103 protein-coding genes and 3 pseudogenes (2 of these 106 only partly in view) are annotated in these 113,897 nt (G+C 58.0%); 64 read left to right on the plus strand and 42 right to left on the minus strand.

Translation table 11 applies throughout. From position 1 onward, the window contains the following. A protein-coding gene (gene mfd, locus KZH41_RS09395; RefSeq protein ID WP_094951156.1) for a transcription-repair coupling factor crosses the window boundary here: on the minus strand, positions 1 to 1,979 show its 5' portion. It extends 1,471 nt beyond the left edge of the window; only the first 1,979 of its 3,450 coding nucleotides appear in the window; it begins with the start codon at positions 1,977 to 1,979; the stop codon falls past the left edge of the window. A gap of 340 nt (positions 1,980 to 2,319) precedes the next feature. Between mfd and KZH41_RS09400 the strand changes: the two genes are divergently transcribed. Beyond that, positions 2,320 to 3,783: a glyceraldehyde-3-phosphate dehydrogenase gene (locus KZH41_RS09400; protein WP_017137429.1), complete on the plus strand. Its 1,464-nt coding sequence runs from the start codon at positions 2,320 to 2,322 to the stop codon at positions 3,781 to 3,783. A gap of 1,250 nt (positions 3,784 to 5,033) precedes the next feature. Here KZH41_RS09400 and KZH41_RS09405 read toward each other — a convergent pair. Both KZH41_RS09405 and KZH41_RS09410 read right to left on the minus strand, forming a co-directional pair. After that, a complete protein-coding gene (locus KZH41_RS09405; RefSeq protein WP_242154983.1) occupies positions 5,034 to 6,332 on the minus strand; it encodes an MFS transporter in 1,299 nt (432 codons plus the stop codon). A gap of 256 nt (positions 6,333 to 6,588) precedes the next feature. Beyond that, positions 6,589 to 7,131 (minus strand): chalcone isomerase family protein, encoded by a 543-nt coding sequence (locus KZH41_RS09410; protein ID WP_094953074.1) that lies wholly within the window; start codon positions 7,129 to 7,131, stop codon positions 6,589 to 6,591. A gap of 234 nt (positions 7,132 to 7,365) precedes the next feature. Here KZH41_RS09410 and sthA point away from each other — a divergent pair, with 234 nt between their 5' ends. Then, positions 7,366 to 8,760, plus strand: a complete 1,395-nt coding sequence (gene sthA / locus KZH41_RS09415) for a Si-specific NAD(P)(+) transhydrogenase (RefSeq protein WP_083359549.1) — start codon at positions 7,366 to 7,368, stop codon at positions 8,758 to 8,760. 42 nt (positions 8,761 to 8,802) lie between these two features. Here sthA and KZH41_RS09420 read toward each other — a convergent pair whose 3' ends face one another. Next, complete coding sequence (locus tag KZH41_RS09420) at positions 8,803 to 9,525, minus strand: glycerophosphodiester phosphodiesterase (RefSeq protein WP_094953075.1); 723 nt, start codon at positions 9,523 to 9,525, stop codon at positions 8,803 to 8,805. Positions 9,526 to 9,569: 44 nt separating this feature from the next. Beyond that, complete coding sequence (locus KZH41_RS09425) at positions 9,570 to 10,154, minus strand: PilZ domain-containing protein (protein WP_263274722.1); 585 nt, start codon at positions 10,152 to 10,154, stop codon at positions 9,570 to 9,572. Between the two features lie 94 nt (positions 10,155 to 10,248). Between KZH41_RS09425 and KZH41_RS09430 the strand changes: the two genes are divergently transcribed. The 5 genes from KZH41_RS09430 to queF all read left to right on the plus strand — a co-directional run bounded on the left by KZH41_RS09430 (position 10,249) and on the right by queF (position 15,050). Next, positions 10,249 to 11,499 carry a lipoprotein-releasing ABC transporter permease subunit gene (locus KZH41_RS09430; protein WP_094953077.1) on the plus strand — a complete coding sequence of 417 codons (1,251 nt, stop codon included), beginning with the start codon at positions 10,249 to 10,251 and terminating at the stop codon, positions 11,497 to 11,499. 7 nt (positions 11,500 to 11,506) lie between these two features. After that, complete coding sequence (gene lolD / locus KZH41_RS09435) at positions 11,507 to 12,190, plus strand: lipoprotein-releasing ABC transporter ATP-binding protein LolD (RefSeq protein ID WP_176462998.1); 684 nt, start codon at positions 11,507 to 11,509, stop codon at positions 12,188 to 12,190. A 60-nt stretch (positions 12,191 to 12,250) separates the two neighbouring features. Next, on the plus strand, positions 12,251 to 13,495 hold the full coding sequence (locus tag KZH41_RS09440) for a lipoprotein-releasing ABC transporter permease subunit (RefSeq protein ID WP_242154987.1): 1,245 nt from the start codon (positions 12,251 to 12,253) through the stop codon (positions 13,493 to 13,495). Positions 13,496 to 13,616: 121 nt separating this feature from the next. Continuing rightward, positions 13,617 to 14,153: a cupredoxin family protein gene (locus KZH41_RS09445; protein ID WP_263274723.1), complete on the plus strand. Its 537-nt coding sequence runs from the start codon at positions 13,617 to 13,619 to the stop codon at positions 14,151 to 14,153. Positions 14,154 to 14,219: 66 nt separating this feature from the next. Then, on the plus strand, positions 14,220 to 15,050 hold the full coding sequence (gene queF, locus KZH41_RS09450; RefSeq protein WP_242154988.1) for an NADPH-dependent 7-cyano-7-deazaguanine reductase QueF: 831 nt from the start codon (positions 14,220 to 14,222) through the stop codon (positions 15,048 to 15,050). A gap of 134 nt (positions 15,051 to 15,184) precedes the next feature. Here queF and KZH41_RS09455 read toward each other — a convergent pair whose 3' ends face one another. Both KZH41_RS09455 and KZH41_RS09460 read right to left on the minus strand, forming a co-directional pair. Further along, positions 15,185 to 15,451 carry a DUF4404 family protein gene (locus tag KZH41_RS09455; protein WP_094953082.1) on the minus strand — a complete coding sequence of 89 codons (267 nt, stop codon included), beginning with the start codon at positions 15,449 to 15,451 and terminating at the stop codon, positions 15,185 to 15,187. A gap of 110 nt (positions 15,452 to 15,561) precedes the next feature. Then, the gene (locus KZH41_RS09460) at positions 15,562 to 16,170 is read right to left on the minus strand and encodes an HAD family phosphatase (RefSeq protein WP_242154989.1); all 609 of its coding nucleotides are present in this window, start codon (positions 16,168 to 16,170) and stop codon (positions 15,562 to 15,564) included. A 196-nt stretch (positions 16,171 to 16,366) separates the two neighbouring features. Between KZH41_RS09460 and KZH41_RS09465 the strand changes: the two genes are divergently transcribed. Beyond that, the gene (locus KZH41_RS09465; protein ID WP_263274724.1) at positions 16,367 to 17,056 is read left to right on the plus strand and encodes a VacJ family lipoprotein; all 690 of its coding nucleotides are present in this window, start codon (positions 16,367 to 16,369) and stop codon (positions 17,054 to 17,056) included. 61 nt (positions 17,057 to 17,117) lie between these two features. On the opposite strand, the gene KZH41_RS09470 is transcribed toward KZH41_RS09465, so the two are convergent. Next, positions 17,118 to 17,414, minus strand: coding sequence for a PilZ domain-containing protein (locus tag KZH41_RS09470; protein WP_094953085.1), 297 nt, complete (start codon positions 17,412 to 17,414; stop codon positions 17,118 to 17,120). A gap of 276 nt (positions 17,415 to 17,690) precedes the next feature. On the opposite strand from KZH41_RS09470, the gene rssB reads away from it, so the two are divergent. Both rssB and rssC read left to right on the plus strand, forming a co-directional pair. Beyond that, positions 17,691 to 18,872: a two-component system response regulator RssB gene (rssB, locus tag KZH41_RS09475; protein ID WP_094953087.1), complete on the plus strand. Its 1,182-nt coding sequence runs from the start codon at positions 17,691 to 17,693 to the stop codon at positions 18,870 to 18,872. Beyond that, positions 18,872 to 19,354, plus strand: coding sequence for an anti-sigma factor antagonist RssC (gene rssC / locus KZH41_RS09480; protein ID WP_003172602.1), 483 nt, complete (start codon positions 18,872 to 18,874; stop codon positions 19,352 to 19,354). The genes rssB and rssC overlap by 1 nt, the downstream gene beginning before the upstream one ends. A gap of 205 nt (positions 19,355 to 19,559) precedes the next feature. Here rssC and tal read toward each other — a convergent pair whose 3' ends face one another. Continuing rightward, positions 19,560 to 20,486, minus strand: coding sequence for a transaldolase (gene tal, locus KZH41_RS09485; RefSeq protein ID WP_094953088.1), 927 nt, complete (start codon positions 20,484 to 20,486; stop codon positions 19,560 to 19,562). Between the two features lie 366 nt (positions 20,487 to 20,852). Beyond that, entirely contained in the window at positions 20,853 to 21,848 is a 996-nt protein-coding gene (gene dusA, locus KZH41_RS09490) for a tRNA dihydrouridine(20/20a) synthase DusA (protein WP_263274725.1), read from the minus strand. Positions 21,849 to 22,122: 274 nt separating this feature from the next. Between dusA and KZH41_RS09495 the strand changes: the two are divergent. The 3 genes and pseudogenes from KZH41_RS09495 to KZH41_RS09505 form a co-directional block, all read left to right on the plus strand. Then, a pseudogene (locus tag KZH41_RS09495) lies at positions 22,123 to 22,269 on the plus strand (IS30 family transposase); the annotation flags it as partial. Continuing rightward, positions 22,268 to 22,501, plus strand: coding sequence for a hypothetical protein (locus tag KZH41_RS09500; RefSeq protein ID WP_263275147.1), 234 nt, complete (start codon positions 22,268 to 22,270; stop codon positions 22,499 to 22,501). The pseudogene KZH41_RS09495 and the gene KZH41_RS09500, both read left to right, overlap by 2 nt. A 246-nt stretch (positions 22,502 to 22,747) precedes the next feature. Further along, positions 22,748 to 23,998, plus strand: a complete 1,251-nt coding sequence (locus KZH41_RS09505) for a colicin-like pore-forming protein (protein WP_263275091.1) — start codon at positions 22,748 to 22,750, stop codon at positions 23,996 to 23,998. A 28-nt stretch (positions 23,999 to 24,026) separates the two neighbouring features. Here the strand turns inward: KZH41_RS09505 and KZH41_RS30425 are convergent, their stop codons facing one another. Further along, positions 24,027 to 24,344: a colicin E1 family microcin immunity protein gene (locus tag KZH41_RS30425; RefSeq protein WP_406979733.1), complete on the minus strand. Its 318-nt coding sequence runs from the start codon at positions 24,342 to 24,344 to the stop codon at positions 24,027 to 24,029. Between the two features lie 425 nt (positions 24,345 to 24,769). On the opposite strand from KZH41_RS30425, the pseudogene KZH41_RS09510 reads away from it, so the two are divergent. Further along, positions 24,770 to 25,768 (plus strand): annotated as a pseudogene (locus tag KZH41_RS09510) (IS30 family transposase). A gap of 119 nt (positions 25,769 to 25,887) precedes the next feature. On the opposite strand, the gene KZH41_RS09515 reads toward KZH41_RS09510, so the two are convergent. Then, positions 25,888 to 26,154, minus strand: a complete 267-nt coding sequence (locus KZH41_RS09515) for a hypothetical protein (protein WP_263274726.1) — start codon at positions 26,152 to 26,154, stop codon at positions 25,888 to 25,890. Between the two features lie 924 nt (positions 26,155 to 27,078). Here KZH41_RS09515 and KZH41_RS09520 point away from each other — a divergent pair. Beyond that, positions 27,079 to 27,849: a hypothetical protein gene (locus KZH41_RS09520; protein ID WP_094953090.1), complete on the plus strand. Its 771-nt coding sequence runs from the start codon at positions 27,079 to 27,081 to the stop codon at positions 27,847 to 27,849. A gap of 73 nt (positions 27,850 to 27,922) precedes the next feature. After that, entirely contained in the window at positions 27,923 to 28,705 is a 783-nt protein-coding gene (locus KZH41_RS09525; protein WP_263274727.1) for a hypothetical protein, read from the plus strand. Between the two features lie 852 nt (positions 28,706 to 29,557). Here the strand turns inward: KZH41_RS09525 and KZH41_RS09530 are convergent. Further along, positions 29,558 to 30,214: a hypothetical protein gene (locus tag KZH41_RS09530; RefSeq protein WP_256589299.1), complete on the minus strand. Its 657-nt coding sequence runs from the start codon at positions 30,212 to 30,214 to the stop codon at positions 29,558 to 29,560. 449 nt (positions 30,215 to 30,663) lie between these two features. Beyond that, positions 30,664 to 31,104, minus strand: coding sequence for a helix-turn-helix domain-containing protein (locus KZH41_RS09535; protein ID WP_263274728.1), 441 nt, complete (start codon positions 31,102 to 31,104; stop codon positions 30,664 to 30,666). 79 nt (positions 31,105 to 31,183) lie between these two features. On the opposite strand from KZH41_RS09535, the gene KZH41_RS09540 reads away from it, so the two are divergent. Continuing rightward, positions 31,184 to 31,699 carry a DUF2938 domain-containing protein gene (locus KZH41_RS09540; protein ID WP_094952879.1) on the plus strand — a complete coding sequence of 172 codons (516 nt, stop codon included), beginning with the start codon at positions 31,184 to 31,186 and terminating at the stop codon, positions 31,697 to 31,699. 137 nt (positions 31,700 to 31,836) lie between these two features. Here the strand turns inward: KZH41_RS09540 and KZH41_RS09545 are convergent, their stop codons facing one another. The 4 genes from KZH41_RS09545 to KZH41_RS09560 all read right to left on the minus strand — a co-directional run bounded on the left by KZH41_RS09545 (position 31,837) and on the right by KZH41_RS09560 (position 34,773). Next, on the minus strand, positions 31,837 to 32,250 hold the full coding sequence (locus KZH41_RS09545) for a hypothetical protein (RefSeq protein ID WP_094952878.1): 414 nt from the start codon (positions 32,248 to 32,250) through the stop codon (positions 31,837 to 31,839). Positions 32,251 to 32,607: 357 nt separating this feature from the next. Beyond that, positions 32,608 to 33,330, minus strand: a complete 723-nt coding sequence (locus tag KZH41_RS09550) for a protein phosphatase 1 regulatory subunit 42 (protein WP_263274729.1) — start codon at positions 33,328 to 33,330, stop codon at positions 32,608 to 32,610. A gap of 232 nt (positions 33,331 to 33,562) precedes the next feature. Then, positions 33,563 to 34,042, minus strand: coding sequence for a hypothetical protein (locus tag KZH41_RS09555; protein WP_263274730.1), 480 nt, complete (start codon positions 34,040 to 34,042; stop codon positions 33,563 to 33,565). Positions 34,043 to 34,473: 431 nt separating this feature from the next. Further along, positions 34,474 to 34,773, minus strand: coding sequence for a hypothetical protein (locus KZH41_RS09560; protein WP_094949838.1), 300 nt, complete (start codon positions 34,771 to 34,773; stop codon positions 34,474 to 34,476). Positions 34,774 to 36,041: 1,268 nt separating this feature from the next. On the opposite strand from KZH41_RS09560, the gene KZH41_RS09565 reads away from it, so the two are divergent. Beyond that, positions 36,042 to 36,407, plus strand: a complete 366-nt coding sequence (locus KZH41_RS09565; protein WP_094952877.1) for a DUF6124 family protein — start codon at positions 36,042 to 36,044, stop codon at positions 36,405 to 36,407. A gap of 146 nt (positions 36,408 to 36,553) precedes the next feature. Beyond that, entirely contained in the window at positions 36,554 to 36,775 is a 222-nt protein-coding gene (locus KZH41_RS09570) for a hypothetical protein (protein WP_263274731.1), read from the plus strand. A 109-nt stretch (positions 36,776 to 36,884) separates the two neighbouring features. Here the strand turns inward: KZH41_RS09570 and KZH41_RS09575 are convergent, their stop codons facing one another. Next, positions 36,885 to 38,072 carry an MFS transporter gene (locus KZH41_RS09575; protein WP_094952875.1) on the minus strand — a complete coding sequence of 396 codons (1,188 nt, stop codon included), beginning with the start codon at positions 38,070 to 38,072 and terminating at the stop codon, positions 36,885 to 36,887. 494 nt (positions 38,073 to 38,566) lie between these two features. Here KZH41_RS09575 and mqo point away from each other — a divergent pair, with 494 nt between their 5' ends. Then, a complete protein-coding gene (gene mqo, locus KZH41_RS09580) occupies positions 38,567 to 40,213 on the plus strand; it encodes a malate dehydrogenase (quinone) (RefSeq protein WP_094952874.1) in 1,647 nt (548 codons plus the stop codon). 66 nt (positions 40,214 to 40,279) lie between these two features. On the opposite strand, the gene KZH41_RS09585 is transcribed toward mqo, so the two are convergent. Next, the gene (locus KZH41_RS09585; protein WP_263275092.1) at positions 40,280 to 40,894 is read right to left on the minus strand and encodes an NADPH-dependent F420 reductase; all 615 of its coding nucleotides are present in this window, start codon (positions 40,892 to 40,894) and stop codon (positions 40,280 to 40,282) included. A 150-nt stretch (positions 40,895 to 41,044) separates the two neighbouring features. Here KZH41_RS09585 and KZH41_RS09590 point away from each other — a divergent pair, with 150 nt between their 5' ends. Beyond that, a complete protein-coding gene (locus tag KZH41_RS09590) occupies positions 41,045 to 41,941 on the plus strand; it encodes a LysR family transcriptional regulator (protein WP_263274732.1) in 897 nt (298 codons plus the stop codon). 4 nt (positions 41,942 to 41,945) lie between these two features. Here KZH41_RS09590 and KZH41_RS09595 read toward each other — a convergent pair whose 3' ends face one another. Next, positions 41,946 to 42,794: a LysR substrate-binding domain-containing protein gene (locus KZH41_RS09595; RefSeq protein ID WP_263274733.1), complete on the minus strand. Its 849-nt coding sequence runs from the start codon at positions 42,792 to 42,794 to the stop codon at positions 41,946 to 41,948. Positions 42,795 to 42,892: 98 nt separating this feature from the next. On the opposite strand from KZH41_RS09595, the gene KZH41_RS09600 reads away from it, so the two are divergent. After that, positions 42,893 to 43,792: a DMT family transporter gene (locus tag KZH41_RS09600; protein ID WP_094952870.1), complete on the plus strand. Its 900-nt coding sequence runs from the start codon at positions 42,893 to 42,895 to the stop codon at positions 43,790 to 43,792. A 409-nt stretch (positions 43,793 to 44,201) separates the two neighbouring features. Beyond that, positions 44,202 to 44,531 (plus strand): YXWGXW repeat-containing protein, encoded by a 330-nt coding sequence (locus KZH41_RS09605; protein ID WP_094952869.1) that lies wholly within the window; start codon positions 44,202 to 44,204, stop codon positions 44,529 to 44,531. 18 nt (positions 44,532 to 44,549) lie between these two features. Here KZH41_RS09605 and KZH41_RS09610 read toward each other — a convergent pair whose 3' ends face one another. The 3 genes from KZH41_RS09610 to KZH41_RS09620 form a co-directional block, all read right to left on the minus strand. Then, positions 44,550 to 44,894 carry a hypothetical protein gene (locus KZH41_RS09610; protein WP_406979746.1) on the minus strand — a complete coding sequence of 115 codons (345 nt, stop codon included), beginning with the start codon at positions 44,892 to 44,894 and terminating at the stop codon, positions 44,550 to 44,552. A 101-nt stretch (positions 44,895 to 44,995) separates the two neighbouring features. Then, on the minus strand, positions 44,996 to 45,391 hold the full coding sequence (locus KZH41_RS09615) for a PIN domain-containing protein (RefSeq protein ID WP_263274735.1): 396 nt from the start codon (positions 45,389 to 45,391) through the stop codon (positions 44,996 to 44,998). Continuing rightward, entirely contained in the window at positions 45,388 to 45,645 is a 258-nt protein-coding gene (locus tag KZH41_RS09620) for an AbrB/MazE/SpoVT family DNA-binding domain-containing protein (protein ID WP_263274736.1), read from the minus strand. Before KZH41_RS09620 ends, KZH41_RS09615 begins: the two co-directional genes overlap by 4 nt. A gap of 149 nt (positions 45,646 to 45,794) precedes the next feature. On the opposite strand from KZH41_RS09620, the gene KZH41_RS09625 reads away from it, so the two are divergent. Then, positions 45,795 to 46,187, plus strand: a complete 393-nt coding sequence (locus KZH41_RS09625) for a RidA family protein (protein ID WP_263274737.1) — start codon at positions 45,795 to 45,797, stop codon at positions 46,185 to 46,187. Here KZH41_RS09625 and ppnN read toward each other — a convergent pair whose 3' ends face one another. Both ppnN and KZH41_RS09635 read right to left on the minus strand, forming a co-directional pair. Continuing rightward, positions 46,188 to 47,561 carry a nucleotide 5'-monophosphate nucleosidase PpnN gene (gene ppnN / locus KZH41_RS09630; protein WP_263274738.1) on the minus strand — a complete coding sequence of 458 codons (1,374 nt, stop codon included), beginning with the start codon at positions 47,559 to 47,561 and terminating at the stop codon, positions 46,188 to 46,190. 149 nt (positions 47,562 to 47,710) lie between these two features. Then, positions 47,711 to 48,535 carry an aspartyl/asparaginyl beta-hydroxylase domain-containing protein gene (locus KZH41_RS09635; protein WP_094952863.1) on the minus strand — a complete coding sequence of 275 codons (825 nt, stop codon included), beginning with the start codon at positions 48,533 to 48,535 and terminating at the stop codon, positions 47,711 to 47,713. Between the two features lie 375 nt (positions 48,536 to 48,910). Between KZH41_RS09635 and fabV the strand changes: the two genes are divergently transcribed. Together fabV and KZH41_RS09645 are read left to right on the plus strand one after the other, a co-directional pair. Next, positions 48,911 to 50,104, plus strand: a complete 1,194-nt coding sequence (fabV, locus tag KZH41_RS09640) for an enoyl-ACP reductase FabV (protein WP_094952862.1) — start codon at positions 48,911 to 48,913, stop codon at positions 50,102 to 50,104. Between the two features lie 214 nt (positions 50,105 to 50,318). Next, positions 50,319 to 50,942 (plus strand): HAD family hydrolase, encoded by a 624-nt coding sequence (locus KZH41_RS09645; RefSeq protein ID WP_094952861.1) that lies wholly within the window; start codon positions 50,319 to 50,321, stop codon positions 50,940 to 50,942. Here KZH41_RS09645 and KZH41_RS09650 read toward each other — a convergent pair. Continuing rightward, entirely contained in the window at positions 50,939 to 51,844 is a 906-nt protein-coding gene (locus tag KZH41_RS09650; protein WP_094952860.1) for a LysR family transcriptional regulator, read from the minus strand. The genes KZH41_RS09645 and KZH41_RS09650 overlap by 4 nt on opposite strands. A 103-nt stretch (positions 51,845 to 51,947) precedes the next feature. On the opposite strand from KZH41_RS09650, the gene KZH41_RS09655 reads away from it, so the two are divergent. Then, on the plus strand, positions 51,948 to 53,117 hold the full coding sequence (locus tag KZH41_RS09655) for an aspartate aminotransferase family protein (RefSeq protein ID WP_094952859.1): 1,170 nt from the start codon (positions 51,948 to 51,950) through the stop codon (positions 53,115 to 53,117). Positions 53,118 to 53,244: 127 nt separating this feature from the next. Here the strand turns inward: KZH41_RS09655 and punR are convergent, their stop codons facing one another. Continuing rightward, the gene (punR, locus tag KZH41_RS09660; protein WP_242155059.1) at positions 53,245 to 54,159 is read right to left on the minus strand and encodes a DNA-binding transcriptional activator PunR; all 915 of its coding nucleotides are present in this window, start codon (positions 54,157 to 54,159) and stop codon (positions 53,245 to 53,247) included. 122 nt (positions 54,160 to 54,281) lie between these two features. Here punR and punC point away from each other — a divergent pair, with 122 nt between their 5' ends. Beyond that, positions 54,282 to 55,466, plus strand: a complete 1,185-nt coding sequence (gene punC, locus KZH41_RS09665) for a purine nucleoside transporter PunC (protein ID WP_094952857.1) — start codon at positions 54,282 to 54,284, stop codon at positions 55,464 to 55,466. A 128-nt stretch (positions 55,467 to 55,594) separates the two neighbouring features. Here punC and KZH41_RS09670 read toward each other — a convergent pair whose 3' ends face one another. Further along, on the minus strand, positions 55,595 to 56,428 hold the full coding sequence (locus KZH41_RS09670) for a nucleoside-binding protein (RefSeq protein WP_094952919.1): 834 nt from the start codon (positions 56,426 to 56,428) through the stop codon (positions 55,595 to 55,597). A 158-nt stretch (positions 56,429 to 56,586) separates the two neighbouring features. Between KZH41_RS09670 and KZH41_RS09675 the strand changes: the two genes are divergently transcribed. Next, a complete protein-coding gene (locus KZH41_RS09675; RefSeq protein WP_094952934.1) occupies positions 56,587 to 58,089 on the plus strand; it encodes a nucleobase:cation symporter-2 family protein in 1,503 nt (500 codons plus the stop codon). 128 nt (positions 58,090 to 58,217) lie between these two features. Here the strand turns inward: KZH41_RS09675 and KZH41_RS09680 are convergent, their stop codons facing one another. The 4 genes from KZH41_RS09680 to KZH41_RS09695 all read right to left on the minus strand — a co-directional run bounded on the left by KZH41_RS09680 (position 58,218) and on the right by KZH41_RS09695 (position 61,905). After that, positions 58,218 to 58,958: a YciK family oxidoreductase gene (locus KZH41_RS09680; protein WP_094952920.1), complete on the minus strand. Its 741-nt coding sequence runs from the start codon at positions 58,956 to 58,958 to the stop codon at positions 58,218 to 58,220. A 177-nt stretch (positions 58,959 to 59,135) separates the two neighbouring features. Then, positions 59,136 to 59,807: an N-acetylmuramic acid 6-phosphate phosphatase MupP gene (gene mupP / locus KZH41_RS09685; protein WP_094952921.1), complete on the minus strand. Its 672-nt coding sequence runs from the start codon at positions 59,805 to 59,807 to the stop codon at positions 59,136 to 59,138. Between the two features lie 4 nt (positions 59,808 to 59,811). Beyond that, positions 59,812 to 60,510 carry a bifunctional 2-polyprenyl-6-hydroxyphenol methylase/3-demethylubiquinol 3-O-methyltransferase UbiG gene (gene ubiG / locus KZH41_RS09690; protein ID WP_064451482.1) on the minus strand — a complete coding sequence of 233 codons (699 nt, stop codon included), beginning with the start codon at positions 60,508 to 60,510 and terminating at the stop codon, positions 59,812 to 59,814. A 63-nt stretch (positions 60,511 to 60,573) separates the two neighbouring features. Continuing rightward, the gene (locus KZH41_RS09695) at positions 60,574 to 61,905 is read right to left on the minus strand and encodes a TRZ/ATZ family hydrolase (protein WP_242155062.1); all 1,332 of its coding nucleotides are present in this window, start codon (positions 61,903 to 61,905) and stop codon (positions 60,574 to 60,576) included. 109 nt (positions 61,906 to 62,014) lie between these two features. Here KZH41_RS09695 and mtnA point away from each other — a divergent pair, with 109 nt between their 5' ends. From mtnA to KZH41_RS09815, 24 genes are all read left to right on the plus strand, one after another. Next, on the plus strand, positions 62,015 to 63,085 hold the full coding sequence (gene mtnA / locus KZH41_RS09700) for an S-methyl-5-thioribose-1-phosphate isomerase (RefSeq protein WP_094952924.1): 1,071 nt from the start codon (positions 62,015 to 62,017) through the stop codon (positions 63,083 to 63,085). Positions 63,086 to 63,507: 422 nt separating this feature from the next. After that, on the plus strand, positions 63,508 to 66,165 hold the full coding sequence (gyrA, locus tag KZH41_RS09705) for a DNA gyrase subunit A (protein ID WP_263274739.1): 2,658 nt from the start codon (positions 63,508 to 63,510) through the stop codon (positions 66,163 to 66,165). A 244-nt stretch (positions 66,166 to 66,409) separates the two neighbouring features. Then, positions 66,410 to 67,495, plus strand: a complete 1,086-nt coding sequence (gene serC, locus KZH41_RS09710) for a 3-phosphoserine/phosphohydroxythreonine transaminase (protein ID WP_263274740.1) — start codon at positions 66,410 to 66,412, stop codon at positions 67,493 to 67,495. Next, a complete protein-coding gene (gene pheA / locus KZH41_RS09715) occupies positions 67,495 to 68,589 on the plus strand; it encodes a prephenate dehydratase (RefSeq protein WP_094952927.1) in 1,095 nt (364 codons plus the stop codon). The genes serC and pheA overlap by 1 nt, the downstream gene beginning before the upstream one ends. A gap of 9 nt (positions 68,590 to 68,598) precedes the next feature. Next, positions 68,599 to 69,711: a histidinol-phosphate transaminase gene (hisC, locus tag KZH41_RS09720; RefSeq protein ID WP_242155064.1), complete on the plus strand. Its 1,113-nt coding sequence runs from the start codon at positions 68,599 to 68,601 to the stop codon at positions 69,709 to 69,711. Positions 69,712 to 69,739: 28 nt separating this feature from the next. Continuing rightward, positions 69,740 to 71,950 carry a bifunctional prephenate dehydrogenase/3-phosphoshikimate 1-carboxyvinyltransferase gene (locus tag KZH41_RS09725; RefSeq protein WP_263275093.1) on the plus strand — a complete coding sequence of 737 codons (2,211 nt, stop codon included), beginning with the start codon at positions 69,740 to 69,742 and terminating at the stop codon, positions 71,948 to 71,950. Continuing rightward, entirely contained in the window at positions 71,947 to 72,636 is a 690-nt protein-coding gene (gene cmk / locus KZH41_RS09730; protein ID WP_242155068.1) for a (d)CMP kinase, read from the plus strand. The genes KZH41_RS09725 and cmk overlap by 4 nt, the downstream gene beginning before the upstream one ends. Before the next feature lie 119 nt (positions 72,637 to 72,755). After that, on the plus strand, positions 72,756 to 74,450 hold the full coding sequence (rpsA, locus tag KZH41_RS09735) for a 30S ribosomal protein S1 (protein ID WP_094952931.1): 1,695 nt from the start codon (positions 72,756 to 72,758) through the stop codon (positions 74,448 to 74,450). 160 nt (positions 74,451 to 74,610) lie between these two features. Beyond that, positions 74,611 to 74,892: a hypothetical protein gene (locus tag KZH41_RS09740; RefSeq protein WP_094952932.1), complete on the plus strand. Its 282-nt coding sequence runs from the start codon at positions 74,611 to 74,613 to the stop codon at positions 74,890 to 74,892. 131 nt (positions 74,893 to 75,023) lie between these two features. Beyond that, on the plus strand, positions 75,024 to 75,320 hold the full coding sequence (ihfB, locus tag KZH41_RS09745) for an integration host factor subunit beta (RefSeq protein WP_003218804.1): 297 nt from the start codon (positions 75,024 to 75,026) through the stop codon (positions 75,318 to 75,320). A gap of 24 nt (positions 75,321 to 75,344) precedes the next feature. Then, complete coding sequence (locus KZH41_RS09750; RefSeq protein WP_094952933.1) at positions 75,345 to 75,590, plus strand: LapA family protein; 246 nt, start codon at positions 75,345 to 75,347, stop codon at positions 75,588 to 75,590. A gap of 1,091 nt (positions 75,591 to 76,681) precedes the next feature. After that, on the plus strand, positions 76,682 to 77,254 hold the full coding sequence (locus tag KZH41_RS09755; protein WP_263274741.1) for an acyltransferase: 573 nt from the start codon (positions 76,682 to 76,684) through the stop codon (positions 77,252 to 77,254). Beyond that, positions 77,238 to 78,383: a dTDP-4-amino-4,6-dideoxygalactose transaminase gene (gene rffA / locus KZH41_RS09760; protein ID WP_094952358.1), complete on the plus strand. Its 1,146-nt coding sequence runs from the start codon at positions 77,238 to 77,240 to the stop codon at positions 78,381 to 78,383. The genes KZH41_RS09755 and rffA overlap by 17 nt, the downstream gene beginning before the upstream one ends. Then, a complete protein-coding gene (locus KZH41_RS09765; protein WP_263274742.1) occupies positions 78,367 to 79,647 on the plus strand; it encodes an O-antigen translocase in 1,281 nt (426 codons plus the stop codon). The genes rffA and KZH41_RS09765 overlap by 17 nt, the downstream gene beginning before the upstream one ends. Before the next feature lie 5 nt (positions 79,648 to 79,652). After that, a complete protein-coding gene (locus KZH41_RS09770) occupies positions 79,653 to 80,762 on the plus strand; it encodes an EpsG family protein (RefSeq protein ID WP_263274743.1) in 1,110 nt (369 codons plus the stop codon). Between the two features lie 17 nt (positions 80,763 to 80,779). Further along, a complete protein-coding gene (locus tag KZH41_RS09775; protein WP_263274744.1) occupies positions 80,780 to 81,991 on the plus strand; it encodes a glycosyltransferase in 1,212 nt (403 codons plus the stop codon). 1 nt (position 81,992) lies between these two features. Then, positions 81,993 to 83,228 (plus strand): glycosyltransferase family 4 protein, encoded by a 1,236-nt coding sequence (locus tag KZH41_RS09780; RefSeq protein WP_263274745.1) that lies wholly within the window; start codon positions 81,993 to 81,995, stop codon positions 83,226 to 83,228. 9 nt (positions 83,229 to 83,237) lie between these two features. Continuing rightward, positions 83,238 to 84,095, plus strand: coding sequence for a dTDP-4-dehydrorhamnose reductase family protein (locus KZH41_RS09785; protein ID WP_263274746.1), 858 nt, complete (start codon positions 83,238 to 83,240; stop codon positions 84,093 to 84,095). A gap of 13 nt (positions 84,096 to 84,108) precedes the next feature. Beyond that, a complete protein-coding gene (locus tag KZH41_RS09790) occupies positions 84,109 to 85,119 on the plus strand; it encodes a polysaccharide biosynthesis protein (protein ID WP_094952363.1) in 1,011 nt (336 codons plus the stop codon). Further along, positions 85,112 to 86,239, plus strand: a complete 1,128-nt coding sequence (gene wecB, locus KZH41_RS09795) for a non-hydrolyzing UDP-N-acetylglucosamine 2-epimerase (RefSeq protein WP_094952364.1) — start codon at positions 85,112 to 85,114, stop codon at positions 86,237 to 86,239. The genes KZH41_RS09790 and wecB overlap by 8 nt, the downstream gene beginning before the upstream one ends. 14 nt (positions 86,240 to 86,253) lie before the next feature. After that, positions 86,254 to 87,213 carry a UDP-glucose 4-epimerase family protein gene (locus tag KZH41_RS09800; protein WP_263274747.1) on the plus strand — a complete coding sequence of 320 codons (960 nt, stop codon included), beginning with the start codon at positions 86,254 to 86,256 and terminating at the stop codon, positions 87,211 to 87,213. After that, positions 87,210 to 88,223 carry an MraY family glycosyltransferase gene (locus tag KZH41_RS09805; RefSeq protein ID WP_263274748.1) on the plus strand — a complete coding sequence of 338 codons (1,014 nt, stop codon included), beginning with the start codon at positions 87,210 to 87,212 and terminating at the stop codon, positions 88,221 to 88,223. Before KZH41_RS09800 ends, KZH41_RS09805 begins: the two co-directional genes overlap by 4 nt. 109 nt (positions 88,224 to 88,332) lie before the next feature. Beyond that, the gene (locus KZH41_RS09810) at positions 88,333 to 90,327 is read left to right on the plus strand and encodes a polysaccharide biosynthesis protein (protein ID WP_094952367.1); all 1,995 of its coding nucleotides are present in this window, start codon (positions 88,333 to 88,335) and stop codon (positions 90,325 to 90,327) included. 110 nt (positions 90,328 to 90,437) lie between these two features. Further along, positions 90,438 to 90,770: a ComEA family DNA-binding protein gene (locus KZH41_RS09815; protein WP_094952368.1), complete on the plus strand. Its 333-nt coding sequence runs from the start codon at positions 90,438 to 90,440 to the stop codon at positions 90,768 to 90,770. 27 nt (positions 90,771 to 90,797) lie between these two features. On the opposite strand, the gene KZH41_RS09820 is transcribed toward KZH41_RS09815, so the two are convergent. Further along, positions 90,798 to 91,376 carry a TetR/AcrR family transcriptional regulator gene (locus KZH41_RS09820; protein WP_263274749.1) on the minus strand — a complete coding sequence of 193 codons (579 nt, stop codon included), beginning with the start codon at positions 91,374 to 91,376 and terminating at the stop codon, positions 90,798 to 90,800. Positions 91,377 to 91,508: 132 nt separating this feature from the next. Here KZH41_RS09820 and KZH41_RS09825 point away from each other — a divergent pair, with 132 nt between their 5' ends. After that, on the plus strand, positions 91,509 to 92,147 hold the full coding sequence (locus KZH41_RS09825) for a GntR family transcriptional regulator (protein WP_263274750.1): 639 nt from the start codon (positions 91,509 to 91,511) through the stop codon (positions 92,145 to 92,147). Between the two features lie 21 nt (positions 92,148 to 92,168). Beyond that, positions 92,169 to 93,017, plus strand: a complete 849-nt coding sequence (locus tag KZH41_RS09830) for an urea carboxylase-associated family protein (protein ID WP_263274751.1) — start codon at positions 92,169 to 92,171, stop codon at positions 93,015 to 93,017. 8 nt (positions 93,018 to 93,025) lie between these two features. On the opposite strand, the gene KZH41_RS09835 is transcribed toward KZH41_RS09830, so the two are convergent. Both KZH41_RS09835 and eat read right to left on the minus strand, forming a co-directional pair. Beyond that, on the minus strand, positions 93,026 to 93,193 hold the full coding sequence (locus tag KZH41_RS09835) for a DUF2897 family protein (protein WP_083359476.1): 168 nt from the start codon (positions 93,191 to 93,193) through the stop codon (positions 93,026 to 93,028). A 109-nt stretch (positions 93,194 to 93,302) separates the two neighbouring features. Then, entirely contained in the window at positions 93,303 to 94,667 is a 1,365-nt protein-coding gene (gene eat, locus KZH41_RS09840) for an ethanolamine permease (protein WP_263274752.1), read from the minus strand. A 413-nt stretch (positions 94,668 to 95,080) separates the two neighbouring features. On the opposite strand from eat, the gene kdpF reads away from it, so the two are divergent. The 6 genes from kdpF to KZH41_RS09870 all read left to right on the plus strand — a co-directional run bounded on the left by kdpF (position 95,081) and on the right by KZH41_RS09870 (position 103,077). Then, a complete protein-coding gene (gene kdpF, locus KZH41_RS09845; RefSeq protein WP_003218754.1) occupies positions 95,081 to 95,170 on the plus strand; it encodes a K(+)-transporting ATPase subunit F in 90 nt (29 codons plus the stop codon). 9 nt (positions 95,171 to 95,179) lie between these two features. Continuing rightward, complete coding sequence (gene kdpA, locus KZH41_RS09850) at positions 95,180 to 96,874, plus strand: potassium-transporting ATPase subunit KdpA (RefSeq protein ID WP_263274753.1); 1,695 nt, start codon at positions 95,180 to 95,182, stop codon at positions 96,872 to 96,874. 11 nt (positions 96,875 to 96,885) lie between these two features. Next, positions 96,886 to 98,943 (plus strand): potassium-transporting ATPase subunit KdpB, encoded by a 2,058-nt coding sequence (gene kdpB, locus KZH41_RS09855; protein WP_371917701.1) that lies wholly within the window; start codon positions 96,886 to 96,888, stop codon positions 98,941 to 98,943. Positions 98,944 to 99,027: 84 nt separating this feature from the next. Next, positions 99,028 to 99,573: a potassium-transporting ATPase subunit KdpC gene (gene kdpC / locus KZH41_RS09860; RefSeq protein WP_094952374.1), complete on the plus strand. Its 546-nt coding sequence runs from the start codon at positions 99,028 to 99,030 to the stop codon at positions 99,571 to 99,573. A 125-nt stretch (positions 99,574 to 99,698) separates the two neighbouring features. Next, positions 99,699 to 102,350 (plus strand): sensor histidine kinase, encoded by a 2,652-nt coding sequence (locus tag KZH41_RS09865; protein WP_094952375.1) that lies wholly within the window; start codon positions 99,699 to 99,701, stop codon positions 102,348 to 102,350. 37 nt (positions 102,351 to 102,387) lie between these two features. Continuing rightward, positions 102,388 to 103,077 (plus strand): response regulator, encoded by a 690-nt coding sequence (locus KZH41_RS09870; protein ID WP_053255124.1) that lies wholly within the window; start codon positions 102,388 to 102,390, stop codon positions 103,075 to 103,077. A 122-nt stretch (positions 103,078 to 103,199) separates the two neighbouring features. Here the strand turns inward: KZH41_RS09870 and KZH41_RS09875 are convergent, their stop codons facing one another. After that, positions 103,200 to 104,240: a patatin-like phospholipase family protein gene (locus KZH41_RS09875; protein WP_263274754.1), complete on the minus strand. Its 1,041-nt coding sequence runs from the start codon at positions 104,238 to 104,240 to the stop codon at positions 103,200 to 103,202. Positions 104,241 to 104,456: 216 nt separating this feature from the next. Between KZH41_RS09875 and KZH41_RS09880 the strand changes: the two genes are divergently transcribed. From KZH41_RS09880 to KZH41_RS09890, 3 genes are all read left to right on the plus strand, one after another. Beyond that, positions 104,457 to 104,735 carry a hypothetical protein gene (locus KZH41_RS09880; protein ID WP_010176194.1) on the plus strand — a complete coding sequence of 93 codons (279 nt, stop codon included), beginning with the start codon at positions 104,457 to 104,459 and terminating at the stop codon, positions 104,733 to 104,735. A 44-nt stretch (positions 104,736 to 104,779) separates the two neighbouring features. Next, on the plus strand, positions 104,780 to 105,541 hold the full coding sequence (locus KZH41_RS09885) for a CHAD domain-containing protein (RefSeq protein ID WP_263274755.1): 762 nt from the start codon (positions 104,780 to 104,782) through the stop codon (positions 105,539 to 105,541). Between the two features lie 90 nt (positions 105,542 to 105,631). Beyond that, positions 105,632 to 106,429, plus strand: coding sequence for an acyl-CoA thioesterase (locus tag KZH41_RS09890; protein ID WP_263274756.1), 798 nt, complete (start codon positions 105,632 to 105,634; stop codon positions 106,427 to 106,429). 6 nt (positions 106,430 to 106,435) lie between these two features. On the opposite strand, the pseudogene KZH41_RS09895 reads toward KZH41_RS09890, so the two are convergent. The 5 genes and pseudogenes from KZH41_RS09895 to KZH41_RS09915 all read right to left on the minus strand — a co-directional run. Continuing rightward, positions 106,436 to 106,684: pseudogene (locus KZH41_RS09895) on the minus strand (terminase); the annotation flags it as partial. A gap of 168 nt (positions 106,685 to 106,852) precedes the next feature. Further along, the gene (locus KZH41_RS09900) at positions 106,853 to 107,257 is read right to left on the minus strand and encodes an Imm50 family immunity protein (protein ID WP_094952380.1); all 405 of its coding nucleotides are present in this window, start codon (positions 107,255 to 107,257) and stop codon (positions 106,853 to 106,855) included. Then, positions 107,254 to 111,936, minus strand: coding sequence for an RHS repeat-associated core domain-containing protein (locus KZH41_RS09905; RefSeq protein ID WP_263275094.1), 4,683 nt, complete (start codon positions 111,934 to 111,936; stop codon positions 107,254 to 107,256). The genes KZH41_RS09900 and KZH41_RS09905 overlap by 4 nt, the downstream gene beginning before the upstream one ends. Before the next feature lie 234 nt (positions 111,937 to 112,170). After that, positions 112,171 to 113,652, minus strand: a complete 1,482-nt coding sequence (locus tag KZH41_RS09910; protein ID WP_094953746.1) for a methyl-accepting chemotaxis protein — start codon at positions 113,650 to 113,652, stop codon at positions 112,171 to 112,173. 96 nt (positions 113,653 to 113,748) lie between these two features. Continuing rightward, positions 113,749 to 113,897: the end of a TatD family hydrolase gene (locus tag KZH41_RS09915; RefSeq protein ID WP_094953745.1), read on the minus strand. The gene runs 658 nt beyond the window's last position; only the last 149 of its 807 coding nucleotides appear in the window; the start codon falls outside the window, past its right edge — the gene reads right to left on this strand; its stop codon occupies positions 113,749 to 113,751.

Raw genomic sequence — 113,897 nt, forward strand, 5'->3', positions numbered from 1 at the left:
GTCGGCACCAGAATCGCTACCTGCTTGCCGCCATGCACGGCAATAAAGGCGGCGCGCATGGCCACTTCGGTTTTGCCGAAGCCCACGTCGCCGCACACCAGGCGGTCCATCGGCTTGGGCGCGAGCATGTCAGCGCGCACCGCTTCAATGGTGGTTTGCTGGTCCGGGGTTTCTTCAAAGGCGAAGCCGGCGCTGAACGTGGCGTAGTCGGCTTTCGGGTCAGCGAAGGCGTAACCCTCGCGGGCTGCGCGGCGTGCATAGATGTCGAGCAATTCGGCGGCGACGTCGCGCACCTGCTCGGCGGCTTTGCGCTTGGCTTTCTGCCAGGTCTCGGAGCCCAGGCGGTGCAACGGCGCCAGGGCGTCGTCGCTGCCGGTGTAGCGTGCGATCAAGTGCAGGCTGGCCACCGGCACGTAGAGCTTGGCGCCCTCAGCGTATTCCATGGTGAGGAATTCGGCGGCCTGGTTGTCGATCTCCAGGGTCTGCAGGCCCAAGTAGCGGCCCACGCCGTGGTCGATATGCACCACCGGCGCGCCTTCGCGCAGCTCGGTCAGGTTCTTGATCACTGCGTCGTTGTTGGCGTCCGCGCGTTTTTCACGGCGACGGCGCTGCATCACGCGTTGGCCGAACAGCGGGCTCTCGGCGATCAACGCCAAGGCCGGGTCATCCAGTAACAAGCCTTCGTCCAGCGGCGCAATGGTGATCGCCAGGCGCTCTTTGCTGGCGACAAAATCCGGCCAGCTGTCGACGGTTTTCGGGCGCAGCTTCAGGCGTTCCAGCAACTCCAGCAGCACTTCGCGGCGGCCGGCGGATTCGGCGGTAAACAGCACGCGGCCAGGGAAGTCGCCGAGGAAGTTGGATAACGCTTCCAGCGGTTGCGTGGCTTTGGCCTGGATCGCCAAGTCCGGCAGTGTGCCTGCCGGGAAGCGTTCGCGGCCGCTGCCGGCGTCCACGTCCTGTTGGCTGGCGACCACGCGCGGCCAGTTTTTCAGGCGGGCGAAGCAGTCTTCCACCGGCAGGAACAGCTCGGCAGGCGGTAACAGAGGCCGCGATGGGTCGACGCGGCGCTCTTCATAGCGGTTGCGCACGTCGTTCCAGAAGTTTTCCGCTGCCTGCTCGATGCCCGGCAGCGAGAACACTTGGGTGTCCTGGGGTAGGTAGTCGAACAGCGTGGAGGTTTCGTCGAAGAACAGCGGCAGGTAGTACTCGATACCGGCCGGTGTAATCCCACTGCTCAAGTCCTGGAAGATCGGGCAGCGGCGGAAGTCCACGTCGAAGCGTTCACGAAAGCGTGCCTTGAAGCGCGTGACCGCGTCTTTTTGCAGCGGGAATTCCCGTGCCGGCAGCAGCTTGATCGAGTCCACTTTATCAATGGAGCGTTGGTTGTCTGGGTCGAAGGTGCGCAGCGTTTCGATTTCGTCATCGAACAGGTCGATGCGGTACGGCAGTTTGCTGCCCATCGGGAACAGGTCGATCAACGCCCCGCGCACGGCGAACTCGCCGTGTTCGTACACCGTGTCGACGCAGCGGTAGCCGCTGGCTTCCAGGCGCGTGCGCATCTGTTCCACGTCGAGCTTCTGGCCGATATCCAGCACCAGGCTGCTGCCCAGCAGGAACTTGGTCGGCGCCAGGCGATGCAGGGCCGTGGTGATCGGCACCACCAGCACGCCGTGGGCCAGTTCCGGCAAGCGGTACAGGCTGGCGATGCGCTGGGAAATGATGTCCTGGTGCGGCGAGAACAGATCGTAGGGCAGGGTTTCCCAGTCGGGAAAATGCAGCACCGGCAAATCGGGGGCGAAGAAGCTCAGCTCCTGCTCCAGCCGCTCGGCGCTTTGGCTGTCGGCGGTGAGCAGCAGGGTAAAGCGCTTGGCTGCGCTGGCAGCCTCGGCAATGGCCAGGCTCAGGGCGGCACCGGGCAGGTTGCCCCAGTGCTGTTTACCTGCCGCGGCAGGGAGAAGCGGTAGACGCAGAACGGGCACGGAAGGTTGAGCTCCAAGCGTTGCGACAAAGTCGGTAATTGTAACGGCCCTAGGTGCCGCCTGTCAGTTGCTGACTGTGCCTATTACGGTTTGTAGGAAATGTAGTGGCTAAGACAAACAATGGCGTGTTTTGACTCAATATGTAGTGCCATTTAGCACGGATATTTCGGAGGGTTACGGACAAGTTGGCGGCGCGACGCCATTGGTGGCCTTCTGGAACCCGCGTGTTTCCTGGCCTGTAGCGGGGTGGTATTTTTTTGCAAGGGCTTTTTGTTGTGGTTGGCGCATTGCTCAACGGGCGGTCGGACGACATAATGTAGCCCCTTTTTTCTGCCCCTACATGTGGAAGGTTCCCGTGACTCAGAAGCCCGACCAGTGTCTTGGTGAATGGATCGACCGTGAAGCGCTCGCTGAAGCGATGATTCCGCTTATCGGTCAGCTGTACCGCAATAACAATGTGGTGAGCTCGATCTATGGCCGCAGCCTGATCAACCAATCAGTCATCGCGATTCTCAAGGCGCATCGCTTTGCTCGCCATCGTTCTGCCGACGACAGCGAACTCTCCGTCCACGAAACATTCCCTCTGCTCAAAGCCATGAGCGAGCTCAAGCTCGGCGCGGCCTCGGTAGACCTGGGCAAGTTGGCTTACAAATTCCGCAAAGAAGGTGCCGGCCGCAGCGCCGAGCAGTTCGTGCGTGAAGAAATGGCCGATGTAGTTGGCCAGCAAAATGCTGCTGCCCGTAAAGGCACCGATGTTGTGCTGTACGGCTTCGGTCGTATCGGCCGCCTGCTGGCACGCATCCTGATCGAAAAAACCGGTGGCGGCGACGGCCTGCGCCTGCGTGCCATCGTGGTGCGTAAAGGCGCCGAGAACGACCTGACCAAGCGTGCCAGCCTGCTGCGCCGCGACTCGGTACACGGTCCGTTCAACGGCACCATCGTCATCGACGAAGAAAACAACACCATCACCGCCAACGGTAACCTGATCCAGGTGATCTACGCGAAGAACCCGGCTGAGGTGGATTACACCCAGTACGGCATCAAGGACGCTCTGTTGGTGGATAACACCGGCGTATGGCGTGATGCCGAGGGCCTGGGCCAGCATTTGGCCTGCCCGGGTATCGACCGCGTTGTGCTGACTGCGCCTGGCAAAGGCAAGCTGAAGAACATCGTTCACGGTATCAACCACGGCGAAATCACCGCTGATGACAAGATCGTGTCCGCCGCTTCCTGCACCACCAACGCCATCGTGCCGGTGCTCAAGGCTGTGAATGACAAGTTCGGTATCGTTAACGGCCACGTTGAAACCGTTCACTCGTATACCAACGACCAGAACCTGATCGACAACTTCCACAAAGGCGATCGCCGTGGCCGTAGCGCCGCGTTGAACATGGTGATCACCGAGACCGGTGCTGCCACCGCTGCTGCCAAGGCCCTGCCTGAGCTGGCCGGCAAGCTGACCGGTAACGCGATCCGCGTGCCGACGCCGAACGTGTCGATGGCCATTCTCAACCTGAACCTTGAGAAAGCCGCCACCCGTGAAGAAATGAACGAGTACCTGCGCTACATGGCGCTGCACTCCGATCTGCATAAGCAAATCGACTTCGTTAACTCGCAGGAGGTGGTCTCCACCGACTTCGTTGGCTCGCGCCACGCTGGCGTAGTGGATGCTGAGGCAACCATCACCCAGGACAACCGCGTTGTGCTGTACGTCTGGTACGACAACGAGTTTGGCTACAGCTGCCAGGTGGTTCGCGTGATGGAAGACATGGCTGGGGTTAACCCGCCTGCGTTTCCGCGCTAAGCATTTGCGGTAAATGAAAAAGCCCCGACTGGTTCGGGGCTTTTTTATGGGTGTGGGTTTTGTGGTGTTTGGGTTGGCCTCTTCGCGGCATAGGTATCTACACATCTTTTTATGGGTTGAATTCTTTGGTTGTCGCGGGGGGCTCTGGGTACATATCCGTTATTTGGGTGATGGCTGATATTGGTTCCGCTCTTACAGCGGGTCACTTTTGAAAAAAGAGCCCCAAAAGTAACCAAAGGGCTCTTGCCCCACCACTCGGCACCTCGCTCACGCTTCGGTGTGCCCTCACTCCGGCTTTGGACCGTGGGCCGCCGCCATGGGCCATCCTTGGCCCATCGCGGCTAAACCGGCGTCCTGCCGGTTTACCCACGCTCCAAAGCCTGCGTTCGGCCAGCGTGGTTTAACGGGGCGCCTAAGATCAAGATCAAAAGCAGATCAAGAGCACGGCGGCCTAGTAGCCGACCTGAGTGGTTGAAGCAAATCAAAAGCAAAGCCGAGGCGGCCTGACAGCCGACCTGATATTTGAAACTGAACTCAATCTAATGTGGGAGCTGGCTTGCCTGCGATGCAGACACCTCGGTCCATCAAGTACACCGAGTTGATGCCATCGCAGGCAAGCCAGCTCCCACAGAAAAGCAGAGCACTGCGGTGCTGGCAGCTAAACTCGGTCAAAATTGTGGGAGCGGGCTTGCTCGCGAAGGCGGTGGGTCAGTTACATATGAGCTGACTGACACACCGCCTTCGCGAGCAAGCCCGCTCCCACATTGGGATCTCAGTACATCAGCTATAAAGGGTGGTGCTTTTGCTTCTGCTTCTGCTTCTGCTTCTGCCCTGCTTTTGCTTCTACCACTCAGGTCGGCTACTAGGCCGCCGTGCTCTTTGCTTTTGATCTTGATCTTGATCTGAGGCGCCCCGTTAAACCACGCTGGCCGAACGCAGGCTTGAATCCGTGGGTAACCCGGCAGGACGCCGGGTTAGCCGCGATGGGCCAAGGATGGCCCATGGCGGCGGCCCACGGATTCAAGCCGGAGTGAGGGCACACCGAAGCGTGAGCGAGGTGCCGAGTGGTGGGGCAAGAGCCCTTTGGTTACTTTTGGGGCTCTTTTCCAAAAGTGACCCGCCGTAAGGGCGGAACCCTAAGTCGCCGTTACCGCAGCAACGGATATGTACTCATATCTACCTAAAACCCCGTCAAAAACTTAGCGCAACACAAAAGTTGCGTAGATACCTATGCTCGCGAAAGCGCTCTATCAAGCGCCACCGACTACTGAAGCCTGCGCAGTCCTCAGTTCATGCCGATTGCCCTTGAACAGGACCAGTGTGGCAATCAAACCCAAAATCGCTGCCCCACTGAGCCAAATCCCCGGCGCTGCCTTGTTATCCAGCACATGAATCAAATAGGTACAGGCCGCCGGTGTAAACCCACCAAACGTCGCCGTCGCCAGGCTGTAGGCCAGGGAGAACCCGGTAGTGCGCACCTCCACCGGCATGATCTCCGTCAACGCCACCACCATCGCCCCGTTATACGAGCCATACAGGAACGACAGCCACAACAGCACAATCAGCAAATGGCTGAAGCTTGGGTTGACCACCAGCCACGACAGCGCCGGATACGCCGTAAGAATCGCCAGAATCGTCGCCCCAAGCAGCAAGGGTTTGCGCCCGATCTTGTCGGACACCGCGCCCATCACCGGCAGCCAGATGAAGTTGGAGATGCCCACGCACACCGTCACCAGCAACGCATCGAAGTCGGACAGATGCAGCTCGGCCTTGCCGAAGGTCGGGGTGTAGGCGGTGATCAGGTAGAACGACACGGTGGTCATCACCACCAGCGCCATGCCGGCGATGACGATGCCAAAGTTCTGGCCGATCGAGCGCATGATTTCCTGCAGGGTAGGGCGGTGTTTACGCGCCTGGAACTCGGGCGTTTCTTCCAGCGAGCGGCGAATCACGAAGATCACCGGCACGATCAAGCAGCCGATCAAGAACGGCACGCGCCAGCCCCAGTCACCCATGTCTTCGGGGCTGAGCCAGTGGTTCAAACCTACGCCGAGTAAACCGGCGAACACCACGGCGGCCTGTTGGCTGGCGGATTGCCAGCTGACGAAAAAACCTTTGCGCCCCGGCGTGGCGATTTCCGCCAGGTATACCGACACACCGCCCAGTTCGACGCCGGCGGAGAAGCCTTGAAGCAGACGGCCGAACAGCACGATCAGCGGCGCAGCCACGCCCAACGTGGCATAGCCGGGCACGCAGGCGATGAGGATGGTACCGGCGGCCATCATGGCCAGGGTGATGACCAGGCCTTTCTTACGGCCGTGGCGGTCGATGTAGGCGCCGAGGAAGATCGCGCCCAAGGGCCGCATCAGAAAACCGGCGCCGAAGGTCGCCAGGGACAGCATCAGCGAGGCAAACGCGCTGTCGCTGGGGAAGAAGGTTTTGGCAATGGCCGTGGCGTAGAAGCCGTAGACCATGAAGTCGAACATCTCAAGGAAGTTACCGCTGACAACGCGAAAAATCGCCTTGCCTTTGCCCGTTGTAGTGGACATGTCATGCACTCATCTTGGCTGTCTTATTGGTGATCCTTGGTCATCACTCGTCCTTGCTGCAGTTTTGTAACCATATGTGTATTGGCCACTACCCGCAACAGAAACCGATAGCAAGCTGACTAAATGCCGCAAGAGCTGATGGCAATGAAAGCCTATGTGGGAGAGGGCTTGCTCGCGAAAGCGGTGTATCAGTAACTCATAAGCCGACTGACACACCGCCTTCGCGAGCAAGCCCGCTCTCACAGGGGATTTGCGTTTAATTCAGTAGGCTTTTGCGCAGGCTGTCCGACAGGCCTTTCGGCGCCAGCCAGATGCCCAGATAGGCTTTCGCCAATTCATCATCACCACTGCTGAACACCACCTGCTCATTAATCTCCAGGTTCAACCCGCGCCCAGGGCGGAAGTCCAAGGCATAGCGATCGCCGCTGCGGATGTTGCGGAAACTTGCATGCAGTTGATCCAACGCAGGCTTCAAACGGGCGAGGGTAGCGCTGCTTTGCTGGCGCTCCAGGGCGGTGGTGGCCGCCTTGATCACATCGTTACGGTCGATGTCGCGAAAGTAATACAACGCCAGGCGCAGGTCCTTTTGCTGGTCCCAGGCCTGTTTCGCGCGCAGGTTGGCCGGGGCGTACAGCGCTGCCGCGTAGACATCCGCCCAGAGATAGACCAGCACGGCCTGGTTTTTCCGGGCCAGGTCCTGAGATTGCGCAGGGAAAGCCGCCTGCCTGAGCCGGTCCGCTTCACTGGCTTGCACGGTCACAGAGAAAATCAGCAATAAACACAAAAGCACATGCCGCATAATGGCTCGTCCTGCAAAGGTTCGTGTCAGCAGTGTAATGCCAGTTTCCTACTGCTGTAGTAAAGGCAAGGCTGGCCTACGACGCGACCAAGGGTTAATGTTCGCGGCGTTGAGCCTTATATAGACTGTGCCCCGGCTCACACACTTGAGCCAAATTGTCCTTCATGCCCGCTGGCCGCGGCATGATTTAGCCAGGCGTCCAACCGTGCGCCTGGCCTGTTCTGAGGAGTACGCATGGCTGTCTACAACTACGACGTGGTGGTACTGGGTTCCGGCCCGGCTGGAGAAGGTGCGGCGATGAACGCCGCCAAAGCTGGGCGCAAGGTGGCGATGGTCGATAGCCGTCGCCAGGTCGGCGGTAACTGCACCCACCTGGGTACCATCCCGTCTAAGGCCTTGCGTCACTCGGTGCGCCAGATCATGCAGTTCAACACCAACCCGATGTTCCGGGCCATTGGTGAGCCGCGCTGGTTCTCGTTCCCGGACGTGTTGAAAAGCGCCGAAAAAGTCATCTCCAAGCAAGTCGCCTCGCGTACCGGCTACTACGCCCGTAACCGCGTCGACCTGTTCTTCGGCACCGGCAGCTTTGCCGATGAGCAAACCGTCGAAGTGGTCTGCGCCAACGGCGTGGTCGAGAAGCTGGTGGCCAAGCACATCATCATCGCCACCGGTTCGCGGCCGTATCGCCCGGCGGACATCGATTTCCACCACCCGCGTATCTACGATAGCGACACCATCCTGAGCCTGGGCCACACCCCGCGCAAACTGATCATCTACGGCGCCGGTGTAATCGGCTGTGAATACGCCTCGATCTTCAGCGGCCTGGGTGTTCTGGTGGAGCTGGTGGATAACCGCGACCAGCTGCTGAGCTTCCTCGACTCGGAAATTTCCCAGGCGTTGAGCTACCACTTCAGCAACAACAACATCACCGTGCGCCATAACGAAGAGTACGAGCGGGTCGAAGGCCTGGACAACGGCGTGATCCTGCACCTCAAGTCCGGCAAGAAGATCAAGGCCGACGCCTTGCTGTGGTGCAACGGCCGTACCGGCAACACCGACAAGCTGGGCATGGAAAACGTCGGGGTCAAGGTCAACAGCCGTGGCCAGATCGAAGTGGACGAGAACTACCGCACCTGCGTGACCAATATCTATGGCGCCGGTGACGTGATCGGCTGGCCAAGCCTGGCGAGTGCCGCGCATGACCAAGGCCGTTCGGCGGCCGGCAGCATTGTCGACAACGGCAGCTGGCGCTATGTGAACGACGTGCCGACCGGGATCTACACCATTCCCGAGATCAGCTCGATCGGCAAGAACGAACACGAACTGACCAAGGCCAAGGTGCCTTATGAAGTCGGCAAGGCGTTCTTCAAGAGCATGGCGCGTGCGCAGATCGCCGGCGAGCCGCAAGGCATGCTCAAGATCCTCTTCCACCGCGAAACCCTGGAAGTCCTCGGCGTGCATTGCTTCGGCTACCAGGCCTCGGAGATCGTGCACATTGGCCAGGCGATCATGAACCAGCCGGGCGAGCAAAATACCCTCAAGTATTTTGTGAACACCACGTTCAACTACCCGACCATGGCAGAAGCCTATCGGGTAGCGGCCTACGATGGCCTCAACCGGCTTTTTTGAGCGGCTCCGGCCGGTGGCCTGAGCCGGCCGGGGAGACCGATTTCAGTAATTCTCGAGGGTGGCAGTGGCCAAACCGGGAAAGTCTGTAATCAGGCTATCTACGCCGAAGTCGGCGAGCCTGCGCATCAGCGCAGGTTCGTTGACCGTCCACACGGACACGTGCAAACCCTGGCGCTGGGCTTTTTCCAGACGCTCGGGGGTGCACAACGTCCAGTTCAACGCCAGGTATTCACAGCCGTAGTTTTGCGCGACCTTCAGCGGGTCGAGCCAGGCGTATTCGGCGACCAGTCCTCGCGACAGGTCCGGGGTGAGTTCAACCGCCGCTTTCAATACTTCCCGCGAACTTGAGGTCACCGTGACCTTGTCCATCAGGCCATGACGCACGGCCATCTCACGAATTGCCAGCACGGTAGTCGCGGCGCGGGTGCGTGAGGCGCTTTTGACTTCCAGTTGCCAGTGATCGAAGTCGCACTTTTCGAACAGTTCTTCCAAGCGTGGGATCGGGCACGGGTTGACCCAGCCAGGGCCGCCTTTGCGCGCGTCCATCTTCACAAGGTCGGCCGCCGAATACTCGACGACTTTGCCGCGCCGGTCGGCGGTGCGTTTGAGGGTCGGGTCGTGGATCACCATCAACTCGCCGTCCATGGACAGGTGCAAGTCCAGTTCGCAGCGGCGTACACCGTGCTTGAGGCACTCCTGAAAGCTGGTCAGGGTGTTTTCCGGTGCTTCGCCTTTGGCACCGCGGTGGCCATAAATCAGGGTCACAGTTGCTCCTTTGCGCCGGATAGCCCGGCGGGGTCATACGAGATTCAGGTGTCTTGGGTGTCGCTCTGTTCCCGCGCCAGGCGTCGTTCCTGGGCTTGTTTCTGCAGAATGTAGCGCGCCAGCAGCTGGCGCTGGGCATCGGTCATGGATTCGAACTCCGTGCCTACGTCAAACCGGTCGCCTTTGGCGTCGCAATGGGTGACGCGGGCACGCAGCAGCAGGCCGAGCGCCTGGGGCATCAATACCAGCTTGACCGCCAGGTGCGCGCCAGGCGCCAAGGGCGTGGGGTGCTGGAAGTCGATGCCGCCTTCGGAAATGATCACCGGCTGCGGCGCGCCCACCTCATCCAGCAGGCCGCGCGCCATGATCTGGCTGAGCAGGTCCATGCGTTTGTTCTGGACTTTGAGGAAGGCGGCCAGGCTGCGATCCTTCTCGTTGATCTGGCGCAGCAGGTGCTGGGCTTCGAATTCGCTGAGGTGCAATTCGCTGAGCAGGTTGAATAGCGGCGAATCATCCAGCAACACTTCCTTGCTCGCCGCTTCCGGGGCAGACAGTGCGCTGATTTGAAGTGCGATCATGTCGTCGATACGGTAGTATTCGCGGCGTTCTTCTTCATCTAATGTCGACATGGCGAACCCAAAGTAGCGGTAATGGTCTGAGTGTAAAGCTGCTTACCTGACCCCGCCACCGGGACGTCTTCTTTTCCTCCGAACAAGCCCCGACATGTTCAGACCTCTCTTCGTATTTATCGGCACGCGTTATACCCGTGCAAAGCGTCGCAATCATTTTGTGTCGTTCATTTCCCTGACCTCGATGATCGGGCTCGCCTTGGGCGTGGTCGTGATGATTGTGGTGCTGTCGGTGATGAACGGCTTCGATCATGAGATGCGCACCCGCGTGCTGGGCATGGTGCCCCACGCGACCATCGAGGGCGATTCGCCCATCAGCGACTGGCCTAGCCTTGCCGACAAGGTCAAGCAGAACCCCAAGGTAGTGGCCGTTGCGCCGTTTACCCAGATGCAGGGGTTGCTGACCAACGACGGCAAGGTGCAGAAAATCCTGCTCAATGGCATCGATCCGGCTCAGGAACGTAACGTGTCGATCATCGACAAGTTCATGTTGCAGGGCAAACTCGACGAGTTGGCGCCCGGAAGCTTCGGCATCGTGATCGGCGACAAGGCCGCGGCCAAGCTCGGCGTGGGCATCGGCGACAAGCTGACCTTCGTCGCCCCGGAAGTCACCGTGACCCCGGCCGGCATGTTCCCACGTATGAAGCGCTTCACCGTGGTCGGCACCTTCCACGTCGGCGCCGGCGAGATCGACGGCTACCTTGGCCTGACCAATCTCACCGATCTGGCGCGCCTGCATCGCTGGAAGCCGGATCAGGTGCAGGGCCTGCGCCTCAAATTCAACGACCTGTTCGAGGCACCGCGCGGCGCCTGGGAAATCGCCCAGCATTTGGGTGAATCCCAGTACTACGCCCGCGACTGGACCCGCACTCACGGCAACCTCTACCAGGCCATCCGCATGGAAAAAGCCATGATCGGCCTGTTGTTGCTGCTGATCGTCGCCGTGGCGGCGTTCAACATCATCTCCACCTTGGTGATGGTGGTGAACGACAAGAAGGGCGACATCGCCATCCTGCGCACCCTTGGCGCCACGCCGGGGCAGATCATGGCGATCTTCATGGTGCAGGGCACCGTGATCGGCGTGGTCGGCACCTTGATCGGCACCGCGGTCGGCATCTTGGCGGCACTGAACGTCAGCGCCGCCATCGCCGCGCTGGAAAAAGTCCTCGGCCATAAGTTTCTTAATGCCGACGTCTACTTCATCGACTACTTACCGTCCCAGGTTCAGGCCCAGGACGTGTTGATGGTGGGCGGCGCTGCGTTGGTCCTGAGTTTTCTTGCCACCCTGTATCCAGCCTGGCGCGCGGCACGTACCCAGCCAGCACAGGCCTTACGTTATGAGTGAATCGGGCATGAGTGAAAAAGCAATCCTGAGCTGCCGCAACCTGGGCAAATCCTACGAGGAAGGTCCGGAATCGGTGGTGGTGTTGTCCAACCTGCAGCTGGAACTGCACCCGGGCGAGCGCGTGGCGATCGTCGGCAGTTCCGGTTCCGGCAAAAGTACCTTGCTCAACCTGTTGGGCGGCCTTGATACGCCGTCCCAGGGCAGCGTGTGGTTGGCCGGCGAAGAACTGTCGGCCCTGGGTGAGAAAGCGCGTGGCCAACTGCGCAACCGTTCGTTGGGCTTTGTGTACCAGTTCCACCACCTGCTGGCGGAATTCACCGCGCTGGAAAACGTGTGCATGCCGCTGCTGATCGGCAAGACCGCGATCCCGCAAGCGCGCCAGCGTGCCACAGCCCTGCTGGAGCGCGTTGGCCTCGGGCATCGCCTGGAGCACAAGCCGGCCGAACTGTCCGGCGGTGAGCGCCAGCGTGTGGCAATCGCCCGCGCCCTGGTGAACAACCCAGGGCTGGTGATGCTCGATGAGCCAACCGGCAACCTCGACGCCCACACCGCCCAGGGCATCAAGGACTTGATGCTGGAACTGAGCACCCAGATGCGCACCGCGTTCCTGGTGGTGACCCATGACATGAGCATGGCCCGCCAGATGGACCGTGTGCTGCACCTGCAGGAAGGTCATTTGGTCGCCATCTGACCCGTTTCAAGCCCGGCGCCTGGCGCTGGGCTTTTTCATTTTTTTAAACGGTGCCCGCGAATGTTCAGACCGTTATCGATTTTCATCGGCACGCGCTATACCCGCGCCAAGCGCCGCAACCGTTTTGTTTCGTTTATCTCGATGACCTCGATGATCGGCCTCGCCCTCGGCGTGCTGGCGATGATCGTGGTGTTGTCGGTGATGAACGGCTTCCAGCGTGAAATGAGCTCACGCATCCTCGGCATGGTGCCCCACGCCACCATCGTCGGCGTGAACCCGATTGATGACTGGCAGCCCGTGGCGGCTGCGGCGATGAAGAACCCTGAAGTCACCGCCGCAGTGCCGTTCACACAGATGGACGGCATGTTTTCCTACAAGGGCGCGATGCAGCCGATCGAAATCAGCGGCGTCGACCCGGCCCAGGAAGGCAAGGTCTCGATCGTGGCCCAGCATATCGTGCGCGGGAAACTGGAAGACCTGAAGGCCGGCGAATTTGGCGTGGTCATCGGCGACATCACCGCTCGGCGCTTCCGCCTGAGCGTGGGCGACAAGCTGACCCTGATCGTCCCGGAAATCAGCACTGCCCCGGGTGGCATCACCCCGCGCATGCAGCGGTTGAACGTGGTCGGTATCTTCAAGGTCGGCGCTGAGCTGGACGGCTCCATGGCCTTGATCAACATGGCTGACGCTGCCGAGATACAGCATTGGCAGCCCAACCAGGTGCAAAGCGTGCGCCTGGCGGTGAAAGACCTGTATGCAGCGCCCAAAGTCTCGGCGGACATCGCCGCCAGCCTTGGCGCAGCCTACAAGCCCGATGACTGGACCCACACCCAGGGCAGCCTGTTCAGCGCGATGAAGATGGAAAAGACCATGATCGGCCTGCTGTTGCTGATGATCGTCGCCGTTGCCGCGTTCAACATCATCGCCACCTTGATCATGGTGGTGAACGACAAGGGCGCAGACATCGCGATCTTGCGCACCATCGGCGCCACGCCACGCCAGATCATGGCGATCTTCATGGTGCAGGGCACGGTGATTGGTATTGTCGGCACCTTGATCGGCGGCGTACTGGGCGTGATTGCGGCGCTGAACGTGAGTGAACTGGTGGGCTGGCTGGAGCGCGTGAGCGGGCAGCATATCTTCAGTTCGGATGTGTACTTCGTCAGCAACCTGCCTTCGGAACTGCAAGGCGGCGATGTGCTGCTGATTTGCACGGCTGGGTTTGTGTTGAGCTTTTTGGCGACTGTTTACCCGGCGTATCGGGCGGCGAAGATTGAGCCGGCGCATGCGCTCAGGTATTCCTGACGTGCTCGTTCCCACGCTCAGCGTGGGAACGATCAACGTTGTAATCTAGCAGTCAGCTGGCTGGTAGCGGCGCCATCTTAGAGTGCTAGCGAAGCTGTTCACACACGTTTGGAGAATTGAGATGGCGTTGCGTACACCTCTGATATTGGCGGGCTGCCTGTTGGCGTTGAGTTTCGCTGCTGTGGCTGACACGGCCCACACCTTCGCCTTTGGCCAGCCGGCGTCTGCCGACAAAGCCACGCGCACCGTGGAAGTGGTGCTGCAGGACATTTCCTTTTCGCCCAAGTCGATCGACGTAAAAGCCGGTGAGACCGTGCGCTTTGTACTGGTCAACAAAGGCCAGTTGCTCCACGAATTCAACCTGGGCGACGCGGCGATGCATGCCGAACACCAGAAGGAAATGTTAAAGATGCAGGCCAGCGGCATGCTCACCGCCACCGGCATGGGCAAGATGGACCACAGCGCCATGCATCAGGATGATATGCGCCATGGCGACATGAGTGGCATGAAGCATGACGATCCCAACAGCGTGCTGGTCGAACCCGGCAAGACTGCCGAGCTGACCTGGACCTTCACCAAGGCCACGGGTCTGGAGTTTGCCTGCAACCTCCCTGGGCATTATCAGGCCGGCATGGTCGGCAAACTGACCGTTGAGTGAGGCGTTTCTTAAGGGCGGGAGCAAAGGCTGGTAGACTGGCGCGGTTTATTTAGCCAGGTTTCCGCCATGCATCCCGCAGCCGAACATTCGCCGCTGGGCAAGTCCAGTGAATACATCAGCACCTACACCCCATCGTTGCTGTTCCCGATCCCTCGCGCCGCCAAGTGGGCCGAGCTGGGCCTGAGCGCCGAAACACTGCCGTATAAAGGCGTGGATTTCTGGAACTGCTTCGAATTGTCCTGGCTGCTGCCGTCGGGCAAGCCGGTGGTGGCTATCGGTGAGTTCAGCATCCCGGCCGACTCGCCGAATATCATCGAGTCCAAGTCCTTCAAGCTCTACCTCAACTCGTTGAACCAGACCGCGTTTGCCGATACGGCAAGCCTGGAAGCGACCTTGCGCACCGACCTAAGCGCCGCCGCCGGCAAGCCGGTGAGCGTGCGCATCCGCCGTTTGGCCGAGGTTGAAGCCGAAGGTGTGCAGGCACTGCCGGGCGTGTGCATTGACGAGTTGGACATCAGCGTCAGCAACTACGAACACCCGCGCCCGGAACTGCTGCGCTGCGATGACTCGCGCATTGTCGAGGAGAGCGTGCACAGCCACTTGCTCAAATCCAACTGCCCGGTCACCAGTCAGCCCGATTGGGGCAGCGTGGCGGTGGAATACCGGGGTTCGGCACTGGATCACGCCAGCCTGCTGGAGTACCTGGTGAGCTTTCGCCAGCACTCCGACTTCCATGAACAGTGTGTGGAGCGGATTTTTCTCGACCTGCAGCGCTTGCTCAAGCCGCAGAAACTGACGGTGTATGCGCGCTATGTGCGCCGGGGCGGGTTGGATATCAACCCGTACCGCAGCACGGAAGATGTGCAGTTCCAAAACCTGCGACTGGCCCGTCAGTAGCCTTCACGCAAAACAAATGTGGGAGCTGGCTTGCCTGCGATAGCAATTTTCAGTCATCCATAGGTGACTGATACACCGCTATCGCAGGCAAGCCCGCGCCCACATTTTGGTTCTGCGTTTGGCTTGGGCTGGGGTTAGATCCCGATATTGCCCAAGGTGATCACGATATTGCGCAGCGTCCCCGCAATACCTGGGTGATCCAGTTCGAAGCCTTCCACTGCGCGATTCACATCGTCAGCGATACTCGGGGATTGGGTGGCGGGTTCCAACTCAAGTTGCACTTCAAACTTCGCAATCAATTCTTCCAGCGCCTCACGCTTTTCGGGTGGCAGCGGTGGCTCCTGGTTCAATTGCTCGCGCAGGATGGTGACCTGTTCTTGCAGTTTTTCGCGGGCAGGCATGGCGTTCTTCCTTTTATCGATAGGCACTGGCATAGACCGCGGCACGTCGCGAAAGGTCTACGGGCTGACCTGTAGATTAATCCACCGGCGCCCTTAGTGCATGATCTCGATCAGGGCTTCTCGCCTTTGAGCTGGCGCAGGCTGATGTCGGCCAGGCAGGTGCCGAGTTCACCGAGGTGATCGATCACCGAGTGCACGCCCAACCCATACAGCGCCACCGTGGCCTTGCCGCGCTTGTACTCGCGTTGTTGCTCGGTCAGCGCCTGCCATTGCTCGGGCCCCAGGCCACACAGCGAGCCGCAGGACGCCAGGCCAATGGTCCACAACCCGGCATTCAGGCCCGCTTGCAGCAAGCGCGGCTCGCCGCTGACCAGTACGCAGCCTTCCAGGCGTTCGATATTCAGTTCCATCAAGGCCTGCCAGCACGCATGCGGCGCCGGCCAGCGGATGGAGGAGGGCGAGGCCGCCTTGATCCAGTCGGGCAGTGCGGCAGCCAGCGGGGTGGTGACCGAGGGGGGCAGTTCGTCCAGCCAGGCGCAGGGCACGCCCTGGTCCTTGAGGCTGCGCAGGCTCTTCAGCGCGCCCGGCGTGGCGTGGGAGTCCGGGGCGGGCGAATCGGTGCGCGCCTGGGAACCAAAATCCACCAGGCAGCCACTCAGGCCAAAGAGTACGGCAGTCAAAGAAGGGGCATTGGCGACGGCAATCTCGGCGTGAGGCATTTCTACATCCCTGAAATAGCGATGACGCTATCGAGGCGGGATGACAAGCGCATGACACTGAGGGGTGATTGTAGGAGTTTTGTGCATTTTTCGTATGTCGTTTCCTCGCAGCTGCCTAAACCAGCACTTCCGTCATATACTGACATCCTTATTCAGGGCATAGCGCCCATGACAGACCATTCAAGGAGCAAAAGCTATGCGCTGGAGCCACTACTTCGCTCAGCTATCTGTGTGTGCCACTGTCCTGTTGGCCCCGTTCGCGGCCCAGGCTGCGTCGGAAGACGACCCGTGGGAAAGCGTCAACCGCCCGATCTTCACCTTCAACGACACCGTTGATACCTACGCGCTCAAGCCAATTGCCCAGGGTTATCAGTTTGTCACCCCGCAATTTGTGCAAGAGGGCGTGCACAACTTCTTCCGCAACATCGGCGATGTTGGCAATCTGGCCAACAACGTGCTGCAGCTCAAGCCGCACGCCGCCGGTGTGGACACTGCCCGCCTGCTGATGAACACCACCTTCGGCGTGCTGGGCTTTATTGATGTCGGCACCAAAATGGGGCTGCAGCGCAGCGATGAAGACTTCGGGCAGACCCTCGGTTACTGGGGCGCCGGCAGCGGTCCTTACGTGATGCTGCCGCTGCTGGGCCCAAGCACCTTGCGTGATGCGCCGTCCAAATACGTCGACAGCTACACCCAGCCGTACCGCTACATGAACGACATCGGCTGGCGTAACAGCACCTTTGGCCTGAACATTGTCGATACCCGTGCCAGCCTGCTCGACAGCGAGAAGCTGATCACCGGTGACAAGTACACCTTCATCCGTAACGCTTACTTGCAGAACCGTGAGTTCAAGGTCAAAGACGGCAAGGTCGTCGACGACTTTTAAGCTGTGACGTTTTGAAACGAAAAAAGGCGACCCAAGTGGTCGCCTTTTTTTGTGCGCGGTTTCAGCGCATTTTCAAGATCTTGAGGCCCAATTGCTGATCTGTATCTGTGGCCTTGGTCCATACCACTTCGGTATCTGCTTCCAGGCCCTTGAGAGCGGCGTGATCTGAATCGATCCGCACGGTCAGTTGGTCGCCCACCTGAAACTGGCGCGGCGCCTGGACCTGCATGCCAGAGCTGGAAAGGTCCACGCAGACCCCGGCAATCTCCTGCCCTGCGTGGATCAACGACACATCGGCATCCACTCGCATGCGGATGAAATCGCGTTTTTCGGCGTAGTCGCGCTCGTGTTCGCTCACGGGTTCCATCCTTACTTTGTGTTGTGGTCGTGGGTGTTCTTATAACTCCCAGTGATTTGCGGTGTAAAGACGCTTGGCGACCATCGGCATGAGCTTGAAACCCCTGACGGATGGGAGTACCGTCTGCGCCTTAGAAGGGCACCTCTGCTTTACCTTTGTGCATGGGCAAAATCCCAATGCTTTGTAGGACAGAGTGGCTAGAAAGCGAATCCAGTAAGTGCGCCCGGCCATTGTCGAGCCACCTACGCCAACCTAATTCTGGCGCCGTTTGCCCACATGCAAAAAACCAGTGCCACGCTGCTGATAATCGATGACGACGAAGTAGTGCGCGCGAGCCTCGCGGCCTATTTGGAAGACAGTGGCTTCAGCGTCCTGCAGGCCAGCAATGGCCAACAGGGTCTCCAGGTATTCGGGCGCGACAAGCCCGACCTTGTGATCTGCGATCTGCGCATGCCCCAGATGGGCGGCCTCGAACTGATCCGCCAGGTGACTGAGCTTGCCCCGCAGACGCCGGTGATTGTCGTGTCCGGTGCCGGCGTGATGAACGACGCCGTCGAGGCCTTGCGCCTGGGCGCCGCCGATTACCTGATCAAACCCCTGGAAGACCTGGCCGTGCTGGAGCACTCGGTGCGCCGCGCACTGGACCGTGCCCGCCTACTGCTGGAAAACCAGCGCTACCGCGAAAAGCTCGAAACCGCCAACCGCGAACTCGAAGCGAGCCTCAACCTGCTCCAGGAAGACCAGAACGCCGGTCGCCAGGTGCAGATGAACATGCTGCCGGTCAGCCCCTGGACCATCGATGAGTTCAAGTTCGCTCACCAGATCATCCCGTCGTTGTACCTGTCGGGTGATTTTGTCGACTATTTCCGCGTCGACGAGCGGCGTGTCGCGTTCTACCTGGCCGACGTCTCCGGCCACGGTGCTTCATCTGCTTTTGTCACCGTGTTGTTGAAGTTCATGACCACACGGCTGCTGTTCGAATCCAAGCGCAATGGCACCTTGCCGGAGTTCACCCCCTCCGAGGTGCTGGGCCACATCAACCGAGGCCTGATCAGCTGTAAGCTGGGCAAGCACGTGACGATGGTCGGCGGCGTAATTGATGAAGAAACGGGTCTTTTGACCTACAGCATCGGCGGTCACCTGCCGATGCCGGTTTTATACACTCCAGACAGTGTGCGTTACCTGGAAGGGCGTGGTCTGCCGGTGGGCTTGTTCAATGAAGCCACCTACGAAGACCACATCCTGGAACTGCCGCCGACCTTCAGCCTCACGCTGATGTCCGACGGTATCCTGGACCTTCTTCCAGAGCCTACACTCAAAGAGAAAGAAGCCGCCTTGCCCCAAAAGGTCAAGTCGGCGGGCGGCAGCCTGGATGGCCTGCGGCAGGTTTTTGGATTGGCCACGCTAGGGGAGATGCCGGATGATATCGCCCTATTGGTGTTGAGCAGGAATCTTTGATGAGTACCGGAAGAATCCAATTCGCCGAGCAAGACGGGACCTTCGTCCTGAAGTTTGTCGGTGAAGTGCGCCTGACCTTGTGTTCGGCGCTGGATGCAACGATTGAGCGGATTTTCACAGCCCTGAATTTCTCGGCGATCGTGATCGATCTGACCGAAACCCGCAGCATCGACAGCACCACCCTGGGCCTGTTGGCCAAGTTGTCCATTCTGTCTCGGCAGAAGGTCGGCCTGTTGCCGACTGTGGTCACCACCCACGAAGACATCACCCGTCTGCTGCAGTCCATGGGCTTTGATCAAGTGTTCAACATCGTTGACCGCCCGATCCCCTGCCCGGAATGCCTGACCGACCTGCCTTCGCAAGACCAGTCCGAAGAAGTGGTACGGGTCAAGGTGCTCGAAGCGCACAAGATCCTGATGGGCCTGAACGAGTCCAACCGCGAAGCGTTCCATGACCTTGTGAACGCCCTAGAGCGCCACTAAGCCCCCGCTGCTGAGAACAACACAGTCAAATGTGGGAGCTGGCTTGCCTGCGATAGCGGTGTGTCAGCCACCTATTCATTTCTGACCCACCGCTATCGCAGGCAAGCCAGCTCCCACAGTTGTACTGAGGTCGGCTTGAGACCAGCGAAAGGCACAAAAAAGGGCGGCACCCGCGAGGGTGCCGCCCTTTTTGTCGCCGACTGCCTTACAGCTTGGCAGTCAACAACGCTTCAAGCTTCTCCTGGTCCCGAGCAAACTGACGAATCCCCTCCGCCAGCTTCTCAGTCGCCATCGCATCCTCGTTGGATTCCCAACGGAACTGCGCTTCAGTCAAATGCACCCGCGCTTCACCGGCATGGCCTGGCGCCAACTTGCGCTCCAGCTTGCCTTCATCCGCCGCCAGCTTCTCCAGCAGGTCCGGGCTGATGGTCAGGCGATCACATCCGGCCAACTCTTCAATCTGGTTGAGGTTACGGAAGCTCGCACCCATCACCACGGTCTTGTAGCCATTGGCCTTGTAGTAGTTGTAGATGCGCGTTACCGACTGCACGCCTGGATCATCGGAACCGGTGTAGTCGTTGCCGTTGGCCTTTTTGTACCAATCGTAGATACGGCCCACGAACGGCGAAATCAGGAACACCCCAGCCTCGGCACAGGCCACAGCCTGGGCGAACGAGAACAGCAGGGTCAGGTTGGTTTGAATACCTTCTTTTTCCAGCTTCTCCGCCGCGCGGATGCCTTCCCAGGTGGAGGCGATCTTGATCAGCACACGGTCACGGCCAACGCCGGCTTTGTCGTACAAGTCGATCAGACGGTGCGCACGCTTGAGAATGGCCGCTTCGTCGAACGACAGACGCGCATCCACCTCAGTGGAAATACGGCCCGGTACGACTTTAAGGATCTCTTGACCGACCGCCACCGCAAAACGGTCGCTGGCCAGGCCCACGTCACCATTGCAGTCCTTCACAGCCTCATCCAGCAGCTTGGCATAGCCTGGGATCGAAGCAGCCTTGAGCAGCAGGGAAGGGTTAGTGGTGGCGTCTTGCGGCTTGAGCTTGGCGAGGGTAGAAAAATCGCCGGTATCGGCTACAACGGTGGTGAATTGCTTGAGTTGTTCCAGCTTGGAAGTCATGGGCGTGCTCTGTCCTGTGGGTCTGATGACATTACCCGAGCGCCGGCAGGCGCTCAAGGGCGCAAATGCGTTCGATCGTTTGCGAGGGCAACAACCTGAAAACAGCCGTTTGAATCACCGGCCGTGGTGCTAAATAGGAGACCAAAACCGCCGACAGGTTCCCCTTATATCGATCGTTCCCACGCTCCGCGTGGTAACGCCTCCTGGGACGCTCCGCGTCCCGCTACCAGCGCACGGCTCAAGTCCAGCGCAATAGTGACGCGGAGCGTCACGCCCTGCATTCCCACGCAGAGCATGGGAACGATCAGTTGGGGGAACCGCCAACCCCAGCCACCCAATAAACCAACTGACACCCAACCGGCTAAATCACCGCCCCTCCAACAACTCCCCAGCCTGATCCAACAACGCCAACGGATCACTCGCCTTATGAATATCCACCGACAACAACTGCCTGAACCGGCGAGCCCCCGGGAACCCAGTCCCCAACCCCAACACATGCCGCGTAATGTGATGCATCGACCCACCACTGGCCAAATGCTCCGCAATATAAGGCCGCAACAGCGCCAACGCCTCCGCCCGACCAACCACCGGCGCCGCACTCCCAAACAACCGCTGATCCACCTCCGCCAGCAAATACGGATTGTGATAAGCCTCCCGCCCCAACATCACCCCATCAAACACCTGCAAATGCTCCTGGCACTGCGCAAGCGTCTTAATCCCACCGTTCAGCACAATCTCCAACTCCGGGAAATCCTGCTTCAACTGCGCCGCCACGTCATAGCGCAACGGCGGAATGTCGCGATTCTCCTTCGGCGACAACCCCTCAAGAATCGCAATCCGCGCATGCACCGTAAAACTGGTGCATCCGGCATCCCTCACCGTCCCGACGAAATCACACAACTCGGCATAACTGTCGCGCCCATTGATCCCAATACGATGCTTCACCGTCACCGGAATCGACACCGCATCACGCATCGCCTTCACGCAATCCGCCACCAATGCAGGGTGCGCCATCAGGATCGCGCCGATCATATTGTTCTGCACCCGGTCACTCGGGCAGCCAACGTTCAAGTTCACTTCATCGTAACCGGCAGCCTCAGCCATACGCGCGCAGGCAGCTAGGTCAGCGGGGACACTGCCACCCAACTGCAGCGCAAGCGGGTGCTCGGCTTCGTTGTGGCGCAGGAAGCGGTCGTGGTCGCCGTGCAGGATCGCGCCCGTGGTGACCATCTCGGTGTAGAGCAGGGCGTGCTTGGAGAGCAGGCGCAGGAAGAACCGGCAGTGGCGGTCGGTCCAATCCATCATGGGGGCGACGGAGAAGCGGCGGGAGAAGGATTGGGGGGCAGCTGTGATTAAGGACATTGGGGAATCTGAATGGGTGAGGCAGAGGCGGGGAGTTTATCAGGATTGGGGCTGGGATCGGGTGAGGTTGGCGGCTACATCGTTGAGGGAGTTGAGTCTTCCGGCAGCGTCAGGGATTCCGTGTCATAGCAGCCTCAATGATTGCATCTAGTCGGGATTTTAAATCGCTGGTCGCTGTGTTGGTTCGGTATGCCACCGTAGGACCGCTAAATAAATCTGTCCCCTTTTTTCACACCAAAGGATTCAAGCGCAGATGACCACGCCTTACCGGCAGCTGACTCAGGGCCAAAGCGGCTATCTGAGCGCGTATCCCGTCAAGCGTCGAACGCGCCGCCAAGTCACTCGGGCGATCAATTTGCAGTTCGATGGTCACGTGGTGCATACGTTGACGCTGGACAATGGCAAGGAGTTTGCTGGCCATGTTGCTGTTGTTGGCGATAGTGGGGTTATCGACGCTGCTTGTGCCGAGTTCTGGAAATATTGCGGCGCTGCGGGCGAGTGTGGCGGCGTTGGAGGCAAAGGGTGGGAAGGTGAAGCTGTCGCAGTGTGGAACAGACGGCAAGCGGTTGTGTGCAGAGATTGATGTGAAGGCGAACCAGAGCCGTGGGGGCTGGGGGAAAGAGGGGCAGTACATGATTCTGAAAGGGTACTGAGGGGGTCTATTGCAGACAGTGCGCCGTTGTCAGGCGCGGCTCAAATGAGAATGGCTACCGTTCGTCGGCGTTGCGAAGCGATGATTTTTTATTGCCTTTTTGGCTGTATATATATACAGTACTTGCGCTGCTTTTGCTTTCAAACGCCTCTGCGGGGCTGGAGGCCAAGGACGGCACAAGAGCGAGGGTTTTGAATACAAAGCCTGGCGGATATTGGCCCAACGAAACGGAGAATTCACTGTGCCTATGATTGGAGATGTACTTTATTTACCTGAAACAGAAGTTAACCCTTATAAAAAACAAGAATATGGTCCTAATAATGGAGGAAGCTATGAAGATTTCGCTGGTAGTACCGAAGGAAGAAAGGCCAGTATAAATATTCGGAAATATATTTCTGAACGCTACGGCCCAATGGTAGATAAAGCCGCGCAAGATAAAGAAGCAGAGTATATAGAAAAGCGCGCATCAGTACCTGGGACTATTCATAATGAGGTCGAAGCTGAAAAGCTAGCTAATCCGGCGAGTGGTTCAAATACCAGTGAAAGTTTGGTTTATGAAGCCTCGATCAGAGAGTCGCTTGCCACAAAAAAAACAATGGAGCTTCCTCTCCTCCAAACTACCGCTAATAGTTTTTATCGGGATGATTTTTTTAATTATCAAATAAGAGCGTTTTTTGTTCAGGCGTATAGGAGAGAGTTTGGCCGAATTTCGGATACGGCGGAGACCTATCAGGCTTGGTTAAACTCCTTCAACGCAGCCTATGCGATCAAGGTCCTTAATGACGAAATCGAACTTTTGAATAAAGAATCAAGCTGGTTCAGGAATCAAGCTGAACAGGCGCGCCTTGCGGCAGAGGCAGAGCGGGTGGAGGCTGAGCAGGCCCGTATAGCCGCGGAAGCTATAGCAAAGGCCGCTGCTGAAGCAGAAGCGAAACGGGTGGCTGATGAGCAAGCCAAATATGAAACTGCCATTAAGTTTACCGCCAGTTTTTATAAAGAGGTGGCAGAGATATTTGGAGAGAAGGCCTCTACACTGGCGCAGGAATTGGCGGAGAGCGCTAAAGGGAAAACCATTCGTAGTGCAGATGAGGCGTTTAAGGCGTTTGATCAGTACAAGGATGTACTGGATAAAAAATTCAATGCTAAGGATAGAGAGGCAATCGTAAAACTAATTGACTCTGTAGATTTTGACTCTGTGGGAAAAGCAGCAGCCAAATTTAGTAAGGGGCTAGGTGTTGTTGGTCATGTTTTTAACACGAAAGATCTATTACTAGAGCTAAAAAAAGCGTTAGATACGGATGATTGGAAACCTTTTTTTGTGAAAGCTGAAACTGTTGGGCTTGGATTGGCTGCGACAGCCTTGGTGGGTGCTGTGTTTGGGTTTGCGGCGGTAACACCGATAGGGATATTGGGGTTTGCTGTGTTGATGGCTTTGACAGGGGCTGCTATTGATGATCAGTTGGTTGGAAATATTAACAACTTTATCATGAAGCTATAAAAGTAAGGCCCTGTCCGCAAGGGTGGGGCTACTTCTTAATATATAAGTATATTAAATATAAAGCACCCAGTGGAATAGAGAATATAAAACAGAACATATAAAAAAGTGCATACCCACCACTTTTTCCTGATGTTTCCATGAAAATGCCCGTGGTCCAGAACTCTCTTGTTGTGTATCGTAAAGCGATATTTTCAATTAAGCGTTTCGATAGCGGGAAAAAAAATGCGCTTATGCAAAAGAAAAATGAGTATATTGGGATTTTGTTGTGATCTTTCCAAATATAAACGCTCAAGCAAAAATACCCTATGCCCCAAATCAAACTTCTAAAGTAATATTTTTTTTCCATTGAATACTCAGTTGTTAATATTTGCTAAGTCAGGTTCTAGACCTTCTAGTGAAGGTTGAGCTGGAGGCTCGACTCCGGGGCCACTGGGTAATTGTCTCTCTCCGCGCACCAACACTGGAATTTGCCGTAGTGCTGGACAATCTTCAATTGGGGTGGATTGCTCATTACTCGACACAACTACATTCGCACGGAAAGTTGCGTAACAAAGCGATCGGCGTGATTGTCCCCAAGCGACACTGCTGTTTACAACATACGCAAGCGCCCCACCCTTACCGCCGATCTGAACCACCTCAATCCATTTTTGTTTCTCAAGCTCTTGAATTGCCTTCCGGACAGTGTTTCGGTGAATTCCGCCCATAAGGTTTCCGATAGTACTTTGGGCGGTCTCAAGGAGCAAGTGCAACACCTGATGTAAGGTCTTGCCCATGCCAACGACGTACACACATCTCAGCACCGAGGAGCGGGTCGCCATCATGGTGACGCAGCTTCAACAACTTACCCAGCGAGCTATCGCGGTTTTACTTCGGCGTCATCCCCGCACCATCAGCCGTGAGATCCGGCGCAACAGCCAGTTGGGCCGATACGATTCAGTTCACGCCGCAAACGCTGCGTCACAAGCCGCGCCGTCAGCCTCGCTTGTGCTCTGGATCTGAATTGTTCCAAGTGATCATCGAAATGTTGCGCATTGGCTGGTCACCCCAGCAAATCGCCAACAGACTACGCGGTATCTGGCCCGACCACCCCGAGCGACATGTGAGTCACGAAACTATCTACTTGGCTATTTATGCTTACCCGCGAGGCGAACTGAAGCGCCAGCTCATCAGCTATTTGCGCCAAGGTAGGGGCAGCCGCCCGCGAATCCAGAGTGCCATACGTCGAGAGCGCTACTCTGCTGAGCTCAGTATCCACTTGCGTCCGCCGGAGGTTGCCGATCGTCTTGTCCCTGGCCTCTGGGAAAGCGATCTGATCATCGGGGCTAATAACCGCTCTGCTGTCGCCACGATGGTTGAGCGCACCAGCCGTTACGTGATTTTGGCAAAGCTCGACGCACCGAGCGCCGTTGCTCAAGCCATTACCCGAGAGATGTCGCGCATGGCGCCATCACTGCTGAAAACCATGACGCACGACCAAGGCAGTGAAATGGCCGGTCACGCCGAAATCATGGCCCACACAGGCATGAAAATTTACTTTGCTGATCCGCACAGCCCCTGGCAGCGCGGGAGTAATGAGAACACTAATGGGTTGCTGCGCCAGTATTTGCCCAAAGGCACTGATCTCTCCCTGTCAGCCAGGAGCGACTGGACGAAATTGCCGACATGCTGAACACTCGACCACGCCAGACTCTGGGTTGGAAGTTTCCGGTCGAAGTGCTGGTTGACTACCTTCAGCTATTAGCGAGCAACAAGCTCGAAACCATTAACTGACTGTTGCACTTGCTCCTTGAGACCGCCGTTTCTTATGGACGCTATCTGGGATGGCTAGGCTGATATCATAGCGCCAAGCATGAGGTTTTGTGAGGCGTAGATCAATTATTGGGTTGAGTCTACGCCCGAGGCAAATACAAGAGTGATCGTGGGCTGGTGCTTATTGGAGTTGGTTTATGACGAGATTGCTGGGGCGCTGCCAAATGACCTGTAAACCGTCGATCGTTTTCACCAATCGTATCCAGCGCCGCGCGGATATTGTCCCGCACCTCGGACGCACCTCGCTGTTCGACATGCAGTGTTAGCCCCATCAGGGCTGCCCCCAGGGCCAGTTGATTGGTGTACATCCTCTCCAGCACATCGGACGGCGAATTATCACCCGGCATGGCTTCGACTCCTTTCGAGGAAAAGTACAAGCATAGTTCCGGCAGTGCCCTCGTCAGGCAGTAATGGCGGCTTGCTTAGAAATTGCTACAAAGCGAAGAGATTACGGGGGTTAGCCAAACCGGCTGGTGCGTTGGAGAAGGGCTACGCCCAATCCATCATGGGGGCGACGGAGAAACGGCGGGAGAGGGGAGCGGTTTGTAAGGGCATTGGGGATCTGAGTTAGCGAGACGAATGGGGCGCAGTTTATCAGGGATGGGTCTTGGGTGTCGGGGAGGCGTGTTCCGCGCCATTCACCACTTTGAACGGGGGCGTTGCCGTGTGTGGAATTCGCGGGCCCTGCTCTTGAGTGCCAGAGATTGGGAACAACTAAACGACATTTCCTGCGTCGGTTGGCGTTGCAGCTTTGCGATCCTGCTTCCACGTTTCCCGAACACGTCCTTCCGATATTCTTGTCGTGATCAGTATCGTGCCGCTTGAAAGTACTTTTGATTATTTCCGTTTTTTAACTGAGGCATATTTTACTAATTACTTATTCCGAATCGGGATATAAAACGTCTCAAGGAACCTTGGGAGGTTAAATTTTTTGATCTTGACACTCCAAGGTTTTCCGTCTTAACTCTCAGGCGTGGCATGTTAGCGGAAGGATTCCGCACTGTATTTATATATCGAGTAGATGGATTTTCCCAAGGAATGGAAAAATGTGCGCATATCGTATTAACTGTATTTACACAACCCCGCCTTTCAGATCCTGTCTGTTAATTAAGTTCCTGCCTCAGGACGAAGCGTGCGCGTCTAGTTTATAAAAAATAAAGTCCTCTTCATTGAGCAGCAGACCATTGTTAATCAATGACTGACTCGATAGAAGGCTTTGTGTGCAGTGAAAATCGTTATATCTCACCTTTGAAATTACAAGGAGTATCATCATGGGTTCCATTACTGATCATAATCAACTGCTGGCCTGGGTCGCATCCTTGGATATTCCCGAAGCTTCCGGAGTAAAAAGCCGTTCGCGCAGTGTGGTTGCACGTGCGAATGCCGAGGACGAGGGCGCGGCAGTAGTACGCGGCAGTATTACTTCGTTTGTGACCGGCCTGAGTCAACAAGCACGCGATGACGTGCAAAATAGTACATTGCTGATGCAGTTGGCTGCGGATAAAAAATTCAATCCGGAAAAGCAACGGGAAGAGTGGTTCAAGTTCTATACCGATGGCCTTGCTAACCTGGGCTGGGGGCGTGTCAGCTCTTATTATCAGAGCTATCAGCCGCGTAACACCAATGTCACCATGGACCAGGTCGTCCTTGAGGTGATTGCTGCAGTCGTGGGTGCTGACAGCGCCGTGTACAAGGTGACTGAAAAAACCTTCTCGTCACTCGAAGACAATCCGAAGAATCAGGCCCCGTTGAAACTGTTCGACAATAGCAGCACTCGGGACAGCGTGGGCACGTTCCAGATCCTCCCTGTGATGCAGGATAGGGACGGAAACGTGGTAATGGTACTGACTACCGTCAACGCCAGTACCACGGTACAGCGTGGCAGCTTCTTGTTCTGGAGCTGGAGTAAGACCTCCGCGTGGATGTATCGGGCTGCGCAGCAGACGGTGCTCAATGAGTCGGTATATGCGACGGTTCGCCAATCTGTCATCAAGAAGCTGGGCAAGAACGCCGAAGAATTCATCGATGACTTGGAAATCTAAATGACCCCGCGGGCCGACGTTAACCGTCGGCTCGCGGGCTATTCAGGTTCTATCAGTTCAAGGAGGAACTATCATGAAATTGCTTGCCGACGAAGTTTATGTGATTTCGGGTAACTTGCTATCCGCGACGCCTTCGCTCACCGACCCCGCGGTGTTGGAAGATATCGCCAATTCAAACCTGTTGTGCCAGTTGGCAGCTGATAAAAATCAAGGCACGCGGTTTATCGACCCGGCTGCGTGGCTGGACTTCTATAGAAACTCACTGGGGAAGTTATTCTGGCGCGTCAGAAATTCGGGAACGGTTAGTTATGCTATACCGCAACTCGTGTATAAAATCACCGTGAAAGAAGTGCTGGAGAAAACGTTCTACAAGATCCTCGAGCGCCCCCAGCGTATTCGGGTTGAAGAGAGTATTGAATTATTGAGTGAGCAATCAGTCGACAGTCCTTCGTCGAAATTGTATAGCTTAAAGACTCATGTTAATTTCAATGAGACGATATCATCTCCAGGCCTCCTGCCCCACGCTGTATCGTCTGTTAATTTGCAACTCAGTGTGGTGCACGGTGAGGCGCTAATTTCGGTATGCAGTGTCTACTTTAAGACGTCGACCCGGGTCGGTGATGATGTATTCAATCAGAAATTTCCGGTAAAAGAGCTGCTGGGCAATATTAGTGTGAGTACGTTCGAAGCCAAGCTGCTGGAGTCGAGTTATGCCGGTATAAGACAGAGCATCATCGATAAGTTGGGTGAGAGCAATATTCGCGAGAACATTCTGTTGGTCCCCGCCGTTCCACCGTCGTTGCTGAATTTGCGCCACCTGGGGGCGCGGCAGTTCGTGCAGGAACTGGATATATAGGAAGCTACCGGGATCAGCGCCGCCGTCCGGCACAAATCGAGCGTCAACACTCCTTTTGTGCCGTTCTATCGTTTCAACGGTTGAAAGCAGCGAGACTAGACACGCATCAAGAGCGGCAAGGCACCGGTAATGTGTTAGGTACACATTGCGCGGTCGGCAGCTCTTGGCGATGTCAGCTTGCAAGTACACTTGCAGCTTGATGGGACCGCTAGGATGCAGCACTTCTGCGACTGCCAGTATGGCCTGTCCAGTGACATGGGCGCTTGATGCATGCGATAACTGTTGGTCTTGCGCCGGGTCTGTAGCACTTGGTCGTATATCCAGTTTTATATCCGTTTGGCCTATTTTTTCGACTCTTGATAATCGGGCGATATATAAGTTGTCTTCATCGACGAAGGCTAGCTCGGCGTTGCTGACCTCCTGACTTGGTATATCGTTTCGATACACCAGCCTAACGGCACTGATCTCTAATAGTCTGTCTGGTGTTGGCCGTTATCTGCCTGATGCCTATGGCGGCTATTCAGGTCGGAGGTATGGGCCGAATGGGGTCCAATGGTACATAAATGGTACGAGATAAAGATAAATCAGCTGTAGGCCTTTGTTTTAAAGGCTCTTTGGTTCAGTAGTTCCAATCCATCACCGAAAAGGTTGATGTTTTTCGCTCGTGACCGGCAGCAGTCGACCCGAAACGGACACTCGTTGCTGGAAGCAGTCGGCCAAAACCGGCTTCCGATTCACATTGGGTTGTCAGCTTCTGTGGCGCTCGACAGGCCCGGCGCATCGGGCCTGCATTGAATTACTTGCGCTGCAAATGCTGCCGGGACTGTTTCACTCGAAAGGTCTGGCCAGGACTCATGATCCGGCTGAGAGATTCTTTCCCTGCGTACACGGGTTAAAAATCTGGTGAATACTCTCGCTGGTTCCTACATAGGCGGTAGTACCTGGTACCGCCACAGCCGAGTAATTCTTGCGATCGGTGACCTGAATAAAATTTCCTTGCCCAGCCGTGAAGCTCTCAGTGCTTGGCGGCACTAAAACGCTCAGGAACTGGGCTTTTTTGTCGAGGGCCAAGGCACCTCCCACGGTAATTGGCGCCAGCATGGCGGCCCAACGCTCACTGAATAGGTAGAAGGTATCGGCTGTGGCTCTGCCACTTTGCAGGTGGGCACACTGCACATCGCTGGCGTTGATGACTTCAGCTTGCTGGTAGATGCCGCCCTTATAGAGGGCCAGCACTAGCTTGCTCTTGGTCAGCACACCCAGGCCTTGCTTGGGTCTGCACACTTGCAAATCACCATAGGGAAATAAGCACCAGTTGGTTTCGGTGATAGTGACGATTTCGTCTGCGCTGAGCTTCAAATCGCGTTCAATATTGGCGCGGGCTTCCGGGGTTTGGTAAGGGATGGCGCATGCGCTCAATAGAGCTGCGAGGGTAAGAGCGAGTAGCGGGGTTCTCATTAAGCGTCCTTGCTGCTGGAAGGTAGATGTAAATGACGAATGTTTTTTCAAATCTCTTTCTTCAACACTCTACGAGTCAAGCAATCGCGAGAGCAGGAGAAAATAGCCGTTGTTGAGATCGGGTTCTGAGACAAGAACATCAAAGCGGACGATGTGATCGACAGGCTCTGGCCGCTGACGACGGCTGAGCAGATGGTCCACCGGTCCAGGCACCGGGAAAATTATACAGATCGCGCCGAGTTTAAAGAGCTGTTGGCGAATCTGCTAAAAAACGTCGTTTGAATTTCTCGACAGCGAGTGCGCGACTCAGCCCCATTTTGGGTCAGAAGCCGCGTCGTGCGCTGGCGTCCAGAAAGCAGCTATCGTGAGCGTCCGCTTTTGGCCGGTTCCGGTCTTTCGCGACCGGCTACTGAATTGCCCTGAGTTTTCATAGACACATCGACTGACTACTTCTGGCCGACAGCTGACTATCGGAGCAGGTTGTTATCGATCCAAAGCATTCACACTCCACGTCTGCGCAGGTGCCCCTTTCCAGTTTTTCTCTTGATATCCCCCTTCCCGACAGCGTTCAACAATTTCTGGAACGTTGAGCATTCAATGTGACTAGCAACAGGGCAGCACGCTACTCGACGAAGCTCGTCGCGTATGACGCTGAGTCGCTCGATAGTGCGGTCCAGCTCGTCTGCCTTTTCGTTAAGCCGCTGACGATCAATGTCAGGCTGCCCCTCTGCGTCCAGCATTGCGAAGAGATCGTCTAGTGAAAGCTCTGCCGATTGCCCGAGCGCGATCAAGGACAAACGCTGGAGTACATCGGCACGAAACACGCGAATCAGGCCACGACGACCGATTGAACTGATAAGACCTTTCTCTTCGTAGTAGCGCAGCGTTGAAGCCGGTAGACCGGAACGTCGTGCCACCTCACTAATATCCAGCTCTTTCATGCTTGACCTCAAGTCGACTTGAACTTGCAGACTGCTCGGATCAAACCGCCAAAACAGGCTCAAGGCAAGGAGGAATACCATGGGAATAGTCGAGACCGCACTGCGCATTCTGTTTGTTGGAATGGGGGCCACGCTGATTATGGACGTGTCGGGTTTTATTCAAGCACGAGTGCTTGGTCTAGCGTCGCTTGACTATGGCTTGGTTGGTCGCTGGTTGGGCCACATGTTGCAAGGACGGTTTCGTCATGCCTCGATCATGGCGGCGCCTCCTATCAGGAATGAACGCCTGATGGGGTGGGTATTCCATTACATCACGGGTATCGTCTTCGCGATGGTGCTGATCGGTGCGAAAGGGCCTGCGTGGATCTGCAACCCCACGCTAGTAGCTGCGCTGGTGATGGGGTTGGTTAGTGTGATTGCGCCCTTTTTCATCATGCAGCCCGCGCTCGGTTTCGGCGTTGCCGGGTCGAAGACAGGGGCACCTAGCGTGGCAAGGCGCAGGAGCGTCACTGCGCATCTGACGTTCGGACTGGGACTTTTTGTGGCGGCATCGCTGTTGATGATGCTCTTTCCGACATCGTCCTGCCTAAGTTGAGTGCTTTTGGTACAGCGGTGGTGCTCAGGGTGAGATCGTAAGTCCCGAGTGCCTGCCTTTGGCCGAGAGCGGGAATTCGGAATAGCCCGCATCCGCCCAGAAGCGGTCATTTAGACAGGAAAAAACAAACCGGCTCGCTAACCCCGCTTTTTGACCGGCATCGGCCAATGCTTTAGACCTTCCTCAGCGTACTTGCTTAGGCCAGGGTCGAGCTGTTGTGTCATGAGTTCCAAAGCTACCTTTGAATCGCTAGAGCCAATACGCGCTAATGCATAAGCGCACTTGCGCTGGAACGCTTCCAGGTTGCCCCACCTGATCAGGTGCTCGAAATTTTTCTGCGCGGCTTCCGTAATCGCGTACGTCGCGCAGTTTTCCCCGATTAACCCCAACTCGAAAACGATGTCTTCATGCTCTTCATGCCAGTCTTCCAGCAGGAGCTTCGCCAAAAGTGGCGCGGTAATTTGTGCGTCGACGCCGACGAGTGCAGCCCAGAAGGCCGCACCGTCTTTGGCCCGCAAAGCGGACTCAGTTTTCTCATACAGCCCGCTCATGGGAACTTTGCTCCTGGCTATAAACAGATATCTGGAAAACGGCAGTGTGAATCGCCCTCAGTTTTCCAGACACATCCAAGGTCTGCAATTGGCCGTTATCTGCCTGATGCCTATGGCGGCTATTCAGGTCGGAGGTATGGGCCGAATGAGGTCCAATGGTACATAAATGGTACGAGATAAAGATAAATCTGCTGTAGGCCTTTGTTTTAAAGGCTCTTTGGTTCAGTAGTTCCAATCCATCACCGATAAAGCTTGTGATTTTGCGCCTGACTGGCAGCAATCGACCGAAGCGGACAATCTTGCGCAAGTAAAGAATGGTCCAAAACGAGCAATAGAACCGTCTAGCAAATGAAGTTGTCATGCATCGTGCATCATCTGTTCGAACTGGCGAGTGAGCTTTTCAAATCGCGGTGCATCACACGCTGGACAAAGGAAAGGCATTCTTCGTCCCGTAAACATAGACGTCAGACTACTGCACTTCATACAACGCAGATGTGTTTTTACGTATGCAGTTAGAGGCTCGGCGAGCTGCTTGTTCAATCGGCTTGCGAGAAACGCGACCTGAGATCGATCAAACTGGTTCGTCAAGCTCAAGTGGCGTAGATGGGTACAGCGAACGAGGCTAGTGATTTCATCGCCCTCGAACTTCGCATTGGCCAGTGAAAGTCTGGTGAGCTTGGAGATACGAGTAACAGGCTCGATGGAATCAAGGCGGAGAGGTGAGCCCCCACCCAGGCTACCGGACAGACGCAGCTCTGTCAGCTCGCTTAGCTTCTCAATGCCGTCGAGTTGCCGCAGCCTTGGAAAGTCTCCAACTGCCAGATACGTCAAACCACTCAGTCCGGAAACGGGTTCCAGTGTTTCAATTTTTTTCGCCCATTCCAGCGTCAAACGCCGTGTATTAGTTAACCTATCAATTCCCTCAAGTGAAGCAAGCTTAAGATTGTAAAGGCGTAGTTCATTTGCTTTGCACCGAGAGAGCACCGTCGGCCATATATTTGCCGAAACGCTCCGTAGATCGAGTTCGTCACTTTCGGAAAGTTCTTGTTCAGAAAACTGGCCATCCAAACATAGCATCATGTCTCACATCCTTATAAGTTGTTCCGTGAGGCGAAACGGTAAGCCTCCCCAAGGCTTAGGGCGCTGAAGCTATCGAGTGGCAGCAAGGCTGTCCAGCGGCTCCTATTGGCCGCTTTCGTTCGTACCGAAGGGCAGCCATGGGTCGATTGCTGCCCGTCGTGAAGGGGGCGAAGTTATCGGTCGTTTGCAATTGAAAACGGAAGACACGTCGATAGTTTCAATGACAGAACACTTATTCAAAGGATTGCTTGGAAAACGTAACATTGAGGGCTTCGGAGACCATTTCGCTCAGGATCGGTTTGGAGCTTGACTCCATCGCCATACCGATCTTGTCTTGTTGCTCTCTGACTTTCGCCGCGTATTTTGATGATCGGCCTTCCGATGCGAGCGAAGCCAACTCCTCATCAGAGAATGACTTTTCATATGCTTGCGCGATGTTTTCATCCCACCTGGATTGATACTTGGGCAGTAGTGCGTTGATCTCTTTCGATACCTCTGAAGCTGCATCCGCATGTCCCAGCCTGCCGGCGAGAATTGTAAAGGTCACCGTCCGCTTTGCCACCGATAGTGCAATACCGGGAAGGTTTCGGCCGATCTGTGCCTGATTGACGAAAATTTTGGCGTCCCGATGAGAAGGCGTTTCAGCGGACACTCCATTTGAAAGTGCACAGAGCAACGTCAATGCGAGGGCCTTGGATATAAACCTTTTCATTACTTAGTACCATTTAATGATTAAAAATGAAAATCCGTGAGCCATGGTAAGCGATTACTGGAAAAGGCGTCGAACCGCCTAAAACGGAGTGTCGGTGAGAGGCTGCTATTGGTCGATTGCCGCCTATCGCGAGGGGGAGGGCATCACTGCATGGAGCAGTGTTGGTACAAAAGTGGTACGCAGCTTTCATGCCGGCTCTGTAAGGCAAGTAATACATGGTCTACAGGATTAGTTGTTCCAATCCATCACCGAAAAGGCTGATGTTTTTCGCTCGTGACCGGCAGCAGTCGACCCATTGCAGCCCATCGCGATCAGCGGAAGTTGGTCAAAACCAGCTGTTGACTGACTCTGCGACTCGACATCACGAGTCGAACGGTGAAGCTGAATAACGCTATTTTTTTACAACCGGCCGAGTTGCCCGCTTGAAATAATCAGAGCTCTGGGCCGCTGAATTTTCCTGATGCAATACATTCTAAAAATATTCTTTGTTCTGGTTTAAGAAGTTTGCGTGGCGTATAGCCGTGCTCATCAGGCTCCCTCAGCCACCTCGCCAAAGCTCGGCTCGCGGATTCCTTGAGAGCTTGACGCTCTGCGTCAGTGAAATTATGTTCCATCTCATGAGACATAGACTCAATTTCTTTTACTACCCAATCTTCATCAAACCCTAAATCATCGCTTGAAAAATTCAGCGTCCAAAGATAGTTCAAAGCTATGTCCGCGAGATTATTCATAAACGTTCCTAATGGTCTATTCAGGGGACAATTTTGGCCGACCCGGATGAGCTAAGCGAACAATTTTAAGCTGCTGTATAGGTAGCCTCGCTGACTCGACCAAATGCGCAAAAAATTCGCGGGTACATTACTCGATTCGCACGAAACGTGTCGATGGGAGAGGGTGGAAGGCTTGTCTCCAACACTTTCGCCATACGGTAGACTCTATTTCATTGATGCTGACTAGCATTACTTTTGGCCGACCTCTGCCGGATGCGAAGGGCTGCAATGGGTCGATTTCTGCCTGTTATGATTGACCTACATCGACCCACTAGGGCCAGTCGCGACAGGTAGACCCCAGTCATGAGAGTGCGAACTGTATGGCACCCAAATTTGTGGAGAAAATCGCTGTGCGAGTGAGAAAGGAGCAAAGCATTTGTGAATGGCAGGGGGTTACCCCAGATCGACCACAATCTGGGTCAAAAATCGGAATAGCGTTGGGCACCCTGGGGCTTCAGCCCATAAATGGGTTAAGGGTTAATCCGGAAAACGGTACGAACGGTTGGTACCTGTGGTGCGGTATGGAATGGTCTGAGGCTGACGATTTTTTTTTCACCCCTGCATGTAGGGCACATCACGGACTATCTACCGGAAGTTGTCGAATATCTCGATTTGCCGCCAGGCTATCGTTTTTACATCGACGGCAATAATTTTGAAGACGTTTGGCTTGACCCAGAGTTGGTACGCACTTGACTCACTCGGTGAATTGCCCTGAGTTTTCACAACACATCGAATGACTACTTCTGGCCGATTGCCGCCTATCGCGAGGGGGAAGGCGTCACTGCATGGAGCAGTGTTGGTACAAAAGTGGTACGCAGCTTTCATGCCGGCTCTGTAAGGCAAGTAATACATGGTCTACAGGATTAGTTGTTCCAATCCATCATCGGGACGACTCACAGTGTATGGAGTGATCTCGGGAACAGGCTAAATACACTGGGAAACTTCCCACGCTTTTCTCAGCTTGCCCCTCAGACCACCCCTAGCTAACCTCCTCCAGCCGCTGCCAATCCAGCGGCCGGATGTGGAAGTCCGACCAAGCTGAAGGCGCTCAATCGCCCATAAACACCTACCGGCGTTTTTTTACGTCTGTATGATTGCTTATGGCGGCTGTGCGCGGGGCACTTCGGTGCGCCGGGTCCTTTAGCCCTGGTCTTCCACACCTGCGTACAGCTGCCACCCTCATGTGGAAGTGAGTTTGGTAGTTCCTGGAATTCTAAAGGAGCTTCGCCATGTACAAGGTCACGCCTAATCCGCCTCATGCCTCAAACGCTGAACCCATTGATGCCAAGCTTCACGCTGCGGCTCAGCGCGCTATTTATCATTACCTGCCGCCATCTGACGACGATGCAATCTTTGAACCCGCGCCCGGCAATCTTTTCCGCGTCAGCCCCAACATCGACACCGAAACCCTCCTAGCCAACGCCGCCGAAAACCTCGATTCCGCCAACCAAATGGCCGCCACCCTGGCCTTCGACCTCGAAGACCCCCACCGCGCCATCATCCTCGGCATCCAGCAACTCATCGACCTAAGCGCTTTACTCGTCGCCCGAGCCCAAGAGCACGTCGCGCCCGCCGCCAGCACGGCCACCGCCTGACATCCAACCCCGCCGCCTTACTCCAAGGCGGCAACCTGAACCCATCCTGTCACCCAGCAAAGTTTCATAATTCCCCGCACCGTTGAGGACTACGCTCCCACTTAAGAGAGGACCCCCGCGCCTCCAGCCCATAGGGAACTGAAAACATGATCTCGAACCTGGTTAAAGTCGTGATGATTGCTGGCACGTTGCTGTTGGGCGCTTGTTCGACGGGGTCGTCGGGCGGGAGCAGTGACCCTTGTTTTTCGGGGGGATGTCAGGCGTTTGGGGACCATAGCCCGAGCAAGGCCGCCAAGATGAGTTTTGGCGGCAGTGGGTTGGGGAGTAGTTATGGGGAGTATGGGTCGGGGTTGTTGCATGATGATTGAGTGAGCGGGTGGGCAGTCATTGATTTGTTGACTGACCCACCGCTATCGCGGGCAAGCCCGCTCCCACATTTAGAGTGCCCACATTAGGACTGTAGTGCTCTGAGAAGTGTCAGTGCCCGCCTTTCATGCGGCGGGCAATCAGGTAGATGCCCAGGCCGACCAGCGCTGTTGCGGCGCCAATGTAGCCGGTGCTGGTCCAGCCGTAACCCGCCGTAATCGCCATCCCCCCAAACCAAGGCCCCAGCGCGTTCGCCAGGTTAAACGCAGCGTGGTTCGACGCCGCCGCCAGGCTTGGGGCTTCGTGGGCGATGTCCATCAGGCGGATTTGCAGCGGTGCGGCCAACGCAACCATGGTGCCGACCAGGCCCATGCTCAGCAGCACGCCCCACAGCGACGATGCCGCGAAGGGGAAGAACAGCAGCACGGCTATCGACCACACCAGAATCCAGCCAACGGCGCGAAATTGCATGCGGTCGAACAGTTTGCCGCCGGCGATGTTGCCGATGATGCCGCCGACGCCAAACGCGGCGAGGCCGAAGGGGATCCATTGTGGCGAGACTTTGGTCACTTCGAGCATGGTCGGGGCAAGGTAGCTGAACACGCAGAACATGCCGGCAAAGCCAATTGCGCCAATCGACAGCGCCATCCACACCTGCGGTTTGGTGAAGGCGCGCAGTTCTTTGCGTGGGTCGCTGCGCGGTTCGTCGTGGCGGTCGGGGACGAATTGCCAGACGAGGAAGAGGGTGCACAGGGCGATGGCGCTGACCAGCGCGAACGCCGAGCGCCAGCCCAGGTGTTGGCCGAGGAAGGTGGCGATGGGGTTGCCGAGCAGCATGGCGAGGGTAAGGCCCATCATTACGCGGGCGACGGCGCCGGCTCGCTTGTCGTTGGGCACCATGCTCGAGGCGACGACGGCGGCGATGCCGAAGTAGGCGCCGTGGGGCAGGCCGCTGATGAAGCGGAAGGCCATCAGCGAGCCGAAGGTCGGGGTGAAGGCGGTGGCGAGGTTGCCCAGGGCGTACAGGCCCATCAGTAATAAGAGCATGTGTTTGCGCAGCAGCTTGGCGCCGAGGATGGCCAGCAGCGGGGCGCCGACCATCACGCCCAATGCATAGGCGCTGATGGCGTGGCCGACTTGCGGTTCACTCAAATTCAAATTCTGGGCGATGTCGGGCATTAAACCCATGATGGCGAATTCGCCGGTGCCGATTGCGAAGGCGCCCACGGCCATGGCAGCTTCCATTTTGGCGGCGCTGCGCGCTGGCAGCACGTGCCCGGGTGTTTGCTGGATAGTCATGGGTAACTCTGTGTGGAGGGTGTGCACGAAAGGAGACGGCCGATGCTACGCAAGCAATGGCGAAGGTGTCTAGAACAGCCTTTTGCAGCAGAGTTCAGTTTCATCTAGCCGCCTGTGACCCCACGTCGCGCCTGCCAGGCTTGACACGCTCGGGTTAAAACCCGCGATTTAGAGCTGTCAATTGGCCAAACAGCGCATATTGGCTGTATGCCGTGATATTCTGCGCGCCGTCTTGGTCTAGTCTTTCCCCGGTGCGTACATCCGTATACGTCCCGGCGGTTGGCTGTTGCCCAGGTAGCTGAAGCCAATAATGATAAGAAGTCAGCGCAGAAGGGACAAAAACAGTGAGGTCGATACGTCGGCCTTGTGTGCCCACCCTGCGGCTCTCTCGTGAATGTGCAAACCCCGCGGTGCGTTGCCTGACGCAGCGTGATGGAGGGTTGCCCATGCTCAGGGGCGGTAGGGCGGATGGCGTTTTATCATAGGTGCTACTGATGTTTAAAAAAGTAAACACTGCCCTGCTGGGGTTGGCTTTGTCGATGGGGATCACGTCCGTTCACGCGGAAGAGGCAAAGAAAGTCGATGTGCTGCTGATCGGCGGCGGCATCATGAGTGCGACCCTGGGTGTTTGGCTCAACGAGCTGCAGCCGGACTGGTCGATGGAGATGGTCGAGCGCCTGGATGGCGTGGCCGAAGAAAGCTCCAACGGCTGGAACAACGCCGGTACCGGTCACTCGGCCCTGGCTGAGCTGAACTACACCCCGGAAAACAAGGACGGCACCGTTGAAATCCCGAAAGCGGTCGAGATCAACGAAGCGTTCCAGATTTCCCGTCAGTTCTGGTCCTGGCAGGTCCAGCAGGGCGTGCTGAAGAACCCACGTTCGTTCATCAACTCCACACCGCACATGAGCTTTGTGTGGGGCGATGACAACATCAAGTTCCTGAAAAAACGCTACGAAGCCCTGCAAGCGAGCCCGCTGTTCGCTGGCATGCAGTACTCCGAAGACCCGGCGCAGATCGCCAAATGGGTTCCGCTGATGATGGAAGGCCGTGATCCGAAGCAGAAGATCGCCGCCACCTGGAGCCCGATCGGCACCGACGTGAACTTCGGCGAGATCACCCGCCAGTTCGTCGCTCACCTGCAAACCACGCCGAAGTTTGACTTGAAACTGTCGAGCGAAGTGCAGGACATCACCAAGAACGCCGACGGTTCGTGGCGTGTGAGCTACAAAAACCTGAAAGACGGCACCAAGACTGAAACCGACGCCAAGTTCGTGTTCATCGGCGCCGGCGGCGGTGCACTGCACTTGCTGCAAAAGTCGGGCATTCCTGAAGCCAAGGAATACGCGGGCTTCCCAGTGGGCGGTTCGTTCCTGGTGACCGATAACCCGGCCATCGCCGAGCAGCACATGGCCAAGGCCTACGGTAAGGCTTCGGTTGGCGCGCCACCGATGTCGGTTCCGCACCTGGACACCCGCGTGCTGGATGGCAAGCGTGTGATTCTGTTTGGCCCATTCGCGACCTTCTCGACCAAGTTCCTCAAAGAAGGCTCGTACCTGGACCTGCTGACCAGCACCACCACCCACAACATCTGGCCAATGACCAAAGTCGGTATTCGTGAATACCCACTGGTTGAGTACCTCGCCGGCCAACTGATGCTGTCGGATGACGACCGCTTCAAGGCGCTGCAAGAGTACTTCCCGAACGCCAAGCAATCCGACTGGCGCCTGTGGCAAGCCGGTCAGCGCGTGCAGATCATCAAGCGTGACGAAGAGCAGGGCGGCGTCCTGAAACTCGGCACCGAAGTGGTCAGCTCCGCCGACAACACCATCGCCGGCCTGTTGGGTGCATCGCCAGGCGCGTCCACCGCGGCTCCGATCATGCTGACCGTGCTGCAGAAAGTGTTCAAGGACAAGGTCGCGACCCCTGAGTGGCAGGCCAAACTGCACCAGATCGTACCGAGCTACGGCACCAAGCTGAACGACAGCCCTGAGGCTGTTGCCAAGGAATGGGCCTACACCGCCGGTATCCTGCAACTGACGCCACCGCCTGCGATTCCGCAGATGGCCGCGCCAAAGGCCACCGAGGCTGCCAAGCCTGCGGCTGAGCCGAGCAAGCCGGCGTCTGACTTGGCGCTGTAAGCCAAGCCTGATGTAAAAAAGCCCGCTGAACCGGGAACGGTCAGCGGGCTTTTTTGTGCGTGGTATTCAGGCGCGGGAGCGTTCGACCGGCGGCAGTTCCACCGTGCGTTCGGCGGCTGCCAGCGCCGCCGTTAAACCCGCTTGGTCCAGCGGCACGCAATACGCAGGTTTCGCCCGTTCAAAACGCCAGCTTTCATCCAGCCCGCCGGCGTCCACGGCATCGAAACCGAGTTCGTCGAGCAGCTTGATCACTTGCGCCTTCGCGGTGGCGTCATCGGCGGCCACCGGCAGTGCGCGGCGGTCTGGCGCGCCGTGGGGGCGGCCGTGTTGCGTCAGGTCGGGCGCAAAAATCGCATTGAACACTTTGACCACGTGAGCGTGCGGTAGATGCTCGGCGAGCAGCCGGCTGGTGGTGGTTTCAAAGCGGTCCAGCACGGCGATGTGCCCATCGCGGTCGGGGTAGTAATTGTTGGCGTCCATCACCGTTTTGCCTTCCAGCCATTGCGCGGGCACGCTGCGGTAATGCTCCAGGGGGATGGCCACCAGCACCACGTCGCCATACTTGGCGGCGTCATCAGCACTGCCCACCTGCACGCCGAGTATGCCGCTGAGCACGCTGCTCATGGTCTGCGGGCCACGGGAGTTGCTCAACATCACTTCATGCCCGGCGGCCAGCGCCAGCTATGCCACGGCACGCCCGATAAAACCTGCTCCAATCACACCGATCTTCATGGTCTTGCTCCTCGTCAGTCGTCGAGCGGTTATGATGATTGGCAACCAGTTGGCGATAAATGAGCGTTCTGGTGTGGGTGTTGTTACTGGAAGTGGGGAATGATGGACCGTCTTTCAAGCATGAATGCCTTTGTGATGGCCGCCGAGTTGGGCTCCTACGCCCGCGCCGCCGAGCGCTTGAATATGTCTGCGCAAATGGTGGCCAAGCATGTGGCCGCGCTGGAGCAACGGTTGGGCGCGCGTTTGCTTAACCGCACCACGCGTCGGCAAAGCCTGACGGAGTTGGGGCAGGCGTACTACGAGCGCTGCAAACATATTCTGACGGAGGCCGAGGCTGCCGATTCGCTCGCCCAGATCATGAATGACACGCCGCGCGGCAAGCTGAGAGTCACCGCCCCGGTCACCTTCGGCTCCTACAGCCTGATGCCGCTGATTACCGCGTTTTTGCGCGACAACCCGGACGTGGAAATCGACCTGCACCTGACGGATCGTTTCGTCGACTTGGTGGAGGAAGGCTATGAAGCGGCGTTCCGCATCGGCCCGCTGGCCACCACCGGGTTGACCGCCCGGCCGCTGGCGCCTTATCGCCTGGTGGTGTGCGCGGCGCCTGCTTACCTGGCGGCGCGGGGTACGCCGCAGTGTCCGGCGGACCTTGCGCAGCATGAATGCCTGGGCTACGCCTTTTGGTCACGCCCGGCGGACCGCGAATGGGTCTTTCACCAAGGCGCGACGCCTTACAGGGTGCAGGTTGCCAGCCGCCTTCAGATCAATGAAAGCCGGGCGTTGATGTCGGCGGCACTGGATGGCTTCGGCATCGTGCTGGGCCCCGAAGACTTTCTGCGCACGGCCTTGGCCAAGGGCGAGTTGGTGCAGGTGCTGCCGGCATTTGAGGCGCCCAGCCGCCCCATGCACTTGGTCTACACCGCCAACCGGCAGCGCACCGCCAAGTTGCGGCGGTTTGTCGAGTCGGTGCTGGTGCGCTTCGGCCCGGCGTGAGGGCTCACATGTGGAAACCCTGTTTAACCTGCGCATACAGATGCAGGGCCAGTGCATTGCTGCTATCGCACAGCAGGTACAGATGATGCACCGGCAAGGGCGGTAATTCGAACCCTGCAATCACTTGCGTCAGGCCGGTGCCCATGCGGCTTTCCTCGATCAACCCGATCGCCACGCCGCTGCGGATACAGGCCTCGACCGCCGTGGAGTTGGGGCTCTCCAGCAATACCCGGTGGTAAATCCCGTGATCCTTCAGCGCCTGCAACGCCGCCGCACGGTACGGGCAGCCGGCCACCGGCACGGTGATCGGCAGCGCCGCATTCGGCGCGCAACGGAAGCCCTCGGCCGCCACCCACAGCGGCTGCACAGGCCCCAGGCGTTCGCCCTGGGCCAGCGGTTGTGCGCTGACGGTGATGGCCAGGTCGAGCTGGTTGGCCATAAACCTATTCAGCAGTTCACCGTTGGTGCGCGCTTCGACTTCCAGCTCCAGCAGCGGGTTGTCGGCGATCAAACGGGGCAGGAGCGCCTGCATGAACGCCGGAGCGTAGGTGTCGGGAATGCCCAGGCGAATCTTGCCCTGCATGCGCTGTGGCATCAGCGCGATCAGCAGGCGGTCGTGGCTCTTGAGAAACTCGGTGGTTTCGCCCAGAAGCTTCTGGCCGTACAGGGTCAGTTCAACGCCTTGGTTGCTGCGGCTGAACAGGCGCTGGCCAATTTGGTCTTCGAGCTTTTGAATCTGTGTGGTCACGGTCGACGCGCTGCGGTGCACATGCTCGGCCGCCTCGTTGAAGCGCCGAAAGCGCGCGACGGCATGGAAGGTACGCAGCAGATCGATATTCAGTTGTTTGGCCATGATTCCACTATTACGGATTAGTAGTGCTGTTAATTCAAATATACAGAAGCATGCGCGGCCCTTAGCCTTTGCGTCAATGTGCACTGACGGGAGGCTTCATGACGCGATCAACCTTAAAGCGGCTGCTGTTGCAGGTGGCGTTTGTTCTGTCGTGGAGCTCCGGCTATATCGGCGCCAAGTTGGGTACCCAAGGCGGCGGGGCGTTCAACCTGCTGTTCTGGCGCTTCCTGTTGGTCTCGGTGTGCCTGGGGCTGTTTTTGAATGTGAGGTTGTTGAAGGTTTCATGGGCTCAGGTTCGCCATTACGCCGTGATCGGCTTTCTGTCGCAGTTCCTGTACCTGAGTTGCCTGTACGTGGCGATCCAGAATGGCTTGCCGCCGGGCATTGCTGCGATCATTGCGGCGCTGCAGCCGTTGATGACAGCGGCACTGTCGACCGGCAGCGCGGCGGAGCGGAGCGGTGGCTGGCAGTGGCTCGGGCTGTTGATTAGCTTCGGCGGGGTGTCGATCGTGATTGCCGGGCAGTATGGCAGCGGCGGCCAAAGCGTCGGCCTGGTCATGTACCTGTTGCCACTGGCCTCGGCGTTGGGGCTGACACTGGCGACCTTGTATGAGCGCCGCACCGTGCACCGCCAGGACGCAGGCTTGGTGTTGCCGCTGTTTATCCAGTCGCTGCTGACCCTGGTCGGCTTTACCGCTGCGGTGCTTTACACCGACACGCTGAGTATTCCCCACGACCCTGACGTGTTGATCTCGATTGTCTGGCTGACGCTGTTCTCTACGTTCGTCGCCTACTTGAGCCTGTGGATGTTGTTACGGGTGATGACGGCGACCCATGTTGCGGCGCTGGTCTATCTGGAGCCGCCGGTAACGTTGGTGTGGGCGGCGCTGATGTTTGGCGATGTGATCGCAGGGTCGACCTACGCCGGCATTGCTGTGGTGGTTGCGGGGTTGCTGCTGGTGCGCCTGAAACGACCGACCGTCGCGTGTGCCTCCTGAGGCCAGCAGGTTCAGCAACCCGACAGATATCACCTGCTAAAAAAGAACCCAAGCCTAAGCAGGAGCGCGGCTCAAACAAGGGGGCATTTTTGATGGGTGTAGGCGTTGGGCGTCGGGGCCCGAGGGTTTTGTATGTGGCTACGTTATGCAGGATTGGTGGCGGCAGTTGTCGCGGCGTCTGAGTTGTGTGCAATCGCGTGTGTTGCATGAGTGCGGGCGGGTGTAACCGATGTTCGTCGGCGCGCCTGAAACGACCGACCGTCGCGTGTGCCTCTTGAGGCCTGCGGGTTCAGCAAGCTGACAGACATCACCTGTTAAAAAAGAACCCAAGCCTAAGCAGGAGCGCGGCTGAAACAAGGGGGCATTTTTTACGGTGCAAGTGTTGGGCGTCAGCGTCCGAGGGTTTTGTATGTGGCTACGTTATGCGGCATTGGCGGCGGTAGTCGTCGCGGCGTCCGGGTGTGTGCAAGAGCGCGTTGTGCATGACCGCAGGCCGGTACAACGTGAGTATGTCGAAGTCGTTGCGCCGCAACCGCCGCCGGTGCAGGTGATCGAAGTCGAACCGGCTACGCGCTATGGCTATGTCTGGTCACGCGGTTACTGGCGTTGGGAAGGCGGGCGATACGTCGCGGTGCACGGCCATTGGGAGCAAGTGCGCGAAGGCTATCGTTATGTGCACCCGCATTGGGTGCAGCGCAATGACGGTTACCACTGGCAGGGCGGTGGCTGGGTTCGCTGAGCCCAGACCAAACAACGTCTAGATCGGCTTCTGGGTGCCTAGAAGCCGAACCTCCCGCAGCAACGCGGCACCGAGCTGATCGGTGCCCAGTTCCTTGTAGCCGACCGCCTTGACCTCGCCGTTCTCTTCCGCCTGGATGATGATCACCGGCGTTTCTTTGCCGGTGGCTTCGTCCATATGCATCGCATACTGGGGGATATCCAGCTTGATCGGCGTACCCGCCGCCTTGCCTTGCACATTGATCAGAAACGCCGCACAGCCTGTGTCGACATCCGTGCTGGTGGCTGAGCGGCCGCTGACGAAGCAACTCTGCGGCAGATCCGGCCAGGTGATGGTGTCGGCGCTGGCCAGGGTGCAGGCCATGCTCAAGGTAGCGAGAAGTAGCGTGCGCACGTGAGTCTGTCTCTCGATCAAGGTTGAACGCGGTTTTTACCAAAGCCTGAACTTCGTCGCAATGCCATGGCTCAGGCCAGCCGTTTCATTCCGGTGGCCTTGGCCGCGTTGAGGTCAAAGGTGGCGGTGTATTCACAGCCTGCTGCATGGGCGCAGCGCTCTATCAGGTAGTCGGCGAAATCGGCTTTGCCTGCCGTGAATCGTCGCAGGGCCTGCCAGATGATTTCAGCATGTTCGACGGTCAATTCACGCGTGCGCAACAGCGTTTCCAAAACGTTCACCATATCACTCTTGGCCGACTGGTAGCAGCTTTGTAAAACCCAGACCAGTTCCAGCACGGACACCAGGCTCACAAAGCCCGGTGACAGCGTGGTGAGCGATTCGATCAGCGCCGATGCCTTGGGTGATTGAATGGGATCATCCTGGGTGACATAGCGCACCAGTACGTTGGTATCCAGCCCGATCATCCGGCTTTTGCTCCTTGCGCCGCGATGGCGTGGTTCATGTCTTCAATCGATACGGCGTGGGCAGGCTTGCGGATCAACCCTTTGAGGTCCTGCACGGTTTTGCTCGCCGCGATGATCGAAAATTTGCCATCTTCCGTTTCGACGAATTCAACCCGATCGCCCGTTTCCAGGCCGAGTGCTGTCCGGACTTGGACAGGTATGGTGATTTGCCCTTTTGAGGTCAATGTTGCGGTGGCCATAGTGAAGATCTCCATCGTGATATTCCTTACCCTAAGGTAAGGATTGATGAAGGACAAGATCCGTTGGTCCATAGGTTGCTCTGCTGGTAAGTGGGAACAGGTAAAACCCTAGTTCGAACTGTCTGCTCTCGCACGCCTGCCTCAGCCCCAAAGAGATACAAGCTATGACTGACCGCCGCCTCATCATCCCCGCTGCCATGCAACCCATCGTTGAGCGTGCTGGCTACGTGCCCGCCGTTAAAGTTGGCAACACCTTGTACTGCGCAGGGCAGGTCGGCCGTACACTGGAACTGGCGGTGATAGAAGATCCCGAGGCGCAATTCATCGCCGCCTGGCAGAACCAGCGGCAGGTATTGGAGGAGGGCGGTTGTGGTTTTGAAGACGTGGTCGACATGACCACGTATCACGTCAACATGAGCCAGCACATGGCGGTTTTTCGCGAGGTGAAAAACCGCCTGTTCCCACGTGGGCATTGCGCCTGGACGACCATCGGGGTGTCCGAACTGGCACACCCCGGGTTGCTGGTGGAAATCAAATGTGTGGCGGTGCAACGCTAGTTATTGCACCACTCGGTAACACGGCACATACGCCGCGCCACCCGGCAACTTCATGCGGTGCTGGGCGACAAACGCCTGCAGCAGCTCGTCCAGTGGTTTCATGATCGCCGGGTCGCCGTGGATTTCGTACGGGCCGTGTTGCTCGATCAGGCGAATGCCCTTGTCCTTGACGTTGCCCGCCACGATCCCCGAGAACGCACGGCGCAGGTTGGCGGCGAGTTCATGGGGCGGTAGCGCATGGCTCAGTTGCAGGCTGGCCATGTTTTCGTGGGTCGGGTCGAACGGGCGTTGGAAGCCTTCGTCGATCTTCAGCAGCCAGTTGAAGTGGAACGCGTCGTTGCGCTCGCGGCGGAACTGCTTTACGGCCTTGAGCCCTACGGTCATCTGGCGCGCGACTTCAGCCGGGTCGTCGATGATGATCTGGTAGTGCGCCTGCGCCGCCTCGCCGAGGGTGGCACCGACGAACGCGTGCAGTTGTTGCAGGTACGGCGCGGCGTGTTTCGGCCCGGTGAGGATGACCGGGAACGGCACGTCGCGGTTGTCCGGGTGCATCAGGATGCCCAGCAGGTACAGGAACTCTTCGGCCGTGCCGGCGCCGCCCGGGAAGATGATGATGCCGTGGCCGACGCGCACGAAGGCTTCCAGGCGTTTTTCGATGTCGGGCAAGATCACCAGTTCGTTAACGATCGGGTTCGGCGCTTCGGCCGCGATGATGCCCGGCTCGGTCAGGCCCAGGTAGCGCCCGCCGGTAATACGCTGTTTGGCGTGGGAAATGGTCGCACCCTTCATCGGGCCTTTCATCACGCCAGGGCCGCAACCGGTGCACACGTCGAGGCTGCGCAGGCCCAGTTCGTGGCCGACTTTCTTGGTGTATTTGTATTCTTCGGTGTTGATCGAGTGCCCGCCCCAGCACACCACGATTTTCGGCTCGACACCCGGGCGCAACGTACGGGCGTTGCGCAGCAGGTAGAACACGTAGTCGGTGATGCCTTGGGAGTCGCTCAGGTCGATGCGCTGGCTGCCCAGCTCATTCTCGGTGTAGACGATGTCGCGCAGGGCGCTGAACAGCATCTCGCGGGTGCTGGCGATCATTTCGCCATCGACGAAGGCGTCGGCCGGCGCGTTCAACAGTTCCAGGCGCACGCCACGGTCCTGCTGGTGGATACGCACTTCAAAGTCTTGATAGGCGTCGAGGATGGTCTTGGCGTTGTCGATATGCGCGCCGGTGTTGAGGATGGCCAGGGCGCATTGGCGGAACAGGGTGTAGATGCTGCCGGTGCCGGCTTCACTCAGTTGCTGAACTTCACGTTGGGACAGGGTTTCGAGGCTGCCCTTGGGGCTGACGGAGGCATTGATGACTTGACGTTGGGGCATTCTGATTCCTTGAAGGCGCAGCCACCGCACCCGCACAGGGCGGCGATGGCTTGAAAATGGTGAGCGCCGAATTCGGTCGCACGAGACTGTAGTTTGGCCGCCTCTCAGGCAGGGCGCAAACACCGTCCAGCACCATCATGCCGCAGAACTTACTGAATCAGCTTCCAGTTTTTGTAGAAAACCCGACGCAGGGTAAACACCAGCCCGGCAAAACCCGCGATCACGGCGTTGAGCACGGAGGGCAACAAGGTTGGCCGCACAATATCAATGAACAGGCAGTAACGTTTTGCGTCGTTTTTGTTGAAGGACGCGTGCATCAGCGTGTCATCGAAGATAAACAGCGGGTCGTCGTGCCAGTAGTGCTTGTGCTTGCCCACCTGGATAAAGACACCGTCGTGGTGAGGCGCCGGCGCCATGTTGTAGAGCACACGGAACATCATGCGCAGCGGGCCGAAGTGGAAGGAGGTCGAGCGGTTTTCGTTGAACACCGAGACGCCGATGGTCTTCACAAACGGCAGTTTCTTGCGCAGTTGCGGGATGTCCAAGGTGGTTTCGATTGGGCGGCCGTACCACTGGAAGAACAACATGCCGCGCTTCTTCTCGGCCATGCGCTCGTCCAGGTAACTGATGATTTCATCTTTGTTGGCCATGGCATCGTCGATGACCTGCTGCAGGTCTTCACGCCAGGCGGGTGGCAGGTCGCGCATGGTGTAGACATGGCGGTTGCGCAGGCTCAACAGGTCAAACAGGGTGTTGAACGGTGCCAATATCCAGGTGTTGCGGCCACTGCCGATGAAGTACTTCTTGATGGTGTTGGCGTCATAGAGGCCGTTACGCAGGAAATCGTAGACACCGCACACCAGCACCAGGCCGAGGAATACCGCGGTGGTCAGGGGAAAGAGGCAAATAATCAGCAGGACGCCAATGACCCAGGCGACCGACACTGCTTTTTTGCGTAAGGCAGACTTGCTCATGAAACTCAGCTCCAGCTGGACGCCATTCGACAGGTCCGGATCCGTGGCTGCGAGTGGTGGGGGGTTGAAACATGTCGATACAACCCTGCCATGATAAGGCGTTCAGCGACGAATAGGCGTTTTAAATATTACTAAATTGTGAATAAGTTGAACAAATCTTCATATTTAGGGTCGGGCTCAGAATTCTGCGCAGGAAGCTCGGTAGGTGTGTGAACGGTAGCAGGCATGCGCCAGAAAGCGCTGCGCCGATTGGATTTTGTAAACAGAAGATTTACGACTATCGTGACGCTTCGGTTTTTCGGGCGTCATAGACCGGTACGATTAAGTTGAACGGCCACCATTGGCCTTCGGCACCTTGGAAGAGGCAGAAATTTTATGATCATCAAACCGCGGGTTCGTGGCTTTATCTGTGTGACCGCTCACCCTGTTGGCTGTGAAGCGAACGTCAAGGAACAGATCGACTACGTAACCAAGAATGGCGTTATCGAAGGCGGCCCGAAGAAGGTGCTGGTCCTCGGCGCCTCCACCGGTTACGGCCTGGCCGCGCGCATCAGTGCAGCGTTTGGCTGCGGCGCCGACACCCTGGGTGTGTTTTTTGAGAAAGAGGGCGAAGAAGGCAAACTGAGCTCCGCCGGCTGGTACAACAGCGCGGCGTTCGAGAAGTTTGCGGTTGAAAAAGGCCTGTACGCCAAGAGCATCAACGGCGACGCGTTCTCCGACGAGATCAAGCGCCTGACCATCGAAACCATCAAGAAAGACCTGGGCAAGATCGACCTGGTCGTTTACAGCCTGGCCGCGCCACGCCGTACCGACCCGCAAGGCGTGGTGCACACCTCCACCCTCAAGCCGATCGGCAAGGCCGTGACCCTGCGCGGTATCAACACCGACAAAGGCGTTGTGGTCGACACCACGCTTGAGCCTGCCACCCAGGAAGAAATCGACGGCACCGTGAAAGTCATGGGCGGCGAAGACTGGCAGCTGTGGATCGATGCCCTGCGTGACGCCGACGTACTGGCCGAAGGCGCCAAGACCACCGCGTTCACCTACCTCGGTGAAAAGCTGACCCAGGACATCTACTGGAACGGCTCCATCGGCGAAGCCAAGAAAGACCTGGACAAAAAAGTCCTGACCCTGCGCGACAACCTCGCCGCACTCAAGGGCGACGCCCGTGTGTCGGTGCTCAAGGCCGTGGTCACCCAGGCCAGCTCGGCCATCCCGATCATGCCGCTGTACTTGTCGCTGCTGTTCAAAGTGATGAAAGAGCAGGGCACTCACGAAGGTTGCATCGAGCAGGTCTACGGCCTGTTCAAGGACAGCCTGTACGGCAAAGAGCCCAAGCTTGATGCCGACGGCCGCCTGCGTGCCGACCTGGCTGAGCTGGAGCCGAAAGTCCAGGACGCCGTGGCGGCGCTGTGGAACCAGGTGACTGACGACAACGTTAACGAGATCAGCGATTTTGCCGGTTACAAGGCTGAGTTCCTGCGGTTGTTCGGTTTTGAAATCGACGGTGTTGATTACGAAGCGGATGTGAACCCGACCGTTAAGATTAATGGTCTGATCCACGCCTGAAACACGCTCTAAAAATGTAAGAGCTGTTTATGTGGGAGCTGGCTTGCCTGCGATAGCAACACCACGGTGTGTCAGTCACACCGCAGTGTTGCTATCGCAGGCAAGCCAGCTCCCACATTTGTTTGCGTCACGCCTTCCTTTTGGGAACCCTCCCACCCGCCCTCACAATCTGCCAGACTCCACCGGCTATCAAGCCACGCTAACGGAGGATCTGATGACGATTCGTGCAGTAGTTTTTGATTTCGGCGGTGTCCTGTTCGACTGGAACCCGCACCACCTGTACCGCAAGCTGATTGCCGACGATCTTGAGCGGCAACACTTTCTCGACACCATTTGCACCCAGGCCTGGAACACCGAGCAGGACGCCGGCCGCCGCCTGGCCGAAGGCACGCGCCACCTGATTGAGCAATACCCGCAACATCAACCCTTGATCCAGGCCTATTACGATCGCTGGCACGAGATGCTGCGCGGCTCATTGCCGGAAGGCGTGGCGATCCTCGAAGCGTTGCATGCGGCCGATATGCCGCTGTTCGGGCTCACCAACTGGTCCGCTGAAACCTTCCCCTATGCGCTGGCCAACTATCCGTTCCTGCAGCGTTTTCGCGACATCGTGGTGTCGGGCGAGCTGAAGCTGATCAAGCCGGATGCGGCGATCTATCACGCGAGCCTAAGCCAGGTGCGTGCCCATCTGCCGGATATCCAGGCCAGTGAAGTGGTGTTTATCGATGATGTCGCCGGCAATATCGAGGCGGCGGTCGCCCTCGGTTGGCAGGGGATTCACCATGTGTCGGCCGAACGTACAGCGGCGCGCCTGCGCGAGTTGGGTGTGGGCTTCTAGCGCGCCCACTTCTCCATGGCGAAATCCACAAAGGCGCGCAGCTTGGGCAGGCGATAACGGTCTTGGCGGTAGAGCAAGTGCATGGGGCGGCTGGACAGTTGATAGGTGGTCAGCAAGGTCACCAGCTTGCCGCTCTCCAGGTCCGGTTGCACCAGGGCATCGGCCAGCATGATGATGCCCATGCCGTTGACGGCTGCCTGGCGCAAGCCTTGCGAGCTGTTGATGGTCAATGAGCCGGCCACCGGAACCTCCACCTCGCCTTCCTCCCCGGTCATGCGCCAGAGCTTGTCGGTGTCGCGCCAGTTGTCGGTCGCAGGGTAGGCGAACGCCAGGCAGTCGTGCTGCCGCAGGTCATCGGGTTTCGAAGGCGTGCCACGTCGCGCCAGGTACGCAGGTGATGCGCAGAGGGTCAGGGTGTAGGCCTGCATGGGCCTGGCGATCAGGCTGGAGGTTTCCAGTTCGCCGAGGCGGATCGCCACGTCGAAGCCGCTGTCGACCAAGTTCATCCGCTCATTGCTCAGCATCACGTGCAGGTCGATCAGTGGGTAGCGCTGGGAAAATTCGCTCAGGGCCGGTGCGAGGCGTTCGGTGCCAAACACCGGCGGTGCGGTGATACGCAGGCTGCCTTTGGGGGTTCCGCTGTGGATCTGCTCCGCCAGTAACTCGGAGTCGGCCACCAGCCCCAGCACTTCCAGGCAACGCTGGTAGTACTGCTCTCCAAACTCGGTGAGGCTCTGCTTGCGCGTGGTGCGCTTGAGCAGGCTGACGCCCAGGCGTTGCTCCAGCGCGCGCAGGTGATTGCCGACCATGGTGGTCGACATCCCGCATTCCTGCGCGGCAGCCGTCATGCTGCCGGTCTCCACCACTTGCACGTACACCGACATTGCCTGGAACAAATCCATTATCAAGCCCTGGTTTAAAGTCATTGCAGGAATGCGCAGTTTATCCAGCTCAGGTGGCTAACGATACTGCACCCATCCCAACGATGCACTGGAGCCTGCCACCATGACCGCCGCCTGCCTGATGACCACGTATCAACCTTTGGCCCTGAGCTTCACCCGTGGCTTGGGCACGCGCCTCTGGGACCAGCAGGGCCGTGAATACCTCGACGCGGTAGCGGGTGTGGCGGTGACCAATGTCGGGCACTCCCACCCAAGGCTGGTGGCGGCGATCAGTGAGCAGGCGGGCCTGCTGCTGCACACGTCCAACCTCTACAGCATTGATTGGCAGCAGCGCCTGGCCCAGCGCCTTACGCAGTTGTCGGGCCTGGACCGCGCCTTCTTCAACAACTCCGGCGCCGAAGCCAACGAGACGGCGCTGAAACTGGCACGGCTGCATGGCTGGAAAAAAGGTATTGAAGAACCGTTGGTGGTGGTGATGGAAAACGCTTTTCACGGGCGCACCCTCGGCACCATGGCGGCCAGCGATGGCCCCTCGGTGCGCCTGGGCTTCCAGCGTTTGCCGGGGGATTTTCTCAAGGTCGGGTTTGGCGACCTGGCGGCGCTGGACGTCATCACTGAACAATTCGGTACGCGCATTGCGGCCGTGCTGCTGGAACCGATCCAGGGCGAAAGTGGCGTGTTACCCGCGCCGCCCGGCTACCTCAAAGCCCTGCGCGATCACTGCACGCGCCACGGCTGGCTGATGATGCTGGATGAAATCCAGACCGGCATCGGCCGCACTGGCGCCTGGTTTGCGTTTCAGCATGAAGGCATCACCCCGGACGTGATGACCCTGGCCAAAGGCCTCGGCAACGGCGTGCCCATCGGCGCCTGCCTGGCTCGCGCTGCCGTCGCCCAGTTGTTCACGCCGGGCAGCCACGGCAGCACGTTCGGCGGCAACCCGTTGGCCTGCCGTGTGGGTTGCACGGTGCTGGATATTATTGAAGAGCAGGGCTTGCTGCAGAACGCCGCGCACCAGGGCGAACGGCTGCTGGCGCGGTTGCGGGTGGAGTTGAGTGAACACCCGCAGGTGCTGGCGATTCGCGGGCAGGGCTTGATGATTGGTATCGAACTGGCCCGCCCGTATCGCGACTTGGCACAGCGTGCGGCGCACGAGCATGGGCTGCTGATTAACGTGACGCGGGGCAAGATCATCCGATTGCTGCCGCCGCTGACGCTGGAGGCAAAAGAAGTGGAGATGATCGTAAGGGCCATCACCCGCTTATTGGATTGAAGCCCGATCAAAATGTGGGCGCTGGCTTGCCTGCGATAGCATCACCTCGGTCTGACATTAAGACCGCGGCGCCTGCATCGCAGGCAAGCCAGCTCCCACACAAGCCCACATTTGAACGGCGTGACTTTCAGAGATCTGGGCCATTCAGCCATTCTTGATTCATGGTTTCGGTGTCGCCCAGGTACTCCAGCAACCAACTCATTGCCGGCGACAGCTTGCTCTGCGCCCACGCCACGCACGACGGGCTGGCTGGGAACGGTCGGCTCAATTGCAGCGCCACCAGCTCGCCGCGTTCGATCCACGGCAACACTTGATGCGCCGGCGCCATGCCGACGCACAGGCCATCGCGCAAGCAATCAATCGCCGAGGACCAGTTGGGCACCACCAGCCGGCGTTGGTTATCCAGGGTCCAGGTGTCGCGCTTGGGCAGGTTGCGTGAAGTGTCGGTCATGCACAGCGACGCGAACGGGCGCAGTTGATCGTCACTGAGCAAGCCGTCCATCGCCGCCAATGGATGCTGGGCGCTGACCACACACAGCCAGTTCAGCAGGCCCATGTCGCGAAACGTGAAGTGGCTGGCCACCGGCACCGCACTGGTGGCGCCGATGACGATATCGGTACGGTCGTCGGCGAGGGCGTCCCACACGCCGTTGTACACCTCGTATTCCAGCAGCAATTCCACCTCGGGAAAGCGCCGGTAGAAGTCCAGCACCAGTTGCCGGCAACGCTGGGGCTTGACGATGGAGTCCACGGCCACCTTCAATTGGCCGCTCCAGCCATTCGCCACCTGCTGGCACAAACGCCGGGTGCCGAGCATTTTTTTCATCACGCCACGGGCTTCGTCGATAAACAGGCGCCCGGCGGGGGTTAGCTCCACGTCGCGATGGCGGCGCACAAACAGCGGCACCGCCAGCCATTCCTCAAGCTGGCGCACCGTGTAGCTGATGGCGGAAGGCACGCGGTGCAGCTCCTGAGCGGCGGCGCTGAAGCTGCCATGGCGTGCCACGGCATCGACGACATCCAGCGAGTATTCGGACCACATGGCGGCTGCCTTCAAAAAAATTGATAAGAGTATCCAATTATTATCGCTTCACACACAAGCTGTCAGCTTCATAATGGGCGCCAGTCAGCAAATAGTTTGATGGCAGGTTCAGCAAGGCTTCAATGAAAAATTCTTTTGGTTTCACTTGGTATCTGGCGGGGCTGAGCATGCTCGGTTATCTCGCCATGGACATGTACTTGCCGGCGTTCGGCGCCATGGGCGAGCAATTACACATAAGCCCAGGTGCCGTGGGCGCCAGCTTGAGTATTTTCCTCGCCGGGTTTGCGGTGGGGCAGCTGTTGTGGGGGCCGTTGTCCGACCGCCTGGGGCGCAAGCCGATCCTGCTGACGGGCCTGAGCCTGTTTGTGCTGGGGTGCGCGGGCATGTTCTGGGTCGAAACGGCGCCGCAATTGTTGGCGTTGCGTTTTATCCAGGCGATTGGTGTGTGTTCCGCAGCGGTGAGTTGGCAGGCGCTGGTGATCGACCGCTACCCGGCCGACAAGGCGCACCGCGTGTTCGCCAGCATCATGCCGCTGATGTCGCTGTCACCGGCCCTGGCGCCGTTGCTGGGCGCCATGGTGTTGAATCACTTCGGCTGGCAGGCGATCTTCGCGGTGTTGCTGGGCGTGTCGCTGCTGTTGCTGCTGCCGACGTTGTTCCTGCGCAAGATGCCGAAACGTCGGGCAGAGGAGGGCGAGCCTTCGCGCCTCGGTTATGGGCAGTTGCTGACCTCCCGCGTGTTCACCGGCAACGTGATGATCTTCGCCGCCTGTTCGGCCAGTTTCTTCGCCTGGCTGACGGCTTCGCCCTTCATCCTCGGCGATATGGGCTACAGCCCGAATGACATTGGCTTGAGCTATGTGCTGCCGACCTTGGCCTTTTTGGTCGGTGGCTACAGCTGCCGTAGCGCCTTGCAGCATTACCAGGGCAAAACCCTGTTGCCTTGGTTGCTGGTGGCTTATTGCATCAGCATGGTGGCGTTGTACCTGGTCGCCACGTTGACGGTGCCGACCTTGACCACTTTGCTGATCCCGTTCTGCCTGATGGCACTGGTTAACGGTGCGAGCTACCCCATTGTGGTGGCGAATGCGCTGATGCCCTTTGCGGAAAATTCCGGCAAGGCGGCGGCACTGCAAAACACCTTGCAACTGGGGCTGTGCTTTCTCAGCAGCCTGCTGGTGTCGTCGATGATTGATCAGCCGCTGCTGATTACCGTGATCGTGATGCTGGCGACGGCGCCGTTGGCGGTGCTGGGTTACTGGTTGGCGCGGCCGAAGACGGACAATCCGGAGCTCGCAAACGCCTGATCTGATGTGGGAGCTGGCTTGCCTGCGATCGCATCGCCGCGGTGTGGCTGATAAACCGAGGTGCCTGCATCGCAGGCAAGCCAGCTCCCACAGTTGACCCAGTTCTTCAGCTGATTGAGTGGCGACTTTTAGAAGGTCACTTCCATATTCAGCGTAGGCGTTGACGTCCGGGTACCCCGGCCACCGTCCACGCCGAATTTGTTATGCCAATACTCGTAACCCACCCCCAGATACAGGTTCGGCCTCACGCTTTTACCCGGCCGCACCGCCACCATCAGCGCGCTGCGCATCAGCGTTTCCGGCGCGGTGTCACGGCCATGGTAGTCCTCGCCTTTTTCCCCGACATAATTGACAAACCCCTGGAATTTCGCCGCGTGGTTGGCGATGTCGAACGGGCGCATCCACGTCAGGTTGAGCATGTAGGTGTCGTCAAACGTGTGGTTCGACTCTTGCGCGCCGGGGATGCCGGTGTGGTTCCTTTCCTTGTAGTACATCAGGCTCAAATCCAGCACGCCGACGGTGTTGAACTTCAATGTCGGGCCGATCACCAGTGCGCGCTTTTTGGCTGAGGCGAGGTTGTTGTTGCGGTTGGCGTCAAAGCCCAGGGTCAGGGCGTAATCCTTGATCAGCCCGGTGCCGAGCGGCACATCGAATACCCGTGACGCGTACAGCTGGTGCCGGTACACCGCGTAAACCTCACTGCCGCCATGGTCGGTGCCCTTGCGCGGGTCGCGGCTGTCGGACAGAAACACATCGAGGTTCAGATAGTTGCTGCCGTATTGGTAGCCGCTGGCGTGGGTAAAGCTGTAGATGCGCTTGCTGAAGTCGTCGGGGTTGTTCGGGTTGGTGAAGTGCTGGCCGTAGCGAAATCCCACGCTGTTGTTCATCCATTCCACTGCGACAGCCTCCCCGCCGCCGAGGAGGGTGAGTGCAACGGTTGCGCCCTGTAATGCCTTTTTCATTGTTCTAGGTCCTTTGGCGTTCTGGCTCATGACGGCCGGATTATTTTTGTAACGCCGACGGAGGGTATCTTGTTCGATTGATTGTATACAACTCTATGGACATCCAGTCCAAACATTGCATACAGTGCTCGCACAACAAAAACAGAGAACCCCTCACCATGACTATCCCGAAGGCGTCACCGCAGCGGCCAGAAGATGAGAATCTTGGCGTCGCCGCCAACATGGCTTACGGCCTGCAGCATGTGCTCACCATGTACGGCGGCATCGTTGCCGTGCCGTTGATCGTCGGCCAGGCGGCCGGGTTGTCGCCGGCGGATATCGGCCTGTTGATCGCCGCGTCGCTGTTTGCCGGTGGCCTGGCCACGCTGCTGCAAACCCTGGGCCTGCCGTTTTTTGGCTGCCAATTGCCGTTGGTGCAGGGCGTGTCGTTTGCCGGTGTGGCAACCATGGTGGCGATTGTCGGCAGTGATGGCGCCGGCGGGGTGCCGGCGATTCTTGGGGCGGTGATGGCCGCGTCGTTGATCGGCCTGTTGATCACGCCGGTGTTCTCTCGGATTACCAAGTTTTTCCCGCCGCTGGTCACCGGTATTGTGATCACCACCATTGGCCTGACCTTAATGCCCGTGGCGGCGCGCTGGGCCATGGGCGGCAATAGCCGCGCAGCGGATTTCGGCAGCATGCCGAACATCGGCCTGGCGGCGCTGACCTTGGTACTGGTGCTGCTGCTGAGCAAGATCGGCAGCGCCACTATTTCGCGGTTGTCGATCCTGCTGGCGATGGTGATTGGCACCGTGATCGCGGTGTTCCTCGGCATGGCGGATTTCTCCGGCGTCGCCCAAGGGCCGATGTTTGGCTTTCCCACGCCTTTCCATTTCGGCATGCCGACCTTCCATGTGGCCGCGATCATTTCCATGTGCATCGTGGTGATGGTGACCTTGGTGGAAACCTCGGCGGACATCCTGGCAGTGGGCGAGATTATCGACACCAAAGTCGACTCCAAACGCCTGGGTAACGGCCTGCGCGCCGACATGCTGTCGAGCATGTTCGCGCCGATTTTCGGTTCATTCACCCAAAGCGCGTTCGCCCAGAACGTCGGTTTGGTGGCGGTGACCGGCGTGAAGAGTCGCTTTGTGGTGGCCACCGGCGGGATGTTCCTGGTGGTGCTCGGCCTGTTGCCCTTTATGGGTCGGGTGATTGCGGCCGTACCAACGTCGGTACTCGGCGGCGCCGGGATTGTGCTGTTCGGCACCGTGGCGGCCAGTGGTATTCGCACGCTGTCGAAGGTGGATTACCGCAACAACATGAACCTGATCATTGTTGCAACGAGCATCGGTTTCGGCATGATCCCCATCGCCGCGCCGAATTTCTACGACCACTTCCCCACTTGGTTTGCGACCATTTTTCATTCGGGCATCAGTTCGTCGGCGATCATGGCGATCCTGCTGAACCTGGGCTTCAACCACTTCACCGCCGGTAACTCGGACCAGCAGTCGGTGTTCGTGGCGGGGACTGAGCGCAGTTTGTGCTTCCACGACGTGGCGGCGTTGCGCGAGGGGGATTACTTCAGCGGCGGTAAGTTGTTTGATGCTGACGGGAAGGAGATTCCGGTGCTGGTGGATGCGCCTAGAAAGGCTGTAAAGCCTGAAACCACCGAAGTCTAACTGTGGGAGCTGGCTTGCCTGCGATGGCATCAACTGGCTATGCCTGATGCACCGAGGTGCCTGCATCGCAGGCACGCCAGTTCCCACATAAACCCAGTTCCACATTTTGGGTGGTGTTGTTTCAGTTATTACTGCGCATCAAACGCCTGCCCATTAATGCCGGTACTGTCCGGCCCCATCAGGTACAGGTACACCGGCATGATCTCTTCCGGCGCAGGCCTTTCCATCGGGTTCTCGCCTGGGTAGGCCTGGGCACGCATGCTGGTGCGTGTACCGCCCGGGTTGATGCTGTTGGAGCGCACGGCCGCCACATCCTCAAGCTCATCGGCCAGGGTTTGCATCAAGCCTTCAGTGGCGAATTTCGACACGCCATAAGCGCCCCAGTACGCCCGGCCTTTGCGCCCGACGCTGCTGGAGGTGAACACCACCGACGCATCCTGGGACAGCTTGAGCAGCGGCAGCAAGGTGCTGGTCAGCATGAACATCGCGTTGACGTTGACGTGCATCACCCGCATGAAATTCTCACCGGACAACTGCTCGATCGGCGTGCGTGGGCCGATGATCGAGGCGTTGTGCAGCAGGCCGTCGAGGCGGCCGAATTCTTTTTCGATCATCGCGGCCAGCTCATCGTATTGATGGGGCAGGGCGGTCTCCAGGTTGAACGGAATCACCACCGGTTGCGGCTGGCCGGCCGCTTCGATCTCGTCGTACACCTGGGCCAGGTTGGCTTCGGTCTTACCCAGCAACAGCACGGTGGCGCCATGGGCGGCATAGGTTTTCGCCGCCGCCGCGCCAATCCCGCGACCGGCACCGGTCACCAGGATCACGCGGCCTTTGAGCAGTTCTGGACGTGCGCAGTAATCAAACATAAATAGCCTCGACAGAATTCAAGCTGATACAGCTCTTGAAGTGGAATCCATTTCAGGTGGGAGCTGGCTTGCCTGCGATAGCGGTCTGCCAGCCAGCACCTGTGGCGACAGGTACTCAGCCATCGCAGGCAAGCCAGCTCCCACATTGATCTCAGTGTTGGTGAGATCTGCGAACACTCAGCAACTGCACAGTGCGTTATCCAGCACCTTGCGCAGTTCCAGCGGGTGATCCACCACCACATCGGCGCCCCAGTTGCGTGGGTTGTCGTCCGGGTGGATGTAGCCGAACGTGACTGCTGCGGTGCGGGTGCCGGCGTCGCGGCCGGATTCGATGTCGCGCAGGTCATCGCCCACGAACAGCACGCTGGCCGGGTCCAGGTCGAGCATCTTGCACGCCAGGATCAACGGCTCAGGGTCCGGCTTGCTGTTCTTCACGTGGTCCGGGCAGATCAACAGCGCCGAACGCTCGGCCAGGCCCAGCTGCTGCATGATCGGCTCGGCAAAGCGCAGCGGCTTGTTGGTGACCACGCCCCACACCAGCTTGGATTTTTCGATGTCTTCCAGCAGCTCGGCCATGCCGTCGAACAGTTTGCTGTGGACCGCGCAGCCCTTGAGGTAGCGCTCCAGGAATTCCAGGCGCAGTTCTTCAAAGCCTGGGGATTCCGGGTCCATCGAGAAGGTCACGGCAACCATCGCCCGCGCACCACCGGAGATTTCATCGCGGATGTGCTGGTCGTTGATCGGCGCCAGGCCGCGATCGGCGCGCATCGCCTGGCAGATCGCGATGAAGTCCGGCGCGGTGTCCAGCAAGGTACCGTCCATATCGAAGAGAACCGCTCGCAACTTCACAGGCTTACTCCTCGCGCAGGGTCTGGATCATGTAGTTGACGTCAACGTCGCTGGCCAGCTTGTAGTGCTTGGTCAGCGGGTTGTAGGTCAGGCCGATGATGTCTTTGACGGTCAGCCCGGCCTGACGGCTCCAGGCGCCCAGTTCGGAAGGGCGGATGAATTTCTTGAAGTCGTGGGTGCCGCGCGGCAGCAGCTTCATGATGTATTCGGCGCCGATGATCGCGAAGAGGTAGGCCTTGGGGTTGCGGTTGATGGTGGAGAAGAACACCTGGCCGCCCGGCTTGACCATGCGGAAGCAGGCGCGGATCACTGAGGACGGGTCCGGTACGTGCTCGAGCATCTCAAGGCAGGTGATCACGTCGAACTGCTCAGGCATTTCTTCGGCCAGGGCTTCGGCGGTGATCTGGCGGTATTCCACGCTCACACCGGACTCCAGCTGGTGCAACTGGGCCACGGCCAGCGGGGCTTCGCCCATGTCGATACCCATTACCGTGGCGCCACGCTGGGCCATCGCTTCGCTGAGGATGCCGCCGCCGCAACCAACGTCGAGTACTTTTTTGCCCGCGAGGTTGACGCGTTCGTCAATCCAGTTGACCCGCAGCGGGTTGATGTCGTGCAGCGGTTTGAACTCGCTTTCACGGTCCCACCAGCGGTGGGCCAGGGCTTCGAATTTGGCGATTTCGGCGTGGTCGACGTTGCTCATGGTGAATCCTCTAAATCTGATAAATCGGTTTGCAGATGTTCAAGCGTAGGTTCAAACCCTGCGTTATTCGCTGTGCCCGCTGATGCGCTGGCCCCAGGCAATGGCCGTGGCGGTCAACTGTTGTTCATCCATGCGGGTCAATTGCCGGTCGTCGAGCAACTGCTTGCCGGCGACCCAAAGGTGTTTCACACAATCGCGTCCGGTGGCATATATAAGCTGTGAGACCGGATCGTAGATCGGTTGTTGCGCCAGCCCTGAAAGATCAAAGGCCACGATATCGGCGGCCTTGCCGACCTCCAGCGAGCCTATCTCGCTTTCCAGGCCCATGGCCCGTGCGCCGTTGAGCGTGGCCATACGCAGGGCACGGTGGGCATCCAGGGCGGTGGCCGAGCCGGCGACGGCCTTGGCCAGCATCGCGGCGGTACGGGTTTCGCCCAACAGGTCCAGGTCATTGTTGCTGGCGGCGCCGTCGGTGCCGATCGCCACATTGACGCCAGCCTGCCACAGACGCTCCACCGGGCAAAAGCCGCTGGCCAGTTTCAGGTTCGATTCCGGGCAATGGATGATGCTGGTGTTGCTTTCTACCAGCAAAGCCAGGTCGTCCTCGCTGATTTGGGTCATATGAACGGCCTGGAAGCGCGGGCCGAGCAAGCCGAGGCGGCCCAGGCGCGCCAAGGGGCGTTCACCGGTCTGCTCGACGGCTTGCTGCACTTCAAAAGCGGTTTCATGCACGTGCATGTGGATGGCCGCGTCCAGCTCCTCGGCGATGATGCGGATCTTCTCCAGGTTCTCATCGCACACGGTGTAGGGCGCGTGCGGGCCGAAGGTGATCTTGATACGTGGGTGGTGCTTGAGGTCGCCGAACAGCTCTACACCCTGGCGAATCGCCTCATCGGCCGTGCTGGCGCCGGGAATCGGGAAGTCGAGGATCGGAATCGCGATCTGCGCGCGCATGCCGCTGTTGTGTACGCAGTCGCTGGCGACCTTGGGGTAGAAATACATGTCGGAAAAGCACGTGATGCCGCCCTTGAGCTGCTCGGCGATAGCCAGGTCGGTGCCGTCGCGCACGAAGGCTTCATCGACCCACTTGGCCTCGGCGGGCCAGATGTGCTTTTCCAGCCAGGTCATCAGCGGCAAATCATCGGCCAGCCCGCGGAACAGGCTCATCGCCGCATGGCCGTGGGCATTGATCAGGCCGGGGCTGAGCAGCATGCCCGGCAGCTCGCGCACTTCGGTGGCCGAAAGCTTCAGCGCGGCGGCCCGTGGCCCGATAAAGGCGATGCGCCCATCGCGAATGCCCAGGCCGTATTCCTTGAACACCACGCCGGCAGGTTCGACAGGTACCAGCCAGGTGGGCAGCAGCAACACGTCGAGCGGGGCGGCAGTGGAGGTCATCGCAGGCTTCTTCCCGGGCAGCTATAAAAGAAGGGCGAAGTATACCCGAGCGTCCAGGCTGGCGGATCGCTATAATCGGCGGCTTTTGTTCATGAGTGCGGGGTAAGGGATGCGCGACCGACTGTTAGCGGCAGAGAAAGTGAAGGCCATCCAATGGCGTGATGGCGCGCTGCACCTGCTCGATCAGCGTGCCTTGCCGTCTCAGGAATCCTGGGTTGCCTGCACTACTGTGGCTGAAGTAGCCGATGCCATACGCACGATGGTAGTGCGCGGCGCCTCGGCCATTGGTATCAGCGCCGCCTATGGCCTGGTGCTCGCCGCCCGTGAATCCATGGCTGAAGGCGGTGACTGGCAGGCTGCGTGGGAAGAAGGCTACGCGCTATTGGCCGATACCCGTCCGACGGCGTCGAACCTGTTCTGGGCTTTGAAGCGCATGCGTGATCGCCTGGACCGCGTCAGCAAGCACGCCGACCCGCTGGCGGCGCTGGAAGCCGAAGCCATTGGGATCCATGAAAGCGACCGGGAAGCCAATGTGGTCATGGCCCAACTGGGTCTTGAGCGGATTCGCAAGCACCAGGGCAACCCCCAGGCGATCCTGACCCATGGCAATACTGGCGCACTGGCGACCGGCGGTGTCGGCACGGCGCTCGGGGTGATTCGTGCGGCCTTCCTGGAAGGCTTGGTCGAACGTGTCTACGTCAACGAAACGCGGCCCTGGCTGCAAGGTTCGCGGCTGACGGCGTGGGAACTGGCGGGCGAGGGCATCCCGGTCACGGTGAATACTGACTCGGCCGGCGCGCATATCCTCAAGACCAAGGGGGTGACCTGGGTGGTTGTCGGCGCCGACTGCATTGCCGCCAATGGTGATGTGGTAAGCAAGATCGGCACTTACCAGTTAGCCGTGTGCGCCATGCACCACGGCGTGCGTTTTATGGTGGTGGCGCCGAGTTCGACGCTGGATTTGATGATGGCAACGGGCGATGACGTCGCGCTGGAAGAGCGTGATCCCGGTGAATTGCTGGATGTCATGGGGCAGCGCTTGGAGGTGGCTGCTTTTAATCCGGTATTTGACGTGACGCCAGCCGACCTGATTGATGTGATCGTCACGGAAAAGGGCGTTGTTGAGCGCCCGGATACGGCCAAGCTGGCCAAGTTGATGTGCCGTAAGCGCCTGCATTGAGGGCTTTGCTGTCTGTGGAACCGTCATCGCAGGCCAGCCAGCTCCCACACTCATTGTGTTCACAAATCAACAGGTGGGAGCGGGCTTGCCCGCGATTGGCCTTAAAAGTCAATAAACCCCTCGCATCTGCCCCGGAAAAATAGCACCACCCTATCTCTGAGCCCCTCTCGTCGCCCTCAAGCCTGTCATCCGTCAACTTACTATGCTCCATGCGCATCAGGGGGATAGGTGCGTGGCGGCGATTGTGATAACATCCGGCGGTTTCCAGGGCTGCCTCAAGGGGCCGCCTATAACGTGCAGATCCGTGTCATAACTCGTTGATTTGTCGTAAGTCGTTGTCAGGCACTCTGCCGGCAGCGGCGAGCTTCGTTCGTCCCATAGGATGTGACGAGGTTTCACCCGAAAAAGGAATCAGGCTTCTCATGGGCGAACTGGCCAAAGAAATCCTCCCGGTCAATATCGAAGACGAGCTGAAACAGTCCTACCTCGACTACGCGATGAGCGTAATTGTCGGGCGGGCACTGCCTGATGCGCGCGATGGCTTGAAGCCCGTGCACCGGCGTGTGCTGTTCGCGATGAGCGAGCTGGGTAACGACTGGAACAAGCCGTACAAGAAATCTGCCCGTGTTGTCGGTGACGTGATCGGTAAGTATCACCCTCACGGCGACACTGCGGTGTACGACACCATCGTTCGGATGGCCCAGCCGTTTTCCCTGCGCTACCTGCTGGTAGACGGCCAGGGTAACTTCGGTTCGGTCGACGGCGACAACGCCGCGGCCATGCGATACACCGAAGTGCGCATGACCAAGCTGGCGCACGAGCTGCTGGCCGACCTGCATAAAGAAACCGTGGACTGGGTGCCGAACTACGACGGCACCGAAATGATCCCGGCGGTCATGCCAACCCGTATTCCCAACCTGCTGGTCAACGGCTCCAGCGGTATCGCCGTGGGCATGGCCACCAACATCCCGCCGCACAACCTCGGTGAAGTCATCGACGGTTGCCTGGCGCTCATCGACAACCCTGAGCTGACCATCGATGAGCTGATGCAATACATCCCCGGTCCGGACTTCCCGACCGCCGCGATCATCAACGGTCGCGCCGGCATCATCGAAGCCTATCGCACCGGTCGCGGCCGCATTTACATGCGCGCCCGCTCGATGATCGAAGACATCGACAAGGTCGGTGGCCGCCAGCAGATCGTCATCACCGAACTCCCATACCAGTTGAACAAGGCGCGTCTGATCGAGAAGATCGCCGAGCTGGTTAAAGAGAAGAAGCTGGAAGGCATCACCGAGCTGCGCGACGAGTCCGACAAAGACGGTATGCGCGTGGTGATCGAGCTGCGTCGTGGCGAAGTGCCTGAGGTGATCCTCAACAATCTCTACGCCCAGACCCAGCTGCAAAGCGTGTTTGGTATCAACGTGGTTGCCCTGATCGACGGTCGCCCGCGCATCCTGAACCTCAAGGATCTGCTGGAAGCCTTCGTGCGTCACCGTCGCGAAGTGGTCACCCGCCGTACCGTGTTCGAACTGCGCAAAGCGCGTGAGCGCGGCCACATCCTGGAAGGCCAGGCGGTTGCGCTGTCGAACATCGACCCGGTTATCGCGCTGATCAAGGCTTCGCCGACGCCGTCGGAAGCTAAAGAAGCGCTGATCAAGATGCCGTGGGAATCCAGCGCCGTCGTGGCGATGGTTGAACGTGCCGGTGCCGATTCGTGCCGCCCGGAGACCCTGGACCCGCAATACGGTCTGCGCGACGGCAAGTACTTCCTGTCGCCGGAACAGGCCCAGGCTATCCTGGAGCTGCGTCTGCACCGCCTGACCGGTCTGGAGCACGAGAAGCTGCTGGCCGAGTACCAGGAGATCCTCAACCAGATCGGCGAGTTGATCCGCATCCTCAGCAGCGCTGTGCGCCTGATGGAAGTGATCCGCGAAGAACTGGAAGTGATCCGTGCCGAGTACGGCGACGTGCGCCGCACCGAAATCCTCGATGCCCGTCTCGACCTGACCCTGGGTGACATGATCCCGGAAGAAGAGCGTGTGGTGACCATCTCCCACGGTGGCTACGCCAAGACCCAGCCGTTGGCTGCGTACCAGGCTCAGCGTCGTGGCGGTAAAGGTAAGTCGGCTACTGGCGTGAAGGATGAGGACTACATCGCTCACCTGCTCGTCGCCAACAGCCACACCACGCTGTTGCTGTTCTCCAGCAAAGGCAAAGTGTACTGGCTGAAAACCTACGAAATCCCGGAAGCCTCGCGCGCCGCCCGTGGTCGCCCGCTGGTCAACCTGCTGCCGCTGGACAGTGATGAATACATCACCACCATGTTGCCGGTTGACGAATACACCGAGGGTCACTTCATCTTCATGGCGACCGCCAAAGGCACCGTGAAGAAGACTCCGCTGGAGTCCTTCAGCCGTCAGCGCAGCGTGGGCCTGATCGCCCTGGAGCTGGATGAAGGCGACGTGCTGATCTCCGCTGCCATCACCGATGGCGAGCGTGAAGTCATGCTGTTCTCCGACGGCGGCAAAGTGACTCGCTTCAAGGAATCCGACGTGCGTGCCATGGGCCGTACCGCTCGCGGTGTGCGCGGCATGCGTCTGCCTGAAGGGCAGAAGCTGATTTCGATGCTGATCCCGGAAGAAGGCAGCCAGATCCTCACCGCTTCCGAGCGCGGTTATGGCAAACGTACTGCCATCAGCGAATTCCCGGAGTACAAGCGTGGCGGCCAGGGCGTTATCGCCATGGTCAGCAACGATCGCAACGGCCGTCTGGTCGGCGCGGTCCAGGTGCTCGATGGCGAGGAAATCATGCTGATTTCCGACCAGGGCACCCTGGTACGTACCCGTGTGGCTGAAGTGTCGAGCCTGGGTCGCAACACCCAAGGCGTGACGCTGATCAAGCTGGCCAAGGACGAAAAACTGGTCGGCCTGGAGCGTGTGCAGGAACCGTCGGAAGTCGGTGGCGAAGAGCTGGAAGAAGGTGAAGTGTTTGACGGCGAGGTGATCGCAACCGGCGATGACCACGTCGACGAGCCAACCCTCGATGCTGCCGCAGACGAAGAAGAACCGCAGGAATAAGCGGACACACAGGGGGCGGATGAAGATTCGCCCCCTTGTTGTTTGTCCCCTTTGAAATACTTGGCTTTTGTCTGGAGCCGTTCCCTGTGGGAGCTGGCTTGCCTGCGATAGCATCACCGCGGTACCCGTTGAACTACCGAGGTGCCTGTATCGCAGGCAAGCCAACTCCCGCGTGGGTTTGCTTCAGATAAAGGTTGTTGCCGAACATGATTGCAGCCCCAACCAGATCAGAGTGAGATTGGATGTGAGCAAGAGAGCCTATAACTTCTGTGCCGGTCCCGCGGCGCTTCCTGAAGCAGTCCTGCAGCGCGCGCAGGGTGAACTCCTCGACTGGCATGGAAAAGGCCTCTCTGTGATGGAAATGAGCCATCGCAGCGATGAGTTCGTGTCCATCGCCACCAAGGCCGAGCAGGATCTGCGCGACTTGCTGGGCATCCCCTCCAACTACAAAGTGCTGTTCCTGCAGGGCGGCGCGAGCCAGCAGTTCGCCCAGATCCCGCTGAACCTGCTGCCGGAAGACGGCACCGCCGACTATATCGACACCGGTATCTGGGGGCAGAAGGCGATTGAAGAGGCCTCGCGCTATGGTCACGTCAATGTGGCCGGCACCGCCAAGCCTTACGACTACTTCGCCATTCCCGGTCAGAACGAATGGAAGCTGTCGAAGGATGCTGCCTACGTTCACTACGTAGCCAACGAAACCATCGGCGGCCTGGAATTCGACTGGGTGCCGCAAGTGGGTGATGTGCCGCTGGTGTGCGACATGTCCTCGGACATCCTCTCGCGCCCGATTGATGTGTCCCAGTACGGCATGATCTACGCCGGCGCGCAGAAGAACATCGGCCCCAGCGGCATCTTGGTCAACATCGTCCGTGAAGACCTGCTGGGTCGCGCGCGCTCGGTGTGCCCGACCATGCTCAACTACAAGGTCGCGGCCGATAATGGCTCGATGTACAACACCCCGCCGGCGTTCGCCTGGTACCTGTCGGGCCTGGTGTTCGAGTGGCTCAAAGAGCAGGGCGGTGTCGCCGCCATGGGCAAGCTCAACGAAGAGAAGAAGCGCACCCTGTACGACTTCATCGACGCCAGCGGCCTGTACAGCAACCCGATCAACCTGAGCGACCGCTCGTGGATGAACGTACCGTTCCGTCTGGCTGACGACCGTCTGGACAAGCCATTCCTGGCCGGTGCCGACGCACGTGGCCTGCTGAACCTCAAGGGCCACCGTTCGGTAGGTGGCATGCGCGCCTCCATCTACAACGCTGTCGACATCAACGCCATCAAGGCGCTGGTGGCCTACATGGCAGAGTTCGAAAAGGAACACGGCTAATGTCTGAGCAAGAACTCAAAGCTCTGCGCGTACGCATTGACAGCCTGGACGAGAAAGTCCTGGAGCTGATCAGTGAGCGCGCGCGGTGCGCCCAGGAAGTTGCACGAGTGAAGATGGCGTCTCTGGCGGAAGGCGAAGTGCCGGTATTCTACCGGCCTGAGCGCGAAGCCCAGGTGCTCAAGCGCGTCATGGAGCGCAACCAGGGCCCGCTGGGCAACGAAGAGATGGCGCGGTTGTTCCGTGAAATCATGTCTTCGTGCCTGGCACTGGAGCAGCCGCTGAAAGTGGCTTACCTCGGCCCTGAAGGCACCTTCACCCAAGCAGCAGCCATGAAGCACTTCGGCCACGCCGTGATCAGCAAGCCGATGGCGGCGATCGACGAAGTGTTCCGTGAAGTGGCCGCTGGTGCGGTGAACTTTGGCGTGGTGCCGGTGGAGAACTCCACTGAAGGCGCGGTCAACCACACGCTGGACAGCTTCCTTGAGCACGACATGGTGATCTGCGGCGAAGTTGAGCTGCGTATCCACCACCACTTGCTGGTGGGCGAGAACACCAAGACCGACAGCATCAGCCGTATCTACTCCCACGCTCAGTCCCTGGCCCAGTGCCGCAAGTGGCTGGACGCCCATTACCCGAATGTCGAGCGCGTGGCGGTGTCCAGCAACGCCGAAGCGGCCAAGCGGGTCAAGGGTGAGTGGAATTCGGCGGCGATTGCCGGCGATATGGCCGCTGGCCTGTACGGCCTGACGCGTCTGGCCGAGAAAATCGAGGACCGCCCGGACAACTCCACGCGCTTCTTGATGATCGGCAGCCAGGAAGTGCCGCCGACCGGCGACGACAAGACTTCGATCATCGTCTCCATGAGCAACAAGCCCGGCGCGCTGCATGAGCTGCTGGTGCCGTTCCACGACAACGGGATTGACCTGACGCGAATCGAGACGCGCCCTTCGCGCAGCGGTAAATGGACTTATGTGTTCTTTATCGACTTCATCGGCCATCACCGCGACCCACTGGTTAAAGGTGTGCTGGAGAAAATCAGTCAGGAAGCCGTAGCACTCAAGGTGCTGGGCTCTTACCCGAAAGCGGTTTTGTGAGGCTTTAACATGAGTGGCAACTTCCTCGCCCTGGCTCAGCCGGGCGTGCAACAACTGTCGCCTTACGTTCCAGGCAAGCCTGTGGACGAGCTGGCGCGTGAGTTGAACCTGGACCCGTCGAAGATCGTAAAGCTGGCCAGCAACGAAAACCCGCTGGGCCCAAGCCCCAAGGTGTTGGCGGCGATTCGTGAAGCGCTGGCTGAGCTGACCCGCTATCCGGACGGTAACGGTTTTGCCCTCAAGTCCCTGCTGGCGGAAAACTGCCGGGTCGAGTTGAACCAAGTGACCTTGGGTAACGGTTCCAACGACATTCTTGAGTTGGTCGGCCGCGCCTACCTCGCGCCTGGCTTGAATGCGGTGTTCAGCGAGCACGCTTTTGCCGTCTATCCGATTGTCACTCAGGCGGTGGGTGCTGACGCGCGCGTTATTCCGGCCAAGGATTGGGGGCATGACCTGCCGGCCATGCTGGCGGCCATCGACGCCCAGACCCGTGTGGTGTTTATCGCCAACCCTAACAACCCGACCGGCACCTGGTTCGATGCGCAGGCGTTGAACGACTTTCTGCAAGACGTACCGGAGCACGTGCTGGTAGTGCTGGACGAGGCCTACATCGAGTACGCCGAAGGCAGCGACCTGCCGGACGGCCTGGATTTCCTCGCGGCTTACCCGAACCTGCTGGTGTCGCGTACGTTCTCCAAGGCCTATGGCCTGGCCTCGCTGCGGGTGGGTTACGGCCTGTCCACGGCGGTGGTGGCCGATGTGCTGAACCGCGTGCGCCAACCGTTCAACGTCAACAGCCTCGCCCTGGCGGCGGCCTGTGCGGCGGTGAAGGATGCCGAATACCTGGAAGAAGGCCGTCGCATCAACGAAAGCGGCATGCTGCAACTGCAGGAAGGCTTCCGTGAGTTGGGCTTGGGCTGGATTCCGTCCAAGGGCAACTTCATTTGCGTCGACCTTGGTCAACCGGCTGCGCCGGTCTTTCAGGGCCTGCTGCGCGAAGGCGTGATTGTGCGCCCGGTGGCCAACTACGGCATGCCGAACCACCTGCGTATCACCATCGGTTTGCCGGCGGAAAACAGCCGCTTCCTGGAGGCGTTGGCCAAGGTTCTGGCTCGTGGTTGATGTCACTGCATTGCAACCTGCTGTGCCTATGATCGGTCGCTTGGTGGTGGTCGGTCTGGGGTTGATCGGCGGCTCCTTCGCCAAAGGCCTGCGTGAAAGCGGGTTGTGCGGCGAAGTGGTCGGTGTGGACCTGGACCCACAATCGCGCAAGTTGGCGGTTGAGTTGGGCGTGGTGGATCGCTGTGAAGCTGACCTGGCGCTCGCATGCCAGGGCGCGGATGTGATCCAGCTCGCTGTGCCGATTCTGGCCATGGAGAAGCTGCTGGCTTTGCTGGCCGAGATGGACTTGGGCCAGGCGATCCTGACGGACGTCGGCAGTGCCAAAGGCAATGTGGTGCGCGCGGCACAACTCGCGTTTGGCGGCATGCCGGCGCGTTTTGTGCCGGGCCACCCGATTGCCGGTTCCGAGCAGAGCGGGGTGGAGGCGTCCAATGCGCAGCTGTTCCGCCGCCATAAGGTGATCCTGACGCCACTTGAGCAAACCGATCCGGCGGCGTTGGCTGTGGTTGATCGGCTGTGGCGCGAGCTGGGCGCGGATGTCGAGCATATGCAGGTCGAGCGCCACGACGAAGTGCTGGCGGCGACCAGTCATTTGCCGCATCTGCTGGCGTTTGGTCTAGTTGATTCTTTGGCCAAGCGTAACGAAAACCTCGACATTTTCCGCTACGCCGCCGGTGGCTTCCGCGATTTCACGCGCATTGCCGGCAGCGACCCGGTGATGTGGCACGACATCTTCCTTGCCAATCGCGAGGCGGTATTGCGCACCCTGGACACCTTCCGCAGTGACCTCGACGCCTTGCGCGACGCGGTGGATGCCGGGGACGGCCATCAATTACTGGGCGTTTTCACCCGTGCAAGGGTGGCGCGTGAGCATTTCAGCAAGATCCTGGCTCGCCGGGCCTACATGGAAACTGCCGTGAACGCCGATGAGCTGACCTTTCTCGCCAACCCGGGTGGCCGCTTGAGCGGGCAGATTCGGATGCCGGGCGACAAGTCGATCTCCCATCGCTCGATCATGCTTGGTTCATTGGCCGATGGCGTGACCGAGGTTGAAGGTTTTCTTGAAGGTGAAGATGCCCTGGCAACCTTGCAGGCGTTTCGTGACATGGGCGTGGTGATTGAAGGGCCGCACCATGGGCGCGTGACCATTCATGGCGTTGGCTTGCATGGCTTGAAACCAGCGCCGGGGCCGATTTACCTGGGTAACTCCGGGACGTCCATGCGCCTGCTGTCCGGGTTGCTGGCGGCGCAGAGCTTCGACAGTGTCTTGACCGGTGATGCTTCACTGTCCAAGCGCCCAATGAGCCGCGTGGTCACGCCGCTGCGGGAAATGGGAGCGGTGATCGAAACCGGGCCGCAAGGGCGCCCGCCGTTGACCATTCGCGGTGGCCAGGCATTGAAGGGTCTGACCTATACGCTGCCGATGGCCAGTGCGCAGGTCAAATCCTGCCTGTTGCTGGCAGGTTTGTACGCCGAGGGTAAAACCTCGGTGACTGAGCCGGCCCCGACCCGTGATCATACCGAGCGAATGCTGCGCGGCTTCGGGTACCCGCTGCAGGTGCAGGGCGCTACGGCGTCGATCGAGTCGGGCCATGCATTGACCGCCACGCATATTGAGGTGCCGGGGGATATTTCTTCTTCTGCATTCTTCCTGGTGGCGGCGTCGATTGCCGAAGGCTCCGAGTTGTTGCTGGAGCATGTGGGGATCAACCCGACACGTACCGGGGTGATCGATATCCTGCGGCTGATGGGCGCGGATATCACCCTGGAAAACCTTCGTGAGGTCGGCGGTGAACCGGTTGCGGACCTGCGCGTGCGTGCTGCTGCGCTGAAGGGCATCGAGATTCCTGACGCGTTGGTGTCGCTGGCTATTGATGAGTTCCCGGTGTTGTTCGTCGCGGCGGCCTGCGCTGAGGGCCGCACTGTATTGCGCGGCGCTGCAGAGTTGCGCGTGAAAGAGTCCGACCGTATTCAGGTCATGGCCGACGGTCTGTTGGCATTGGGCGTGAAGTGTGAACCGACACCTGATGGGATTATCATTGGCGGGGGCCTGATAGGCGGGGGCGACGTGCATGCCCATGGCGACCACCGGATTGCCATGGCCTTCAGCGTGGCGTCCTTACGGGCTACTGCGCCGATTCGTATTCGTGACTGCGCCAATGTAGCTACATCTTTTCCGAATTTTCTTACACTGTGTGCCCACGTCGGCATCCGTGTTGCCCAAGAGGCTCAATTGTGAATATCAAAGCACCGGTGATTACCATCGACGGGCCAAGCGGCTCGGGCAAAGGCACCATCGCCGGCATTCTGGCCAAGCGCCTGGGCTGGTGCCTGCTCGATTCCGGCGCGCTGTACCGCGTGCTGGCGTTTGCCGCACGCAACCATGGCGTCGACCTGACCAACGAAGAATCCCTGAAGCTGCTGGCGGCGCACCTGGATGTGCAGTTCGTCGGCGCGACGGAAGGTCATCCGCAGCGCATCATCCTTGAAGGCGATGACGTCACCGATGACCTGCGCAACGAACAAGTCGGTTCCTGGGCTTCGCAGGTTGCCGCGCTGCCGGCCGTGCGTGACGCATTGCTGCAGCGTCAGCGGGCTTTTCAGGAGCCGCCGGGCCTTGTCGCCGATGGTCGTGACATGGGCACCGTGGTGTTTCCGGAAGCGCCGCTGAAGATTTTCCTGACCGCCAGCGCCGAGGAACGGGCTCGCCGCCGTTACTTGCAGTTGAAGGGAAAAGTCGATGGTGTTAGTCTGTCGAGTCTGCTAGATGAGATCCGTGCACGCGATGAGCGTGATACCCAGCGTGCGGTAGCCCCGCTTAAGCCGGCGGCTGACGCCATACAGCTGGATTCCACGGAGTTGTCCATCGAGCAGGTGCTGGAACGCATCTTGAGTGAAATCGCCATTCGCGATATCGCCGGGTGACCAAGAAGGCTGCAGGGGACCAGTCATAGTCCTGCGGTGCTTCTTCTAATTGAAACTAACCCACACCGTCTGGGGTGTGGAGATGGGCGTATTCTTCGCCCTTATCAACAGGAATTAAAATGAGCGAAAGCTTTGCGGAACTCTTTGAAGAAAGCCTAAAAACCCTGAACCTTCAGGCTGGCTCCATCATCACCGGTGTTATCGTTGATATCGATTACCAAGCTCGCTGGGTAACCGTTCACGCTGGTCTGAAGTCTGAAGCTCTGATCCCGCTGGAACAGTTCTACAACGATGCTGGCGACCTGACTATCAATGTCGGTGACGAAGTTCACGTTGCTCTGGACTCGGTTGAAGACGGTTTCGGTGAAACCAAGCTGTCCCGTGAAAAAGCCAAGCGCGCTGAATGCTGGATTGTTCTCGAAGCAGCCTTCGCAGCTGAAGAAGTGGTCAAGGGCGTTATCAACGGTAAGGTTAAAGGCGGCTTCACTGTCGACGTTAACGGCATCCGTGCGTTCCTGCCAGGTTCTTTGGTCGACGTTCGTCCAGTGCGCGACACCACGCACTTGGAAGGCAAAGAACTCGAATTCAAGGTCATCAAGCTCGACCAGAAGCGCAACAACGTTGTCGTTTCCCGTCGCAGCGTGCTGGAAGCAGAGAACTCCGCCGAGCGTGAAGCTCTGCTGGAATCCCTGCAGGAAGGCCAACAAGTCAAAGGTATCGTCAAGAACCTCACCGATTACGGCGCATTCGTCGATCTGGGTGGCGTCGATGGCCTGCTGCACATTACCGACATGGCTTGGAAGCGTATCAAGCATCCTTCCGAAATCGTCAACGTTGGCGACGAGATCGATGTCAAGGTTCTGAAGTACGATCGTGAGCGTAACCGCGTTTCCCTGGGCTTGAAGCAGCTGGGCGAAGATCCATGGGTTGCTATCAAAGCTCGTTACCCAGAAAGCACTCGCGTAACCGCGCGTGTTACCAACCTGACCGACTACGGCTGCTTCGCAGAGCTGGAAGAAGGCGTGGAAGGCCTGGTACACGTTTCCGAAATGGACTGGACCAACAAAAACATCCACCCTTCGAAAGTCGTACAAGTCGGCGACGAAGTGGAAGTTATGGTTCTGGACATCGACGAAGAGCGTCGTCGTATCTCCCTGGGCATCAAGCAGTGCAAATCTAACCCATGGGAAGATTTCTCTGGCCAGTTCAACAAGGGCGATAAAATCTCCGGCACCATCAAGTCGATCACCGATTTCGGTATCTTCATTGGTCTGGATGGCGGCATCGACGGCCTGGTTCACCTGTCCGACATCTCCTGGAACGAAGTTGGCGAAGAAGCTGTTCGTCGTTTCAAGAAGGGCGACGAGCTGGACACCGTTATCCTGTCGGTTGACCCAGAGCGCGAGCGCATCTCCCTGGGTATCAAGCAGCTGGAAAGCGATCCGTTCTCCGAGTACGTTCAAGAGAACGACAAAGGCGCAATCGTTAAAGGCATCGTGAAAGAAGTTGACGCCAAAGGCGCCATCATCACTCTGGCCGACGATATCGAAGCGACTCTGAAAGCCTCCGAAATCAGCCGTGACCGCGTTGAAGACGCGCGTAACGTTCTGAAAGAAGGCCAGGAAGTAGAAGCCAAGATCATCAGCGTTGACCGTAAGAGCCGCGTAATCCAGCTCTCCATCAAGTCGAAAGACGAGATCGAAGAGAAAGAAGCCATTCAAAGCCTGCGCGATAAGCCAGCTTCGTCTGAGCCTTCTGCTGGTCCTACCACTCTGGGCGACCTGCTGCGTGCACAGATGGAAAAACAGAACTAAGTTCTGTCAGACCATAGAAAAAGGGCGACTTCGGTCGCCCTTTTTTGTGCCTGAAATTTGTTGAATCAACAACCTCGAACCAAGTCTTACAGCGGGGTGTCAGAACTGACTATAGTTTTCATACGCGCTATTTCGTGTTGTTGCTTCAATAAGGATTTGAATGAACAGGTTTATTGTCGTTTTCTCAATGATGCTGCTTGCTGGCTGCTCCACCAGTGCCAAGACTCACGCCAGGCACGGCGTCAGCGGCATCGAGATTGACTGTTCAGGGCTTGGCTCCAATTGGGAGAAGTGTGAGAAGCGTGCTGCCCGCGAGTGCAAGATGCAGGGCTACAAGGTTGTAGCTCGTTCCAGCGACGCCAAGGATGAAGAGGGTGACTATCTGTTTGGCTGGAACCCGGCTGGCGCGGTGACCCGCACGATGCTGGTGATCTGCAAATGAGGGCGCTGGCACTTTTTATGGGCGTAAAACGAACCTGCAGATAAGTTAGGGTGTGGGCTGTTCAAATTCACCAAGTCATGCTAAAACCTCTGAAGCGCTTTTCCTAGCTGCTTGAAAAAGAAGGGAAAAATATGACGAAGTCGGAGTTAATCGAACGAATTGTCACCCATCAAGGGCTGCTTTCATCCAAGGATGTAGAGCTGGCTATCAAGACCATGCTTGAGCAAATGTCCCAATGCTTGGCCACTGGGGATCGAATCGAGATCCGGGGCTTTGGTAGCTTTTCCTTGCACTACCGCGCACCGCGTGTGGGCCGTAACCCGAAAACCGGGCAGTCCGTCAGCCTCGACGGCAAGTTTGTGCCGCACTTCAAGCCGGGCAAGGAGTTGCGGGATCGAGTGAACGAAGACGAGGAAGAAGGCGTCTGAGTGGTTTTGGGGTAGGAGTAAGTTATGCGTGGGATTAAACGCGTTGTTCTGGTGCTGGCAGTGCTGGCTGTCGCGCTGGTGGTGTTGGGCTTTGTGTTGGAAAACCAACAAGGCGTCTCTCTTTCGTTCCTGGGGTGGACCACCATGCAATTGCCGGTGGCGGTGTATGTTGTGGCTGCGCTGATCGTCGGGTTGTTGATAGGTCCGTTATTTTGCCTTTTGGCCGCCAGTGGCCGTCGTAATAAGCGAGCGTCTGCTGCGCGCGGATAATGTCCTCTTCGCTACTGCTCGCCCTTGTGGGTTGGGTAGGGGAGGCTATTCCTTTTCGTTAATCCTCTTGTGAAGCACGCGCTGTTTGAGGGCTCCTATTTGGGGGCTCTACGGTGAGTGTGCCCCTCCCTTCTGTCAATCGGGTTAGCCGATACCGCGCTTTTAAGCCATTTTTCTCAAAAAATCAGATAGTTACGGATAGCATTGCGCTGGGCGAGCTTTATAAAATAGCCGCGCCAAGGTTCAAAGCACGCCGGTTATCGGGTAAAATGCTGCCCGATAACGGTAGCGGGTGTCTTGCGTCTTCAATACTCGGCAGGTGAGCGGGTCTTGACCGATCATCTGCTATGGCAAACACCCTCGTATCTGTATGAAAATCCCCCAAGTTTGTGTGCCCAGGACAAAGGCCAGGGCAGCAACTAGTCGGCTCGCGAGCAACAATACTTACGGATCTTGTCTTTAAGTAATTATCGGGCTTAAGCCCAGTACGCAAAAAATGTTAGCGGTGTAACACCCGCAAACAACTTTTTTACAACTAATCATCGCAAGCGAGCGATAGCCATGGCTATCCGTCTTGAATTTTTTGTAAACAGCAGTTGAGGGCATGCCCTTAGACAAATATTTCTGCTCGCGGGTCTTGAGGCTAGTCGTGGCGGCGAAATGGCTGCTTTGCTTGAGGTAGCTGCTGCACAGGCTTCGCGCGTTGGCTCCTGGGCTTGAGTGCCAGGCTGAAAAGTTACATCCGGCGCCAACCCCAGGCGTTCACTGGGGGAATCGTCGACTTATCTCACTGGTGCCTTGCGTTTCGGGCATAAACCAAGTGAAAATTTGTATGATCAATTTCATGCTGTAGAGCACGCATAAAAAGCTTCGACAGAATCGGCTGCATGAGGTTTGTGACCGATAATTGGATTTTGGTCAGTTTTTATCGAGGGTCATTGGAGAATTGACTGGTGGGTGCAACCAGGCTCCAGCCTTTAAGAAAACGTCTCAAAAGCATAGTTATATTTCAGAGCTTGAGCGCTGTTTTAGGTGATGCAAAGCGGTCAATGAAGAGCTCCTGATCGTATGTGCTATTCGTAGGGAAAGACATGGCATATTTATCAAGCGAACAGCTAGCCCAAATGGGCTTTAAAGCACTCGGCAAAGAAGTGAAAATCAGCGATCGCGCCAGCATTTATAATGCCGATGAAATTGAGATAGATGATTACTCTCGAATTGACGATTTCTGTGTGATCTCGGGTAAGGTAAAAATCGGCAAGTTTAATCATATAACCCCTATGTGCCTGGTCGCAGGGGGGATCCCGGGGATCATATTTGAAGACTTTTGTACGCTGGCGTACGGCGTTAAAATATTCTCCCAGTCTGATGATTACAGTGGTCAGACGCTGACAAATTCTCTCATCCCGAAAAAATATAAAAACGAAACGTTCTCTGCCGTGCACGTACACAAGCATGTCATCGTCGGTGCCGGGGCGGTAGTTTTCCCTGGCGTAGTATTGGCTGAGGGCTGTGCAGTGGGCGCGATGGCGCTGGTGACTAAAAGTACTGACGCGTGGGGTATTTACGCGGGAGTGCCTGCAAAGCGCGTCAAAGACAGGAAGAAAGATTTACTAAAGCTAGAAGAAGAATTTTACGGTGAGCGTGATGAAAATTCCATTTAATAAGCCACCCTATACGGGTAACGAAGATCAGTACGTAATGCGCGCCATGCGCAGCGCCAAGATGTCGGGTGACGGTGAATTCACCATGAGTTGCCAGCGTTGGTTTGAAGAAACATTTTCCTGTGAAAAAGCGTTGCTGACACCCTCGTGCACTCAAGCGCTCGAAATGGCTGCCATCCTGATAGATATACAGCCGGGTGATGAAGTCATTATGCCCAGCTATACCTTTGTAAGTACTGCGAATGCCTTTGTACTTCGAGGCGCAAAGATTGTGTTTGTGGATATTCGCCCAGACACAATGAATATCGATGAAACGCTTATCGAAGCGGCGATCACTGAAAGGACCAAGGCGATTGTGCCCGTTCATTATGCCGGTGTTGCCTGTGACATGGACGTGATCATGGATATTGCGCAGCGACATGACTTATTTGTCGTGGAGGATGCTGCTCAAGGCATGATGTCGACTTATAAAGGGCGTTGGTTAGGCACCATCGGGCATTTGGCTGCCTATAGCTTCCATGAAACAAAAAACTACACCAGCGGCGGTGAAGGTGGTTTGCTGTTAATCAATGACAAACGCTTCATTGGTCGGGCTGAAATCATCAGAGAAAAGGGTACTAATCGTAGTCAGTTCTTTAGAGGGATGATTGATAAGTATACGTGGGTTGACATCGGCAGTAGTTATTTGCCGGGTGAGCTGCAAGCCGCTTATTTGTTTGGGCAGTTAGAGCGCGCGACACTTATTAATGATTTTAGGCTGAGTATCTGGCAGCGCTACAGTACGGCGTTCGCAGAATTGGTGGCAACGGGGCTAATTGAAGTTCCTAGCATTCCAAATGACTGTGTCGCCAATGCGCACATGTTTTATATTAAAGTAAAAGATATTGCCGCACGTAAGTCAGTGCTCGGTCATCTGAATGCTGCTGGCGTGGGAGCGGTTTTTCATTATGTTCCGCTTCACAGCGCGCCTGCGGGTGTATTGCTCGGCCGATTCACTGGCGAAGACCGTTTTACCACCAAGGAAAGTGAGCGTCTTATTCGTTTGCCTGTCTGGCATGGTATGACAGAGGCTGAGACCCAGCATGTTATAGATTCCGTGATAGGTGCAGTTGATGCCGTCGGCCGGTAAATTGAAAGGTTCAGGTGGTGGCATGCTGATCGGCGCTTTTTTTACAAGCGCCGCACAAGCGTCAAAGATACTGGTTGGCTTCTGTGTACTGAAATTAATCGCCCTGTACCTGGGGGCCGACGGCCTGGGCAAGCTAGGGCATTTCATGAGTTTGGTGTCTATCACTGTCCTGCTGGCGGGGGGGGGGATAAGCCACGGTGTAATCAAGTACGTTGCGGAATTTAAAGACAGCCGTTTTAAATTGCACAGGTTGTTCTCGACGTCGATCTTTTACGCCTTGAGTTTTTGCCTAGTGTCGTTTGTTTTGCTGATTGTGTTTTCAGGAGAAATTTCGGCGCTTGTATTCGGGCAACGTGAAAATTACTGGGTTGTTGTTGTGCTGGCCGTTGCTCAGTTTGTGTTTGCGTTCAACATTGTGTTCTCCGGTTTTTTTAACGGCCTTGGCAAGTTGAGGGTAAACGCAAGCGTTCAAGTTATTTCTAATATTCTTGTGCTGCCGATTATCTGGTGGCTAATTTCTGCCTGTGGCGTGCCGGGTGCATCGATAGCAATGGTGGCAATGTTCACCATGCCCGCGCTCATCGCTTTGTTTTTTCTGAAAGGGATGCCCCTTTTCAGAATGATCAAGTGGCAGAAGTTTGACATAACACTGGGCAAGCATTTCTCCCGGTTCGGCTTGATGTTGCTGGTCAGTGCCTTGATGTTTCCCGTGGTGGAGATAATCATCAGGGAATCGCTGATCACGCAGGTAGGCTATGCCCAAGCGGGCATATGGCAAGGAAGTATCAAACTCTCGAGCGCGTATATAGGCTTTTTCAGTGTTTTTCTAGCGTCCTATTACATGCCGCTGGTGTCGTCGACGCAAGACAAGGCGGTGATCAAAACCCAGGTAGTGAAATTCATGCTGCTGGTGATGGCAGCCTTTGTGGCAGGCGGCAGCGTTTTGTATTTTGGGCGTAGTTTTTTCATTCCTGTATTATTGTCTTCCGAGTTTCATGAGTTGGAAGGTTATATAATTTATCAGTTGATTGGAGACTTCTTTAAAGTCTCTGCTTATGTCGTGGGCTTTGTCGCAGTGGCGAAAGCGGCAACAAAGTTGTATATCTTGTCTGAGGTGCTGCAGGCGTTACTTTTTGTCGGTTTGACATTTACGGTCGGGCGCGAAGTCGGTGGGGTGTACGGTGTTATGTATGCTTACATGCTGGCATATATTATATTTTTTGTGATTTCGATCGCCGGTTTTATCTATTGGGCACGTAAGTGATGGGCATGCAGTTTTACCTCCCGCTGTATCTTGTATTCGGATTTCTAGTCATCGTCGCAGCGTGGGACATACTCGGTGGGCACACGCGGCCACGCGTCGTTGTTTCTGCCCTGATGGGTGTGCCGCTGGTTCTATTGGCTACCTTCAGGGTGCCTGGTGTGGGCAATGACGATCTTGCTTACCTGAAAATGCTGCATGAAATTCCCTCAGTGCTGGAGTGCAGCAATATTTACTGCGACTACAGCTATACAACGTTTAATATCGAATTCGGCTTCTTTATGCTCCTCTCAGTGCTGGCGGCGTTGGCGAGGAATTCTTATATTTTGTTTGGCGTCAGTTCGCTGGTTGCGGTAAGTCTAAATGTCAGGAGTATTCGGTATTTCTCTCCTTACTTCGCCTTGGGCATGCTGGTTTATTTTGCGCATTTTTATCTTGCGAAAGACCTCAACGCGATACGCTTGGGGATGGCGTCTGGGCTCGTGTTTTTGGCCGCGACGTATCTCCATAAAAAACAATACATGCTGTTGGCGTTTTATCTTGTGCTGGCGATGATGGTGCATGTGTCGTCAGCCATTTTTATAATGCCTGTCGTATTGTATTTGCTCAAGCCAACACGCGCTGTGTACCTGGTGCTCAGTGTCGCTCTCGTGTTGATGACGTCCTTTGTCGACCCAAAATGGTTGTTAGGCCAAATGGCGTTCATCAGCTTTATCAGCGAAAAAATTGACGACTATCTAACGACTGAGAAGTACGGCTATGCACTGCCGTTCTTTGATCTGGTCAATATTAAAAATTTACTCTTGGTGGCGGCAGGGTGGGTGTGGTCGAAACAGCTGGAGCTACGCTATCCCACCTTTAGGCTGGCTTTCTGCGTCTTTTATTGCGCGACATTCTTGCGAATTGTAATGGGCGACTTTGCAATTCTTGCGGGTCGCGGGTACGCGAGCATATCAATGTTTGAATATGTCCTGTTGCCCATGATCGCAGTGCACCTGCTTGGTAAAAAACGTGGGTTTTTAATAGTTGCTGTTTATGCTCTCGGCGCACTCTACCTGAACCTGAGTAGCCATCGAGGGTGGACAGGCGGTTCTGAAGTATTTTTTGACTTTTTATAATTTATCTCGGTGAGCGTATGAAGAATATTTTGTTTGTGTTGGGTGGCTTGGCCATTGGTGGCGTAGAGACCTATGTTGTCAGATTGGCTAAATACCTCAGTCAGGCGGGGTGCAATGTAACGGTGACATTGCTTTCCAATAAGTGTGATGCAGGCCTGTTCAATGAGTTGTCTCGCTACGCTACCGTCACTGTCGTCGAACGCGTACCGATTTTCCCTGCGTCAAGCTGGATAAATGCGCTGCTGCCCGTAAAAAAGGATCCGGTTGTATACGACGTTGTTCATGTCGTTGATGTGTTGACGTTGGCGTATGTTTTTCTGAACAAGACGCGGCTAAAGTTTGCTTTCCTCAGTATTGGTATCTATCACTCCATGGAAATCAGTTGGTGGCGGGGACGCAATATCTATTTCAGAAAGAAAATGCTCGAGTTGTACGATCGAAACGTCCAGTTGACGCTGTTCCCCAATGAGCGCACCGCTGAGATGGCCGCGGCGTTTTCTAATGTTGATGTGGCGACGCTGTATGTATTGCCGTTGGGTGTTTCGTTTGAAAGCTATAGCGCACGCCAGCCGCTTCAATCGTCCCTGCGCATCGTTTCCATCGGTCGTTTAGTCGATTTTAAAGTTTACAATAAGCACGTCATTACACAGCTGCCAGAGCTGCGTAAATGCGCCAATTTTGAGTATTTTATCTACGGTGCCGGTCCGGAGCACGCGGCGCTAGTCGCGTTGGCTGAGGCGCAGGGTGTCAGTGACTACGTGCACTTTATGGGCGAGGTAGAGTATGCCGAGCTTCCCAGCATTTTCGACGGGGCATTTTGTTTTGTGGGCTCTGGTACGACGATCATCGAAGCCTCTGCCGCCGGTATTCCTTCTGTGGTGGGCATTGAGTCCATAGAGTTGCCGTTGACCTGTGGGTTGTTTTCGGATGTTTCAGGGTATTCCTACAACGAAGAGTCTGCGACGACAGTGAGAATGGGGATCCGCGAAACGATCGAGGTGTTACATAATATGAGCCCTGAACAGTACCGCGAAGTCTCTGATAAACATCGACAAAAAGCCAAAACATTTGATATTGTCCAAACGTTGCAGAAGTTTATTGAGCTGTCTAATCGTACCCCTGTATTTGATATTTCAATGAGTCGTTGGGTTGCTATTTTGTCATTTATCAAATCAGTGATTGTTCAAGGGCCTAAAGCACTTAAATCCCGATTTGATAGTGTGGGATGATATGTCTTTGAATATTGCGATTGTCACTCAGTATTTTTATCCTGAGAGCTTTATTATCAATGATATTGTTGAGGAGCTGGCGTGCCTTGGGCACACGGTTGAGGTCTTCACGGGGCAACCTAATTATCCCGAAGGCGACACCTACGAAGGCTATGATCCGGCTGCTTGCAGTGAACAGATCTACAAGGGCAGCGTAAAGGTTAATAGGGTGCCGTTGAGACCCCGAAAGTCAGGGGGGGCCAAAAACCTGCTTCTCAACTACCTTTCCTTTGTGAAAAATGGCGTCAGGTACTTTCCCAAACAGAATGCCGGGAAGCAGTTCGACGCGATCATCGTTTTTGCGGTTTCACCGATTACGGCAGCTATTCCTGCGATCGTGTTGAAACGTTCCAGCAAGGCGCACTTGATGGTTTGGGTGCAGGATTTGTGGCCGGAAACACTCAAGGCAACAGGGTTCATCAAGAATCCACTGCTGTTAAAGGCAATCGGTGTCTTGGTGCGCTTGATCTACGCCCAAGCGGACACGGTCCTGGTTCAATCTGAAGCGTTCATTTCCTCTGCGTCCAAGTATGTAGCGAAAGATAAGCTCGTTTACTACTCCAACTCTTACCGTGCTCCTGCCCCCCAGGCCAAGCCTGCTGACGGCCTGCCGTTTGAGATCAGCCAGTTATTGCTGTCGAATTTTTGCGTGGTCTTTGCCGGTAACCTCGGGTTTGCGCAGTCCTTGGAAACCATAGTCGATGCTGCAAAGGCCCTGTTGCACCTCGATTGCAAGATTGTTGTCGTGGGCAGTGGTAGCCGTTTGGATTGGGTGCAGGAGCAAAAGCACCACCATCAGCTGCACAATCTGGAACTCGTAGGGCGTTTGCCCTCTTCAGTGATGCCTGAATTGTTCGCAAAAAGTGAGGCGTTATTGGTGACGCTCAAGTGCGAAGAGATCTTCGCCTTGACCATACCCAGTAAGATTCAGGCGTACATGGCCGCGGGCAAGCCTATTCTGGCTGCGCTGGATGGGGAGGGGGCCAGGATCGTCGCCCAGGCGGGCGCAGGATTATGTTCTCCGGCAGAGGATGCGGCCGCACTCGCCAAGAATATTGAGGCGCTCTACGAGGCTACGCCGGAAAAAAGAGCCGACTATGGAGCGGCAGCTTTCCGCTTTTTCTGTGACAATTACGAAATGAAGACGCAATGCCGTCGATTGGTACAGATTATTGAAGAACGTATTGCCAACCCTTAGGGAACAACCATGAAAATATTAGTGCTGGGCGTGACAGGAATGCTTGGAAGTGCTGTGTTCAAGTATATTTCCAATCACACTTCACATAGTGTTTTCGGCACTATGCGTGGCAAAAGCGGTGCAGACTACTTCGAAGAGAAACACAAGGGCTGCTTTTATTCGGATGTTGATGTTTTAGACTACGAGTCTTTGGTGACGGTCTTTGAGAACACCCGTCCGGACGTGGTGATCAACTGTGTTGGCTTGATCAAGCAGTTGGCACAGGCTAAAGACCCCTTGTCGACATTGCCGCTTAATTCAATGCTGCCACATCGCCTGTCCAAGTTATGCCAGCTGACTAACGCGCGATTGATTCACATCAGTACCGACTGTGTATTTACCGGTTCCAAGGGCATGTATCTTGAGTCAGATACGTCGGATGCAGTGGACCTGTACGGCAAGTCCAAATTCATTGGTGAGGTGAATGATCAGCCTCATGCGATCACCTTGCGCACCTCCATTATTGGTCATGAGTTAGCCAGCAGTGCGTCTTTGGTCGACTGGTTTCTGTCCCAGGAAGGCCCGGTCAAGGGATTCACCAACGCTATCTTTTCCGGTGTGCCCACCGTGGAGCTGGCTCGGATCATCGTTGAGTGTGTACTGCCCAACCCCGAGTTGTTCGGTCTTTATCACGTCTCTGCCGAGCCCATTGATAAGTTCACGCTGCTGACTGAAGTCGCTAAGGTCTACCAGAAAAATATCCATATTATCCCCGATGACCAATTAGCGATCGACCGTTCCCTTGACTCGACGCGCTTTCGTGAGGCCGTGGGTTATAATCCGCCGTCATGGCCGGACCTGATTCAGTTTATGCGCGCACAGCGATAAATTAGGAGCTTTTATGTTTGATGACAAAATCTTGATGATTACCGGTGGCACCGGTTCTTTTGGTAATACCGTACTCAAGCGTTTTCTCGATACGCAAGTGAAAGAAATTCGTGTGTTCAGCCGCGACGAGAAAAAACAAGAAGATATGCGCATTGCGCTCGGCAATGACAAAGTTAAATTTTACATTGGTGATGTGCGCGATTACGCGAGTATTTCCCAAGCCATGGTCGGCGTTAACTATATCTTCCACGCGGCGGCACTCAAACAGGTTCCGTCCTGTGAGTTTTACCCGATGGAGGCGGTTAAAACCAACGTGCTGGGCACAGAGAACGTGCTTAATGCGGCCATCGCCAACAATGTAGAACGTGTCGTTGTCTTGAGCACTGACAAAGCGGTGTACCCGATCAACGCCATGGGTATTTCCAAGGCCATGGCGGAAAAACTGGTGGTTGCCAAGTCCCGGATGATCCCGCAAGGCGGCCCGGTTATTTGCTCCACGCGCTACGGTAATGTCATGGCTTCGCGGGGCTCGGTCATTCCGTTGTTCGTCAATCAACTGAAGCAGGGGGGTGAACTGACGGTGACCGACCCCAACATGACCCGTTTCCTGATGTCGCTGGAAGACTCCGTTGACTTGGTGCTGCACGCGTTCGAGTTTGCCCAGCAAGGCGATATTTTCGTTCAGAAGGCACCGGCGTCTACGGTGGAAGATCTGGCGCAAGCGCTGAAAGAGCTGTTCCAACGCTTAAACACCATCAAAGTGATCGGTACTCGGCACGGTGAGAAACTTTACGAGTCGCTGATTTCTCGGGAAGAGATGGCCAAGGCCGAGGACATGGGCCGCTACTATCGCATTCCGGCGGATAATCGCGACTTGAATTATGAAAAGTATTTTGTCGAAGGCGAAACGCACATTTCCGAGTTGGATGACTACACCTCTCATAACACCGAGCGTCTGGACGTCGAGGGCGTTAAAGCGCTGTTGTTGAAGTTGGAGTTTATTCAGGAGCAGCTCAATGCTTAAGGTCATGACGCTGGTCGGCACCCGCCCGGAACTCATCAAGATGAGTCGCGTGATCGCAGAACTCGATAAACAGACTCAGCATATTCTGGTTCACTCGGGCCAGAATTATGACTATGAGCTTAACCAGGTCTTTTTTGACGACCTGGACATTCGCAAACCCGATCATTTTTTGGGGGCCGTCGGCGAAACCGCGGCGCAGACGATTGCCCAGGTGATCGCCAAATCCGACGAGCTTTTTGAGTTGGAAAAACCCGACGCCCTGCTGCTCTACGGTGACACGAATACGTGTTTGGCGGTTATATCCGCCAAGCGCCGAAAAATTCCTGTATTCCATATGGAGGCGGGGAATCGCTGTTTCGACCAGCGTGTACCCGAGGAGCTTAACCGCAAGGTGCTGGACCATTTGAGCGATATCAATATGGTCCTGACCGAGCATGCTCGTCGTTATCTACTGGATGAAGGGGTGCGCCCAGAGACCATCATCAAGACCGGTTCGCATATGGCCGAAGTCTTGGAGCATTACATGCCCAAGATTGAAGCATCGGATGTGCTCGCTCGAGAAGGGCTGGTAGCAGGGCAGTATTTTGTTGTCAGCGCGCACCGTGAGGAAAACGTTGATACCCCCGACAACCTGAAAGATTTGCTCGGTTCGCTGAAGGCATTGGCGGACGAGTACCAATACCCGGTCATCGTGTCTACTCATCCGCGCACCCGTAAGCGTCTCGAGGCGCTGGGCGAATCGCTGGATCACCCGCTGATTCGTTTCGTCAAACCGTTTGGCTTACTTGATTACATCAAGTTGCAAATGGAGGCCTTTTGCGTGGTGTCCGACAGCGGCACGATTACTGAAGAAGCCTCGTTGCTGAACCTGCCGGCAGTCACCATCCGCAACGCTCATGAGCGACCAGAGGGCATGGATGAAGGCACGCTGATCATGTGTGGATTGAAAGCCGAGCGCGTTCTAGATGCGGTACGTATCGTCACCACGCAACATGTTCGTGGCGAGCGGGCGTTTTCGGTGGTCGGTGATTATCGTGGCGGTGCCGTATCCAAGAAAGTCGTGCGGATTGTGCACAGTTACACTGATTACATTAATCGCACTGTCTGGTCCAAGTCGTAAGCAAGGAGCTTTACGTGCACATATTCGTCACTGGAGCTTCGGGGTTCGTTGGCAGCCGGTTGGTTCAAGTGTTAGCCGCTCGTACTGACGCGCGTGTCACTGTTGCAGCAAGGGGCAGTCGCTTTACCTGCGCAACGGCCGAGCGGGTGGTTCGATTCGAGGATCTTGCAACAGCGAGTTTCTCGGCCGAACTCGTCGGTGTGGACGCCGTGGTGCATTGCGCCGCTCGCGTGCACGTCATGAATGACTTGGAAGCTGACCCTCTGCACGCTTTTCGCCAAGTCAATGTTGAAGGCACGCTTAACTTGGCGCGTCAGGCCGCAGAGGCTGGGGTGCGTCGCTTTGTGTTTCTCAGCTCGATCAAGGTCAACGGCGAAGGCTCCGAGCCCGGCGTGCCGTTTACAGCTGATCAGCCAGCAAATCCGGCTGACCCTTACGGCGTTTCAAAGATGGAAGCCGAGCAGCGCCTTCGGGAGCTGGCCATCGCTACGGGTATGGAAGTGGTGATCATTCGCCCCGTACTGGTTTATGGGCCCGGCGTGAAAGCTAATTTCCTGAGCATGATGCGTTGGCTGTATAAGGGTGTACCGTTGCCTTTTGGCGCCATCCATAACGCTCGCAGCCTTGTGGCCTTGGATAACCTGGTTGATCTGACCCTTCTGTGCCTGAGCCATCCTGCGGCCGCCAACCAGACCTTTATGGTCAGCGATGGCGAAGACTTGTCGACCACCGGCCTGCTACGCAAGATGGCGTCAGCATTGGGCAAGCCGGCGCGTCTTCTTCCCGTCCCTGCTGTTCTATTGAGTGCCGCTGCCTGCATGCTCGGCAAGCGCAGCCTTTCTCAACGTTTGTGTGGTTCATTGCAGGTCGATATCGCCAAGACGCGTGCCGTTTTGGGGTGGACGCCGCCATTGTCAGTGGAGCAGGCGCTGAAACTCACTGCATCGGATTACATGGAAAATGAAAAGAAATGAGTGATGGGTGGATCGTTCTTGTTGTTGCATTGAGCTCTTTTCTGATGACTGCTGTACTTAGGCGTTATGCGCTTTCGCGTAGCATTATCGACATCCCGAATGCGCGCAGTTCGCATTCGGTGCCCACCCCGCGCGGCGGCGGTGTTGCGATTGTGCTGGCGTTTCTGGCGGTGACCCCTGTTTTGGGGTGGCTGGGCCTGGTTTCAGCACAGACGTTGATCGCAGTGGGGGGGGCAGGCGCACTGGTAGCCGTCCTGGGTTTTATGGACGATCATGGTCATATTGCTGCGCGCTGGCGCCTGGCAGGCCATTTTTCAGCGGCGATATGGGCGTTGTTCTGGATGAACGGACTTGGCCCGCTGACGGTGTTCGGCTGGGAACTGCATCTGGGTCTGGCCGGGCATGTGCTGGCTGCGGTGTTTCTGGTCTGGATGCTCAACCTCTACAATTTCATGGATGGCATTGATGGGATTGCCAGTGTTGAAGCCATCTGCGCGTGCCTTGGCGGCTGTTTGCTCTATGCGTTGAGTGGTCATCAGGACATGATTTGGTTGCCGCTGCTGTTGGCCGCGGCGGTGGGCGCGTTCCTGGTGTGGAATTTTCCACCGGCCAAAATCTTCATGGGCGATGCCGGGAGCGGGTTTCTGGGCGTTACCCTAGGCTGTTTCGCGATTCAGGCCGCCTGGGTTCAGTCGTCGTTTTTCTGGGCCTGGCTGATTTTACTGGGTGTGTTTGTGGTCGATGCGACGTTCACCCTCGTGCGCCGCCTGCTCCGGGGCGACAAGGTCTACGAAGCACACCGCAGTCATGCCTATCAGTATGCTTCACGCAAATTCGGTAAACACCTGCCGGTGACGTTGGCAGTGGCGGTCATTAACCTGGTTTGGTTACTGCCCATTGCGCTGGGTGTTGTTGTATTTGGCTGGGATGGTGCCTGGGCTCTGATTCTTGCTTATGTACCGCTGACCCTGCTCGCCATCAAGTTTCACGCTGGCGAGCTTGAGCAGTAAAAGCTGCCAACTGAGTGGCAACTGTAGCCAGCCTGAGCGCCCGCGACGGGCCCAGGCATGGCTTTACAAGGACGAGGCATTAGGATGTTAAGAGGTGTTTGGAAACGCTATGGATAAGTTACGGGCCTATTTGGTCGCTCTGCCTAGACGAAAAAAACGGCTGATTCAGGTCGGTACTGACGTGTTTGTCGTTTGGGCTGCCTTGTGGCTTTCGTTCGTTGTACGCCTGGGCATTGATGAATTGGTCAACCCGGTTCGTCTTCACCTTTGGTTGTTCATTGCCGCTCCAGTGATTGCAATACCTCTGTTCATTCGCTTCGGCATGTACCGTGCGGTGATGCGTTACTTTGGCAACGATGCCCTGATCGCGATTATCAAGGCGGTCAGTTTGTCCTCGCTCATCCTTGGCGTGGTGGTTTACTGGTACAGCAACCATCAAAACGTGGTCCCGCGTTCCATTATCTTCAACTACTGGTGGTTGAGCCTGATCATGGTGGGGGGCTTGCGGCTCGGCATGCGCCAATACTTCCTGGGTGACTGGTTTTCCGCGGCACAGCATGTGCCTTTTGCCAGCCGTGAGGATGGATTGCCGCGCGTGGCTATTTACGGCGCGGGCGCTGCCGGCAATCAACTGGTAGCGGCACTGCGAATGGGCCGTGTCATGCGGCCGGTGGCATTTATTGACGACGATTCGAGTATTTCCGAGCGCGTGATTTCCGGGCTGCAAGTGTATAAGCCCAAGCACATTCAACGCATGATCGATGCGACGGGCGCACAGGAAGTCTTGCTGGCCATTCCGTCCTCCAACCGCGGTCGTCGCCGTGAAATCCTCGGCTTTCTTGAAGGCTTTCCTCTGCACGTGCGCAGTGTTCCCGGGTTCATGGACCTGGCCAGCGGCAGGGTGAAGGTCGACGATATTCAAGAAGTCGACATTGCAGATCTTCTTGGGCGGGACACGGTGCCTGCCCAGCACGAACTGCTGGAGCGTTGCATCAAAGGCCAGAACGTGATGGTGACGGGGGCGGGCGGCTCCATCGGCTCAGAACTGTGCCGGCAGATTCTTACACTGCGCCCTAAATCGTTGGTTTTGTTCGAACACAGTGAGTTCAATCTCTACAGCATTCTGTGTGAACTGGAAGAACGCATCAATCGCGAGTCGTTGCCGGTCAAGGTGTTGCCGATCCTGGGTTCGGTACGCAATCAGTCCAAGTTGCTTGATGTGATGAAAGCCTGGCACGTCAGCACCGTTTATCATGCTGCCGCGTACAAACATGTGCCGATGGTCGAGCACAATATTGCCGAAGGTGTGTTGAATAATGTCATTGGCACCCTGAACACGGCCCAAGCTGCATTGCAGGCAGGTGTGGCCAATTTTGTGCTGATCTCCACCGACAAAGCGGTCCGTCCGACCAATGTCATGGGCAGTACCAAACGCCTCGCCGAGATGACCCTGCAAGCCCTCAGTCGTGAGATAGCGCCTGTGTTGTTCAGCGACAATTCAAACGTCTCGCGCGTTAACAAAACCCGATTCACCATGGTGCGCTTCGGCAATGTGCTCGGCTCGTCTGGTTCGGTGATTCCGCTGTTTCACAAGCAGATCAAGTCGGGTGGGCCGGTGACGGTCACTCACCCGAAAATAACCCGCTACTTCATGACCATCCCGGAAGCTGCGCAACTGGTGATTCAGGCCGGTTCCATGGGACTGGGCGGTGATGTATTCGTGTTGGACATGGGCGAACCGGTAAAAATTGTCGAACTCGCGGAGAAGATGATTCACCTGTCGGGCCTGAGTGTGCGCTCCGATAGAAACCCGCACGGCGATATCGCCATCGAGTTTTCTGGACTGCGCCCGGGTGAAAAACTTTACGAAGAGTTACTGATTGGCGACAACGTCGTTGCCACCCAGCACCCGATGATCATGAGTGCCAATGAAGACCATCTGGCCTGGGATCTGCTCAAGGGCAAGCTGAGTGAACTGCTGGTGGCGGTGGATCAGGACGATTATTCCCGCGTTCGACAGCTGCTGCGCGATACGGTCAGCGGCTACTCACCGGACGGCGAAATCGTCGACCTGATCTTCCAGCAGCGCCGTCTGGAACCTTGATTTAACACGCTGTTACTCAAGCGTTTTTGACGAACGCCCAACATGACCTAAGTTTGAGAAGCAGCTTCGGAAAGCTGCTTTTCTTCTACCGATGTCATGGAGCGTCACCAATGCAAAACACTTACATCTCTTCGCTGATCTTCGCTTTACTCACCACGCTTTCGGTTGCCGTCAACGCAGCCCCTTCTATCAAGCCCGAAGCCCCGACCCCCATCACCGCGCAGATGCCCAAGGCCGAGCAGTCTGCCCAGGTCAACCTGAACGCGGCCGACGCCGAGACCCTGCGACGTGACCTCTTCGGCATCGGTGCGGCCAAGGCCAAGGCGATCATCGCCTACCGCGAAAGCAACGGCCCGTTTACGGCCGTCGATGAGTTGCTGGAAGTAAAGGGCATCGGCAAGGCGTTGCTGGAGAAAAATCGCGACAGGCTGGTGATCAATTGAGGATGTGAAAGCAGCTAAGGAGGCCGGTCACTGACCGGCCTTTTCATCCTCTGCAACCTGCGCTTTCAAACTGGCGCGTACCACATTCATGATCTGCGTCGCCAATTGCGGGCTCTCGACACTCCTGGCCAGTACCAGAGCACCTACCAGCGTCGACATCATCACCAGGCTTTGTTCATCGGCATTCGCGTTGCCCAGGGCCGTTTCGACCTGCTTCAACCGAGCACCCAGTACTGCATCGGTGGTCGAGCTATGTTGGCCTCTGAGGCCCAGTTCCGAAGACATGGTTGGCAGCGGGCAGCCTTCTGCCGGTGAGGCCTTGTGCCATTCAGACAGGTAGCTGTCGATGAACGCCTCCAACGGCCGCTCCTGGCTGAACAGCATTTCGCAATGGGCATCCAGTTCCCCGGCAGCAGCCTGCAGGGCTTTTTCCACCAGATCATCTTTGGATTTGAAATGTGAATAAAACCCGCCGTGCGTCAGGTTCAACGCCTTCATCAACGGTTGCAGGCCGGTGGCGCCGATACCGTCGCGGCGAAAGCGCACGGAGGCTTCCTTGATGATGCGTTGATGGGTCTGGGCTTTATGGTCTGCTGAATAACGCATAGGACTGCCTCGTGAACCAGTGTGCATTTTAACGGGTTAAACCGTTTTACACATCCAAGCAACCCTCGGCGATCTTGGCATGAAAAGTGTTTATGCCTTCAGCAGAGATTGTTCAACAATCATGAGGTGGTCATGACGCTCAGTTTGTCTTTAGCCGATCAGATTGCCCTGGAACTGCGTGCCGACATCATTGCTGGGCGGCTGTTACCAGGGATGGCGTTGGTCGAGGTTGATCTGGTCAAGGCCTACAACGCCTCGCGTAATACGATCCGCGAGGCGCTGCATCGTCTGGGGCAGGAGGGGCTCACTCGCTACGTGCGCAACAAAGGTGTGATGGTGCGGCGGCTGGAGCGCGACGAAGTGCGTGATCTGTTCGTCGTGCGCCGAACCCTTGAATTGCAGGCCATCGCCCAGAGCGCAGCGTTGACCTTTGATCAGGCCCAGCGCATGCAAAACGCCATTGAGGCCACCACCCTGGCCCGGGAGCGTGAAGATTGGCGCGCCGTGGCGACGCACAGCCTGGTGTTCCACCAGCAGGTTGTTGGGCTGATGCGCAGCCCATTGTTTGATGAGTTTTTCGCCCAAGTCATTGCCCAACTGCGGCTGGTGTTTTGCGCGGCACCCGATGAGCAGCGTTTCCAGGCGCCCTGGTTGGAGCGCGATCGCGAAATTTACGAATTATTGGCCCAAGCGGATAAACCGGCGGCAGGCCAAGCGATGAGCCTGTACCTGGATGATTCGCAGCGTCTGACATTAAGCCTGTTTACCTAACCCTGATCGAGGATCTTCACCATGTACAAAGACTATCCCGCCGCTTACCAGGTCAGTAAGGGGTCGGCGCTGCAGGTGGACACGGCGTTCTACGAACGCATTCGTGACCAGGCGGATAAACGCACGTTAATCGAGCAGTTTGAAGTGCCGATTCGCACGGGCAGGGCATGGAAGGTGCCGGCCGGGCATGTGTTCCGTGTCACCACGCCGGTGGGGCCGCAGGTCGGCGACTTCAATGTGTGGAACGCCAACGACCCGCGCGAACGCTTGTGGGCGGCGCGCACCCGCCAGTTGCAAGGCGCGCATGTCAGCACCCATGACCGGCTGTGGTCGAACCTGCCGTTTCTGCGGCCGTTGGTGACCATCACCGATGACAGCCTGGCGAGCTACGGCATCGATGAACATGGCGGGCGCCTGCACGACTTGCTCGGTACGCGCTGCGACCCGTATGTGAACCGCATGCTCACCGGCGAAGACTTTCATCACCATTGCCATTCAAACCTGACGCGCGCCGTGCTTCCCCACGGCCTGACCGAATTTGATGTGCACGACGTGCTGAATATCTTCCAGTGCACCGGCCTCAATCACGACGACATGTACTTCATGAAAGCCTGCCCGGCGCAGAAGGGCGACTACTTGGAGTTTTTTGCCGAGATTGATGTGCTCTGCGCACTGTCGACGTGCCCGGGCGGGGATCTATCGTTGCCGATGTGGGGGCCGGACGCGCAAGACCCGCTGACGGTGTGTCGCCCGCTGGGGGTGGAGATCTATCGGTTGGAGGATGAGTTGCTCAAAGGTTGGAGCCAGCCCGAGCGTGCGGCCTATAAAGGCCAGCACGGGTTACATATCGCCAAGGCGGATTGGGAGTAGCGGCAGGTTCAGCGGTCTTGTGCGTCTTTTGAGTCCGCTTGTGCGTTGCGCTCGGCCACGCGCTTGCGCTGTTCGTCGGTGAGTTCCACCTTGTTGGCGCTGTCACGCAGCATCAACAAACCACCGACGATCGAACCGATCGCGACCACTAAAATCAACCAGGCATACCACGGCATAGGGCTCTCCTTGAGGCAGCAAACCGTGGGTAAATTTCCCACGGTCATTGCTGCTTTGAGTAACGGGCGTTCTTAGTAGTTCATTGTAGGCCCGTTCCTGCTCAAGGTCTTAAAGGCCAGTCAACATCGCATCCGCCGGTGCATCGGCACGGTCTTGCGCGGTCAGCTGGAAGTAGATGAACCCCACCAGCATGAAACCGAGGAATATCAGCCCGATCAGTGCGTTGAACCAGGCCATTGCCACCAGGCACACCACCGCCAGTACCAAAGCGATGCCCGGCACGATTGGGTAGCCCGGCGCACGGAAGGTGCGCTCCAGCAGCGGTTCGGTCTTACGCAGTTTGAACAGGCTGAGCATGCTCATGATGTACATCACGATGGCCCCGAACACTGCCATGGTGATCATGGCGGCGGTCAAGGTCATGCCGCCCAGGTTGATCAGGCCGTCGCTGTAGATCGCCGCGATGCCGACCACGCCACCGGCGATGATTGCCCGGTGCGGAGTCTGAAAACGCGACAGTTTGGCCAGGAACGATGGCAAGTAACCGGCACGGGCCAGGGCGAAGAACTGGCGCGAGTAACCGAGGATGATGCCGTGGAAACTCGCCACCAGGCCGAACAGGCCGATCCACACCAGCATGTGCAGCCAGCCGGAGCTGTCGCCCACCACGGTTTTCATCGCTTGCGGCAACGGATCGTTGATGTTCGACAGGGTGCGCCAGTCGCCCACGCCGCCCGCGAAGAACATCACACCCATGGCCAGGATCACCAACGTCAGAATGCCGCTGATGTAGGCTTTTGGAATGGTGCGCTTGGGGTCTATGGCTTCCTCGGCGGCCATGGCCGCGCCTTCGATGGCGAGGAAGAACCAGATGGCGAAGGGAATCGCCGCAAACATCCCGGCAATGGCTGGCGCGCCGAAGGTATCGGAACCGGCCCAGCCATTCAGGGCGAAGTTGCTGAAGCTGAAAGCCGGCGCGACCACGCCCATGAACACCAGCAATTCAGCGACGGCGAGCACGCACACCACCAGCTCAAAGGTGGCCGCGAGCTTCACGACGAGAATATTCAGGCCCATGAACACGATGTAGGCACCCACGGCCGCGTGTTTGGGGTCCAGGGCCGGAAACTGCACATTCAGATACGCCCCGATCGCCAGGGCAATAGCGGGCGGTGCGAAGACGAATTCGATCAACGTCGCAAGCCCGGCGATCAAGCCGCCTTTCTCACCAAAGGCGCGACGACTGTAGGCAAACGGCCCGCCAGCGTGAGGAATCGCGGTAGTCAGCTCGGTGAAACTGAATATAAAGCAGGTGTACATGGCGGCGACCATCAGTGAGGTCACCAAAAAGCCCAGCGTACCGGCCACGCCCCAGCCGTAGCTCCAGCCAAAGTATTCGCCGGATATCACCAGCCCGACGGCGATGCCCCACAAATGCAGGGTGCCCAAGGTGGGTTTGAGTTGTGTGTTCATCGTGTTGCGCTCCCTGAACGGTTTGGAATGATTCAGGGTGTTGCAGCGGCCATGCCACTGCGCGATGCGGTGTCGTAAAGGCGCCGAACTGTCGTCAAGGGAATGGTTTGGCGTTTGAAAATTGCCAGCGTCGCACCAGATGGGGGCGGTGGCGACCTCGCCGCCGCCATCGCGGGCAAGCCCGGCTCCCACATTTGATGAGCGCTCACCTGGGCAACTCGGTCCAGTGTGGGAGCCGGGCTTGCCCGCGATGCGGCCCACCCAGTCGTCGAAAACCCTCCTGTAAACCCCGCATAAACCCACTCTTTACGCCGTCTTTACGCCCCGCCCCTGCCGTCGCTCTCGTTCCTTTACGCCACTCCTGCGGACAATTGCCCCACACGCGGCAATCGCCGCAAAACGGAGAGACTTCCATGAGCGTTCTGGACGGGGTGTCACTGCTATTGGCCGTGGCGCTGTTCATTTATCTGCTGGTTGCGCTGTTACGCGCGGATCGGAACTAGGAGCAGGCTATGCACAGTTATGACTATTGGCTGATCATCGCCTTCTTTGCCGTGGTGCTGGTGCCGGCACCGTTCCTGGGGCGGTTCTACTACAAGGTGATGGAAGGTCAGCGCACTTGGCTCACGCCAGTGCTCGGCCCCGTCGAGCGCGCGTGTTATCGCTTGTCGGGCGTAGATGAACATCAGGAACAGAGCTGGCAGAAGTACATGCTGGCGTTGCTGGCGTTCAACCTGGCGGGTTTTGTGTTGCTGTTCGCGATCCTGCTGTTCCAGGACTACCTCCCACTGAACCCGCAGAAATTGCCGGGCCAGGAATGGACCCTGGCCTTCAACACCGCGGTCAGTTTCATGACCAACACCAACTGGCAGAACTACAGCGGTGAGGCGTCCCTGAGCTACCTCAGCCAGATGGTCGGCCTGACCGTGCAGAACTTTGTCAGTGCCGCCACCGGCCTGGCCGTGCTGGTCGCCCTTTGCCGTGGTATCGGTCGCAAATCCACCAAGACCTTGGGTAACTTCTGGGTCGACATGACCCGCGCTACCCTCTACGGCCTGCTGCCGATGTGCCTGGTGTTTGCGCTGTTCCTGGTGTGGCAGGGCGTACCGCAAACCTTCGCTCACTATGTGAGCGCCGTGACGATGCAGGGCGTTGACCAGGTGATCCCGCTGGGCCCGGCTGCGAGCCAGATTGCAATCAAGCAACTGGGCACCAACGGTGGTGGTTTCTTCGGCGTCAACTCGGCGCACCCGTTTGAGAACCCGACCGCTTGGGCCAACCTGTTCGAGTTGTCGGCGATCATCCTGATCCCGGTGGCGCTGGTGTTTACCTTCGGCCATTACGTGAAAGACCTGCGTCAGAGCCGGGCGATCCTCGGCTGCATGCTGGCCCTGTTCCTGATCGGCGGCGCGACCTCGTTGTGGGCCGAATACCAGCCCAACCCGACCCTGAACAATCCAGCCGTTGAGCAAGCCGCGCCGCTGGAAGGTAAAGAAGTGCGCTTCGGTACCACCGCCACTGTGTTGTGGTCGGTCACCACCACGGCGGCGTCCAATGGTTCGGTCAACGGCATGCACGACAGCCTCAACCCGCTGAGCGGCATGGTGGCGCTGGTCAACATGATGGTCGGCGAAGTGATCTTCGGCGGCGTCGGCGCCGGTATGTACGGCATGTTGCTCAACGTGTTGATCGCGGTGTTCCTCGCCGGCCTGATGATCGGCCGCACCCCGGAATACCTGGGCAAGAAGCTGCAGGCCAAGGAAGTGCAATTGCTGGTGGTGACCTTGCTGGTCATGCCGGTGGGCACGCTGGTACTGGGCGCCATCGCCGCCAGCCTGCCTGGCCCGGCGGGTGCCATCAGCAACCCCGGCCCTCACGGTTTCAGCCAGTTGCTGTACGCCTACACCTCGGCCAGTGCCAACAACGGTTCGGCGTTCGGCGGCTTCAGTGGCAACACCACGTTTCATAACCTGATGATGGGCCTGGGCATGTTGATCGGCCGCTTCGGCTACATCCTCCCGGTACTGGCCCTGGCCGGCAGCCTGGCGATGAAAAAGACCGCACCGATTGCCCAGAACAGCTTCCCCACCCATGGCCCGCTGTTCGTGACCCTGTTGACCGTGACCATTTTGCTGGTGGGCGGCCTGACTTTCCTGCCGACACTGGCACTGGGCCCAATCGCTGAACATTTGAGCATGGGCTTCTGAGGGATATGAAAATGAATATGCCTGCAAAAAATGCGGCCCCTGTGACAACCCAGGAACCCGCCAAAACCGCCATCTCCGCCCTGTGGCGCCCGGCGCTGATCCAGGCGTTCGTCAAGCTGGACCCGCGCCAACTGCAACGCTCGCCGGTGATGCTGGTGGTCGAACTGACCGCCATCCTCACCACCGTGTTGTGCTTTGTACCCGACGTCAACGTGCCGACGTTTGTCGCCGTGCAGATCGCCGTGTGGCTGTGGTTCACCGTGCTGTTCGCCAACTTCGCCGAAGCCTTGGCCGAAGGTCGCGGCAAGGCCCGCGCCGACAGCCTTAAAGCCGGTAGCGAAGGCCTCAGCGCGCGCCGCAAAGAGGCCGACGGCAGCTTCAAAGTCGTGCCGGCCACCAGCCTGCGTAAAGGCGACGTGGTACGCGTCACCGCCGGGGAAATGATCCCCGGTGACGGCGAGGTCATCGAAGGCATTGCGGCGGTCAACGAAGCGGCGATTACCGGCGAATCCGCGCCGGTGATCCGCGAGTCCGGCGGCGACCGTTCGGCCGTCACTGGCAACACTCGGTTGGTGTCGGACTGGCTGCTGATCCGCATCACCGTCAACCCGGGCGAGTCCACGCTGGACCGGATGATCGCCTTGGTGGAAGGCGCCAAACGCCAGAAAACCCCCAACGAAGTCGCGCTGGATATCTTGCTGATCGGCCTGACCCTGATCTTCCTGCTGGTGGTGGTCACCTTGCAGCCGTTCGCCCACTTCGCCAATGGCAGCCTGCCGCTGGTGTTCCTGGTCGCACTGCTGGTGACGCTGATCCCTACCACCATCGGCGGCCTGTTGTCGGCCATCGGTATCGCCGGTATGGACCGCCTGGTGCGCCTCAATGTGATCGCCAAGTCCGGCCGCGCCGTGGAAGCGGCGGGTGACGTGCATGTGTTGCTGCTGGACAAAACCGGCACCATCACCTTCGGCAACCGTCGCTGTGCTGCGGTGATCGCCGCGCCTGGCGTCAGCGGTCGTGACCTGGCTGAAGGTGCGCTGCTGGCCTCCCTGGCGGATGACACGGCGGAAGGTAAATCCATCGTCGAGTACCTGCGGGCCTTGCACCCTCAGGCAGAGCCGAGCCTGGATCAACTGACCTCGGTGCCGTTCAGTGCTGAAACGCGTTTGTCGGGTGTCGACTACCAAGGCCGTGTGTTCCGCAAAGGTGCGGTCGACTCGCTGCTGGCGTTTATCGGCCAACAACGTCGCGACCTGCAGCCGGCACTCTCGCGGGAAATCGACAAGATCGCCCAAAGCGGCGGCACACCGTTGCTGGTGTGCGCCGATGGCAAACTGCTGGGGGCGATCCACCTCAAAGACGTGGTCAAGCCTGGCATCCGCGAACGTTTCGCCGAGCTGCGCAAACTGGGGATTCGCACCGTGATGGTGACGGGCGATAACCCACTGACCGCTGCTGCGATTGCTGCTGAAGCCGGTGTGGATGACGTGTTGGCCGAAGCCACGCCGGAGAAAAAACTCGCGCGCATTCGCCACGAACAAAACGACGGTCGCCTGGTTGCGATGTGCGGCGACGGCGCTAACGACGCCCCGGCACTGGCCCAGGCTGACGTTGGCATGGCGATGAACGACGGCACCCAAGCGGCCCGTGAAGCGGCCAACATGGTCGACCTCGACAGCGACCCGACCAAGCTGCTGGACGTGGTGCAGATCGGCAAGGAATTGCTGGTGACCCGCGGGGCGCTGACCACGTTCTCCATCGCCAACGACGTGGCCAAGTACTTCGCGATCCTGCCGGCGTTGTTCGCCTCGATCTACCCGCAATTGGGCGTGCTCAACGTGATGCACTTGCAGAGCCCGCAGAGCGCGATCCTCTCGGCCATCGTGTTCAACGCGTTGATCATCGTGGTGCTGATTCCCCTGGCGCTGCGCGGTGTGCGCGTGCAGGCGGCGAGTGCGGCGGCATTGCTGCGTCGCAACCTGCTGATCTACGGGCTCGGCGGGATCCTGGTGCCATTCGTGGGCATCAAGGCGATCGACATGCTGCTGACTGCGCTGCACCTGGTGTAACCCGGATCGTTCCCACGCTCTGCGTGGGAATGCCGCCCCGGACGCTCTGCGCCCGGCGCTGATAAACGAATTGAGGAATTTGAAATGTCCACCATGATCCGCCCGGCCCTGAGCCTGCTGGTACTCATGACCCTGATCACCGGCGTCGCCTATCCACTGGTCGTGACTGGCGTGGCGCAAGTCGCCTTTCCTGACCAGGCTAATGGCAGCCTGGTGCGTGATGCCGACGGCAAAGTGCGCGGCTCCAGCCTGATCGCCCAAGATTTTACCGGTGACAGCTGGTTCCATCCGCGCCCCTCGGCCGGCGCGTTTGCGACGGTGTCCAGCGGCGCGAGTAACCTGGGCCCAAGCAACCCGGCGTTGGCCACGCGCATCTTTGATGATGCCAACAAGCAGTTGGTGCCAGGCCAGGGCCCCGTGCCTTTGGCATCACTGACTACCTCTGGCAGCGGTCTTGATCCACACTTGCCACCGCAAGCGATTGCCTATCAACTGGCGCGAGTGGCGGCGGCCCGGAATGTGCCGGTGTCTACACTGCAGCGCTTGCTCGATGAGCACATCGAAAGCCCGCTGGTGGGGCCGCCGGTGGTGAATGTGCTGGCGCTGAACATGGCGCTGGAAAAGTTGTAAGCCGTGGTGCCGTCATTGCGGGCAAGCCCGCTCCCGCAGGGGAATGTATTCCAACTGTGGGCGCGGGCTTGCCCGCGATGGCGGCCTGAAGGACCCCAAATAAACACCTGAAGGAACCGCAAAGCATGAGCGACTCCGGCCGCGCCGATGCCCTGTTAGCCGATCTGCCACGGGACGGCCGTGGCCGGCTCAAAGTCTTCCTCGGCGCCGCGCCGGGCGTGGGCAAGACCTACGCCATGCTCCAGGCCGCCCACACCCAGCTGCGCCAGGGTGTGCGGCTGGTCGCCGGGGTAGTCGAAACCCACGGCCGCGCCGAGACCGAGGCCTTGCTCAGCGGCCTGCCGCAACAACCGTTGGTGCGCACCGAATACCGCGGTGTGATGCTCGAAGAAATGGACCTCGACGGCCTGCTCGCCGCCAAGCCCAAGCTGGTGCTGGTCGACGAACTGGCCCACAGCAACGCCCCCGGCAGCCGCCATGAAAAGCGCTGGCAAGACATCCAGGAACTGCTGGCCGCCGGCATCAACGTGTTCACCACGGTCAACGTCCAGCACCTCGAAAGCCTCAACGATCAAGTGCGCGGTATCACCGGCGTGCAAGTGCGCGAAACCCTGCCGGACTGGGTGCTGCAAGAGGCTGACGAACTGCTGCTGATCGACCTGCCATCGCGCGAGCTGCTCGAGCGCCTGCGCGACGGCAAGGTGTACGTGCCGGAGCAGGCCCGCGCGGCCATCGACGCGTTTTTCACCCAGACCAACCTGATGGCCCTGCGCGAGCTGGCGATGCAGACCGCCGCCGCCCACGTCGATGACGATTTGGCCCAAGGCTATCGCCAACTCGGCCAGGCCGCGCCGGCGGTACGTGGGCGGTTGCTGGTGGGCGTGGATGGCGATGCGCAGGCCGAACGCCTGGTGCGCCACGCCAGCCGCGTGGCCCAGCGTCGGCATTTGCCCTGGAGCCTGGTGCATATCGATAACGGCCGCGCGCGCGATGAGCAATCGCGCCTGCGCCTGCAAAATGCCCAGCAACTGGCCGAGCGGCTGGGCGGTGAAGTGGTGTTGCTGCGGGCCGGGGAGGTGGCGAAGACGCTGATCCAGCACGCCGCCGAACGCCGCGCCAGCCTTGTGTTGGTGGGGCAGTCGCGCATGCGTTGGCGGCGGCGGTTGTTCGGCGGTGGGCTGGCGGCGCGCTTGCTGCGCAATGCACGCGGTTTGGAAATCAACGTCCTCGACAGCGACGACATGCCCGCGCCGCCGCGCCTGCCGGATGTACGCGGCTTGGTGTGGTTCGACTACGGCTTGGCGGTGGTCGCGACCCTCGTGGCGGCGGCACTGGCCTGGGCGGTGGCCAGCGTGTTGCCGCTGCCGAATATCTCCCTGGTGTTTCTCGCGGCGGTATTGCTGGTCGGCGTGCGCAGCAGCCTGGGGCCGTCGCTGCTGTGTGCGGCGCTGTCGTTCCTGACCTACGATTTTCTGTTTATCCCACCGAATTTCTCCTTTGCCATCCAGCGCGAAGAAGATGTGCTGACCCTGCTGTTTTTCCTGCTGATGGCGGCGTTGACCGGCAACCTGGCTGCGCGCCAGCGTCGGCAGTTGCAGGCCCTGCGCGATACCCAGCAAGAAACCAGCGAACTGCTCGACCTGTCGCGCAAACTCACCGCCGCCACCGATCGCCAGGCGGTGATCAGCGCGGCGGCGCATCACCTGGAAGGCTGGAGTGATTTGGACTTGTGCCTGGTCAATCGTGACAGCCAGGGCGACTGGAAGGTCGAGACCGGTTCGCCGCTGAACCTCACTGAATCTGAACGCGCCGCCGCCGATTGGGCCTGGCAGCACGACCAACCGGCGGGCATGGGCACTGGCACCTTGCCGTTTGGGCGCTGGTGGTGGTGGCCGTTGTCGGGCGAAGAGGGGCCATTGGGCTTGCTCGGTGTCAGCCCCAAACCAGGTCTGGAATTAAGCGGCCAGCGCCGTCGTCTGCTCACCGCATTGAGCCAGCCGCTGGCGCAGGCGTTGGCGCGAGCGCAATTGGCGCAGGAATTGGAATCCGCGCGTTTGCACGGCGAGACCGAGCAACTGCGCAGCGCCTTGCTCGCGTCGGTGTCCCATGATTTGCGCACGCCGCTGACCTCAATGCGCGGCAGCATCGACAGCCTGTTGGCTCTCGGCGAAGCCATTCCTCTGGAGGATCGCCGCGAATTGCTCGAAGGCACGCGTGATGAAGCCGAGCGCCTCGACCGCTATATCCAGAACCTGCTCGACATGACCCGCCTGGGGCACGGCGCGCTGAAGCTGGCGCGCGATTGGGTTTCGCCGGGCGATATCGTCGGTAGCGCCCTGGGCCGTTTGCGTGCAGTGCTGGCGCCGCTGCAGGTGAAGATCGACGTGCCGGCGGAGTTGCCTTTGCTGTATGTGCACGCCGCCTTGATCGAGCAAGCGCTGGTCAATGTGCTGGAAAACGCCGCGCGTTTTTCCCCCGCCCAAGGCCGTTTGGAGGTCAGCGCGGGCGTGGCGGATGACCAGCTGTTTTTTGCCGTGGCCGATGAGGGGCCGGGGATTCCCGAAGACGAGCGCGCGAAAATTTTCGACATGTTCTACACCGCCGCCCGCGGTGATCGCGGCGGGCAGGGCACGGGCCTGGGCCTGGCGATCTGCCAGGGCATGGTCGGCGCTCACGGTGGGCGCATCAGTGTCGCCGACGGCATTGAAGGGCGGGGCACCTGCATCACCTTGTTCCTGCCATTGCCGACTCAGCCTGGCCTGGAACGCGAGGCTTGAGCTACCCTCTTTTCTCCACGGATTTTGATTGGACACCATGAGCCAGACCGCGACGATTTTAGTCATTGATGACGAACCGCAGATCCGCAAATTCCTGCGTATCAGCCTGGCCTCCCAAGGCTACAAGGTAATCGAGGCCGGCACCGGCAACGAGGGCCTGGCACAAGCGGCATTGAGCAAACCGGACTTGCTGGTGCTCGACCTCGGCTTGCCCGACATGGATGGCCAGCAGGTGCTGCGCGAGTTTCGCGAGTGGTCGACGGTGCCGGTGCTGGTGCTGTCGGTGCGCGCCAGCGAGGTGCAGAAGGTCGAAGCCCTGGACAGCGGCGCCAACGACTACGTGACCAAACCGTTCGGTATCCAGGAATTTCTCGCCCGCGTTCGCGCGTTACTGCGCCAGGCCCCGGCGGGGGAGGCTCAGGAGGCCGCCTTGAGTTTTGGCCCGCTGACGGTGGACCTGGCTTATCGCCGCGTGCTGCTGGACGGTGTCGAGGTGGCGTTGACCCGCAAGGAGTACGCGGTGCTGGCGCAACTGGCGCGGCATCCGGGTCGGGTGATTACCCAGCAGCAATTGCTCAAGGATATCTGGGGGCCGACCCACACTGAAGACAGCCACTACCTGCGTATTGTGGTGGGGCATCTGCGCCAGAAGCTGGCGGATGACCCGACTCAGCCACGGTTTATTGTGACCGAGGCGGGGGTGGGGTATCGGTTGTTGAATGCCTGAGTCTGGCGGCGCCCGCGCAGGTCTCATCGCAGGCAAGCCAGCTCCCACCTTTGAATGTGTTCACAGATCACACTGTGGGAGCGGGCTTGCCCGCGATAGGGCCATCAGCCACAGCACAAATTTCAGCCCTGCTCACTCTCATACTTGTCCAATGTATCCCTGGCAATTTCCCGCCCCAAGGCGATCAACTCCGGTGCCTTGTAGAACTCGAAAAACCGACACACCCGCTTCGGCACGTTGATCAGCACATCCGGCGGGTAACCGGCGATCTTGTACTGCGCCAGCGACGTTTGCATCACCTCAAAGCTCTGGTTGATCAGGTCCAGCAGTGATGCCGGGCCGACGTTGTCGATGATGAACGAACCGGTCGCCGATTTCGGCGCCCCAGCTTTTTCCGGCGCGGCGGCAGGTTGTTGGGATTCGGGCTCGGCCGACGCCAGCCACGGGTTGATCTCGGCGGCGTGGGCGTGCTGGAGCGCTTCCTGCTCGAGCTTCATTAACTGCTCGGCTTGTTTGCGTCGAAACGGCAGGTGCGACCCTAACGACCGGGCCAAGCTGTTGAAGCGGCTCTTGAACGCCGGCGGGCGTTGGATCACCGGCAGTTGGTAATGTTTTTGATTGGTGGCGTTGAGGTTGACCGCGATGATCAAGTCGCAATGGCTGGACACCACCGGCACGATCGGCAGCGGGTTGAGCAGGCCGCCGTCCACCAGCATGCGGTTGCCCTGCATCACGGGGGTGAACAGGCTGGGAATCGCGGCTGAGGCGCGCATGGCCTGGTGCAGGCAGCCTTCCTGAAACCAGATTTCCTGCTGGTTGGTCAGGTCAGTGGCCACGGCGGTGTAGGGAATGCGCAGTTCTTCGATATTGATCTCGCCAACGATCTTGCGGATTTGGCCGAAGACTTTCTCGCCGCGAATTGCCCCCAGGCGAAAACTCACGTCGACTAGGCGCAGTACATCCAGGTAGTCGAGGCTTTCGATCCAGTTTCGATACTCGTCAAGCTTGCCGGCGGCATAAATCCCACCTACCACGGCGCCCATGGAGCAGCCGGCAATACAGGCGATGTCGTAGCCGCGGCGTTCGATTTCCTCGATCACGCCGATATGGGCGTAGCCCCTGGCCCCGCCGGAGCCCAGCACCAAGGCAACACGCTTCTTCATTGTCCATGTCCTTACCAAAGCAGGTGCCCACAATGCACCCATTGAGGGGGCGGCTTCAATCTTCGCTGAGCCTTGTAATATTTTTCGAGGATAGCGAGCAGGCTCGGGTATGCTCTGGCGATAGGTGCTTCTGATTTCAGGCGGCGAACAAGGCACTTTTCCTTGTGGGCAACGTCTACACCGTACGACTGTTTTTCTTTTTTTGAGGTGTCTTTGATGAAAGCCTGGATGTGTGTGCCTGTGATCGTGTTGGCCCTGGCCGGTTGTGCCGGGAAAACCGCGTACCGCGATAGCTGTGGCACGCAACTGGATGCAGCGTGGCATGAGCTGGACCTGGCCAAGGCCGAAGGTTTTGCCGGCACCGTGAGCTACTCTAAAGCCTTGTCCTTGTTGACGGGCGCCAAGACCCAGCAGCAATTTGAAGCGTTTGAAGGCTGCTCCAACAAAGCCGAAAAAGCGCGGTTCTATATTCGTGAGTCGCGCGCCGGGCGTTGATCGGTCGCGTCAACCAGGATTATTCATCGTCAATGGAGGAACGGATGTCAGCTTTGGTCGATCAGTTAGTCGCTCAGGTCATTGGCCTGGAAGTAGGGTTACTGAGCTGCCAAGCTCGCCTCGCCGCTGTCACCGACGATGAAGCCTTGCACGACTTGCGCACCACCGTGCGGCGCCTGCGCAGTTTGTTGCGGCCCTTGCGTGGGTTGCCGGGTGTGGAACACGTTGAATTGGCCGCCAGCACGGTCGGCCAACTGACGACGCCGCTACGCGACCGCGAGGTCCTGGCGGCGTATCTGCATCAGCACGGCTACCACGAAGCGGCGGATCGGCGCATGCGCCTGCAACCCGACGCCTATCGCCACGTGGCGCAAAGCCCGGAAGTGGCGCACCTGCTGCTGATCCTCGATGCATTCCCACGTTTTATCCGCGCCTCCCAACACCAGAAATTACTCAAGGGCCTTCGCCCGCGTATTCAAAAGCGACTGGCCAAGCAATGGCAGAAGCTCGATGAAGCCCTCAAAGACCCAAACCATGATCGCCACCGCCTGCGCTTGCTGATCAAGCGCGTGCGCTACGCCGCTGAAGCCTATCCCGAGCTGGACAAGCTGCCTGCCAAAGCCATGTCGCGCCTCAAACTAGCCCAAGGCGCCCTCGGTGACTGGCATGACTGCTGGCAATGGCTGGCGCAGGCCGGGCACCAGCCGGATTTGCAGCCGTGCGTTCCTGTATGGCATCGCACCATGGCCAAGGCGGAAGGCCAGGCAGATCGGGTACTGGACAAACTCCGCGCAGATTGTTTCTAGCCCGGTCCGGTTTTTGGCCGGAATGGGCGCTGTACCTAACCAGCTCGATGGTTAAGATCGCCCCATCGGTTTTCTTGATGTGAGGTCGCCATGCGCTTTAGTGATTTGCTCGACGCTGCCCGTAGCAACCCATTGGATGTCACCATCCCCGCCGAGTGGGCCCAGGGCCGTGCGACCTTTGGTGGCCTGGTTGCCGCGCTGCAATATGAAGCGTTGCGCGCCAAAGTGCCGGCAGATCGCCCTTTGCGCTCATTGGCCATCACCTTTGTCGGTCCGGTTGCGCCGGATGTACCGGCCAGTTACCAGGTTGAAGTGCTGCGCGAAGGCAAGGCCGTCAGCCAGTTGCTTGGCCGCGTGACGCAGAACGGTGAAGTGGCGACGCTGGTGCAGGCCAGTTTCGGTGCGCCGCGTGAGTCAGTGATTGATGTGGCGAGCGAGGCGCCGCCTACGTTCAAACACTGGGACGAATGCCAGGAACTGCCCTACATCAAGGGCGTCACGCCGGAGTTCATGCGCCACCTGGCGATGCGCTGGAGCGTCGGCGGCTTGCCGTTCACCGGCAATAAATCCCGCGACATGGGCGGTTGGGTACGCCTGCGCGGGGACGTGAAGGAAGAACCGCTGACCGAGGCGCATATCCTCGCCCTGGTCGATGCTTGGCCACCGGCCTTACTGCCACACCTGACCAAACCGGCTCCGGGCAGCACGCTGACCTGGACCATCGAATTTATCCAGCCGCTGCAAGACCTGACCACCCTCGACTGGTGCCAGTACCACGTCAACATCGAGCACGCCCGCGACGGCTACGGCCACGCCGCCGCCGCGCTGTGGAGCCCGACCGGCGAACTGATCGCCATCAGCCGCCAGACCGTGGTGGTCTTCGCCTGAGCCTCAGAACCGCTGGCTGCCCTGAGCTTCCAGCTTGCGCCCGTGGCGCTGCAGCGCCACGCCTGCCAACACACCGACTACACCGACGGCGAAGCTGGCCAGGCTGAGGCTGAACACCCCGGATGCGATCAACAGAAACCCGATGATCAGCAGCGGTACGGCAATCAACTGCAGCCCCAGGTTGGTAGGGTGCTGATGGTTTTGTGGGGCGTTACGCCATTGCCAGGCGGGGAGATTGGGATGACGTTTGCCCATGATGGTGAATCCTCTGTCCGTTTAAATAACTTGGACAGAGTTTAGGTTGGGGGTGGTGGGGTGGCGAATTGGGGTTGGCTATGGGGGCTATAGTGGCTGTCTACTTTGTTTGCATAACCATGATCCAATGGGGCCGGATCAATCAGATTACGCGCACCTCTTCTCGCATTAGTAGCAAGCTGAATCCGGGTCGTTGAAATATACAGATGGCCCACAGAGCGAAATATATTTCGCCTTGAACTCAATTGCTGAAGTTGCGGACTTTGCTTGCAAAGCATAAAAGTTTTCGTGTTTGGTTATTACCATTTTTAGTGGTTCCTTAGTAGGGATGTTGCTGATTCTAACGTCGCTCAGACCTCCGCAATCTAAGCCTATCCGGCATGTATTGAACTCCTCTGGAATCCACTTTTTTGGTGGTGCGTCAGGAAGCTCTGAAATGTCGAAGCCTAAACCGATATTGGGCCTGTCATTGTCAATTGTCACAGAAAAAAGTGTTATTTCGCCTATTTCTACTGGATAGGTAAATACCTTGTTGAAGAAAATAGTATCGTCTAGTTCGTTCCAATGCTTCATTTCTTGCCTCGGAAGTAATAGTGGGCTTTGCCACCGTCTAATTTTCCAGTTCTGGGCCAGTTTTTCGGTCTAAGGTTGAAATGTGATGTTTGATCACCCTGTCCTTCAGGTGCGGAAAATTTGTGTCCAGCACCATGATCTTGAATCAGAATTTTAGAGCCGTTGGCGCGGGTGAATTCATACTCTCGCGTCATTATTGGCCGGCCTCGCTCATCTAGAACTTCATTATTTTGCTTGTCCCTCATTGATACCATTGAATATTGCCTTGTCTTCCCTAGTCTAGGATCGAGCACTGGGTCTGGGTGTTGCGTACGCGGAACTCCTGCATCGACTTTAGCTTGTTTGAAAGCACCATTCCTTGAAACCTCCGGTGCAGAGGGTTCGGCAGGTTTGTCACATGTTAGAGTTTTCCTACCTTTAGGTGGACAGTTGGCGCTTAACCCCGTTGGGTCCACCCACCCCGTCGGGTTGGGCGCGTACTGGTACGCGTTGATCCCACCGGCCAGCTTCACTGGGTCAGGCGTCAGGTAGCGACCAATATCTGGATTGTAGTAGCGGTGGCGGTTGTAGTGCAGCCCGCTTTCAGGGTCGAAGTATTGGCCTTGGAAGCGTAGCGGGTTGTCGATCTTGTTTATGTCGAGGCGGCTGATTTGGCCGTAGGCGCGGTAATGCGCCGACCAGACGATCTCGCCGTCGGGGGCGGTGAGTTCTTGCGGGGTGCCGAGGTGGTCGAGTTGGTAGTGGAAGGGCTGGGTGTCTTTCGGCCCGAAACCTTCCAGCAATGCCAGCGGACGGAAGCTGTCCGGTTCGTAGATGTAACTGCGATGGCGATCTGCGTGATGCTCCGCAACCAGCTTGTCGCCTTGCCAGAAAAACTCCGTGGTTATGCCGTCGACGGTTTTGCTGATCCGCCGCCCAAACGGGTCATAGCGATAGCTGGCGGTTTGCCCGTTCGGTTGGGTAATACCAATCAACCGATGCTGACAGTCGTAGCGGTACTCGGTGACGAGTTGGTGACCCTTGCCGCGCCTTTGGCGGATCAGGTTGCCGAAGGCGTCATAGTCGTAATGATGATCGCCCTGGATCATCAACCGATTCCCCGCGACGATGTCCGGCCCAGGACGGTCTTGCATTAGCAGGTTGCCGGCTGGGTCATGTCCGAAGCGTTCCTGCACGTCTTGCGAGTGATCCGCCCGAGTCAGGCGGGCGAGGGGGTCGTAGTGGTAGTTGTGCTCGCCTTTGCGCGTGTCGAGCAGGCGAGTGAGGTTGCCGGTTTTGTCGTAGTCGTATTGGCGGCGATAGAGGTCATGGTTTTCTTGAGTCACCGCATGGGCGTGGAGCCGGTTTTGCTCGTCGTAGTGGTAATGGCTGAGCAGTTGGCCTTGCTGGCGTTGGCGTTCTCTGCCGGTTTTGAAAAGATGAGACGTGAGGGTTTTGCCATTCAGCTCGACGGTGGCGAGGTGGCCGCCTTTGTCGTGGTTGAAGGTGAGGCGGTTGTTGTCTGGTAGGCGCAGGCTTTTCAGCTGGCTGCAGGCGTCGTAGCCGTAGCGCAAGGTGCCCCAGCCTTGGTGTTCGGCGGTGAGGCGGTTTTGCGGGTCGTATTCGTAGGCTAACGCCCAATGGCCGTCGTCGACGCTGAGGAGGTTGCCTTGGCGGTCGTAGGCATAGTCAACAACACTGCCGTCGGGCAGGGTTTTTCTTACGAGGCGGCCGGCAGGGTCTCGCCCGTAACGGGTGACTAGCTGACTGCCATCGTCGCCGTGTTCGGTCTTTTCCAGCAGGTTGCCGTTGAGGTCGTAGACGTAGGCCGTGCGCTGACCGTCAAAGCCAATTTCCTGCTGGATCAGCCCGTTGGGGTGGTACTCAAGTTCGTAGGTTTCGCCGACTTCGTTTTCGATCTCGGTCAGCAGTAACCGGGCGTTGTCGTAGCGGTATTTGACCTGGGTGCCGTCAGAATTAATGCGCCGGCTGATCAGGTGCAGGCCGTCGGCATATTCGTAGCGGGTGACGTGGCCGAGTTCATCGCGTTCGGCGGTGATTTTTCCGTAGGGGTTGTAGCTGTATTCCCGCGTGGCGCCGCCTGGAAGTACGGCGCGAACCAACCGACCCACACCGTCCCACTGGTACTGGGTCAGCGCGCCATGCTCATCCTCGCGCGCAACCTGTCGTCCAACATCGTCATAGCGATAACGCTTAACCCCACCATTCGGTAGTTGCTCTTCGGTGAGCTGGCCACGCTCATTCCAGACCAGCCGGTGACACCCGTTATCTGGGTACCAAACCCCAATCAGTTGCCCATGTTTGTTGTAGGTGTAGTCCGTAACGTGGCCATCAGGATCAGTCTTACGCGTGACGTCGCCCTGGTCATTACGCTCATATTTCCAAACCGCTTCACCACGCCGTACGACCCGTACGAACCCGTTGTCATGCTCGTAGGAAGTCGGCTCATCCTCTCCAGGAAACATCGCCACCAAGCGTCCGGCTTCGTCGTATTGATACGCCGTCACCGCCCCCAGCGGGTCCTGCTCAACCGTCAGCCGGCCCTTGGCGTCATAGGATTTGAAATGCTCAGCGCCGTCCGGATCAATGCGCTGCACCAGCCGCGCCCACTGGTCATGGACATAAACTTCCTGGCTACCATCCGCGTTGTGAACCGTAACCTTGCCGCCGTTTTCCCACAGATACCGCGTGTCCATCTGCGAAAAACTGGCCCAATGCCGAACACAGCGCGCCGCCTTACCAGCCCGTTCCCACTCCCAAAAGAAACTCGCCCCACCGGCCAACTGCCGCTCAAGAATGACGTGCTGATCGTCGTACCGATAAACCTCGCTTTCACCTACGGCATTGGTCGCTGAAACCAGTCGTCCAGCCTCGTCATAGGCGTAGGAAACAAGATTCTGCTCAGTCACCCATACGTAGGGTTCATACCCTTTGGCGCGATGAACCTGATAGTCAACGGCAACAATGCGACCCAGCTCGTAGCGCAGAAACAGCGACCGACCCGCACCGTTATCCAGCCGCTCAATCCGACCGGAACGATCACGAGCAATACGCAGCCGGTTGTCATACGCATCGCTGATCGCCGTCAGTACACCGTCGCGAAAGTGATAAAACCGTGACGCCTGAGCCAGCACCAACTCATCAGGCAGCGACCCCAAGTAAATCGCCGCCTCGGCCAAGCTATTGGTGATCGCCGGTCGAGCCACCGTGGGCAAGGGCAGGGCAGTAGACCGGTTCTCATGATCCGTCCAAACCACCGAATCACCGTCCACCACCAACCGCTGCGCCAGCGAGTGACTCCAACCAAACCCCAACCCACAATCCACTTCCACCGCACTGGTGCGGTACAACCGGGTCCACTCAAACGGCAAAATCCCATCCAACGTGCCATCGGTAAGGGTCAGCAACTCCTCCCCAGTCACCATCGACACCGGGCAGCCATTGGTGGCCGTTTTATCCGCAGGCGCCGCCGCATCTCCCTGCGGATTCTTCGCAGCGACAGGCACATCATCGACATGTTCCTGGCGCACCAACGCTGTTTGCTGAGTCTTCTTACGAACCGCAGGCACCGGGTTTGAGACCAACTGATCCCCTGCCTTCAACGGCACAACCGGCACCGTCTTGATCGGCGTCGCCGCACTGCCCACCAGCAACGGCTTCACCACCTCGGCATGCGGCTCCAACCTGGGCATCACCAGCTTTTTAGCCAGCAACTCCAACAAATCCCGCGTCCGTCCAGACTTGATATGCCCAAGCACCTGCGTACCCAGGCGCACCGCCACACCCATTCCCGCCGTTGCCCAAATCAGCAGCAGGTTGATCAATACCTCGCCAGTGATCTCCCCCATCAACTCATTCATTTCTGGCGGCGGCAGCATGCGCATCCAGCTGACCATCGCCGACACATAAATGAACAGCAGTGGCTCATCGCTAAGCACCAGCAGGCCGTTGGCGATCGCGTCGTTGCCGAGCTTCAGCAGCTCATCAAGTTCGGTTTGGGAGATGTAGTGCAGCAACTTCTCGCTGTTGGGCTTGATGTCCGCCAACAGGTCATACAACTGCGTGATGTTGTCCCACAGCCCGTAAAACGCTTTGCCCATGCCACTGAGAAACGCCGCTTCCAGCATCCTGCGCCGGTCCAGCGGGGTAGCGTCCGTATAGTTTTTCCACTGCGCCTTAAACGTGCTGTTCCATTCGTCGCGCAGGCGCGCTTCCAGCTCCGCGATCACCGACTGATAAGACGCATACAGCGCCTTGACGTGATCCTTGGAAACGTTGGGGTAGAAACTGATTCGGTACTGCTGGTTGCGATCACACTCGGTGATTTCGAGAATGCCGCTGGGGCCGATGGTCTTGTGGATCGGCTCGCCCAATGGCCCGCCGTTGGGGTCGATGCGTTGCAGTATCACCGGCGTGTCACCGATGGGCACAAACCGCGCGCTCTGGAACATGTGCACCAGGGTCAATGTGCCGTTGGCCTGGCAGGTGGCGACGGTGCTGCTGGGAAAAATGGAGCGGTTGATGGGCGCGACCAGCGCCACTTCATTGCCAACCTTGAACACCTGTTCGACATCCAGCGCCGAAAAGCTCCAGAAGCTCGAAGCCCAGTCGTCAAAGGTGTTCAGGCAGTTGCGAAAGTCACGCAAGACGCCTTCAACGTCCGGCGCTTTGGCATCCATGGGCGTCAGGGCCAGCCGGCCAATGGCCGGGTTCAAATGACAGCCCCATAGGGCCAGGCATTAACGGAGAAGTACATCGACGGTCCCTCGCACTGAACAGTCAGGCGAGAGACTTTGAAGGGGTTTGTCAGGTAAATATGTCGGCGTTATTCGCCAGGATGGCTAGGACGTTTCGCTAAGATCTCGAGTAAACGCAGGGACGATCGTAGGAGTGGGATTACAGGTTGAGAAACCCTACAGCTTCAACTGCCCAATTGCCTTACTCAACTCCCCAGCCAAGGTCGCCAATTCATTGCTGGTAGTGGCCGAATCCACGGTCTGCTGCACCGTGTTCTCGGTCACGTCACGAATGCTCACCACTGCGCGGTTCATCTCTTCGGCAACATGGCTTTGCTGTTCGGCAGCCACGGCAATCTGGGTGTTGCTCTCGCGCATCTGTGCCACGGCGCCGGTGATTTCGGCGAGGGCCGCGCCGGCTTCCTGGGCTTGCTGTACGCAGTCGTCGGCTTTGAAGGAGCTTTCCTGCATGAAGTCCACCGCGTCACGGGTGCCGGCCTGAAGTGCTGAGACCATGCGGGTGATTTCGTCGGTGGAGCTTTGTACACGCTTGGCCAGGTTGCGTACTTCGTCGGCGACCACGGCAAAACCACGGCCCATTTCGCCGGCACGCGCGGCTTCGATGGCGGCGTTGAGGGCGAGCAGGTTGGTCTGTTCGGCGATGCTGTGGATCACGCCGACCACACCGTTGATTTTCTGGCTGTCTTCGGCGAGTTTCTGGATCATTTCGGCGGTCTGTTGCACGCCGCTGGACAGGCCGGCAATCGAGCGCTGTACCCGGCCGACCACTTCCTGGCCGCTGCCGGCGAGGGTGTCGGCGGTCTGCGACAGGTCGCGGGTGGCGCCGGCGTGTTGGGCGATGTGGTGGACGGTGGCGGTCATCTCGTTGATCGCAGTGGCGGCCTGGTCGGTTTCGCTTTGCTGGCCGAGCATGCCGTGTTGCACTTCGTTCATGCTGCTGGCCAGGCGCGCGGCGCCATCGTCCAGTTGCTGGGCGGTGCGCGCCACCGTGCTGACCACCCGTTGGTAGCCGGCTTGCATGGCGTTGAAGGCACTGGCCATCTGGCCGACTTCATCCTTGCAGGCCAGCGGCACGCGGGCCGACAGGTCGCCGGTCTTCTCCACGTGCAGCATTACGTCCTTGAGGGTATTGAGTTGGCTGAGCAGGAAGCGGATCAGCAGCTGCGAGGCCCCGAGCATCGCCAGCATCAGGATTAGCACCGCCACGGCGTAGTTGGTGAAGCGATCGCCGAACACCTGGCTCAGGCTGCGTCCGTAGGCCAGTACGGCGATCTGCTGCCCGTCGGCGCGCGCGACGACGTCGGCACCGATCAATGGGTTTTCACCGAAAAACGGCTGGTGATTGAGTTCGACCCAACCGTTGGCATTGCTCAGGGCTGACAGATCGTGATCGGCCAGCTGTGGGACTTGACCACGGGCAAACGTCAGCCACTGCTCGCCCTTGGGCAACGCCTTGTCGGCCGGCCAGGTACCGAGCAACCGCGCCTGCGCCTGTGCCGAGGCCTGGGTGGCATCGCTGCGTGCCTGTTGTTCGAGCTGCACGGCGTAGAGCACGAGCAGCAGAGTGGTGATGAAGGCGACCGCGTTGACGGCCCAGAATTTGTATTTCAGCGAGATGTTGCTAAGCCAGGCACCCATGGAAGGTTTTCTCTGATAGCGGAAACAGCATTGGCAAGGTGCCATTATTGTGCCGCTACTCGGGAAAGCGGTTTTGACGTGGGTCAATGCGCCGCATCAATCCACTTGAGGCAAACCAAAAAACGCGCGCGAGCAGGCAGTGCTGTGCTCAGCCAAGTCTTCCACCGTTTCGTTGCGGTGCAAGGCGACCTCGCGCAGCACTTCCGGCAGATAGGCTGGTTCATTGCGGCCATTTTTCGGCTTGG

The sequence above is a fragment of the Pseudomonas sp. YeP6b genome (assembly GCF_025642995.1).
In the GTDB taxonomy this organism is placed as follows: domain Bacteria; phylum Pseudomonadota; class Gammaproteobacteria; order Pseudomonadales; family Pseudomonadaceae; genus Aquipseudomonas.

Coding starts and splice junctions, on each gene's coding strand:
- KZH41_RS09400 (WP_017137429.1), top strand. CDS start 2,320: ATGTGGAAGGTTCCCGTGACTCAGAAGCCCGACCAGTGTCTTGGTGAA.
- KZH41_RS09405 (WP_242154983.1), bottom strand. CDS start 6,332: ATGTCCACTACAACGGGCAAAGGCAAGGCGATTTTTCGCGTTGTCAGC.
- KZH41_RS09410 (WP_094953074.1), bottom strand. CDS start 7,131: ATGCGGCATGTGCTTTTGTGTTTATTGCTGATTTTCTCTGTGACCGTG.
- sthA (WP_083359549.1), top strand. CDS start 7,366: ATGGCTGTCTACAACTACGACGTGGTGGTACTGGGTTCCGGCCCGGCT.
- KZH41_RS09425 (WP_263274722.1), bottom strand. CDS start 10,154: ATGTCGACATTAGATGAAGAAGAACGCCGCGAATACTACCGTATCGAC.
- KZH41_RS09430 (WP_094953077.1), top strand. CDS start 10,249: ATGTTCAGACCTCTCTTCGTATTTATCGGCACGCGTTATACCCGTGCA.
- lolD (WP_176462998.1), top strand. CDS start 11,507: ATGAGTGAAAAAGCAATCCTGAGCTGCCGCAACCTGGGCAAATCCTAC.
- KZH41_RS09440 (WP_242154987.1), top strand. CDS start 12,251: ATGTTCAGACCGTTATCGATTTTCATCGGCACGCGCTATACCCGCGCC.
- KZH41_RS09445 (WP_263274723.1), top strand. CDS start 13,617: ATGGCGTTGCGTACACCTCTGATATTGGCGGGCTGCCTGTTGGCGTTG.
- queF (WP_242154988.1), top strand. CDS start 14,220: ATGCATCCCGCAGCCGAACATTCGCCGCTGGGCAAGTCCAGTGAATAC.
- KZH41_RS09455 (WP_094953082.1), bottom strand. CDS start 15,451: ATGCCTGCCCGCGAAAAACTGCAAGAACAGGTCACCATCCTGCGCGAG.
- KZH41_RS09460 (WP_242154989.1), bottom strand. CDS start 16,170: ATGCCTCACGCCGAGATTGCCGTCGCCAATGCCCCTTCTTTGACTGCC.
- KZH41_RS09465 (WP_263274724.1), top strand. CDS start 16,367: ATGCGCTGGAGCCACTACTTCGCTCAGCTATCTGTGTGTGCCACTGTC.
- rssB (WP_094953087.1), top strand. CDS start 17,691: ATGCAAAAAACCAGTGCCACGCTGCTGATAATCGATGACGACGAAGTA.
- rssC (WP_003172602.1), top strand. CDS start 18,872: ATGAGTACCGGAAGAATCCAATTCGCCGAGCAAGACGGGACCTTCGTC.
- tal (WP_094953088.1), bottom strand. CDS start 20,486: ATGACTTCCAAGCTGGAACAACTCAAGCAATTCACCACCGTTGTAGCC.
- dusA (WP_263274725.1), bottom strand. CDS start 21,848: ATGTCCTTAATCACAGCTGCCCCCCAATCCTTCTCCCGCCGCTTCTCC.
- KZH41_RS09500 (WP_263275147.1), top strand. CDS start 22,268: ATGTTGCTGTTGTTGGCGATAGTGGGGTTATCGACGCTGCTTGTGCCG.
- KZH41_RS09505 (WP_263275091.1), top strand. CDS start 22,748: ATGATTGGAGATGTACTTTATTTACCTGAAACAGAAGTTAACCCTTAT.
- KZH41_RS30425 (WP_406979733.1), bottom strand. CDS start 24,344: ATGGAAAAAAAATATTACTTTAGAAGTTTGATTTGGGGCATAGGGTAT.
- KZH41_RS09515 (WP_263274726.1), bottom strand. CDS start 26,154: ATGCCGGGTGATAATTCGCCGTCCGATGTGCTGGAGAGGATGTACACC.
- KZH41_RS09520 (WP_094953090.1), top strand. CDS start 27,079: ATGGGTTCCATTACTGATCATAATCAACTGCTGGCCTGGGTCGCATCC.
- KZH41_RS09525 (WP_263274727.1), top strand. CDS start 27,923: ATGAAATTGCTTGCCGACGAAGTTTATGTGATTTCGGGTAACTTGCTA.
- KZH41_RS09535 (WP_263274728.1), bottom strand. CDS start 31,104: ATGAAAGAGCTGGATATTAGTGAGGTGGCACGACGTTCCGGTCTACCG.
- KZH41_RS09540 (WP_094952879.1), top strand. CDS start 31,184: ATGGGAATAGTCGAGACCGCACTGCGCATTCTGTTTGTTGGAATGGGG.
- KZH41_RS09545 (WP_094952878.1), bottom strand. CDS start 32,250: ATGAGCGGGCTGTATGAGAAAACTGAGTCCGCTTTGCGGGCCAAAGAC.
- KZH41_RS09550 (WP_263274729.1), bottom strand. CDS start 33,330: ATGATGCTATGTTTGGATGGCCAGTTTTCTGAACAAGAACTTTCCGAA.
- KZH41_RS09555 (WP_263274730.1), bottom strand. CDS start 34,042: ATGAAAAGGTTTATATCCAAGGCCCTCGCATTGACGTTGCTCTGTGCA.
- KZH41_RS09560 (WP_094949838.1), bottom strand. CDS start 34,773: ATGAATAATCTCGCGGACATAGCTTTGAACTATCTTTGGACGCTGAAT.
- KZH41_RS09565 (WP_094952877.1), top strand. CDS start 36,042: ATGTACAAGGTCACGCCTAATCCGCCTCATGCCTCAAACGCTGAACCC.
- KZH41_RS09570 (WP_263274731.1), top strand. CDS start 36,554: ATGATCTCGAACCTGGTTAAAGTCGTGATGATTGCTGGCACGTTGCTG.
- KZH41_RS09575 (WP_094952875.1), bottom strand. CDS start 38,072: ATGACTATCCAGCAAACACCCGGGCACGTGCTGCCAGCGCGCAGCGCC.
- mqo (WP_094952874.1), top strand. CDS start 38,567: ATGTTTAAAAAAGTAAACACTGCCCTGCTGGGGTTGGCTTTGTCGATG.
- KZH41_RS09590 (WP_263274732.1), top strand. CDS start 41,045: ATGATGGACCGTCTTTCAAGCATGAATGCCTTTGTGATGGCCGCCGAG.
- KZH41_RS09595 (WP_263274733.1), bottom strand. CDS start 42,794: ATGGCCAAACAACTGAATATCGATCTGCTGCGTACCTTCCATGCCGTC.
- KZH41_RS09600 (WP_094952870.1), top strand. CDS start 42,893: ATGACGCGATCAACCTTAAAGCGGCTGCTGTTGCAGGTGGCGTTTGTT.
- KZH41_RS09605 (WP_094952869.1), top strand. CDS start 44,202: ATGTGGCTACGTTATGCGGCATTGGCGGCGGTAGTCGTCGCGGCGTCC.
- KZH41_RS09610 (WP_406979746.1), bottom strand. CDS start 44,894: ATGGCCTGCACCCTGGCCAGCGCCGACACCATCACCTGGCCGGATCTG.
- KZH41_RS09615 (WP_263274735.1), bottom strand. CDS start 45,391: ATGATCGGGCTGGATACCAACGTACTGGTGCGCTATGTCACCCAGGAT.
- KZH41_RS09620 (WP_263274736.1), bottom strand. CDS start 45,645: ATGGAGATCTTCACTATGGCCACCGCAACATTGACCTCAAAAGGGCAA.
- KZH41_RS09625 (WP_263274737.1), top strand. CDS start 45,795: ATGACTGACCGCCGCCTCATCATCCCCGCTGCCATGCAACCCATCGTT.
- ppnN (WP_263274738.1), bottom strand. CDS start 47,561: ATGCCCCAACGTCAAGTCATCAATGCCTCCGTCAGCCCCAAGGGCAGC.
- KZH41_RS09635 (WP_094952863.1), bottom strand. CDS start 48,535: ATGAGCAAGTCTGCCTTACGCAAAAAAGCAGTGTCGGTCGCCTGGGTC.
- fabV (WP_094952862.1), top strand. CDS start 48,911: ATGATCATCAAACCGCGGGTTCGTGGCTTTATCTGTGTGACCGCTCAC.
- KZH41_RS09645 (WP_094952861.1), top strand. CDS start 50,319: ATGACGATTCGTGCAGTAGTTTTTGATTTCGGCGGTGTCCTGTTCGAC.
- KZH41_RS09650 (WP_094952860.1), bottom strand. CDS start 51,844: ATGGATTTGTTCCAGGCAATGTCGGTGTACGTGCAAGTGGTGGAGACC.
- KZH41_RS09655 (WP_094952859.1), top strand. CDS start 51,948: ATGACCGCCGCCTGCCTGATGACCACGTATCAACCTTTGGCCCTGAGC.
- punR (WP_242155059.1), bottom strand. CDS start 54,159: ATGTGGTCCGAATACTCGCTGGATGTCGTCGATGCCGTGGCACGCCAT.
- punC (WP_094952857.1), top strand. CDS start 54,282: ATGAAAAATTCTTTTGGTTTCACTTGGTATCTGGCGGGGCTGAGCATG.
- KZH41_RS09670 (WP_094952919.1), bottom strand. CDS start 56,428: ATGAAAAAGGCATTACAGGGCGCAACCGTTGCACTCACCCTCCTCGGC.
- KZH41_RS09675 (WP_094952934.1), top strand. CDS start 56,587: ATGACTATCCCGAAGGCGTCACCGCAGCGGCCAGAAGATGAGAATCTT.
- KZH41_RS09680 (WP_094952920.1), bottom strand. CDS start 58,958: ATGTTTGATTACTGCGCACGTCCAGAACTGCTCAAAGGCCGCGTGATC.
- ubiG (WP_064451482.1), bottom strand. CDS start 60,510: ATGAGCAACGTCGACCACGCCGAAATCGCCAAATTCGAAGCCCTGGCC.
- KZH41_RS09695 (WP_242155062.1), bottom strand. CDS start 61,905: ATGACCTCCACTGCCGCCCCGCTCGACGTGTTGCTGCTGCCCACCTGG.
- mtnA (WP_094952924.1), top strand. CDS start 62,015: ATGCGCGACCGACTGTTAGCGGCAGAGAAAGTGAAGGCCATCCAATGG.
- gyrA (WP_263274739.1), top strand. CDS start 63,508: ATGGGCGAACTGGCCAAAGAAATCCTCCCGGTCAATATCGAAGACGAG.
- pheA (WP_094952927.1), top strand. CDS start 67,495: ATGTCTGAGCAAGAACTCAAAGCTCTGCGCGTACGCATTGACAGCCTG.
- hisC (WP_242155064.1), top strand. CDS start 68,599: ATGAGTGGCAACTTCCTCGCCCTGGCTCAGCCGGGCGTGCAACAACTG.
- KZH41_RS09725 (WP_263275093.1), top strand. CDS start 69,740: ATGATCGGTCGCTTGGTGGTGGTCGGTCTGGGGTTGATCGGCGGCTCC.
- rpsA (WP_094952931.1), top strand. CDS start 72,756: ATGAGCGAAAGCTTTGCGGAACTCTTTGAAGAAAGCCTAAAAACCCTG.
- KZH41_RS09740 (WP_094952932.1), top strand. CDS start 74,611: ATGAACAGGTTTATTGTCGTTTTCTCAATGATGCTGCTTGCTGGCTGC.
- ihfB (WP_003218804.1), top strand. CDS start 75,024: ATGACGAAGTCGGAGTTAATCGAACGAATTGTCACCCATCAAGGGCTG.
- KZH41_RS09750 (WP_094952933.1), top strand. CDS start 75,345: ATGCGTGGGATTAAACGCGTTGTTCTGGTGCTGGCAGTGCTGGCTGTC.
- KZH41_RS09755 (WP_263274741.1), top strand. CDS start 76,682: ATGGCATATTTATCAAGCGAACAGCTAGCCCAAATGGGCTTTAAAGCA.
- rffA (WP_094952358.1), top strand. CDS start 77,238: ATGAAAATTCCATTTAATAAGCCACCCTATACGGGTAACGAAGATCAG.
- KZH41_RS09765 (WP_263274742.1), top strand. CDS start 78,367: ATGCCGTCGGCCGGTAAATTGAAAGGTTCAGGTGGTGGCATGCTGATC.
- KZH41_RS09770 (WP_263274743.1), top strand. CDS start 79,653: ATGCAGTTTTACCTCCCGCTGTATCTTGTATTCGGATTTCTAGTCATC.
- KZH41_RS09775 (WP_263274744.1), top strand. CDS start 80,780: ATGAAGAATATTTTGTTTGTGTTGGGTGGCTTGGCCATTGGTGGCGTA.
- KZH41_RS09780 (WP_263274745.1), top strand. CDS start 81,993: ATGTCTTTGAATATTGCGATTGTCACTCAGTATTTTTATCCTGAGAGC.
- KZH41_RS09785 (WP_263274746.1), top strand. CDS start 83,238: ATGAAAATATTAGTGCTGGGCGTGACAGGAATGCTTGGAAGTGCTGTG.
- KZH41_RS09790 (WP_094952363.1), top strand. CDS start 84,109: ATGTTTGATGACAAAATCTTGATGATTACCGGTGGCACCGGTTCTTTT.
- wecB (WP_094952364.1), top strand. CDS start 85,112: ATGCTTAAGGTCATGACGCTGGTCGGCACCCGCCCGGAACTCATCAAG.
- KZH41_RS09805 (WP_263274748.1), top strand. CDS start 87,210: ATGAGTGATGGGTGGATCGTTCTTGTTGTTGCATTGAGCTCTTTTCTG.
- KZH41_RS09810 (WP_094952367.1), top strand. CDS start 88,333: ATGGATAAGTTACGGGCCTATTTGGTCGCTCTGCCTAGACGAAAAAAA.
- KZH41_RS09815 (WP_094952368.1), top strand. CDS start 90,438: ATGCAAAACACTTACATCTCTTCGCTGATCTTCGCTTTACTCACCACG.
- KZH41_RS09820 (WP_263274749.1), bottom strand. CDS start 91,376: ATGCGTTATTCAGCAGACCATAAAGCCCAGACCCATCAACGCATCATC.
- KZH41_RS09825 (WP_263274750.1), top strand. CDS start 91,509: ATGACGCTCAGTTTGTCTTTAGCCGATCAGATTGCCCTGGAACTGCGT.
- KZH41_RS09830 (WP_263274751.1), top strand. CDS start 92,169: ATGTACAAAGACTATCCCGCCGCTTACCAGGTCAGTAAGGGGTCGGCG.
- KZH41_RS09835 (WP_083359476.1), bottom strand. CDS start 93,193: ATGCCGTGGTATGCCTGGTTGATTTTAGTGGTCGCGATCGGTTCGATC.
- eat (WP_263274752.1), bottom strand. CDS start 94,667: ATGAACACACAACTCAAACCCACCTTGGGCACCCTGCATTTGTGGGGC.
- kdpF (WP_003218754.1), top strand. CDS start 95,081: ATGAGCGTTCTGGACGGGGTGTCACTGCTATTGGCCGTGGCGCTGTTC.
- kdpA (WP_263274753.1), top strand. CDS start 95,180: ATGCACAGTTATGACTATTGGCTGATCATCGCCTTCTTTGCCGTGGTG.
- kdpB (WP_371917701.1), top strand. CDS start 96,886: ATGAATATGCCTGCAAAAAATGCGGCCCCTGTGACAACCCAGGAACCC.
- kdpC (WP_094952374.1), top strand. CDS start 99,028: ATGTCCACCATGATCCGCCCGGCCCTGAGCCTGCTGGTACTCATGACC.
- KZH41_RS09865 (WP_094952375.1), top strand. CDS start 99,699: ATGAGCGACTCCGGCCGCGCCGATGCCCTGTTAGCCGATCTGCCACGG.
- KZH41_RS09870 (WP_053255124.1), top strand. CDS start 102,388: ATGAGCCAGACCGCGACGATTTTAGTCATTGATGACGAACCGCAGATC.
- KZH41_RS09875 (WP_263274754.1), bottom strand. CDS start 104,240: ATGAAGAAGCGTGTTGCCTTGGTGCTGGGCTCCGGCGGGGCCAGGGGC.
- KZH41_RS09880 (WP_010176194.1), top strand. CDS start 104,457: ATGAAAGCCTGGATGTGTGTGCCTGTGATCGTGTTGGCCCTGGCCGGT.
- KZH41_RS09885 (WP_263274755.1), top strand. CDS start 104,780: ATGTCAGCTTTGGTCGATCAGTTAGTCGCTCAGGTCATTGGCCTGGAA.
- KZH41_RS09890 (WP_263274756.1), top strand. CDS start 105,632: ATGCGCTTTAGTGATTTGCTCGACGCTGCCCGTAGCAACCCATTGGAT.
- KZH41_RS09900 (WP_094952380.1), bottom strand. CDS start 107,257: ATGAAGCATTGGAACGAACTAGACGATACTATTTTCTTCAACAAGGTA.
- KZH41_RS09905 (WP_263275094.1), bottom strand. CDS start 111,936: ATGGATGCCAAAGCGCCGGACGTTGAAGGCGTCTTGCGTGACTTTCGC.
- KZH41_RS09910 (WP_094953746.1), bottom strand. CDS start 113,652: ATGGGTGCCTGGCTTAGCAACATCTCGCTGAAATACAAATTCTGGGCC.